This window comes from Pseudonocardia oceanicola, from assembly GCF_047200735.1.
In the GTDB taxonomy this organism is placed as follows: domain Bacteria; phylum Actinomycetota; class Actinomycetes; order Mycobacteriales; family Pseudonocardiaceae; genus Pseudonocardia.
The window spans coordinates 172,486-286,134 of record NZ_JBJZON010000001.1 but is presented as its reverse complement, the minus strand read 5'-3'; the positions used below and the strand labels follow the sequence as shown (position 1 = coordinate 286,134).

At 73.0% G+C, this 113,649-nt stretch carries 103 protein-coding genes, 1 tRNA gene and 3 pseudogenes (2 of these 107 cut by a window edge); 52 read left to right on the top strand and 55 right to left on the bottom strand.

Annotated features, from left to right (window positions below; genetic code table 11):
* The 4 genes from ACL02T_RS01305 to ACL02T_RS01290 all read right to left on the bottom strand — a co-directional run.
* A protein-coding gene (locus ACL02T_RS01305) for a hypothetical protein (protein ID WP_412828750.1) crosses the window boundary here: on the bottom strand, window positions 1-96 show its start. 267 nt of this gene lie to the left of the window's left edge; only the first 96 of its 363 coding nucleotides appear in the window; it begins with the start codon at window positions 94-96; the stop codon falls past the left edge of the window.
* 125 nt (window positions 97-221) lie between these two features.
* Window positions 222-1,175 carry a DMT family transporter gene (locus tag ACL02T_RS01300; RefSeq protein ID WP_412828749.1) on the bottom strand — a complete coding sequence of 318 codons (954 nt, stop codon included), beginning with the start codon at window positions 1,173-1,175 and terminating at the stop codon, window positions 222-224.
* A 14-nt stretch (window positions 1,176-1,189) separates the two neighbouring features.
* Entirely contained in the window at window positions 1,190-2,530 is a 1,341-nt protein-coding gene (locus ACL02T_RS01295; protein ID WP_412828748.1) for an AI-2E family transporter, read from the bottom strand.
* A gap of 118 nt (window positions 2,531-2,648) precedes the next feature.
* A complete protein-coding gene (locus ACL02T_RS01290) occupies window positions 2,649-3,767 on the bottom strand; it encodes an enolase C-terminal domain-like protein (protein ID WP_412828747.1) in 1,119 nt (372 codons plus the stop codon).
* Window positions 3,768-3,921: 154 nt separating this feature from the next.
* Here ACL02T_RS01290 and ACL02T_RS01285 point away from each other — a divergent pair, with 154 nt between their 5' ends.
* From ACL02T_RS01285 to ACL02T_RS01270, 4 genes are all read left to right on the top strand, one after another.
* Window positions 3,922-5,736 (top strand): thiamine pyrophosphate-requiring protein, encoded by a 1,815-nt coding sequence (locus ACL02T_RS01285; RefSeq protein WP_412828746.1) that lies wholly within the window; start codon window positions 3,922-3,924, stop codon window positions 5,734-5,736.
* Entirely contained in the window at window positions 5,733-8,882 is a 3,150-nt protein-coding gene (locus tag ACL02T_RS01280) for an FAD-binding and (Fe-S)-binding domain-containing protein (RefSeq protein WP_412828745.1), read from the top strand. Before ACL02T_RS01285 ends, ACL02T_RS01280 begins: the two co-directional genes overlap by 4 nt.
* Before the next feature lie 13 nt (window positions 8,883-8,895).
* Complete coding sequence (locus tag ACL02T_RS01275; protein ID WP_412828744.1) at window positions 8,896-9,900, top strand: SDR family oxidoreductase; 1,005 nt, start codon at window positions 8,896-8,898, stop codon at window positions 9,898-9,900.
* 112 nt (window positions 9,901-10,012) lie between these two features.
* Window positions 10,013-10,621 carry a hypothetical protein gene (locus tag ACL02T_RS01270; RefSeq protein WP_412828743.1) on the top strand — a complete coding sequence of 203 codons (609 nt, stop codon included), beginning with the start codon at window positions 10,013-10,015 and terminating at the stop codon, window positions 10,619-10,621.
* Window positions 10,622-10,739: 118 nt separating this feature from the next.
* Here the strand turns inward: ACL02T_RS01270 and ACL02T_RS01265 are convergent, their stop codons facing one another.
* The 3 genes from ACL02T_RS01265 to ACL02T_RS01255 all read right to left on the bottom strand — a co-directional run bounded on the left by ACL02T_RS01265 (window position 10,740) and on the right by ACL02T_RS01255 (window position 13,742).
* Entirely contained in the window at window positions 10,740-11,234 is a 495-nt protein-coding gene (locus ACL02T_RS01265) for a copper chaperone PCu(A)C domain-containing protein (RefSeq protein WP_412828742.1), read from the bottom strand.
* A gap of 168 nt (window positions 11,235-11,402) precedes the next feature.
* Entirely contained in the window at window positions 11,403-13,151 is a 1,749-nt protein-coding gene (locus ACL02T_RS01260) for a glycoside hydrolase family 15 protein (protein WP_412828741.1), read from the bottom strand.
* Between the two features lie 105 nt (window positions 13,152-13,256).
* The gene (locus ACL02T_RS01255) at window positions 13,257-13,742 is read right to left on the bottom strand and encodes a carboxymuconolactone decarboxylase family protein (RefSeq protein ID WP_412828740.1); all 486 of its coding nucleotides are present in this window, start codon (window positions 13,740-13,742) and stop codon (window positions 13,257-13,259) included.
* A gap of 175 nt (window positions 13,743-13,917) precedes the next feature.
* On the opposite strand from ACL02T_RS01255, the gene ACL02T_RS01250 reads away from it, so the two are divergent.
* Window positions 13,918-14,853, top strand: coding sequence for an RNA polymerase sigma-70 factor (locus ACL02T_RS01250; protein WP_412828739.1), 936 nt, complete (start codon window positions 13,918-13,920; stop codon window positions 14,851-14,853).
* Between the two features lie 34 nt (window positions 14,854-14,887).
* Here ACL02T_RS01250 and ACL02T_RS01245 read toward each other — a convergent pair whose 3' ends face one another.
* On the bottom strand, window positions 14,888-16,021 hold the full coding sequence (locus ACL02T_RS01245; protein ID WP_412828738.1) for an App1 family protein phosphatidate phosphatase: 1,134 nt from the start codon (window positions 16,019-16,021) through the stop codon (window positions 14,888-14,890).
* Window positions 16,022-16,645: 624 nt separating this feature from the next.
* On the opposite strand from ACL02T_RS01245, the gene ACL02T_RS01240 reads away from it, so the two are divergent.
* The 10 genes from ACL02T_RS01240 (at window position 16,646) to ACL02T_RS01195 (ending at window position 23,609) form a co-directional block, all read left to right on the top strand.
* Window positions 16,646-17,146, top strand: a complete 501-nt coding sequence (locus ACL02T_RS01240; RefSeq protein ID WP_412828737.1) for a GNAT family N-acetyltransferase — start codon at window positions 16,646-16,648, stop codon at window positions 17,144-17,146.
* A 76-nt stretch (window positions 17,147-17,222) separates the two neighbouring features.
* A complete protein-coding gene (locus tag ACL02T_RS01235; protein WP_412828736.1) occupies window positions 17,223-18,458 on the top strand; it encodes a CaiB/BaiF CoA transferase family protein in 1,236 nt (411 codons plus the stop codon).
* Window positions 18,458-18,904, top strand: coding sequence for a hypothetical protein (locus tag ACL02T_RS01230; protein WP_412828735.1), 447 nt, complete (start codon window positions 18,458-18,460; stop codon window positions 18,902-18,904). The genes ACL02T_RS01235 and ACL02T_RS01230 overlap by 1 nt, the downstream gene beginning before the upstream one ends.
* Window positions 18,901-19,320 (top strand): MaoC family dehydratase, encoded by a 420-nt coding sequence (locus ACL02T_RS01225; RefSeq protein WP_412828734.1) that lies wholly within the window; start codon window positions 18,901-18,903, stop codon window positions 19,318-19,320. Before ACL02T_RS01230 ends, ACL02T_RS01225 begins: the two co-directional genes overlap by 4 nt.
* Before the next feature lie 135 nt (window positions 19,321-19,455).
* Complete coding sequence (locus ACL02T_RS01220; RefSeq protein ID WP_412828733.1) at window positions 19,456-20,700, top strand: LLM class flavin-dependent oxidoreductase; 1,245 nt, start codon at window positions 19,456-19,458, stop codon at window positions 20,698-20,700.
* Window positions 20,701-20,816: 116 nt separating this feature from the next.
* On the top strand, window positions 20,817-21,032 hold the full coding sequence (locus ACL02T_RS01215) for a dodecin (RefSeq protein ID WP_412828732.1): 216 nt from the start codon (window positions 20,817-20,819) through the stop codon (window positions 21,030-21,032).
* 29 nt (window positions 21,033-21,061) lie between these two features.
* Window positions 21,062-21,280 (top strand): hypothetical protein, encoded by a 219-nt coding sequence (locus ACL02T_RS01210; RefSeq protein WP_412828731.1) that lies wholly within the window; start codon window positions 21,062-21,064, stop codon window positions 21,278-21,280.
* Between the two features lie 100 nt (window positions 21,281-21,380).
* Window positions 21,381-22,091, top strand: coding sequence for an EthD domain-containing protein (locus tag ACL02T_RS01205; RefSeq protein ID WP_412828730.1), 711 nt, complete (start codon window positions 21,381-21,383; stop codon window positions 22,089-22,091).
* Window positions 22,088-22,435, top strand: coding sequence for an NIPSNAP family protein (locus ACL02T_RS01200; protein WP_412828729.1), 348 nt, complete (start codon window positions 22,088-22,090; stop codon window positions 22,433-22,435). The genes ACL02T_RS01205 and ACL02T_RS01200 overlap by 4 nt, the downstream gene beginning before the upstream one ends.
* Window positions 22,436-22,469: 34 nt before the next feature.
* Window positions 22,470-23,609 (top strand): mandelate racemase/muconate lactonizing enzyme family protein, encoded by a 1,140-nt coding sequence (locus tag ACL02T_RS01195; protein ID WP_412828728.1) that lies wholly within the window; start codon window positions 22,470-22,472, stop codon window positions 23,607-23,609.
* Window positions 23,610-23,611: 2 nt separating this feature from the next.
* Here the strand turns inward: ACL02T_RS01195 and ACL02T_RS01190 are convergent, their stop codons facing one another.
* The 3 genes from ACL02T_RS01190 to ACL02T_RS01180 all read right to left on the bottom strand — a co-directional run bounded on the left by ACL02T_RS01190 (window position 23,612) and on the right by ACL02T_RS01180 (window position 27,089).
* The gene (locus ACL02T_RS01190; protein WP_412828727.1) at window positions 23,612-23,860 is read right to left on the bottom strand and encodes a hypothetical protein; all 249 of its coding nucleotides are present in this window, start codon (window positions 23,858-23,860) and stop codon (window positions 23,612-23,614) included.
* 46 nt (window positions 23,861-23,906) lie between these two features.
* Window positions 23,907-25,244 (bottom strand): bifunctional 3,4-dihydroxy-2-butanone-4-phosphate synthase/GTP cyclohydrolase II, encoded by a 1,338-nt coding sequence (locus tag ACL02T_RS01185; RefSeq protein WP_412828726.1) that lies wholly within the window; start codon window positions 25,242-25,244, stop codon window positions 23,907-23,909.
* A 78-nt stretch (window positions 25,245-25,322) separates the two neighbouring features.
* Entirely contained in the window at window positions 25,323-27,089 is a 1,767-nt protein-coding gene (locus tag ACL02T_RS01180; RefSeq protein ID WP_412828725.1) for a sigma-54-dependent Fis family transcriptional regulator, read from the bottom strand.
* A gap of 204 nt (window positions 27,090-27,293) precedes the next feature.
* Between ACL02T_RS01180 and ACL02T_RS01175 the strand changes: the two genes are divergently transcribed.
* The 4 genes from ACL02T_RS01175 to ACL02T_RS01160 all read left to right on the top strand — a co-directional run bounded on the left by ACL02T_RS01175 (window position 27,294) and on the right by ACL02T_RS01160 (window position 30,694).
* Window positions 27,294-28,103, top strand: a complete 810-nt coding sequence (locus ACL02T_RS01175) for an N-acyl homoserine lactonase family protein (protein ID WP_412828724.1) — start codon at window positions 27,294-27,296, stop codon at window positions 28,101-28,103.
* Between the two features lie 85 nt (window positions 28,104-28,188).
* Window positions 28,189-29,283: an amidohydrolase family protein gene (locus tag ACL02T_RS01170; protein WP_412828723.1), complete on the top strand. Its 1,095-nt coding sequence runs from the start codon at window positions 28,189-28,191 to the stop codon at window positions 29,281-29,283.
* A complete protein-coding gene (locus tag ACL02T_RS01165) occupies window positions 29,265-30,332 on the top strand; it encodes an amidohydrolase family protein (protein ID WP_412828722.1) in 1,068 nt (355 codons plus the stop codon). Before ACL02T_RS01170 ends, ACL02T_RS01165 begins: the two co-directional genes overlap by 19 nt.
* A complete protein-coding gene (locus tag ACL02T_RS01160; RefSeq protein WP_412828721.1) occupies window positions 30,329-30,694 on the top strand; it encodes a Rieske (2Fe-2S) protein in 366 nt (121 codons plus the stop codon). The genes ACL02T_RS01165 and ACL02T_RS01160 overlap by 4 nt, the downstream gene beginning before the upstream one ends.
* A gap of 95 nt (window positions 30,695-30,789) precedes the next feature.
* Here the strand turns inward: ACL02T_RS01160 and ACL02T_RS01155 are convergent, their stop codons facing one another.
* From ACL02T_RS01155 to ACL02T_RS01080, 16 genes are all read right to left on the bottom strand, one after another.
* On the bottom strand, window positions 30,790-32,250 hold the full coding sequence (locus ACL02T_RS01155; protein ID WP_412828720.1) for an alkaline phosphatase PhoX: 1,461 nt from the start codon (window positions 32,248-32,250) through the stop codon (window positions 30,790-30,792).
* A gap of 219 nt (window positions 32,251-32,469) precedes the next feature.
* Window positions 32,470-32,901: a PaaI family thioesterase gene (locus ACL02T_RS01150; protein WP_412828719.1), complete on the bottom strand. Its 432-nt coding sequence runs from the start codon at window positions 32,899-32,901 to the stop codon at window positions 32,470-32,472.
* Window positions 32,901-34,640 carry a fatty acyl-AMP ligase gene (locus tag ACL02T_RS01145; RefSeq protein ID WP_412828718.1) on the bottom strand — a complete coding sequence of 580 codons (1,740 nt, stop codon included), beginning with the start codon at window positions 34,638-34,640 and terminating at the stop codon, window positions 32,901-32,903. Before ACL02T_RS01145 ends, ACL02T_RS01150 begins: the two co-directional genes overlap by 1 nt.
* Entirely contained in the window at window positions 34,637-35,350 is a 714-nt protein-coding gene (locus ACL02T_RS01140) for a thioesterase II family protein (protein ID WP_412828717.1), read from the bottom strand. Before ACL02T_RS01140 ends, ACL02T_RS01145 begins: the two co-directional genes overlap by 4 nt.
* Window positions 35,347-36,495: a cytochrome P450 gene (locus tag ACL02T_RS01135; protein ID WP_412828716.1), complete on the bottom strand. Its 1,149-nt coding sequence runs from the start codon at window positions 36,493-36,495 to the stop codon at window positions 35,347-35,349. The genes ACL02T_RS01140 and ACL02T_RS01135 overlap by 4 nt, the downstream gene beginning before the upstream one ends.
* A complete protein-coding gene (locus tag ACL02T_RS01130) occupies window positions 36,492-37,307 on the bottom strand; it encodes a class I SAM-dependent methyltransferase (RefSeq protein WP_412828715.1) in 816 nt (271 codons plus the stop codon). Before ACL02T_RS01130 ends, ACL02T_RS01135 begins: the two co-directional genes overlap by 4 nt.
* A complete protein-coding gene (locus ACL02T_RS01125; RefSeq protein WP_412828714.1) occupies window positions 37,304-37,561 on the bottom strand; it encodes an acyl carrier protein in 258 nt (85 codons plus the stop codon). Before ACL02T_RS01125 ends, ACL02T_RS01130 begins: the two co-directional genes overlap by 4 nt.
* Window position 37,562: 1 nt before the next feature.
* Window positions 37,563-38,519, bottom strand: a complete 957-nt coding sequence (locus tag ACL02T_RS01120; protein ID WP_412828713.1) for an acyl-CoA desaturase — start codon at window positions 38,517-38,519, stop codon at window positions 37,563-37,565.
* On the bottom strand, window positions 38,516-39,886 hold the full coding sequence (locus ACL02T_RS01115) for an acetyl-CoA carboxylase biotin carboxylase subunit (protein WP_412828712.1): 1,371 nt from the start codon (window positions 39,884-39,886) through the stop codon (window positions 38,516-38,518). Before ACL02T_RS01115 ends, ACL02T_RS01120 begins: the two co-directional genes overlap by 4 nt.
* 4 nt (window positions 39,887-39,890) lie before the next feature.
* Entirely contained in the window at window positions 39,891-40,460 is a 570-nt protein-coding gene (locus ACL02T_RS01110; RefSeq protein WP_412828711.1) for an acetyl-CoA carboxylase biotin carboxyl carrier protein, read from the bottom strand.
* A complete protein-coding gene (accD, locus tag ACL02T_RS01105; protein WP_412828710.1) occupies window positions 40,457-42,154 on the bottom strand; it encodes an acetyl-CoA carboxylase, carboxyltransferase subunit beta in 1,698 nt (565 codons plus the stop codon). The genes ACL02T_RS01110 and accD overlap by 4 nt, the downstream gene beginning before the upstream one ends.
* A complete protein-coding gene (locus ACL02T_RS01100) occupies window positions 42,151-43,749 on the bottom strand; it encodes a PfaD family polyunsaturated fatty acid/polyketide biosynthesis protein (protein ID WP_412828709.1) in 1,599 nt (532 codons plus the stop codon). The genes accD and ACL02T_RS01100 overlap by 4 nt, the downstream gene beginning before the upstream one ends.
* Window positions 43,743-45,872 carry a beta-ketoacyl synthase gene (locus ACL02T_RS01095; protein ID WP_412828708.1) on the bottom strand — a complete coding sequence of 710 codons (2,130 nt, stop codon included), beginning with the start codon at window positions 45,870-45,872 and terminating at the stop codon, window positions 43,743-43,745. Before ACL02T_RS01095 ends, ACL02T_RS01100 begins: the two co-directional genes overlap by 7 nt.
* Window positions 45,869-52,462: a beta-ketoacyl synthase N-terminal-like domain-containing protein gene (locus tag ACL02T_RS01090; protein ID WP_412828707.1), complete on the bottom strand. Its 6,594-nt coding sequence runs from the start codon at window positions 52,460-52,462 to the stop codon at window positions 45,869-45,871. The genes ACL02T_RS01095 and ACL02T_RS01090 overlap by 4 nt, the downstream gene beginning before the upstream one ends.
* Window positions 52,463-52,538: 76 nt before the next feature.
* Window positions 52,539-53,108, bottom strand: coding sequence for an SGNH/GDSL hydrolase family protein (locus ACL02T_RS01085; protein ID WP_412828706.1), 570 nt, complete (start codon window positions 53,106-53,108; stop codon window positions 52,539-52,541).
* On the bottom strand, window positions 53,108-54,313 hold the full coding sequence (locus ACL02T_RS01080) for an NAD(P)/FAD-dependent oxidoreductase (RefSeq protein WP_412828705.1): 1,206 nt from the start codon (window positions 54,311-54,313) through the stop codon (window positions 53,108-53,110). The genes ACL02T_RS01085 and ACL02T_RS01080 overlap by 1 nt, the downstream gene beginning before the upstream one ends.
* A gap of 287 nt (window positions 54,314-54,600) precedes the next feature.
* On the opposite strand from ACL02T_RS01080, the gene ACL02T_RS01075 reads away from it, so the two are divergent.
* Complete coding sequence (locus ACL02T_RS01075) at window positions 54,601-55,134, top strand: YiiD C-terminal domain-containing protein (protein WP_412828704.1); 534 nt, start codon at window positions 54,601-54,603, stop codon at window positions 55,132-55,134.
* A gap of 119 nt (window positions 55,135-55,253) precedes the next feature.
* Here ACL02T_RS01075 and ACL02T_RS01070 read toward each other — a convergent pair whose 3' ends face one another.
* The 3 genes from ACL02T_RS01070 to ACL02T_RS01060 form a co-directional block, all read right to left on the bottom strand.
* Window positions 55,254-56,891, bottom strand: a complete 1,638-nt coding sequence (locus ACL02T_RS01070) for an AMP-dependent synthetase/ligase (protein ID WP_412828703.1) — start codon at window positions 56,889-56,891, stop codon at window positions 55,254-55,256.
* Between the two features lie 130 nt (window positions 56,892-57,021).
* Complete coding sequence (locus tag ACL02T_RS01065; protein WP_412828702.1) at window positions 57,022-57,879, bottom strand: MBL fold metallo-hydrolase; 858 nt, start codon at window positions 57,877-57,879, stop codon at window positions 57,022-57,024.
* A 114-nt stretch (window positions 57,880-57,993) separates the two neighbouring features.
* Complete coding sequence (locus ACL02T_RS01060; RefSeq protein WP_412828701.1) at window positions 57,994-58,908, bottom strand: LysR family transcriptional regulator; 915 nt, start codon at window positions 58,906-58,908, stop codon at window positions 57,994-57,996.
* Between the two features lie 223 nt (window positions 58,909-59,131).
* Between ACL02T_RS01060 and ACL02T_RS01055 the strand changes: the two genes are divergently transcribed.
* The 6 genes from ACL02T_RS01055 (at window position 59,132) to ACL02T_RS01030 (ending at window position 65,270) form a co-directional block, all read left to right on the top strand.
* Complete coding sequence (locus ACL02T_RS01055; RefSeq protein WP_412828700.1) at window positions 59,132-60,004, top strand: PDR/VanB family oxidoreductase; 873 nt, start codon at window positions 59,132-59,134, stop codon at window positions 60,002-60,004.
* A 160-nt stretch (window positions 60,005-60,164) separates the two neighbouring features.
* Entirely contained in the window at window positions 60,165-61,268 is a 1,104-nt protein-coding gene (locus ACL02T_RS01050) for an ABC transporter ATP-binding protein (protein WP_412828699.1), read from the top strand.
* Between the two features lie 16 nt (window positions 61,269-61,284).
* Window positions 61,285-62,664, top strand: a complete 1,380-nt coding sequence (locus ACL02T_RS01045; RefSeq protein ID WP_412828698.1) for an ABC transporter substrate-binding protein — start codon at window positions 61,285-61,287, stop codon at window positions 62,662-62,664.
* Window positions 62,661-63,449 carry a metallophosphoesterase gene (locus ACL02T_RS01040; protein ID WP_412828697.1) on the top strand — a complete coding sequence of 263 codons (789 nt, stop codon included), beginning with the start codon at window positions 62,661-62,663 and terminating at the stop codon, window positions 63,447-63,449. Before ACL02T_RS01045 ends, ACL02T_RS01040 begins: the two co-directional genes overlap by 4 nt.
* Window positions 63,446-64,390 carry a carbohydrate ABC transporter permease gene (locus ACL02T_RS01035; protein WP_412828696.1) on the top strand — a complete coding sequence of 315 codons (945 nt, stop codon included), beginning with the start codon at window positions 63,446-63,448 and terminating at the stop codon, window positions 64,388-64,390. Before ACL02T_RS01040 ends, ACL02T_RS01035 begins: the two co-directional genes overlap by 4 nt.
* A 10-nt stretch (window positions 64,391-64,400) precedes the next feature.
* The gene (locus ACL02T_RS01030; RefSeq protein ID WP_412828695.1) at window positions 64,401-65,270 is read left to right on the top strand and encodes a carbohydrate ABC transporter permease; all 870 of its coding nucleotides are present in this window, start codon (window positions 64,401-64,403) and stop codon (window positions 65,268-65,270) included.
* 185 nt (window positions 65,271-65,455) lie between these two features.
* Here the strand turns inward: ACL02T_RS01030 and ACL02T_RS01025 are convergent, their stop codons facing one another.
* Together ACL02T_RS01025 and ACL02T_RS01020 are read right to left on the bottom strand one after the other, a co-directional pair.
* Window positions 65,456-65,746, bottom strand: a complete 291-nt coding sequence (locus tag ACL02T_RS01025) for an SDR family oxidoreductase (RefSeq protein ID WP_412829312.1) — start codon at window positions 65,744-65,746, stop codon at window positions 65,456-65,458.
* Between the two features lie 23 nt (window positions 65,747-65,769).
* Window positions 65,770-65,934: pseudogene (locus tag ACL02T_RS01020) on the bottom strand (SDR family NAD(P)-dependent oxidoreductase); the annotation flags it as partial.
* 198 nt (window positions 65,935-66,132) lie between these two features.
* On the opposite strand from ACL02T_RS01020, the gene ACL02T_RS01015 reads away from it, so the two are divergent.
* Entirely contained in the window at window positions 66,133-66,894 is a 762-nt protein-coding gene (locus ACL02T_RS01015; protein WP_412828694.1) for an SDR family NAD(P)-dependent oxidoreductase, read from the top strand.
* On the top strand, window positions 66,891-67,625 hold the full coding sequence (locus ACL02T_RS01010) for an SDR family NAD(P)-dependent oxidoreductase (RefSeq protein ID WP_412828693.1): 735 nt from the start codon (window positions 66,891-66,893) through the stop codon (window positions 67,623-67,625). Before ACL02T_RS01015 ends, ACL02T_RS01010 begins: the two co-directional genes overlap by 4 nt.
* A gap of 42 nt (window positions 67,626-67,667) precedes the next feature.
* On the opposite strand, the gene ACL02T_RS01005 is transcribed toward ACL02T_RS01010, so the two are convergent.
* The 6 genes and pseudogenes from ACL02T_RS01005 to ACL02T_RS00980 form a co-directional block, all read right to left on the bottom strand.
* Window positions 67,668-68,165 carry a hypothetical protein gene (locus tag ACL02T_RS01005; RefSeq protein WP_412828692.1) on the bottom strand — a complete coding sequence of 166 codons (498 nt, stop codon included), beginning with the start codon at window positions 68,163-68,165 and terminating at the stop codon, window positions 67,668-67,670.
* Window positions 68,089-68,362 (bottom strand): annotated as a pseudogene (locus tag ACL02T_RS35125) (3,4-dihydroxy-2-butanone-4-phosphate synthase); the annotation flags it as partial. The gene ACL02T_RS01005 and the pseudogene ACL02T_RS35125, both read right to left, overlap by 77 nt.
* Before the next feature lie 49 nt (window positions 68,363-68,411).
* On the bottom strand, window positions 68,412-69,296 hold the full coding sequence (locus ACL02T_RS00995) for an SDR family NAD(P)-dependent oxidoreductase (RefSeq protein ID WP_412828691.1): 885 nt from the start codon (window positions 69,294-69,296) through the stop codon (window positions 68,412-68,414).
* A 10-nt stretch (window positions 69,297-69,306) separates the two neighbouring features.
* A complete protein-coding gene (locus tag ACL02T_RS00990; protein WP_412828690.1) occupies window positions 69,307-70,488 on the bottom strand; it encodes an acyl-CoA dehydrogenase family protein in 1,182 nt (393 codons plus the stop codon).
* 10 nt (window positions 70,489-70,498) lie between these two features.
* Entirely contained in the window at window positions 70,499-71,272 is a 774-nt protein-coding gene (locus ACL02T_RS00985) for an enoyl-CoA hydratase/isomerase family protein (protein WP_412828689.1), read from the bottom strand.
* Window positions 71,269-71,601: a putative quinol monooxygenase gene (locus tag ACL02T_RS00980; protein ID WP_412828688.1), complete on the bottom strand. Its 333-nt coding sequence runs from the start codon at window positions 71,599-71,601 to the stop codon at window positions 71,269-71,271. Before ACL02T_RS00980 ends, ACL02T_RS00985 begins: the two co-directional genes overlap by 4 nt.
* Window positions 71,602-72,036: 435 nt before the next feature.
* On the opposite strand from ACL02T_RS00980, the gene ACL02T_RS00975 reads away from it, so the two are divergent.
* Together ACL02T_RS00975 and ACL02T_RS00970 are read left to right on the top strand one after the other, a co-directional pair.
* The gene (locus tag ACL02T_RS00975; RefSeq protein WP_412828687.1) at window positions 72,037-72,234 is read left to right on the top strand and encodes a hypothetical protein; all 198 of its coding nucleotides are present in this window, start codon (window positions 72,037-72,039) and stop codon (window positions 72,232-72,234) included.
* Window positions 72,235-72,243: 9 nt separating this feature from the next.
* On the top strand, window positions 72,244-73,407 hold the full coding sequence (locus ACL02T_RS00970) for an acyl-CoA dehydrogenase family protein (protein WP_412828686.1): 1,164 nt from the start codon (window positions 72,244-72,246) through the stop codon (window positions 73,405-73,407).
* Between the two features lie 40 nt (window positions 73,408-73,447).
* On the opposite strand, the gene ACL02T_RS00965 is transcribed toward ACL02T_RS00970, so the two are convergent.
* Genes ACL02T_RS00965 through ACL02T_RS00955 form a run of 3 tightly spaced genes read right to left on the bottom strand, consistent with a single transcriptional unit; the run spans window position 73,448 to window position 76,517 of the window.
* Complete coding sequence (locus tag ACL02T_RS00965; RefSeq protein ID WP_412828685.1) at window positions 73,448-74,203, bottom strand: SDR family NAD(P)-dependent oxidoreductase; 756 nt, start codon at window positions 74,201-74,203, stop codon at window positions 73,448-73,450.
* Window positions 74,200-75,315, bottom strand: coding sequence for an acyl-CoA dehydrogenase family protein (locus tag ACL02T_RS00960; protein ID WP_412828684.1), 1,116 nt, complete (start codon window positions 75,313-75,315; stop codon window positions 74,200-74,202). Before ACL02T_RS00960 ends, ACL02T_RS00965 begins: the two co-directional genes overlap by 4 nt.
* Window positions 75,312-76,517 carry an acyl-CoA dehydrogenase family protein gene (locus tag ACL02T_RS00955; protein ID WP_412828683.1) on the bottom strand — a complete coding sequence of 402 codons (1,206 nt, stop codon included), beginning with the start codon at window positions 76,515-76,517 and terminating at the stop codon, window positions 75,312-75,314. Before ACL02T_RS00955 ends, ACL02T_RS00960 begins: the two co-directional genes overlap by 4 nt.
* 296 nt (window positions 76,518-76,813) lie before the next feature.
* Between ACL02T_RS00955 and ACL02T_RS00950 the strand changes: the two are divergent.
* Window positions 76,814-76,954, top strand: a pseudogene (locus ACL02T_RS00950) (SDR family mycofactocin-dependent oxidoreductase); the annotation flags it as partial.
* A gap of 181 nt (window positions 76,955-77,135) precedes the next feature.
* On the top strand, window positions 77,136-77,900 hold the full coding sequence (locus tag ACL02T_RS00945) for an SDR family NAD(P)-dependent oxidoreductase (protein WP_412828682.1): 765 nt from the start codon (window positions 77,136-77,138) through the stop codon (window positions 77,898-77,900).
* A 151-nt stretch (window positions 77,901-78,051) separates the two neighbouring features.
* On the opposite strand, the gene ACL02T_RS00940 is transcribed toward ACL02T_RS00945, so the two are convergent.
* Complete coding sequence (locus ACL02T_RS00940) at window positions 78,052-78,429, bottom strand: nuclear transport factor 2 family protein (protein WP_412828681.1); 378 nt, start codon at window positions 78,427-78,429, stop codon at window positions 78,052-78,054.
* A 273-nt stretch (window positions 78,430-78,702) separates the two neighbouring features.
* Between ACL02T_RS00940 and ACL02T_RS00935 the strand changes: the two genes are divergently transcribed.
* Complete coding sequence (locus ACL02T_RS00935; protein WP_412828680.1) at window positions 78,703-79,743, top strand: patatin-like phospholipase family protein; 1,041 nt, start codon at window positions 78,703-78,705, stop codon at window positions 79,741-79,743.
* A 68-nt stretch (window positions 79,744-79,811) separates the two neighbouring features.
* On the opposite strand, the gene ACL02T_RS00930 is transcribed toward ACL02T_RS00935, so the two are convergent.
* Entirely contained in the window at window positions 79,812-80,735 is a 924-nt protein-coding gene (locus ACL02T_RS00930) for a hypothetical protein (protein ID WP_412828679.1), read from the bottom strand.
* A gap of 173 nt (window positions 80,736-80,908) precedes the next feature.
* Between ACL02T_RS00930 and ACL02T_RS00925 the strand changes: the two genes are divergently transcribed.
* On the top strand, window positions 80,909-81,673 hold the full coding sequence (locus tag ACL02T_RS00925) for a neutral zinc metallopeptidase (RefSeq protein WP_412828678.1): 765 nt from the start codon (window positions 80,909-80,911) through the stop codon (window positions 81,671-81,673).
* 9 nt (window positions 81,674-81,682) lie between these two features.
* On the opposite strand, the gene ACL02T_RS00920 is transcribed toward ACL02T_RS00925, so the two are convergent.
* Window positions 81,683-82,318 carry an arsenate reductase/protein-tyrosine-phosphatase family protein gene (locus ACL02T_RS00920; RefSeq protein ID WP_412828677.1) on the bottom strand — a complete coding sequence of 212 codons (636 nt, stop codon included), beginning with the start codon at window positions 82,316-82,318 and terminating at the stop codon, window positions 81,683-81,685.
* A gap of 169 nt (window positions 82,319-82,487) precedes the next feature.
* On the opposite strand from ACL02T_RS00920, the gene ACL02T_RS00915 reads away from it, so the two are divergent.
* Window positions 82,488-83,045: a class I SAM-dependent methyltransferase gene (locus ACL02T_RS00915; protein ID WP_412828676.1), complete on the top strand. Its 558-nt coding sequence runs from the start codon at window positions 82,488-82,490 to the stop codon at window positions 83,043-83,045.
* Between the two features lie 12 nt (window positions 83,046-83,057).
* Here ACL02T_RS00915 and ACL02T_RS00910 read toward each other — a convergent pair whose 3' ends face one another.
* Window positions 83,058-84,356, bottom strand: a complete 1,299-nt coding sequence (locus ACL02T_RS00910) for a polysaccharide biosynthesis protein (protein WP_412828675.1) — start codon at window positions 84,354-84,356, stop codon at window positions 83,058-83,060.
* Window positions 84,357-84,828: 472 nt separating this feature from the next.
* Between ACL02T_RS00910 and ACL02T_RS00905 the strand changes: the two genes are divergently transcribed.
* The 5 genes from ACL02T_RS00905 to ACL02T_RS00885 all read left to right on the top strand — a co-directional run bounded on the left by ACL02T_RS00905 (window position 84,829) and on the right by ACL02T_RS00885 (window position 91,510).
* Window positions 84,829-85,875 (top strand): UDP-glucuronic acid decarboxylase family protein, encoded by a 1,047-nt coding sequence (locus ACL02T_RS00905; protein WP_412828674.1) that lies wholly within the window; start codon window positions 84,829-84,831, stop codon window positions 85,873-85,875.
* Between the two features lie 33 nt (window positions 85,876-85,908).
* Entirely contained in the window at window positions 85,909-87,906 is a 1,998-nt protein-coding gene (locus tag ACL02T_RS00900) for a glycosyltransferase family 2 protein (RefSeq protein WP_412828673.1), read from the top strand.
* Between the two features lie 21 nt (window positions 87,907-87,927).
* Window positions 87,928-88,950, top strand: coding sequence for a UDP-glucose 4-epimerase GalE (gene galE / locus ACL02T_RS00895; protein WP_412828672.1), 1,023 nt, complete (start codon window positions 87,928-87,930; stop codon window positions 88,948-88,950).
* Between the two features lie 16 nt (window positions 88,951-88,966).
* Window positions 88,967-90,283 (top strand): UDP-glucose dehydrogenase family protein, encoded by a 1,317-nt coding sequence (locus ACL02T_RS00890; protein WP_412828671.1) that lies wholly within the window; start codon window positions 88,967-88,969, stop codon window positions 90,281-90,283.
* Between the two features lie 90 nt (window positions 90,284-90,373).
* Complete coding sequence (locus ACL02T_RS00885; RefSeq protein ID WP_412828670.1) at window positions 90,374-91,510, top strand: glycoside hydrolase family 53 protein; 1,137 nt, start codon at window positions 90,374-90,376, stop codon at window positions 91,508-91,510.
* 174 nt (window positions 91,511-91,684) lie between these two features.
* Here the strand turns inward: ACL02T_RS00885 and ACL02T_RS00880 are convergent, their stop codons facing one another.
* Window positions 91,685-92,182 (bottom strand): HNH endonuclease, encoded by a 498-nt coding sequence (locus tag ACL02T_RS00880; RefSeq protein WP_412828669.1) that lies wholly within the window; start codon window positions 92,180-92,182, stop codon window positions 91,685-91,687.
* 385 nt (window positions 92,183-92,567) lie between these two features.
* Between ACL02T_RS00880 and ACL02T_RS00875 the strand changes: the two genes are divergently transcribed.
* Complete coding sequence (locus tag ACL02T_RS00875; RefSeq protein ID WP_412828668.1) at window positions 92,568-92,897, top strand: DMT family transporter; 330 nt, start codon at window positions 92,568-92,570, stop codon at window positions 92,895-92,897.
* Window positions 92,887-93,405 (top strand): TetR/AcrR family transcriptional regulator, encoded by a 519-nt coding sequence (locus ACL02T_RS00870; protein ID WP_412828667.1) that lies wholly within the window; start codon window positions 92,887-92,889, stop codon window positions 93,403-93,405. The genes ACL02T_RS00875 and ACL02T_RS00870 overlap by 11 nt, the downstream gene beginning before the upstream one ends.
* Before the next feature lie 212 nt (window positions 93,406-93,617).
* Here ACL02T_RS00870 and ACL02T_RS00865 read toward each other — a convergent pair whose 3' ends face one another.
* Window positions 93,618-93,905: a hypothetical protein gene (locus ACL02T_RS00865; RefSeq protein ID WP_412828666.1), complete on the bottom strand. Its 288-nt coding sequence runs from the start codon at window positions 93,903-93,905 to the stop codon at window positions 93,618-93,620.
* A gap of 139 nt (window positions 93,906-94,044) precedes the next feature.
* Between ACL02T_RS00865 and ACL02T_RS00860 the strand changes: the two genes are divergently transcribed.
* The 4 genes from ACL02T_RS00860 (at window position 94,045) to ACL02T_RS00845 (ending at window position 96,932) form a co-directional block, all read left to right on the top strand.
* Complete coding sequence (locus ACL02T_RS00860; protein WP_412828665.1) at window positions 94,045-94,854, top strand: ABC transporter permease; 810 nt, start codon at window positions 94,045-94,047, stop codon at window positions 94,852-94,854.
* A 257-nt stretch (window positions 94,855-95,111) separates the two neighbouring features.
* The gene (locus tag ACL02T_RS00855; RefSeq protein WP_412828664.1) at window positions 95,112-95,351 is read left to right on the top strand and encodes a hypothetical protein; all 240 of its coding nucleotides are present in this window, start codon (window positions 95,112-95,114) and stop codon (window positions 95,349-95,351) included.
* Between the two features lie 28 nt (window positions 95,352-95,379).
* Complete coding sequence (locus ACL02T_RS00850; protein ID WP_412828663.1) at window positions 95,380-96,228, top strand: sugar phosphate isomerase/epimerase family protein; 849 nt, start codon at window positions 95,380-95,382, stop codon at window positions 96,226-96,228.
* An 11-nt stretch (window positions 96,229-96,239) separates the two neighbouring features.
* The gene (locus tag ACL02T_RS00845; RefSeq protein WP_412829311.1) at window positions 96,240-96,932 is read left to right on the top strand and encodes a nucleoside/nucleotide kinase family protein; all 693 of its coding nucleotides are present in this window, start codon (window positions 96,240-96,242) and stop codon (window positions 96,930-96,932) included.
* A 144-nt stretch (window positions 96,933-97,076) separates the two neighbouring features.
* On the opposite strand, the gene ACL02T_RS00840 is transcribed toward ACL02T_RS00845, so the two are convergent.
* The 3 genes from ACL02T_RS00840 to ACL02T_RS00830 form a co-directional block, all read right to left on the bottom strand.
* Window positions 97,077-98,183, bottom strand: coding sequence for a cystathionine gamma-lyase (locus tag ACL02T_RS00840; RefSeq protein ID WP_412828662.1), 1,107 nt, complete (start codon window positions 98,181-98,183; stop codon window positions 97,077-97,079).
* Between the two features lie 83 nt (window positions 98,184-98,266).
* Complete coding sequence (locus tag ACL02T_RS00835; RefSeq protein ID WP_412829310.1) at window positions 98,267-99,265, bottom strand: NAD(P)H-dependent glycerol-3-phosphate dehydrogenase; 999 nt, start codon at window positions 99,263-99,265, stop codon at window positions 98,267-98,269.
* A 5-nt stretch (window positions 99,266-99,270) separates the two neighbouring features.
* Entirely contained in the window at window positions 99,271-100,170 is a 900-nt protein-coding gene (locus tag ACL02T_RS00830) for a lysophospholipid acyltransferase family protein (RefSeq protein ID WP_412828661.1), read from the bottom strand.
* 94 nt (window positions 100,171-100,264) lie between these two features.
* Here ACL02T_RS00830 and cofC point away from each other — a divergent pair, with 94 nt between their 5' ends.
* The 4 genes from cofC to ACL02T_RS00810 all read left to right on the top strand — a co-directional run bounded on the left by cofC (window position 100,265) and on the right by ACL02T_RS00810 (window position 105,435).
* A complete protein-coding gene (gene cofC / locus ACL02T_RS00825) occupies window positions 100,265-100,906 on the top strand; it encodes a 2-phospho-L-lactate guanylyltransferase (protein ID WP_412828660.1) in 642 nt (213 codons plus the stop codon).
* 57 nt (window positions 100,907-100,963) lie between these two features.
* Window positions 100,964-102,001 (top strand): SPFH domain-containing protein, encoded by a 1,038-nt coding sequence (locus ACL02T_RS00820; RefSeq protein WP_412828659.1) that lies wholly within the window; start codon window positions 100,964-100,966, stop codon window positions 101,999-102,001.
* A gap of 149 nt (window positions 102,002-102,150) precedes the next feature.
* Window positions 102,151-104,490 (top strand): RNA degradosome polyphosphate kinase, encoded by a 2,340-nt coding sequence (locus ACL02T_RS00815; protein WP_412828658.1) that lies wholly within the window; start codon window positions 102,151-102,153, stop codon window positions 104,488-104,490.
* A gap of 15 nt (window positions 104,491-104,505) precedes the next feature.
* Entirely contained in the window at window positions 104,506-105,435 is a 930-nt protein-coding gene (locus ACL02T_RS00810; protein ID WP_412828657.1) for an NUDIX hydrolase, read from the top strand.
* A gap of 406 nt (window positions 105,436-105,841) precedes the next feature.
* On the opposite strand, the gene ACL02T_RS00805 is transcribed toward ACL02T_RS00810, so the two are convergent.
* From ACL02T_RS00805 to leuC, 4 genes are all read right to left on the bottom strand, one after another.
* Window positions 105,842-106,630 (bottom strand): TspO-related membrane protein, encoded by a 789-nt coding sequence (locus ACL02T_RS00805; RefSeq protein WP_412828656.1) that lies wholly within the window; start codon window positions 106,628-106,630, stop codon window positions 105,842-105,844.
* Window positions 106,631-106,880: 250 nt separating this feature from the next.
* On the bottom strand, window positions 106,881-107,429 hold the full coding sequence (locus ACL02T_RS00800; RefSeq protein ID WP_412828655.1) for an HU family DNA-binding protein: 549 nt from the start codon (window positions 107,427-107,429) through the stop codon (window positions 106,881-106,883).
* Between the two features lie 149 nt (window positions 107,430-107,578).
* Entirely contained in the window at window positions 107,579-108,169 is a 591-nt protein-coding gene (gene leuD, locus ACL02T_RS00795) for a 3-isopropylmalate dehydratase small subunit (RefSeq protein WP_412828654.1), read from the bottom strand.
* Window positions 108,169-109,593, bottom strand: a complete 1,425-nt coding sequence (gene leuC, locus ACL02T_RS00790) for a 3-isopropylmalate dehydratase large subunit (protein WP_412828653.1) — start codon at window positions 109,591-109,593, stop codon at window positions 108,169-108,171. The genes leuD and leuC overlap by 1 nt, the downstream gene beginning before the upstream one ends.
* Before the next feature lie 81 nt (window positions 109,594-109,674).
* Here leuC and ACL02T_RS00785 point away from each other — a divergent pair, with 81 nt between their 5' ends.
* Entirely contained in the window at window positions 109,675-110,376 is a 702-nt protein-coding gene (locus tag ACL02T_RS00785) for an IclR family transcriptional regulator (RefSeq protein WP_412828652.1), read from the top strand.
* A gap of 154 nt (window positions 110,377-110,530) precedes the next feature.
* Window positions 110,531-112,453 carry an Hsp70 family protein gene (locus ACL02T_RS00780; RefSeq protein WP_412829309.1) on the top strand — a complete coding sequence of 641 codons (1,923 nt, stop codon included), beginning with the start codon at window positions 110,531-110,533 and terminating at the stop codon, window positions 112,451-112,453.
* A gap of 1,188 nt (window positions 112,454-113,641) precedes the next feature.
* Here ACL02T_RS00780 and ACL02T_RS00775 read toward each other — a convergent pair.
* A tRNA-Glu gene (locus tag ACL02T_RS00775) sits at window positions 113,642-113,649 on the bottom strand (it continues 65 nt past the right edge of the window).

The following is a 113,649-nucleotide window of genomic DNA, read 5'->3' as shown; positions in this document are numbered from 1 at the left end:
CGGATCGGCCGGTACCGGGTGGTGGTCGATCACCCCTCGTCCGACGGCCCCTCCGGCCGGGGGCGTGGTGTGCCGGTGCGGTTCTCGTGGTGCCATCGGTCAGCTCCCCTCTCGACCGTCCCGGCCTACCCCCGCGCCATCGGCCGATACCGCCGGGTGCGCCCGGTGGCCGCATCGTCAGGCGATCGTCAGCTGCCGCCGGGCATCGGGCCGGTGCGACGTCAGGACCGGTGCACCCGGCTCTCGGGCTGTCCGGCGCGACCGCTCACGGGTCCGCCGTCGCGGTCCTCGGGCGGGTCGGCCGCGCCGTCGTCGGAACCGCTGTCGTCCTCGTCGCTCAGCAGCGGCGACCGGGCCAGCGCGAGGGTGCCGGCGACCAGCAGCACACCCCCGGCCCCGGCCAGCGCCAGCCATCCCCCGCCGCGCACCTGTTCCTGGAACACCACGACACCCCAGGTGGTGGCCACGAGCGGGTTGGCGAGGGTCATGCCGGGCTGGGAGGCGACGAGGTTGCCGGCCTGCAGGGTGTTCTGCAGCAGGAAGAACGACGCCGGTCCGAGCACCACGACCGCCCAGGTCTGCCACGCGGTGAGCACGGCGTGCAGGCCCTGGCCGTACTCCGCCCCGACGGCCGTGACGAGCACCGCGATGTAGCCGAACAGGACGCCGGTGGCGATCCCGAAGGCCGCGGCCCGCGGCGGCCCGCTCGTCCGCAATCCGACCACGAGGGCGACCCCGAAGACGGCACCGGTCGCCCCCGAGGCGAGCGCCCACGCCGGGCCGCTCACCTGCGCGGCGTGTCCGCCGTGGGGCGACAGGGCGAAGACGACGGCGGCCAGCCCCACGGCGAGGGCACCGATCGACCACCACTCGCGGCCGCCCGGCCGCAGGTGGAAGACCAGCGCCGCCAGCAGGATCGTGAAGGGCAGCTCGGCCACGAGCAGCGGCTGGACGATCGCGACCCCGCCGAGGGTGAGGGCCGTCGCCTGGGCCAGGAACCCCGCGAGGATCGCGGTGATCCCGCCGATCCAGTCGGGGCGCCGGGCGAGGTCGAGCAGCATCCGGAAGGAGAACTCCCGCTCGTCGGGCTCGTCGCGGGCGGCCCGCCGCTGCAGGACGGACGCGGTCGCGTTGAGCGCCGCGGCCACCAGGGCCAGGCCGATGGGCAGCAGCATGGTGACCTCCCGGGTCAGGAACCGGTGCGGCGGTCCCGCGCCGCGATGCGTCGAGCGCCGACACGCTCGGGGTCCGTGCCTCCCGCCCGGCCGTTCCCCCGCTCCGGGCCTGCGCGGTCGCGGTCCGGGGCCGCGGCGTCGGGGTCGCTCCCGGAGTCGGGGTCGGCGCCCGGGTCGGTGTCGGGGTCGGGGCCGGTGTCGGGGTCGGCGCCCGTGTCGGTGTCGGTGTCGGAGTCGGTGCCTGTGCCGGAGGCCTCGTCCCCGGACCGCTCCTCCTCCCCGGCCGGGGCGTGTCCCAGCAGGCGGGGGACCGTGTGCCGGAGGACCGCCGCGGTCGGCACGGAGACGAGTGCCCCGACGACGCCGGCGAGGACCGTGCCGATGGTCAACGCGATCCCGATGAGCAGCGGGTGCAGCCGGACGTACCGGCCCACGATCAGCGGCTGGAGCACGTGCCCCTCCAACTGGTTCTCCGCGACCAGCACGGCCAACAGGATCAGCGCCGCGACCCAGCCCTGCGTGCCGAGCGCGACCAGCACGGCGATGCCGCCCGCGACCAGGGCGCCGACGAGGGGGATGAAGCTGCCCAGGAACACCAGCACGCCGAGCACGACGGGCAGCGGCACCCCGAGCAGCCAGATCACCGTCCCGATCACGACCCCGTGGATGGTGGCGATGACCGCCGTCCCGTGCACGTAGCCGGTGACGACCGACCAGGCCGTGTGCCCCGCGTCGTCCAGCCGCTCCCGGGGACGGCCGTGGAACGGCAGCAGCAGCGCACGCCAGACCCGCTCGCCGTCGTAGAGGAAGAAGAAGCAGACGAACAGGGTCAGCAGCAGCATCGTGCCGATGTCGACCAGCCATCCCGCGCCGGTCTGCAGCACGTTCACGAGCTGGTCGCGGTTCGACTGCAACCAGGTGATGACCTGGTTCTGCAGCTGGTCGAGCTGGAACTGCCCCGCGCCGAAGCGGTCCAGCAGGGAACGCAGCCCCCGTACCGTCCGGACGAGCTGGTCGACCAGCGTCGGCAGCTGGGCGGCGACCCGTTGCTGCACCAGGAACCCGATCCCGCCGAGGACCACGACCGCGAGCAGCAGCGTGACGAGGGCCGCGAGCGGGCCGGGCAGGCGCGCGCGCTGCAGCAGGCGGCTGACCGGGCGCAGCAGCGACGCCAGCAGCACCGCGAGGACGACGGGCACGACCACCAGCCAGAGCATCGCGAGGATCCGCACCGCCGCGTAGACGGCGACTCCGACGGCCAGCAACCGCCACGCCCACCCGCCTGCGAGCAGGAGCAGCCGCGGGAGCTCGGGTTGCCACCGCGGCACCCGGCGGGCGCGTGGCTCGACGCTCATCCGGCGATCCCTCCGATCCCCTCGTCGCCCCGGTCCCCGCTGTGCACCGGGTCTCCACGCTGCACCCGCCTCGGGCGTCCGGACGGGTCCGCGTTCCCCGGACGGGCCGGTTCACTCCTCACCCGACGCGATACCGCTCGAGGTCGCGCTCCTTGACCTCGAGGCCGTGCCCGGCCCGCGACCGGTCGGGGCGCAGCACCCCGCCGGGACCCGGTGCGAGGACCCCGTCGAACGCCATCCGCTCGATGCGCTCGTGGTCGTGGAAGTACTCGAGGTGGCGCAGGTGCCACACGGCCGTGCCGGCGTGCGCGGAGACCTGCGGGGCGCAGTGCAGCGACAGGTCCATGCTGCGGGCGTCGCACAGGGCGGCGACGCGCACCAGGGCGCTGAGCCCGCCGCAGCGGGTCACGTCGGCCTGCAGGCAGTCCACGGCGCCGGCCGCCAGCATGTGGTGGAAGTAGGGCAGGTGGTAGCCGTACTCCCCCGCCGCGATGTCCATGCCGCCCGGCCCGCGGTCGCGCAGGAGCCGCAGCCCCTCGAGGTCGTCGGAGCTGACCGGCTCCTCCAGCCACCGGACGTCGTGGTCGGCGAGCCGGTACGCCCACTCGAGGGCCTGCTTGCGGGTCCACGCCCCGTTGGCGTCGACGTAGAGCTCGACGTCGTCGCCGATCGCCCGGCGGGCCGCGCGCACCCGGTCCGGGTCCTCATCGGGGTGTCGCCCGACCTTCATCTTCACCCGCGGGATGCCGGCCTCGACCCAGCCGCACAGCTGCTCGGTGAGGCGCCGGTCGTCGTAGGAGGTGAACCCGCCGCTGCCGTAGATCGGGGTGGCCTCGTGCACGGCGCCCAGCGCGGTGGTGAGCGGAAGGTCCTGCAGCCGGGCGTGAAGGTCCCACAGCGCGACGTCGACCGCGGAGATCGCCTCCGCGACGACGCCCGGCCGGCCGAGGTTGCGCACCTCCGGCAGCATCGCCGCCCACGTGGCGGCGGGCGTGGTGGCGTCGCGTCCGCACACGATGCCGTCGAGCTTCCCGGTCACCACCGTCACCACGGACGGGCCCGCATACGTGTAGCCGACACCGGTCCGCCCGCCGCCGCTGGCCCGCACGACCACGAGGGTGGTGGAGTCCCAGCTCAGGGTGCCGTCGGACTCCTCCGTTGAGTCGGTGGGAATCGTGTACGCCGCCGCCTCGACCGACTCGACGGCGATCTCCGGTCCCTTCTGCGCAGACTCCATGGACCGTCGGCTACCACGATGCACCGGCCCGATTCCGAAGAATCGTCCAGTTCAGCGTTTCGTCAGGCAATCGCAGGGTGCGCGCTCGGGTTTCACTCCGGCTCAGGGGGTAGCCGCTGCAGGTCAGCGACTTCCGACCAGCTGAGGGACCGACATGCCGAAGACCGCCGACTACGTCCTGCAGAGGCTGACCGAGTGGGGCATCCACCGCATCTACGGCTACCCCGGTGACGGGATCAACGGGTTCCTGGGCGCCCTGGACCGGGCGAACGGCGACCCGGAGCTGATCCAGCCACGGCACGAGGAGATGGGCGCCTTCATGGCGGGCGGCCACGCCAAGTTCACCGGCGAGCTCGGCTGCTGCATGGCCACCTCCGGCGGAGGGGCCATCCACCTGCTCAACGGCTTGTACGACGCGAAGCTCGACCACCAGCCGGTGGTGGCGATCGTGGGGCAGCAGAAGCGCTTCTCGCTCGGCGCGGCGTACCAGCAGGAGATCGACCCGACGCTGCTGTTCAGCGACGTCTCGGAGTTCGTGCAGACCTGCATGCACCCCGCGGCGGCCCGGCACCTCATCGACCGGGCCTGCAAGGTCGCCCTGTCCAACCGCACCGTCGCCACCGTCATCTTCCCGGTCGACGTCCAGGAGGAGGAGGCCCAGCCCTCGCCGCCGCGCGTCCACGGCGCGGTCTACAGCAGCGTGGGCTGGAACAAGCCGCGCATGATCCCGCACCAGAACGAGCTGGAGAAGGCCGCCGAGATCCTCAACGAGGGCAGCAAGGTCGCCATGCTGGTCGGGCAGGGCGCCGCGGAGGCCCAGGACGAGGTCGTGCAGGCCGCCGAGCTGCTCGGCGCCGGGGTCGCGAAGACCCTGCTCGGGCGCGAGGTGCTGGCCGACGACCTGCCCTACGTCACCGGCCCGATCGGGCTGCTCGGCTCGACCGCCAGCTACGAGCTGATGATGAACGCCGACACGCTGTTCATGGTCGGCACCAGCTTCCCCTACGCCGAGTGGCTGCCCGAGGAGGGCCAGGCCAAGGCGGTCGAGATCGACATCGACGGCCGGATGATCGGCGTCCGCTATCCCACCCAGGCCAACCTCATCGGCGACTCCAAGGACACGCTGCAGGCCCTGCTCCCGCTGCTGAAGCGCAAGGAGGACCGGTCCTGGCGGGAGAAGATCGAGACCGAGGTGAAGCAGTGGTGGCGGGTCCTCGACGACCGCGCCCACGAGTCCGCGGACCCGCTCAACCCCCAGCTCGTGGCCTACGAGCTCTCCCCCCGGCTGCCGGACGACGCGATCATCACCACCGACTCCGGCTCCGCGACCAACTGGTGGGCGCAGTACCTGAAGTTGCGTCCGGGCATGCGGGCCTCGCTCGCCGGCACGCTGGCGACGATGGGCGGAGGGACGCCCTACGCGATCAGCGCGAAGTTCGCCTACCCGGACCGACCGGTGATCGCCCTCGTCGGCGACGGGGCGTTCCAGATGAACGGCATGAACGAGCTGATCACCGTCAAGCGCTACCTGGACAAGCTGACCGCGAAGAACAAGACACTGATCTTCTGCGTGTTCAACAACCAGGACCTCAACCAGGTGACCTGGGAGCAGCGGGCCGAGTCCGCGGACCCGAAGTTCATGGGCTCGCAGTGGATCCCGGACGTTCCCTACGCGGAGTTCGCGAAGCTCCTCGGGTTCGAGGGCATCCGGGTCGACGACCCCGCCGACATGGGCCCCGCGTGGGACCGTGCCCTCGCGGCCGACCGGCCCGTCGTGCTGGAGGTCGTCGTCGACCCGGAGATCCCGCCGGTCCCGCCGCACATCAAGAAGGAGCTGGGCGAGAAGTCGGCGAAGGCGATGCTCAAGGGCGACCCCGAGGAGGTCGGTGTCATGACCAAGGGCGCCAAGCAGAAGATGCACGAGTTCACCGAGTCGGTGAAGGACGCCCTTCCAGGGAAGGACAAGTGACGGCGACCGAGGTCACCGTCCCGGCCCGGCCCGACCCGCGGTACGCGGCCGGCATGTCCGGCTCGGTGACGATCAACGTCAAGGGCCTCGAGAAGCACCTGCGCCGGCATGTGACCGGCGAGGTGCGCTTCGACCGCGCCGCGCTGGCCCTGTACGCCAACGACTCGTCGAACTTCCGGCAGGTGCCGATCGGGGTGGTCGTGCCCCGGACGCTCGACGACGTCGTGGCGACGATGCGGGCCTGCCACCGCTACCGGGCGCCCGTGCTCTCCCGCGGGGGCGGCACCAGCCTGTCCGGCGAGACGGTGAACAACGCCGTCGTCGTCGACTTCTCGAAGTACCTGACCCGGGTGGAGGACGTCGACGCCGCGGCTCGCCTGGTCACCACCGAGACCGGGGTGATCAACGAGCAGCTCAACAAGGTCACCGGCGAGCACGGGCTCGTGTTCGGACCCGACCCCTCGTCGCACTCGCGGTGCACGATCGGCGGCAACATCGGCAACAACTCCTGCGGCATCCACTCGGTGCAGGCCCGGCACTACGGGCCCGGCCCGCGGACCTCGGACAACACCCACGCCCTGGAGGTCGTCACCTACGACGGCGAGCGCTTCTGGGTCGGGGTGGACGAGGAGGACCGGCTCGACGAGATCATCGCCGAGGGCGGCCGCAAGGGCGAGATCTACGCGAAGCTGCGCGACCTGCGGGACCGCTACGCCGACGACATCCGCGCCGGCTACGCGTCCGTGGACGTGCTGCCCCGCCGGGTGTCCGGCTACAACCTCGACGAGCTGCTGCCGGAGAAGGGGTTCAACGTCGCCCGCGCGCTCGTGGGCACCGAGAGCACGTGCGCGATCGCGCTGCGCGCGGTGCTGATGCTCACCCCGGGGATGTACCAGCGGACGACCGTGCTGATCCAGTACCCGGATCTCCCCGAGGCCGCGCGCCACGTCCCGGAGATCATGGAGTGGAAGCCGATCGGGCTCGAGGCGCTCGACGAGCGGTTGATCGAGGACCAGCAGCTCAAGCACATCAACGTCCAGGGCCTGCACCAGCTGCCGCTGCGTGCGGAGGGCGGCGCCTGGCTCATGGTCCAGTTCGGGGCCGACAGCACCGAGGAGTCCGTGGGCCGGTGCCGGGAGTTCGTCGACTGGCTGTGCGGCGACAAGGGGTACGCCGAGAACCGCATCCGGGTCGCGAAGAGCGTCCAGGAGGGCGGCAACAGCGAGGACCTGTGGGCCATCCGGGAGAGCGGCCTCGGCTCCACGGCGTTCCCGGCCGACGGGGACCACTGGCCCGGCTGGGAGGACTCCGCGGTGCCCCCGGACCGGGTGGCCGACTACCTGCGGGACCTGAAGGACCTGTACGCGAAGCACGGTCTCGTCGGGGCGATGTACGGCCATCTCGGCGAGGGCTGCATCCACTCCCGGATCAGCTTCGACCTGCGCACCGCGGAGGGGATCCGCAACTATCGCTGCTTCATGGAGGCGGCCGGCGATCTCGTCGCCCGCTACGGCGGCACCCTCTCCGGTGAGCACGGCGACGGCCAGCAGCGCGCCGAGCTGCTGGAGAAGCAGTACGGGTCCCGCCTGATGCAGGCCATGCGGGAGTTCAAGGCGATCTGGGACCCGGACGCGAAGATGAACCCGGGCAAGGTCGTCGACGCCTACCGCCTGGACGAGAACCTCAAGCTCGGCACCGACTACAACCCCTGGCGGCCCGACGTCCGGTTCTCCTACGCCCAGGACGACGGCGACTTCGCCCACGCCGCGCTGCGCTGCGTCGGGGTCGGCAAGTGCCGCGACCCGGAGCCGACCCAGACCATGTGCCCCAGCTACCAGGTGACCCGCGAGGAGGAGCACACCACCCGCGGGCGGTCCCGGCTGCTGTTCGAGATGCTGCGGGGTGAGGTGATCACCGACGGCTGGCAGTCGAAGGAGGTCGCCGAGGGCCTGGAGCTGTGCCTGGCCTGCAAGGGCTGCACGAGCGACTGCCCCGTCGACGTGGACATGCCCACGTACAAGGCGGAGTTCCGGTACCACCACTACAGGTCGTGGCGGCGGTGGCGGTCGCGCTACGCCTACGCCTTCGGGTTCATCGACCAGGCCGCACGGCTGGCGTCGCGGATGCCCGAACTGGTCAACGCGGTCACGCAGACCCCCGGTCTCGCCCGCCTGGCGAAGCTCGTGGCCGGGTTGGACCGGCGCCGCCCGCTGCCCACCTTCGCCCCGCAGACGCTCCAGCAGTGGTTCACCGAACGGGGCGGCACCCGGAACCCGAACGGTCGCCGCGTGGTGCTGTTCCCGGACACCTTCACCAACCACCTGCACACCGAGGTGGGCGTCGCGTGCGTGGAGGCGATCGAGGCCGCCGGGTGGCGGGTCGTCATGCCGGAGGTGCACGTCTGCTGCGGCCGGCCGCTGTACGACTACGGCTTCCTCGACGTCGCCGACCGCTACCTGCGACGCGTGCTCGACGTGCTCCGCGACGACATCCGGGCCGGCACGCCCGTCGTCGGGATGGAGCCGAGCTGCCTGGCGGTGTTCAAGGACGAGCTGGTGAAGATGCTGCCGCACGACGACGACGCGCGGCGGCTGGCCGGCAACGCGTTCCACTTCGGCGAGTTCTTCCACCGGTTCGACGTCGACCCGCCCCGGCTGCACGGCAGGGCCCTGCTGTGGGGGCACTGCCACCACCGCGCCACCGGCGGGATCGACACCGAGCAACAGGTCCTGGAGCGCATGGGGCTGGAGGTCGAGTCGCTCAGCGGCGGCTGCTGCGGCCTGGCCGGGTCGTGGGGGTTCGAGAAGGGCAAGTACGACATCTCGATGGACTGCGGCGAGCAGGCCCTCCTGCCCGCCGTCCGGGACGCCGACCCCGACACGGTCGTCGTCGCGAACGGGTTCTCGTGCACCACCCAGATCGCCGACGCCGACGTCGGACGCCGGGCCCTGCACCTCGGCGAGGTGATGGCGTTGGCGTCCCGGCAGGGGACGACCGGGCACCGGGACGGTCCTCCGGAGGAGGGCGCACGAGCACGGCCGCGCCCGGGTCGGGGCCGGCGCCTGGCCCGGACCGCCCTGCCCCTCGCCCTGACGGTGGCCGCGTCCGTCGCGGTCGCCGGGGTACGCCACGCACCGAGTCACTGACGGAAGGAGTCGCATGAGCGCGGGAAATGTCGTCGTCACCGGCGGGACCGCGGGCGTGGGACGGGCCGCCGTACGGGAGTTCGCCGAGGCGGGCTACGACGTCGCCGTCCTCGCCCGCGGGGCCGCAGGGCTCAAGGCCGCCGAGGAGGACATCCGGGCGGCCGGACGGAAGAAGGCGCTCGCCATCCCCACCGACGTCGCGGACACCGAGGCCGTCGAGCGGGCCGCCCAGCAGGTCGAGGACGAGCTGGGACCCATCGACGTCTGGGTCAACGTCGCCTTCTCCGGCTCGCTCGCCTACTTCTGGGACACGACCGACGAGGAGTACCGGCGGATGACCGAGGTGACCTACCTCGGCCAGGTCAACGGCACCCGCGCCGCGCTGGCCCGGATGCGGCCGCGCGACCACGGCGTGATCGTCAACGTCGGCTCGGCGATGTCGTACCGCTCCATCCCGTTGCAGTCGGCCTACTGCGGCGCCAAGCACGCGGTCAAGGGGTTCACCGAGTCCGTCGGCACCGAGCTCGCCCACGAGAAGAGCCGCGTGAAGATCTGCATGGTGCAGCTGCCCGGGCTGAACACGCCGCAGTTCGACTGGAACCTGAACAAGATGCCGGAGCACCCCCGGCCGGTCGCCCCGGTCTTCCAGCCGGAGCTGGCCGCCCGCGCCATCCGGTTCGTCGCGGAGCATCCGCGCCGCAACATCTGGGTGGGGCTCTCGACCGCCTACACCATCCTCGGCGAGCGGGTGGCGCCCGCTCTGGTGCGGGCCTACCTCGCCCGGACGGGGGTGAAGGGGCAGCAGACACAGGCCGACCTGCCCCGGCACGGGTCGAACGTCTTCGCTCCGCGGGACGACGACGCGGACCGGGGCGCGCACGGCGCCTTCGACGACCAGGCCTCCTCCCACGACCCGGTGTTGTGGGCGTCGATGCACCGTGGGGCCCTGCTCGCCGGCGCGGCGGTCTCCGGACTGGCCGGTCTCGTCGGAGCCCTCCGACGCCACCGGCGGCGGTGAGCGAACCGGTTCCTCACCGGTCACCGACACCACCCGATCGGGGGGTTCGGACGGGCCCCCGGCGGGCAGCCACCCCTGACGCACATCACCGCACTCGAGGAGGGACGACACGATGAGCACACATGCCGAGCACGGCAGTACGACCACGGGTGCTGGCGACGCCCCTACCGCCGGCGGCGCCCAGGCCGCCGTGGAGCGGGTGGAGCCGACGACCGGTGCCGACGTCCGACACGACCGGATCCGCTGGAGCGCGGTGTGGACCGGCGCCCTCACGACGCTGACCACCAACATCGTCCTGCAGCTGCTGTTCTTCTCGCTCGGCTGGCTCGACCTCGGCACCGGGAGCTCGACCACGGCCCTCGTCGTCTCCGGCGTACTGGGCCTCGTGGCGTTCCTCCTGGGCGGGATCGCGGCCGGTGCCTCGGCGCTGTGGCGGCGGGTCAACGACGGCATGGTCAACGGGATCGTCAGCTGGGCCCTGACCACCGTCCTGCTGCTCGCGATCGCCCTCGCCGGGGGCGGGGCGCTCGTGGGCTACTTCGGCAACGTCTTCGGCGGCTTCGGCACGATCGGCGGTCCCGCCGACGTCGGCCTGGCCCGGCAGACCGCCGGGTGGGCGGTCCTGGGTCTCGGCCTGTCCGTGGTCGCCAGTGCGCTCGGCGGCACCGTCGGCGCCAAGATCTGGCCGGGCCGGGGCAAGCGCGACGCCGACCGACGCTGACCGACCACGCGGCGCACCCGCACACCACCGCGGCCGTCCCCTGCAACATCGGGGACGGCCGCGGCGTGTGTGGGGCGCGAGTGGGGCTCGGCTCACCCATCGATCACCGGCCGGTCGATCACTGGGCCCGCGGAGGACCGGCGTCCGGGTTCTCGATCGGCACCTGCAGCCGGACCGAGCCGGCGTCCTCGAACGTGAAGGTGACCGGGTAGGTCAGGCCGGCCCGCAGCGACTCGCGGAGTCCGGTCAGCGCGAGATCGGCGGCCGTGGTCTGCGGCAGCGCGGTCGCGGGAGCGACCTCGCGATACCCGGACACCAGGGCGGCGCCGCCCTCGATGGGTTCGGTCCCGGCCGTCCGGGCGCCGGTCGCGGCGGGGCTCTCGATCGAGACGAGCCGGTCGGGGGTGTCCCCGGTGTTGACGATCGTCAGCTGCAGGGGCGCCTCCGACCCGGTGGCGTAGACCACGTCACCGTCGACCGGCGGCTGCCAGGCGAACTGGGCGTCGCGGACGGCGATGTCGCCCGTGCCGCCGTTCGCCCCGCCCGTCGCGGTCGTCTGCCCTGGGCGGGTACCGGCCTCCTGGCCGGTGCCGCAGGCCGTCACCGTGACCATCGCCGCGGCGGCGAGGACCGCCGCCGCGCGGACTCGTCCGGGGCGGCGGCGGGTGGGGTGTCGTCCAGGCTGTCGTGAGAGGTTCCGACGCATGGTCGGCGGGTTCCCGGTCCGGCCCGGCGCCCGACCCGGCTCACGGCATTCGTCAGGCAACCGACAGACCGGACGTCAGCCGGCGAGCCGGACGGACGCCTCGAGCAGGGACGCATGGACGAAGGCCTGCGGCAGGTTCCCGCGGAGCTGGCGCTGCACGACGTCGTACTCCTCGGAGAACAGGCCCGGCGGGCCGCAGGCGGCCCGGTTGCGTTCGAACCGGCGCGCCGCGCCGACCCGGTCGCCCTGCTGGTGTGCGGCCATCGCCGTGAGGAACCCGCAGAGCAGGAAGGCGCCCTCCACCTCGTTGAGCGGGCGCTGGTCGTGGCGGAACCGGTACACGTAGCCGTCGTCGCTGAGCTCCTCGCGCACCGCGTCGAGCGTGGCGATCGACCGGGGATCGTCCGCCGGCACCGCCCCGCGGAGCGCCGGGATCACCAGCGCGGCGTCCACCCGGGAATCCTCGGGGGTGCGCTGCCAGCGTCCCGAAGGGTGCAGCGAGTCCTCGGCCGTCGCCGCCAGGATGCGGTCGGCGAGGCCGTTCCACACCGCGGCGTCGGAGGGCGGAGCCGCCGCCGACGCGATCTGACGCAGGCCCGCGACGCACACCAGCCGCGAGTGCGTCCAGCGTTGCGGGTCGATCTCCCAGAGCCCGGCCCCGAGGTCCTGCCACCGCCTCTCGATCGCCGAGACCGCGACCGTGACCGCACGGAACCGCTCGGCGTCGAGCCGGTCGTGCCGCGCGGCGGCGGCGAACAGGAGCAGCGCCTCCCCGAACGCGTCGAGCTGGAACTGGTCACGTACGTGGTTGCCGATCACGTCGGAGCCGCCGGGGTAGCCGGGCAGGTCGAGCGTGTGCTGCGGCGGTACCGCCGCGCCGTCCATCGTGTAGGCGGGCATGAGGTTCGGGCCGTCCTGCAGGACGCGGGCCGCGACGAAGCCGACGGCGTCGTCGAGCAGCGGGTGCGGCCCCGCGGCGGCCACGGCCTGGCCGGCGAAGCACTGGTCGCGGATCCAGACGTAGCGGTAGTCGAAGTCCCGGCCGCGGTCCGCCCGCTCGGGCAGGCTCGTGGTGCCCGCCGCGACCATGCCGCCGCCGCCCGTGGTGAGGCCGCGCATGACCGCATAGGCGTGCCGCGCGTCGCGCTCGGCGATGGTCGTCCCCAGGTCCGGCAGGGCCTCCCGCCACGCGGTCTCGGTGGCGACCCAGGCGTGACCGGGGTCGGGCGGCGGACCGTCGAGCGCGCAGTCGGAGATCTCCAGGACCAGGTCGTGGTGCTCCCCCGGGTCGAGCCGCAGCTCCATCCGCAGTCCGCCCGCGTCCTCGTCGGGTGTGGCATCGCCCGCCCCGCTCCAGCGCAGCCGCAACGGGCCGGTCCGCCCGGTCCACACGCCGTCGTCGGAGCGGCGGACGCGGGAGAAGGACGCCCGGCCGAAGTCCGCGGCGGGCTGCAGGAGCACCTCGACGCGCGCCTCGCCGCGCACCGCGGACACCCGTCGCAGCAGCACGGCACGGTGCGGATCGCCGGGGAAGGCGAGGGCCTCGCGGCACTCCACGACGGCGTTCTCGTCGGTGATCCAGCGCGACCGCCAGATCAGGGACCCGTTCTCGTAGGAGCCACCCCACACGCAGCGTTGCCGCGGCGTGACCGAGTAGCAGCCCTGCCCGCCGAGCAGCGAGGACAGGACGGCGGGCGAGTCCCACCGGGGCGCGCAGAGCCAGGCCACGTCGCCACGCGGACCGATCAGCGCACCCCGCTCCCCGTCGGCGATCAGCGCGTACTCGCGCAGCACGTGCGGGCCCGGTCCGCTGTGTTCCCCCACCGCTCCCCTTCCCGAGGTCACGCCGGGCCCCCGCCGCCGGGCCCGCTTCCCCGCGGGGAGTACCCCGCCCGCGGGGAAGCGGACCTTGCGATCACCTGACGGCCCTCAGCGCGTCATCGCGGCGAACATGCCGGGCTCGTAGGACCCCGCCGGGGTGCGCGCGATGACATTGATCCGGTTGGCCGCGTTGATCAGCGCGACCAGGCAGACCAGCGCCGCGACCTGGTCGTCGTCGTAGTGCGTGCACACCCGGGCCCAGGTCTCGTCGGACACGCCCTGGTGGTGGTCGGCCAGCCGGGTCCCCTCCTCGGCGAGCGCCAGCGCCGCCCGCTCGGCCTCGGTGAACACGGTGGCCTCGCGCCAGGCGGCGACCAGGTTGAGCCGGACCGCCGTCTCGCCGGCGGCCGCGGCGTCCTTGGTGTGCATGTCGGTGCAGAAGCCGCAGCCGTTGATCTGGCTGGCGCGCAGCGACACCAGCTCCCGCGTGGCCTCGGGCAGCGACGACCGGGTGATCACCAGCGCGGCGTGGGCGAACCGCGTGCCGAAGGCGGCGGCGATCTCGTTGTGGAACAGGTCGATGCGTGCGTCCATGGTGGTCCTCGTTCCTGGTCGCTGGGCACTGGACGACCACCAGATGCCGGCGGCCCGGAGCACGTGACAGGGCGGCGCTGTGACGTGGGTCATGAAGAATGGGGGCGTGCGGGTGTCACGGGGCGGCGGTGGCCGGCGTCGGGTGGGGGACACGGACGACGGAGGAGGAGCCACCATGCCCGGCACGTCGCAGACCGCGCCCGCGGACCCCGCCGGGACCCGGGAGCACCGCCCGGACCCCGCCACCGCGGCGTTCCTCACCCACCGCAACCTGCTGTTCACCGTCGCCTACGAGATGCTCGGCTCGGCCGCCGACGCGGAGGACGTGCTCCAGGAGACCTGGTTGCGCTGGGTGGGCGTCGATCTCGACACCGTGCGGGACCGGCGCGCGTACCTCGTCCGGATCACCACCCGGCAGGCGCTCACCCGGCTGCGCACGCTCGGCCGGCGCAAGGAGTCCTACGTGGGCTCCTGGCTGCCCGAGCCGCTGCTGACCACACCCGACGTGGCCGAGGACGTCGAGCTGGCCGAGAGCCTCTCGACGGCGATGCTGCTGGTGCTCGAGACGCTCACCCCGACCGAGCGGGCGGTGTTCGTGCTGCGCGACGTGTTCGACCTCGGCTACGACGAGATCGCCGGCGCCGTGGACAAGACCCCCGCCGCGGCCCGCCAGATCGCCCACCGCGCACGGGCGCACGTCGCCGCCCGCCGTCCGCGCGGGGTCACGTCGCGCACCGAGACCCGGGACGCGCTCGACGCGTTCCGGCGCGCGGTCGAGACCGGCGATCTGCAGGGCCTGCTCGACATCCTCGCCCCGGACGTCGTGCTGGTGGGCGACGGCGGCGGGGTCAAGCAGGCGGTGCCGCGGCCGGTCGTCGGCTCGGACAAGGTGGCGCGGCTGCTGGCGGCCGGGCTGGGGCGGGTCGCCGGCGCGGTGTCGGTGCGGCCGGTCGAGGTCAACGGCTACCCCGCCCTGCTCCTCCACCTCGCCGGCGAGCTCGACAGCGTCCTGACCGTCCGTGTCGACGACGGGCTCGTCACCGGCCTCTACGCCGTCCGCAACCCCGAGAAGCTGTCGCACATGGCTCGGGAGACCGCCCTGCGGCGCTGAGGCCGGAAGGCGGGTGGATGCGGATCCCGCGCCGTCACCGAGGGGCTCCGGTGAGCCGGCCCGTCGTCGTCTCGGCCCGGATCGAGGGGACGTCCGCGGGGTCGAGCAGCCCGATCGACGCCGCGTGCTCGGCGATCTCGGTGCTGTCGTCGACGGCCAGCATCGGCACCCCCAGCGCCGTCACCCGGTCCGCCAGCGCGCGGACCTCGGAGTCCCGGCGCGGGGTGCGCCCCGGCGGACGGCGCACGTAGACCGCGCGGATCCGGTGCGGGTGCGCCTCCGCGACCGCCGCGTAGATCTCCGGATCGAGCTGGCCGGTGTCCCCGACGAGGACCAGCTCGAGCGCCGGGTGCTCGTCCAGGATGCGCGTGATGAGCCCGGTCTTGTGCTCGCGCGCACCGATCCGGAACAGGTTCCCGTGCCCCGGGCCCCAGTCCGTGAGCAACAGCGGGCCGAGCGGGAACGCCCGCAACGCGATGAACTCCAGCAGGGTGCCGTGCAGGTTCCAGGGACTGGTCGACACGTAGAAGACCGGCCTGCACACCCCCGAGGGCGGTGCCACCAGCGCCCGGTACAGCGCGGCCGAGCCGGGCAGCGGCGCGCGGTCCGCGGTCTCGGTCAGCAGGGTCGCCCGCAGGAACGCGAGCCCCCGGGTCAGCCCGGTCTCGAGGATGGTGTCGTCCACGTCGCTGACCAGGGCCACGTCCGCCCGTGGGTCGACCACCAGCACCTTCGCCCGCGCGGACGTGCCGCCCTCGAGGGTCAGCTCGGCCTCCTGCCAGCCGGGGTCCATCCCCGGCCGCTCGACGACGGCGTCGACGTACCCCTCGGCGTCCGCCCGGACGTGCCGGACCCCGCCGGGCGTGCGGATCGCGACGCGCGCCTCGGGCAACTCGAGGGTGAAGAACCGGCTGAGGCTCGCGAGGAGCACCTGACGCCGCGAGCGCGGACCGGGCGCGAGGTCGTCGTCGGTGACGGCGTCGGGATGCCCCATCGCCACCCGCGCGCCGATCCGCACCCGCTCGACCGACCCGTGCCCGATGAACGGGATCACGAGCGGGCGGCGCCGGCCGCGGATCACCACGACGACCATCACGACCCGGCCGAGCACACGCTCCGCCGCGACGGCCAGGCGGACGAGGGCGGCCTTCGCCTGCGTGCGCTTCACGACGCCCAGCGTGGCGTGCGGACGATCAGCACGCCACTCCGGGCGCCCTCCCCCTCCCGCGAGCCGGCTCACCAGGAAGACCGGTCCACCTGATCCGGCGGGGGGATCGCACGTGACGGGCTCCGCAGAGGGCACCGGCTCCGGGAGCGGCACGTCGGCGCCCGTCCGGGACCGGATGCTTGCGGCCCCGGGCCCTCCGGCGCTAGCGTCGTCGCGCCGACCACCGGCTCCTGCTCGGACCACCGCGAGAAGGCGATGCCATGGTCACCGCCCGGACCCTCCGGGGCGGTTGACGTTCCGGCCGCAGTACGGCCGACCGCACGGCCTCCTCCGGCGTGCGCACGAGTACCGCCCCGCTCCTCGGATCTCCTGGACATCCCCGGCGCGGACGACCGCGCCGGTACCGAGTGGAGTGTTTCCCCAGTGCCGGATTCCCCGCTGCCGAAGTCCCCAGTACCGGATTCCTCAGTGCCGAAGTCCTCTCTGCCGAAGTCCTCTCTGCCGAAGTCCTCTCTGCCGAAGTCCTCAGTCCCTACCTCAGCGCAGGGCAGCGCCCGAGCCATCCACGACCGGCCCCGCACGGGGCCGGCCCGGACCGAGGTCCACCCGCTGACCCTCCAGCAGGTGACCCTGCTGATCGAGGACCTCCGGCGGTTCACCCAGCGCTACGGCCTGACCCTGGCCGTCGGCTACCTCGCCTTCCCCGAGGCCCTCGCGGCCACACGGGACGCGCTCGCCGGCGGAACGCCCCCGGAGTGGTTCAGCCATCTGATCGTCGAACCGGACACCGAGCAGGTGGTGGGTCTCGGCGGCTACACCGGCCCGCCCCGGGACGGCGCCGTGGAGATCGGGTACAGCGTCGCGCCCGGCCACCGGGGCCGCGGCCACGCCACCGCCGCCGCGGCGGCCTGGATCGCCTCGGCCCGCGCCCGCGGAGCGACCCGCGTCGTCGCTCACACCCTCGCCGAGGAGGGGCCCTCGACCGCCGTCCTGCGCCGCTGCGGCCTCACCCGGGTCGCGCAGCTGCAGGATCCCGAGGACGGCCTCCTCTGGCGGTGGGAGCTGGGTCTCGCCGAGCAGCCGGCCCCGGGGTGCGGGTCCGCCTGCGAAAGTGTCCCGAAGTGACACGCGACCGGCGCGGCGTGCGCTGGGATCATCGCGACGGTGCGCTCGTCGGGGTGCGGGAGGAGCGGGGCGTCGTATGACTTCGGATGCCGTGGGCGGGGCGCCGCTCGCCGACGTGCGGGTGGTGGACCTGACCACGACGTTCATGGGTCCCTACTGCACGCTCCTGCTCGCGCAGATGGGCGCCGACGTCGTCAAGGTCGAGTCGCCCGCCGGCGACGTCGTCCGGTACGTCGGGGACGAGCAGGGCACCGGGCTGGGCCCGGTGTTCCTCAACGCGAACCGGGGCAAGCGCAGCATCGTGCTGGACCTGAAACAGCCGACGGGGCGCGAGGTGCTGCGGCGTCTGATCGACGCCGCGGACGTGTTCGTGCACAACATGCGGCCGGACGCGGTGACGCGGCTCCGGCTGCGCCCCGAGGACGTGCACGCCGCCAACCCGCGTGTCGTGTACTGCGTGGTCCGCGGGTTCTCCAGCGCGGGCCCGTACCGCGACAAGGCCGCGTACGACGACGTCATCCAGGCGGCCTGCGGCCTCGCCGCCGTGCAGGGCGGACCGGGCGAGCCGACCTACGTCCGGACGCCGGTCGCCGACAAGGCGACCGGCCTGATGGCCGTCGGAGCGATCGCCGCCGCGCTGTACCAGCGTGAGCGGACGGGAGGCGGTTCCGCGATCGAGGTGCCGATGCTCGAGACGATGGTGTCGTTCACCCTGCTCGACCAGCAGGGCGGTTACGTCTTCGATCCCCCGCGCGGCCCTGCCGGCTACGCCCGCACGGACTCGCCGTACCGCAGGCCGTACCGGACCGCCGACGGCCACGTCGGCGTCATGGTCTACACGGACGCGCAGTGGCGGTCGTTCTTCGACCTCGTGGGGAGGCCGGAGCTCACCGAGGACCACCGCTTCCGCATGATCACCGCCCGGACGGTCCACATCGACGAGCTGTACCGGCTGCTCGAGGAGGAGGTGCGCCGGCGGTCGACCGCGGAATGGCTGGCGGCGTTCGACGCGCGCGGCATCCCGGCGATGCCGGTGCTCACCGTGCCCGGGTTGTTCGGCGACGAGCACCTGCGCGCGACGGGCATGTTCGAGGACGCGGTGCACCCCACGGAGGGCTCGCTCCGGCTCGCCCGGTTCCCGGTCGACTTCGCCGGGTCCGCGCACGTCGACCTCCGGCCGGCGCCCCGGCTCGGGGAGCACGGGCCGGAGATCCTCGCCGAGCTCGGTGACGTCCCGGAGGAGATCGACGCGCCGGGCACCGGCTACCGGCGCGCGGAGCCCGCCGCCCGGCCCCCGGTCGCGGAGGCCTGATGCCGCGCATCGCCCAGGAGTTCGCCGACATTCCCTTCGCGCGGCTCGTGCCCGGCTCGGTCCACCGCACGCGGTACGCGCTGACCGCCGACCTCGTCGCCACGTACGTCCGCCTCGTCGCCGACGCCGACACCGACGCCGTCGACACCCCGGACGCCGCCGCGGACGGGCCCCGCATCGTGCCGCCGTACGTGTACTGCACCTTCCTCCCGATCTACCGCGCCCTCGGCGGACGCATGGAGCAGGGCAGCGTGCACACCCGGCAACGGGTGGCGCAGCGTGCCCAGGCGTTCGTCGGCGACGTCCTCGACGTCGAGGTCACCGTCGGCGCAGCCGAGTTGCGCGCGGGCAGGCCCACGGTCGAGCTCCTCGCCGAGTACGCCCGCCGAGGCGTGCTCATCTGTCGCACGACCTCGACGATCCTGTGGGGGTACGCCGCCCGATGACCGATCCACCCGGCGACCCGGCGGCCGTCCCGCCGACGCGGACGTTCACGCAGCGCGACATGGACGAGTTCGGCGTCGCCAGCGGCGGCACCGGCCTCATCCACACCGAGCCCGCCTACGCCGCGACGACCCCGTACGGGGCCACTCTGGTGCAGGGCGTCTACCTGCTCGCCGTGATCGAGAGGCACCTGTGCGAGCACGACCCCCGCTGGGCCGAGGGTGGCGAGCTCGAGGTCGGGTTCGTCGCCCCGGTGACCGAGGGGACCCCGTTCACCGTCGAGATCCGCGAGACCACGGACGCCACGGGAACCACCGACCGCGCAGAGGCGAGCGGGCGGTCCCTGACGTGGAGCGTGCTGGGTACGACGCCCTCGGGACCCGCCGTGGTCGGCACGGCGCGCGTGCTTCCGGGCTGATGGTCCGGCCTCGCCCCATGGGGCAAATTGGGACACGGACGGCTCCCGATTCCGGGGTTCCATCGTCACGTCAGCACGCCGACCGTCCTCGGGCCGGCCTCCCCGCCGGTCCGTGCAGAGCAAGGGAGCCCGACGGTGAAGTTCCAGCTGTTCATGCTGCCGACGATCCCGGCCACGTTGGAGGAGCGCGCCGCCAAGCGCCCCATCGGCCGGGACGTCGACGCCTTCCAGGCGATGATCGAGGAGGTTCGCGAACTCGCGGTCATCGCCGACCAGGCGGGTTTCGACGTGTTCTCGACCACCGAGCACCACTTCCACTCGGAGGGGTTCGAGGCGTCGGTCCAGCCGATGATGCTCTATGCCGACCTGGCCGCCCGTACCGAGAACATCGCCTTCGCTCCGCTGTCGCTGGTGCTGCCCGCCAACGACCCGTTGCGGGTGGCCGAGCAGGTCGCCTACCTCGACCACCTCACCCAGGGCCGGGTGTACGGCGGTTACGCGCGCGGTTACCAGGACCGCTGGGTGAACGTCTTCGGCCAGCACGTCCCCGTCAAGGGCACCCCGATGGACGGCAGCCCCGACGACAAGCACAACCGCGCGGTGCACGAGGAGTACCTCGAGCTGATCTACAAGGCGTGGACGGACGACCTGTTGACCTTCGACGGCGAGTTCTACAAGGTGCCTCCGAAGGAGGGGATCACCCGGTGGCCGGCCGCCGAGTGGACCCGCCGCTACGGGCACCCTGACGAGATCGACGAGAACGGCCACATCCGTGGGATCTCGGTGATCCCCAAGCCCTACCAGCAGCCCTATCCCCCGGCGTTCCAGCCGTTCTCGGTGTCCGAGTCGACGATGGTGCACACCGCGCAGCACGGCGTCATGCCGATCATCCTCGTGGCGGAGCCCGGGCAGTTCACGCACCTGGCCAAGCTGTACCAGTCCTCGGCTGCCGATGCGGGCCGCGATCTCAAGCTCGGGGAGAACATCGGTGCGTTCCGTGCGGTGGCATTCGGTGAGGATCGGCAGCAGGCCTGGAACCTGATGGAGCGGACGAACTACTACGGGTTTCAGATCTACTTCTCCGGGTTCGGGTTCTGGGAGGCGCTGCGCCTGCCCGGCGACGAGCAGACGTACCCGAAGGGTTCGGCGCTGCTGCCACCCGAGGAGTGGACGATGGAACGGTTCACCAAGACCAAGTACGGCCTGGCCGGCACGGTCGACGACATCAAGCGGGACGTCGAGGACCTGGCGACGATCCACGGCAACGGCGGCGAGCTCGAGTGGTTCTCCTGGTTCTTCGACCAGGGCCTGATGCCGGTCGACGAGGCCAAGCGGCAGCTCGAGATCTTCGCCGAGCACATCATCCCCGAGTTCCGCTAGAAGACCGGCCGGGGCGGGGGCGCGGCGGCCGGGGGGGACGCTGCGCGCCCCGCAGCCTGCCCGGACAGCCGCCTGCTGCACGGCCGTGGACGACCGCCGAGATCGAAGGAGCGCATGTGCCCGAGCACATTTACCGCATCATCGAGATAGTCGGATCCTCGCCCCGGTCGGTGGACGAGGCCATCCACAACGGGATCGCCCGCGCCGCGCACACCATGCACGGTCTCGACTGGTTCGAGGTCACCCAGATCCGCGGACACCTCGGCGAGGGGGCCGTCGATCACGTCCAGGTCGGGCTCAAGGTCGGGTTCCGGCTGGACGAGGCGGAGTAGGCCGACGCTGTGCGGAGGCGGACGACGACGTGAGCGGGAGCCTGGCCTGGGCGGCTGCGGTGGGCGACTCACTCGTCGACGGCGGCGTGGACGTCGCGGCACACCTGCCGGATTCGCGGCTGCAGGGCGTCCTCGCGCGGCTGGCCGAACGAGGGGTGGCGGGTGTCCTCACGTGGGCTCGACGGGCAGGGCGTACCGCCGCGGTGGCGCTCGAACCGGAACTGGGCGGTGGCCGTGGAGCCCACTGACGTGGCAGCACGACCCCGCCACGGTCCGGACCGCTTCACCGCCGCGGTCCGCGCGAACCGAAGGGGGCCGACCGGCGGGCACAGAGCAGGAGGTCACCACGTGCACAGCGGACCGGTGAAGGTGGTCGTACTCGGCCGCCGTAGCTCGGGACTACCGCTCGACCGGTTCCGGGCCTGGGCGGCCGCGGAGCTCGCCCCAGGACTCGCCGGACTGGCGGGTGCGGTTCGTCAGGCCCAGTCGCTCACCCTGCTCGGCGGCTACCGCAGCGGCGACCCGATCTACGACGTCGTGCACGAGCTGTGGTTTCCCGATGAAGCGGCGGCCCGCTGGGCGAGCTCCTCCCCGGCCTTCACCGCGCTGACGAGCGACCGCGCGCTCGACCCGGCCTCGCTGACCGTCCTGCACGTCGAGGAGCACGTCATCAAGGACCTCGACGAGCCCACCGGCGGGGTCAAGAGCATCGAGTTCGTGGCCCGCCGGGCAGACCTGCCGTGTTCGGAGTTCCGCCGCTACTGGCGCGAGGTGCACGGACCCCTGGCCGCCCGGATCGCCCCGATCCAGGGGTACGTGCAGAGTCACTGCCTGCCCTCCTGCTACACGGCGGGGGCGGCGCCGCGTTGGGACGGGCTGGCGACGACGTGGTTCGACGACACCGCAGCGATGCGCCGATCCGCGACCCTGCCCGAGTACCGTGCGACCCGCGAGGACGAGCCGCGCTTCCTCGCCCCCGGACACCTGCCGTTCCTCATCACGACCGAAACCGTCACCGTCGACTCGCCGACGCCCCCGTCGGCACCGGGAGCGTCATGACGATCTACGAGCTACGCGAGTACAGCGCCGTCCCGGGACGGCTGCCGGCGCTGGTCGAGCGGTTCAACTCCGCCACCTGCCGGATCTTCCGCAAGCACGGGATGGAGCTGGTGTTCCTCAGCCGCACCGATGTCGGGGACGACTCGAAGAACGAGATCGTCTACGTCCTGCGCTTCGACTCCTACGACGACCTGCAGAGCAAGTGGGCGGCCTTCTTCGCCGACCCCGAGTGGAAGACCGTGGCCGCGCGTAGCGAAGAGGCCGGTCCGCTCGTCGCGCGGGTCCGTCGGCGCCTGCTCACGACCGCGGACTTCCCGGGAGTCGAGTCCGGGCCGACGGGGTGAATGGCACCAGGGCCTGCCCACCGGAGAGTCCGCGATGAAGATCGTCGACGTCACCGCGTTCCCCACCTCGTTCCCCGTGAGCCCGCGTGGCGGCGAGCGGCTCGGGATCGGCCGCGCGGTCAAGCGTGACGCGGTGGTCGTGCGCGTGCGCACCGCCGACGGCATCGTGGGCTGGGGCGAGGCGCACCACGCCCGCTCGCCCGGCACGATCGGCCACCTGATCGACAGCACGCTGCGCGAGCTGGTCCTCGGGCTGGACGCCACCGACGTCATCGGCGTCTGGCGCACCGTCTATACCGCCCAACTCGCCAGCCATGGGCTCGGCGCCGCCGCCGCGATCGCGCTGAGCGGGATCGACATGGCGCTCTGGGACGTGCGTGGCAAGGCGGCCGGCTGGCCGCTGCACCGGCTGCTCGGCGGCGGCGCCCGGCCGGTCCGCGCCTACGCCGGGGGCGTGGCGCTGGGGTGGAGCGAGCCCGAGGCGCTGCTCGACCAGGTACGGCCGCTGGTCGAGCAGGGGTACCCAGCGGTCAAGCTGCGGATCGGTGAGGGCCCGGAGCGGGACCTCGCCCGCATCGCCGCCGTGCGCGCGGAGTTCCCCGAGCTAGAGGTTCTCGTCGATGCGAACACCGCCTACGAACTCGACGACGTGCGGCGCGTCGCTCCCGGACTGCGCGAGCACCGGGTCGCATGGCTGGAGGAGCCGTTCCCGCCGCACGATCACCGCAGCTACATCGAGGCCGCGCGGTTCGCGGGGGTGCCGTTGGCGGCCGGCGAGAACCACTACACGCGCTTCGAGTTCCACCGGCTGGTCGAGGACGGCGCCGTCACCGTCCTGCAGCCGGACCTGTCCAAGTCGGGCGGGATCACCGAGGTGCAGCGGATCGCCGCCATGGCCTCGGCGTGGAAGCTGCGCGTGCACCCCCACACCGCTTCGACGGGACTGAACATGGCCGCGACCGTGCACCTGCTCGCGGCAACCGAGAACGCGGGCTACTACGAGGCCGACGTCAGCCACGACAACCTGTTCCGTGACGAGCTGGTGCCAACGCCTCTCCCGATCCGCCCGGACGGCACCGTGCTCCCGCCGGACGGGCCGGGGTTGGGTGTGGAGGTCGACGAAGACTTCCTCGCCGCGCACCCGGTGATCGAGGGCCCCGGCTTCGTCCGATGACGTCAGGCCTCGGCGAGATGGTCCCGGATGACACGGCCCATCGAGTAGGTGAAGCTCACGTCCGCCCACATCACGGAGGGGGCCGACAGCGGCGCGGCGGGAGCCCACCGGGCGGCGGGGTGGCGCGCCCCGGGCTGCGCCGGGATGCCCGCGCCTTCACGGGCGAAAGCGATGAACCGGGGGAACCCCCGCCACCGGCCCTCCGCGTCGGAGCTGGTGACGATGGTGACGCCGCTGGGGAAGGTCGCCATGGCGTCGCGGAACGTTCGGGAACGGTCCGGACGGGCCGGTGTGCGCTCATGAGACCTGCGCACCCCCGCTCGGATCGTCGTGAGCGCCGGGCGGGAGCCCACCGATGTCGTGGTCCATCCGCACCCGCTTGGTGGTGAGGTAGCTGATGTTGTCGGGGTTCGGCGGGGTGACCAGCGGCTCCCGGCGGACGATCTGCACACCGTGTTCGGCGAGCCCGCTCTCCTTGGCGGGGTTGTTGGTCATGAGGCGGACGTGGTCGACGCCGAGGTCGCGCAGGATCCGCGCGCCGACGCCGTAGTCCCGGCTGTCGACCGGCAGCCCGAGCACGAGATTCGCATCGACCGTGTCCAGCCCGCCGTCCTGCAGCGTGTACGCGCGCAGCTTGTGCGAGAGGCCGATGCCCCGACCCTCGTGGCCGCGCAAGTAGACCACCACGCCGCGGCCCTCGGCCACGATCCGCCGCAGCGCCCCGTCCAGCTGCTCGCCGCAGTCGCAGCGCCGCGACCCGAAGACGTCCCCGGTGAGGCACTCCGAGTGCACCCGCACCAGGACCGCGGCATCAGGCCCGTCGGCCCCGTCCGGGAGCCCGGCGATCCGACCGGAGTCGTCGAGTTCGGCGTGCACGAGCGCGACGTGCTCGACGCCGTCGGCGGCGCGATAGGTCAGCGCGGTGAACTCCCCGTGCGCGGTGGGCACCCGCCCAGCGGCCTCACGACGGACGAGGGTGGACTCTTCACGGCGACGACGCCCGATGTCCGCCACGGTGAGCATCACCAGATCGTGCTCGGCTGCGAAGCGCTCGATGTCGGGGCGCCGGGCCATCGTGCCGTCGTCGTTGGTCACCTCGGCCAAGACGCCCGCCGGAACCAGGCCGGCGAGCCGGCACAGGTCGACCGCGCTCTCGGTGTGTCCGGGACGCTCGAGCACACCGCCGGGGCGGGCGCGAAGGGGGAACACGTGGCCCGGTCGGGAGAGGTCCCTGGGCCGAGTGGCCGGGTCGGCCAGCGCTCGGATCGTCGCCGCCCGGTCAGCGCCGGACACCCCCGTGCTCGTGCCGTGCTTGAGGTCGACCGAGACGGTGAATGCGGTGCCACGGGGGTCGTCGGCCTCCTCGACCATCGGCGTCAACTCGAGTGCCTCGGCGCGCTCACCGGGAATGGCGACGCAGATCAGGCCGCTGGTGTGACGGATCATGAACCCGATCGTCTCGGGAGTCGCCAGCTCGGCGGCCATGATCAGGTCGCCCTCGTTCTCACGGTCCTCGTCGTCGACGACGAGGACCATTCGGCCGTGCCGCAGCTCGGTCAGCGCAGCGTCGACCACGTGGGCCGATCGGTGCGCCCCTGCTGCCCCGTCCGCGCCGGTGTCGTGGCTGCGATGCATGGTCCGACGGTAGGGGCGAGGCGAGGCCTGGCGGTGTCCGAAACTCGAACACACGATCGTCGCCCCGCCCACCCGGCGTCAGAAGGTGGTGTTGTCCAGGTCGATCCCCGCGGCCTGCAGCTTCCGGTAGAGCGTGGACCGCGAGATGCCGAGCAGCGCGGCGGCATCCTTCTTGTTCCCACCGGTCTCGGCCATCGCGTCGAGGATGGCGTGGATCTCGGCCCGCTCGAAGCGGCTGAGCGTGAGACGCGGGGCGGCCCGCCGCACCTCCGGAGGCAGGTCGCCGAGCCCGGGGACCGCTCCGCTCGGCGTTGCGTCGAGCACGCGCTCCACCAGCCTCCGCAACTCGCGGATGTTGCCCGGCCACGACAGGCGCATGAGCAGCTGCACGGCCTCGGGTGCGAATCTGCGGGGGGCCGCGAAAGCGGCGACCAGTGTCGGGATATCGCGCAAGCGATTGCGCAGCGGCGGTAACCGGAGCTGATCGGCGTCGAGCCCGGGCAACACCGTGTCGTCCCAGGACGAGGCGCACGTGAAGGTCGCGGCGCAGCGCCACCCGCGTGCGCCCGCGTCGTCGAGGATCGCCGACAGGCGCCGTCGGGCGAGTCCGTCGAGCAGGTCCAGGTGGCGCAGCAGGAGCGCGCCGGGCGGTCCGGCGAGTGCGACGCGCAGGTCGTCGAACCATGCGTCGAGGCCGCTGATCTCGGCCCGCGTGGCGTCGCAGACCAGCAGGTCGTCGCCACCCCCCCGGAGGAGCGCGGCCCCCACCGCGGCCTTTCCGACCCCTGGTTCGCCGCACAGCACCACGGTCCGGGCCGCGAGCGCCGCCCGAGCCGTCCGGCACGCCCAGAGAAAGGCCCGGTCGGTACCGGCCAGTCCCTCGGGCGCGCAGACGCGGGGGGCGGGGCCCGTCGACGTCGTGGGCTCGGCCGCGGGCCGGATCTCGACCAGCGCGCCGATCACCTCACCGCCGTCCCGCAGGGGCATGGTCCGGGTCCGGGCGCTGCGTCCGCCGGGCAGTGGGAGCTCGCTGTCGACCGTCCCGTCCGCGCAGGAGCCCGCGAGCACCCGGGCCACGTGGTCCCACAGGAGCGGCTGGTCCACACCGTCCAGGAGCCTCGCGGCCTGCGGATTGGCCATCTGTACGCGGTCGTTGAGGACGAGGATCCCGGCATGGGAGCGCCTGCTGCCGGACAGGAAGTGCGCCAGCAGCGCGCGCTCCTGGACGGTCTGCTGCTCGAAGAGCCGCTGCTCGATCGCCTTCGCGGTCTGCTCGGCGAGAACGGTCACCAGCCCGTTGTCCCGGGCCGCACCGCAGGTGATGTCCAGAATGCCCATCGCGCGGCGCGTCAGCGGGTCCATGATCGGCACGCCGACGCAGGTGAACTGGACGAGCTCGTCGACGTAGTGCTCGTGGCCGTCGATGCGGGTGGTGCGGCCCAGCTCGACCGCCGTGCCGACCCCGTTGGTCCCCACCGCATCCTCCGCGAAGACGAAGCCGGGAGTGATGTGGAGGGAGTCGAGCGTGTGCAGGAGCCGCCGGTTCCGCACCCGGCGATCGAGGATACGCGCGTTCGCGTCGGTCACGAGGAAGCTCACGCCGAGGTCGCCGAGCCGCGCGTTCATCGCATCGAGGACCGGGCCGGCCGCACGCAGCAGCCGCGACTGCGGGTCGACACCCGGACGGTAGGGCGGGGTGAGGCGATCGGTGGCCACCGACCAGCTCGAGCACCGTTGCCACGACGAGGAGACCTCGGCGCGGACGCGTACCGGTGGGCTCCCCGACGAGAGGAAGGACTTGCGTTCACGTGCCAGGATGTCGTCCACCACGTCGATCACTTCCACCAGAACCTCGTTGTTCTGCAGAACCGGGGCGGCGGGCTCGCCCCCTCACGAACGATAGGTCAGGTCACCGGGGTCCGAGCTGTCGCAATCTGGGACATGGCTCCCCGTGTGCCCCAAGTTCGGACACCGGCCACCCCGCTCGACGCGGTCGAATCGTCACGTGCCCTTCCTCGGCACGTCACACGACCATCTCGGGAGGAAGCGATGGGTGTCACGCTCCGCGGCGTCAACCTGGGCTACATGAGCCTCGACATGTCGCTCCTGGTCAACAAGTCCGAACACGTCGGGACGCCCTACCACTGCCCGGCGATCGCCTACATCATCGACACCCCGCAGGGCCGGATCCTCTGGGAGACCGGTCTGTCCGCCCGGTGCCCGGACGAGTGGCTCCCGGAGTGGCAGCAGATCGTGGACCTCGGGGCCGTCACCCCGGAGGTGTGCCTCGAGATGCGGCTCTCCCAGCTGGGCCTCGGGCCGGACGACTTCCGTTACGTCGTCCAGGGCCACCTGCACACCGACCACGCGGGCGGCCTGCGGTTGTTCGAGGACGCCGGTGTCGAGATCCTCGTGCACGAGGACGAGTACACCCACGTCATGGGCCTGGACGAGGACAAGGACTTCTTCGCCCGCGTGGACTGGGCCTTCCTCGGCGACAAGAAACCCACGCTCATCTCCGGCCGCTCGATGGAGATCGCCGACGGCGTACGCCTGCACCACCTGCCCGGCCACACACCGGGACAGATGGCCCTGCAGCTGCAGCTCGAAAGCACCGGCACGGTCCTGCTCACCTCGGACGCCCTCTACCATCACGAGAACTACGTCGATCCCACCGGCGAGCCACAGATCTACTGGGACCTCGACAAGTGGCGCACCTCTCTGGAGTCGCTCGGGCAGGTCGCCAGGGAGAACGACGCCTGGCTGTTCCCCGGGCACGACGAGACCGGCATCCAGCACTTCGACGGACGCAAGGAGCTGACGGCGATCCGGTTCGACGAGGGCTACACGTACGCCTAGAGCCGGTCGTCGGTCGGTTCGGCAGAGGGCGGCACCGCGGATCGGAGGTGGTGCCGCCCGGGCCGATGAAGGGAAGTGCCCGACGGTGGGAACGAGGTTCGCGACGACCGGCGTCGTCGACTGCGACGTGCACAACGCCGTCCCCCGGCTCTCGGCCCTGTTCCCGTTCCTGCGGGACAGCTGGGTCGACTACTGCCAGGAGACGGGTGTCGAGGGCTTCGACCCGGCGTTCTACCCGCCGGGTGCCCCGCTGTCGGCGCGGCCGGAGAGCCGCGTCGGGGACGGACCGCCCGGTTCGGACCCGGCCGTCGTGCGCACGCACGTCCTCGACGCAGCGGGCGCGCGGTACGCCGTCCTGAACTGCCTCTACGCCGTGCAGGCGCTGCACAATCCCGACTGGGCGGCGAGCATGGCCCGCGCCCTCAATGACTGGCAGGCGGCGACCTGGCTGGCCGCCGACACCCGCTTCCGCGCCTCGATCGTGGTCTCGACGCGCGACCCGCACGCAGCCGCGCAGGAGATCGAACGGCTGGTGGGACGGGGATTTGTGCAGGTCCTGCTGCCGGCGTCGGCCGCGGCACCGCTCGGACAGCGGTCCTACTGGCCGATCTACGCAGCGGCCGAGGCGGCAGGCGTACCGGTGGCGGTACATCCGGGCGTGGGCGGCGCGAACCCACTCTCTCCCGTCGGGTGGCCCTCGTACTACGTCGAGGACTACGCCTGCGCGGCGCTCGCGCTGCAGTCCCAGCTCACCAGCATGGTGGCCGAAGGCGTGTTCGCCGCGTACCCGGGGCTGCAGGTGGTGCTCCTCGAGAGCGGGGTCACCTGGCTGCCCTCGTTGATGTGGCGTTTCGACAAGAACTGGAAGGCCCTGCGCCGCGAGGTCCCCTGGGTCGACCGGCCGCCCTCACACCTCATCCGCGAACACGTGCTGCTGAGCACCACCCCGTTCGACGCACCACCCGCCCTCGACCGCGCGTGGGTCGACCGGTTCCTCACCCAGCTCGGGTCGGTCCGGATGCTCCTGCACGCCGGCGACTACCCGCACTGGCACCACGGAGACGCGCCCACCGCGCTGCTCGAGCAGCTCTCGCCCCCCGAGCGGGAGCTCGTGCTGTACGGCAACGCGGCCCGGCTCTACCAGCTGCCCGAGGAGACCGGATGCACACCGGAACCTTGATCGACTGCGACGTGCACAACGCGGTCTCGGCGGACGCCGAGCTGCAGCCCTACCTGTCGGCGCGCTGGCGACGGCACATGGAGCTGGTCGGCTCCCGGACCTTCTCGCCGTTCACGAAGGGCTACGCCTATCCCAAGGCGGCCCGGTTCGCCAGCAGGCGCGACGCGTGGCCCCCGACCGGCGGCCTGCCCGGCTCGGACCTCGACTTCATGAAGGAGCAGCTGCTGGACGCCTACCCCGTGGAGCAGGCGGTGCTCAACTGCCTCTACCGCGCCCCGGAGCAGCGTCACGACGCCTACGGGGCCGCGCTCGCCGCAGCGGTGAACGACTGGCAGGTCGACCAGTGGCTCGAGCGCGACGACCGGCTGCGCGCCTCCGTCACGGTGCCGTTCGAGTCCCCCGACCTGGCCGCCGCGGAGATCGACCGCGCCTCGACGTACCCCGGGTTCGTGCAGGTACTGCTCTATCCGCGGACCACGGCCCCGCTGGGCAGGCGCCAGTACTGGCCGATCTACGAGGCGGCCTGCCGAGCAGAGCTCCCGATCGGCATCCACGCCGCCTCGACCACCCCGGGGCCCACCACCGCCACCGGCTGGCCGTCGTACTACATCGAGGACCACACCGGGCTCGCCGTCGCCTTCCAGGCCCAGGTGATCAGCCTGATCTTCAACGGCGTGTTCGACCGGTTCCCCGAGCTCCGCGTCGTGCTGCTGGAAGGGGGCTTCGCCTGGGTACCCGCCCTCGCGCACCGGCTCGACGCGCTGCACGCCCGGCTCGGCGAGGAGGTGCCCGATCTGCGGTACCCGCCGTCGCACTACCTGCACTCACACATCCGGATCACCACACAGCCCATGGAGGAACCCGAGCGGCCCGGTGACCTCGTGCCGCTGCTCCGCGAGGTCGGCGCGGACCAGCTGATGTTCTCGACCGACTATCCACACTGGGACTTCGACAACCCGCACCGGGCCTTCCGCACCCGCGTGCCCGCGGACCTGCACCGGCAGATCATGCACGACAACGCCTGCGCGACCTACCGGCTGGCTGCATGACCGGCTCGAGAGGGAACGTCGTCGTGGCGGCCGTCGACGAGATCCCACCCGGCGGCCGCAAGATCGTCCACATCGACGGACGTTCCATCGGCGTCTTCAATCTGGGCGACGGCTACGTCGCCCTCCGCAACACCTGCCCGCACGAGGGCGCGCCGCTGTGCGAGGGCGTGTTGTCCGGAGCGCTGACCTCGCCGAGGCCCGGCGTGTACCACTACGAGCGGCGCGGCGAGATCCTGCGCTGTCCGTGGCACCAGTGGGAGTTCGACCTCCGCACCGGTCGCTCGTGGGTGGACCCGCAGGGGCTCCGGGTCCGCAGCTACCCCGTCACCAGCGACGGCGAGCACGTCGTCCTTCACCTGTGACGCCCTCGCGACCCCTGCTCACCCCACGCCTCGCCGGGCATGCCTTTCGCCCGACGCGCGGCGCGAGGTGGCAGGAGTATCGGATGCGCGGGCGCTCAGGCCCCGTTCGACGGCCGCCGCCACGGACCGGTGATGGCGAAGACGTGTCCCGGCGACTGGATGCCGGCGAACAGCTGCTTCCCGTCCGCGCTGAAGGTCGGGCCGGCGAACTCGTTGCCGTTGAGGTCGTTGCGGGCCAGGGCGTACGACTTGCCCTGGTCGGTGACACCCACCAGGTGCTGCACGCCCTCGCCGTCCTCGGCGAGGATCACCCCGCCGTAGGGGGAGACCGTGATGTTGTCCGGACCGTCGAAGTTCGTCCCGTCCTGATCCGGCGTCGTGTTCACGGTGAAGATCGTCTTCAGCGTGATCCGCTCCTTGCCGGGCTCGTAGAACCAGATCTGCCCGTCGTGCTCGTTGACGCTGCCGTCCGACGAGCGCGCGAAGCTGGCGACGATGTAGGCGCCGCCATCGGCCCACCAGGCGCCCTCGAACTTGCGGCTCCGCGTGATCGCGTCGTCGGCGAACTGCTTGCGCGTCGAGGTCGTCGCAGCGAGCCGATCGGGCACGTCCACCCAGTCCACCGTGTACTGGGTACCCGGTGTGGTCGCCTCCGACAGGTCCTCGATGTGTGTGCCGCCGCGGCTGCAGCGCATCGCCTGCAGGCTCCCGGCGTTCTCGGCGAGGCCCTTCAGCTTCCACTTCCCGCCCGTGAACCCCTTCGGCGGGGTCCAGCGGTAGAGCAGGCCGTGCGGGTCGTTGGCGTCCTCGGTCAGGTAGATGGCCAGGGTCTTCGGGTCGACCGCGACGGCCTCGTGGGCGAAACGCCCGAGGAAGGTGAGCGGGACCGGGCTGTTGCCGACGTTCTCCTGTCCCACCGGGCTGACCTCGAAGACGAACCCGTGGTCCTTGGCCAGGACCCCGGAGCCGACGGCTTTGCCGGCCTTGTCCTCGGTTTCCTCGCAGGTCAGCCAGGTCCCCCAGGGGGTGACGCCCCCCGCGCAGTTGTTGTGGGTCCCAGCGACGGAGACGTACTCGGCGAGCCGGTCACCCGTGGCGCTCACCTCGATGTTGGTGGTCCCGCCTCCAGCGGCCTCGTCGTAGGTGAGACCCGCCCGGTGAGGGACGCGGAAGGGTTCGTCGCCACCGATCTCATGGTTGTTCACCAGGACGGTCCGGTCCTTCACGGTGAACGCCGCGGTGCCGTCGGTGTCGCTCGGCGTGGGCTCGCCGCCGTCGGTCAGACGGGTGACACCCGCCTCCGCGACGATCGTGTAGGAGAAGCCCTCGGGCAGCGACAGCAACGTGCGCGGGTCGGCTACCAGCGGTCCGTACCCGGACGCGGCGCGGGTCGGCGCGCCGAACGCCGGACGGCCCGCGATCGCGTCGATGCTGCCGAACAGGGCGATGCCGAGACCGACGGCCGCGGAGTTGCGCAGCATGGCTCGTCGGTTCAGCCCGCCCTCGGTGCGAGGAGCATCCGCGGAGGCGTGGTGGGGAGCGTCAGAGGTGGTCATGAACCCTCTTTCGGGCGACAACGGGTAGGGGAAGACAACGGGACCGAGACGACGGGATCGGGTTCGGTCGATGAACGCCGCCCGAGGCCGACGTGAACGCCTGCAGCGGACTCCGCACGGACGCCGCACACGCCGCTGCCTTCCGGACTCACCGCTCACGACTCCGTGCAGCGCCCCGACGCTCCCACCGGCCGACCTTCGACGGGGCGGACCCGGGAATCAGCCGATCTCCAGGTTTCGCATCGTGACCAGGGCAGTGGCGCAGAGCGTCTCCACGCCCCCGTCCAGGGCGAACACGTCCGTCGCGCCGACCGAGGTGGCGCGGCCCGCCTTCACCACACGACCGCGGGCGAGAATCGTGTCGCCCTTCGCCGGTGCGAGCAGCTTGACGGTGTAGTCGGAGGTCATCGACGCCCACCCGAGCGGAAGCATCGTGCCCGCAGCCGAACCGCCCGCGAAGTCGGCGAGTGCCCCCAGCACGGTGCCCGCGACGTAGCCGTCGTGCTGGGTGTGCTCGGGGCGCACGGCCAGGACCAGCTCGGCCGAACCCGGCGTGAGCGCGCCGAACGTGAACCCGAGGTGTGCCGCAGCGGGCATCGTGAGGACGGCTCGTCGCACGGCCTCGGCGAAGTCGGGGTTGGGGGCGTCCATCAGTCTCCTTCCACGTCGATCCGGGTGGGTCCACCCTCCTCGACGGCGGTGTCCACCGGGCGGGCGGGAGGCGACCAGCGGTCGAAGCCGCCGGCGGCGTGGATCGCCGCGGCAGCGGCTCGGCGAACCTTCCCGCTGCTGGTCCTCGGCACCCGTCCCGGCAGCGTGACGACGAGATCGGCGAGCGCCAGCCCGTGCTCCTGCGCCAGCGCCGCGCGAACCGCCCCGGCCACCTCGCGGGGATCACCGGAGCGCCGATGCTCGCGACGGACCTCCTGCACCACGACCAGTCGTTCCCCGTCCGGGCCGGGAACGGCGAAGGCGGCGCCCGAGCCGGGCTGCAACGCCGGGTGCGCGGTGGCGACGGTGTGTTCGACGTCGTGCGGATGGTGGTTGCGCCCACGGATGATCGCGACGTCGGTGAGCCGCCCGACGACGTACAGCTCGCCGTCCACCAGAGCACCGAGGTCCCCGGTGCGCAGGTACTCCCCCGTCTCGTCCTCGATCCGGGCGCGGAAGGTCTTCGCGGTCGCGGTGGGACGACGCCAGTACCCCTGTGCCACCGCGGGTCCGGACACCCAGACCTCCCCGACGGCGGCGGGCGGGCACGGGCGGCGCGTCTGCGGGTCGACGATCCGCACGGTCTCCCCCGTCAGCACCTCCCCCGAACCCGCGAGCTCGCGCACCCGGGCCGAGGCGCCGGCGACCCGGCCCTCCTCCAGGGCGGTCGCGTCGGCGAGCAGCAGCCGGGGTCCACGGAGCCGGCCGGTACCGGTGACGATCAGGGTCGCCTCGGCGAGGCCGTAGCAGGGGTGCATCGCAGCGGGATCGAACCCGTGCGGGCCGAAGGCCTCGGCGAACGCCCGAACGGTGTCCGGCCGCACGGGCTCCGCCCCGTTGAACGCGACCTTCCAACAGCTCAGGTCCAGGGTCGGGACGGGGCCGCGGGCGGCGGCGGCCACGCAGGCGTCGAAGGCGAAGTTCGGGCCGCCACTGGTGTGCGCGCGGTACCGGGAGACCGCCTCCGGCCAGAGCAGGGGCCTGCGGACGAACGCCATGGGCGACATCACGATCGCCTGTGCGCCCACCCACAGCGGCTGGAGCAGGTTGCCGATCAGCCCCTGGTCGTGGAAGAACGGGGCCCAGCCGACGACCGTCGAGCCCTCGTCGTGCCCGAACGCCCGCGCGATCATGTCCTCGTTCGCGGCGAGGTTGCCGTGGGAGACCATGACGCCCTTCGGGGCCGAGGTCGAGCCAGAGGTGTACTGCAGGAACGCGAGGTCGCCCGGCCGCCGGGCGACGGGGGCGCCCGCGGCCGGGCCGACCTCGTCCACCGCCAGCCACGCGGGGACCTGCGGCAGCGTCTCCTGCAGCGCGTCGAGGGAGGACCTCAGCGTGAGGACGGCCGCGGGCGCCGAGTCCGCGACCACCGCTGCGGTGGCCTCCTGCACCCGGTTGCGCCGCGGCGGGTTCATCGGCACCGCCACCACCCCGGCGTACAGGCAACCCAGGAACGCGATCACGAACTCGGGGCACTGCGGGAAGGCGAGCAGCGCTCGCTCGCCGGGCCCGCAGGGCAACGCCGCAGCGACCCCGGCCGCCCGCTCGTGCAGCTCGGCGTAGGTCAGCACGCGCGCCTCCGCGCCGCGCTCGTCGAGGAACACGTACGCGGTGCGGCGCGGGGTCTCCGCGGCCCGGCGCGCCACCATCTCGGGCAGGGTCGCACCCGGCGTGATCATTGCAGCAGCGCTCCCGTCATCAGCGCCGCGAGCTCCGTGCGGCGAGGCTGGTGGAAGAGGTGTTCGCCGTCGAACAGGTGCAGCGTGAACGCACCGGTCGTGACCTCCGACCAGGCCTGCACCTCGTCGACGGCCACGATCGGGTCGTCCCGGCCGTGGAACGCCGTGACCGGGCAGGGCAGCCGGGGCTCCGGCGTGCCCGTGTACTCCTCGGACAGGGTGAGGTCCGCACGGGTGAGCCCGAGGGCGTACCGCAGGAAGCGGGGCGGCCCGATGATCGCGCTGCCCAGCGCCTCGGCGAACTCCGCGTCGGGCAGCCGGTGGACGCCGTCGTGCCGCGCCGGGCACTGCGGCGCACGGCGCCCGGAGACGAACAGGTGCGCGGGCGCGCGCCCGGCTGCGTTCAGGGCCCTGGCCAGCTCGAACGCGATGACGGCGCCCATGCTGTGGCCGTAGAACGCCACCTCGGGCAGCGCCGCGATCTCGGGCAGCAGCAGGGCGACGGCGTCCTCGACCCGCTCGAGCGGCTCCTCGGTCGCACGGTCCTCGCGCCCGGGCAGCTGGGCCCGGACCAACCCGATCGGGGACGTGAACAGGCGCGGCCACCGGGCGAAGGACGACGCGCCCGCCCCGGCGTGCGGCACGCAGACCAGCGCGATCCCGTCCTCGGGCGGGACGTCGCGCAGCCGCCGTGACATCGTGGCGCTCATTGCGCACCGACCGCGACCGAGACCGGCAGCGCCTGCGGACTGCGCACGATGAGGCTCTCGGTCTGCCACCGCACCTCCCCGGCGAGGCGCAGGTCCGGGCCACGCACGAGGGCGTCGAGCACCGCCCGGGCCTGTAGCTCGGCCAGCGCCCCGCCGAGGCACCCGTGCATGCCGAACCCGAAGCCCAGGTGCGTACCGGACCCCCGGGACGGGTCGAAGGTGTCCGGGTCCGCGAAGACCGCCGGGTCCCGGTTGGCGGCGGCCAGACAGAGCAGCACCTGGTCTCCCGCGGCGATCCGGGCGCCGCCGACCTCGACGTCCCGGGTGGCGATGCGCGTGGTCATCTGGAGCGGACTCTCGTGCCGCAGCGTCTCACGGACCGCCGCAGGCACCTGCTCGGCCGCGAGGACCGGCCCGCGCAGCACCGCCAGTGCGGCGTTGCCGATCAAGGCGGCGGTGGTCTCGGTCCCCGCGACGAAGCACATGACCCCCAGCAGCGCGGTCTCCTCCTCGGTGAGCCGGTCTCCCCCGGCGGTCCGGGCGCCGGCGAGCTCCCGCAGCAGGCCGGGCGCCCGCACCTCGCGTAGCGCGGCGGCGAAGGTCGCGACGACCCGGGCGACCCGCTCCAGGTCGTCCACCCGCACCATGCCCGGCTCCAGCAGGAATCGGATCTCGTGCGTCCAGCCCGCCACCTGCCCGTGCAGCTCCGCGGGTAGACCGAGCCACGTGCACAACACCTCGACGGGCAGTGGCGCGGCGACCTCTGCCATGAGGTCGTGCCCCAGCCCGCCCACCCGCCGCTGCGCGAGCTCGCGCACCAGCGGCTCCAGCTCTGCCACGGCGGCCCGGGTGAACACCCGGTTCACCAGCCCGCGTAGCCGGGCATGCGCGGGATTGTCCGTGAACACCAGGGACGCCCGGCCGAGCCGCAGGATCAGGTCCGTGTCGACCGCGCCGCCGTGCCGTGCCACCAGGGCGGGGATCAGCTCGGCGCTGAAGGTCCGGTCCCGCAGCACGGCCAGGACGTCCGCGTGCCGGGTCAGCACCCACATGCCGAGGGTGCGGATCGGGGGTTCCGCCCGCAGCGCCGCGTACTGCGGGTACGGGTCCTGCCGGAACGCAGGCGCGAACGGGTTGAACCTCATGCGCCCCACCGCGAGCCGTAGGGCCGCAACGTGACCCGGTACAGCGCGAGCTTGCCCATGCGGAACCCGAGCGAGGACAGGGTGAGGTAGCGCTCGTACCGCGCCACGACCTCGGGACCGACCAGCTCGCGTGCCTCGGGCCGGGCGGCCTTGAGCCGTCGCGCCCACTCGGCGCAGGTCCAGGCGTAGTCGAGCCTGCCGTTGGACAGTGCGGTCACCTCGAGGACCCCCTCGGCCGCCGCGGTGATCTCGGTGAGGGTGGGGAGCTCGGCGTCCGGGAAGATCTCCTGCTGCATGAACCGACTCGCCTCGCCCGGGTCCATGTTCGCGTAGGCGATGGTCTGCAGGGAGAGTGCGCCGCCTGCGAGCCAGTCCCGGCAGCGGGTGAAGAAGTCCCGGTAGACGCCGACCTTGTCGTCCCCGGGCGCGGCGAAGTGTTCGAACGCGCCGATGGACACGATGCCGTCGTAGGGGGCCGCGGGCGTGTGGTCCCGCCAGTCCTCCACCCGCACCTCGACGTCCGGGAGGCCCCGGGCCGCGACGTGGGCCGCCTGCTCGTCGGACAGCGTGAGCCCGACGGCGGGCACCCCGGCCCGCTCGAGGATCCCGCCCCATCCACACCCGACGTCGAGCAGGCGGGTCCGGGCGCCCGCCGCGGCGAGGTGGTGGCGCAGCTTCCGCTCCTGTGCCTCCTCCAGCGTGTCCGCCCCGTGCCGCCACGCGCAGGAGTAGCTCAGCGTGGGATCGAGCCAGAGCCGGTAGAAGTCGTTGCCGACGTCGTAGTGGTGGCGGATGGACTCGACGGACGTCATCGCAGCCGCTCGTGCAGGTACGTCGCGACGGCCGTGATCGTCGGGTTCTCGAACAGCGCCTCCGGGGCGATGTCGACGGCGTACCGCTCCTCCACCTCCACCAGCAGCGACACCGCGAGGGCGGAGTCGACGCCGAGCCGGTCGAAGTCCACGTCCGGGTCGACCTCCGCCTCCGGGACATCGAGCAGGTTCGCCAGGTAGCCGCGGCACCAGGCGACGATGGACGGGACGTCGGTCGAGACGGCGGTTCCCATGTCAGGCTCCTGCAGGTCGGACGCGCCGGGACTCCCGGCGCTCGTCGGACGGGGTCTTCAGGTCCCAGGCGAGACCGGTCGCCTCCAGGACCTTGATCAACCAGAACCCGGGGTCGAGCCGGTACCAGTCGAGGCCGAACGACGGCGACTCCGGGAAGGCGTGGTGGTTGTTGTGCCAGGACTCGCCGAGGGTGAGCAGGGCGAAGATCCCGCCGTTGCGGCTGTTCTCGCGGGACTCGTAGGGCCGGGTGCCGAACATGTGCAGGAAGGAGTTGATCGCCCAGACGATGTGCTCCAGCACGAAGATCCGCACGAACCCGCCCCAGAGCAGCCCGGACACCGCACCCTGCCAGGACAGGTCCACGAGGCCGCCGACGAGCGCGGGCACGGCGAGCCCGAGCGCGACCCACCAGTAGTAGCCCCTCGCGACCCTGACCAGGGCCCGGTTCCTGATCAGATCGGGGGCGTAGTGGACGACGTTGGGGTACTCGTGGCGGCGCATCCACAGGAAGTGCGAGTGGGCGAGCCCGCGCAGCGCGCCGGCGAGCCCGCCACCGGAGAGGTTGGGCGAGTGCGGGTCGCCCTCGCGGTCGGAGAACTCGTGGTGGCGGCGGTGCAGGGCCACCCAGGAGATCACCGCGCCCTGGCCCGCCATGGAGCCGAGGACGGCCAGCACGGCCTGCACCGCGGGCGTCGCCCTGAAGGTGCGGTGGGTGAACAGCCGGTGATAGCCGACCGTCACTCCCAGCCCGGTGAGCAGCCAGAACCCGAGGAGCAGCCCGAGCTCGGTCCAGCCGAGGGGATGCACCCCCAGGAACGCCACGGCCGCGAGGGTGCCGAGGAGCGGGGCGATGTCGAAGAGCAGGAAGTGCCTGCGCTGCAGCTTGTGGAGGTAGGGACTGGAGATCGTCTTCCGGCGGGGTTCGGGTCGCTCGGCGAGATCGGTCGCGGCGGTCATGCGGTCACGCCTCCCAGCGTGGCTCGATCTTTCATGCGGGCCAGCAGGCCGGTGTCGTGCCGCCCCGCGCGGAAGTCCGGTTCGGCGAGCACGCCGCGCAGGAACGGTGCGGTGGTGGCGATCCGCTCGCCCTCGACCTGGGTCTCGGCCAGCGCCCGGTCCATCCGGCGCAGCGCGGCGTCCCGGTCGGCCCCCCAGGTGATCACCTTGGCCAGGAGCGAGTCGTACTCCGGCGGGATCCGACGGCCCGCCGCCACGTGCGTGTCCACCCGCACGAACGGCCCGCCGGGCAGCTCCACGGACTCCAGCAGCCCCGGGGTCGGGGCGAAGTCCTTCGCGGGGTCCTCGGCGTTGATCCGACACTCCACGGCCACCCCGTCGAACCGGACGTCGGACTGGCCGAACCGCAGCGGCTCCCCCATCGCGACGCGCAGCTGCTCGGCCACCAGGTCGATCCCGGTGACCATCTCCGTCACCGGGTGCTCGACCTGCAGCCGGCAGTTGACCTCCATGAAGAAGTGCGCGCCGTCGGCGTCGACGAGCATCTCGACGGTGCCGGCGCCGACGTAGCCGACCGACAGCACGGCCCGGACGGCCTCCTCACCGATGGCGTGCTGGACGTCGAGCGGGAGCCCCGGGGCCGGGGTCTCCTCGACGAGCTTCTGGTGGCGGCGCTGCACCGAGCAGTCCCGCGCGCCGAGGTGCACGCCGTGGCCGTGGGCGTCGCAGAGCACCTGGATCTCCACGTGCCGCGCGGAGTCCAGGTAGCGCTCCACGTAGACCCGACCGTCGCCGAACACCGCGGCCGCACCCGCCCGGGTGCGGCGGTGGACGTCGACGAAGGCCTCGGGCTCCCGGACGACGGCCATCCCGCGGCCGCCACCGCCCGCGACCGCCTTGATGATCACCGGGTAGCCGATCGAGTCGGCGAGGGCCCGGGCGGCGGCCGGGTCGTCGATGGCGTCCGTGCTGCCGGGGAGCAGCGGGAGCCCCGCCGCGACCATGGCGGCACGGGCGGAGGCCTTGTCCCCCAGGCGCTCCATGACCGCCGGCGGCGGCCCGACGAACGTGATCCCCTCGGCCGCGCAGACCTCGGCGAAGTCGGGGTTCTCGGACAGGAAGCCGTAGCCGGGGTGGACGGCGTCGGCGCCGGTCATCCGGGCCGCCTCGATCACCGCCGGGATGTGGTTGTAGCTGCGCCGAGCGGGGCCGGGCCCGATCCGGACGGCCTCGTCCGCCTCGCGGACCACGGCCGAGCCCTCGTCCGCCGTCGAGTACACCGCGACCGTGCGCAGGCCCATCTCCCGGCAGGTGCGCAGCACCCGCAAGGCGATCTCGCCGCGGTTGGCGATCAGCACGGTGTGCATGCCGCTACTCCGCCGAACCGCTCTGGGCCGCCAGCGCGAACAGCGGGGCGCCGAACTCCACGGCGGTCGCGTCCGCGCAGAGCACCTCGACGACCCGGCCGCCGCGCTCCGCCTCGACCGGGATCATCAGCTTCATCGCCTCGACGATCCCCACCTGCTGCCCGGGGGTGACCAGGTCGCCGGTGTCGACGAACGGGGCCGCGCCCGGCTCCGGGGCGCGGTAGAACACGCCGACGGTCGGGGCGGTCAGGGTGTGCTGCGCGGTCACCACGGCGGCACCGCCGCTCACGGCGCCTCCGACCGCGCCGGTGGGCGCCGGTGCGGCGGAGGCGGGCACCGCAGCGACGACGGGGGCGGGCACGCCTCCCCCGATCGGGACGGGCCGGGCGCTCGGGGTGTGGTCCGCGGCTCCGACCGCCACCAGGTCCCACTCCAGGGTCACGCCCGCGGCACCCAGCTTGATCCTGGCGGGCGGGTGGGCATCCGCGGCCATGGCGGACGCGGTGCGGTGCAGGGTCGCGAGGACCGTCTCGAGCTCGGACCGTACCGACGATCCGCTCGTGAACTCGCTCATGCCGTCTCTCCGATGTGGGGGGCGCCGTAACGGCGGAACCGCTCGTGGCGGCGGGCGAGGCGGGTCGCGCGGTCCATGCGCGAGAGCGGCAGCAGGCTGCCGACCAGCGCGGACCCGAGGTTCTCCGCGGCGGCCAGGTGATCGCCGTGTTCGGCCTCCGGCACCACGCCGTCGACCACGCCGAGGTCCAGCAGTGAGCGGGCGTCGACCCGCAGGGCCTCGGCCGCGCGCGGCGCGGCGCCCGCGTCCTTCCACAGGATGGAGGCGCAGCCCTCCGGGGTGATCACCGAGTAGACGGCGTCCCCGCACATCAGGACCTCGTCCGCGACGGCGAGGGCGAGGGCGCCGCCGCTGCCGCCCTCGCCCGTCACCACCGCGACCACCGGCACGGGCAGGCCGGACAGCAACCGCAGGTTCTCGGCGATGGCCACGGCCTGGCCCTGCTCCTCCGCCGCGACACCGGGGAAGGCGCCGGAGGTGTCGACCAGGCTGACCACCGGCAGGCCCAGCTTCCCGGCGAGCCGCATCGCGCGCGCGGCCTTGCGGTACCCGGCCGGAGTGGGCATGCCGTAGTTGCGCTTGGGCAGCTCCGCGGGGGTGCGGCCCTTCTGCGTGCCGACGAGCACCACCGGCATCCCGTCGAGCCGGCCGAGACCGGTGATCATCGCGGAGCAGTCGGCGGCCATCCGGTCGCCGTGCAGTTCGGTGAAGTCCTCGAGCAGCAGGTTCGCGTAGTCCAGCGTGGTGGGGCGGCCGAACCGGCGGGCGGCGCGCACGGCCTCCCACGGGTGCCGCTCGGGGAGCTGCGCCGCGTCCCGGACCAGGACCGACGCCGGTTCGTCGGTCACCTCGGCCGCGCCGCCGCCGACGGCGAGCAGCTTCGCCAGCGCGCCGCGCAGCTCGGCGCGGGGCGCGATGAGGTCGATGATGCCGTGCTCGAGGAGGTACTCGGCGGTCTGGAAGCCCGCGGGCAGCGTCTCGCCGATGGTCTGGGCGATGACCCGCGGGCCCGCGAAGCCGAGCCGGGCACCGGGCTCGGCCACGATCACGTCGCACAGGGTGGCGAAGCTGGCCGCGACGCCGCCGTAGGTCGGGTCGGTGATCAGCGAGATCGTGAGCACCCCGGCCTCGTCGAGCCTGCGCAGCGCCTGGCTCGTCTTGGCCATCTGCATCAGGGCGAGGATGCCCTCCTGCATCCGCGCCCCGCCCGAGGCGCTGACCAGCAGCAACGGTGTCCGCTCGGCCTCCGCGACCTCGCAGGCCCGGGTGATCGCCTCGCCGACGGCCGCACCGAGCGACCCGCCGAGGAACCGGAAGTCCATGGCGGCGACGACGACCGGGTGCCCGGCGATGCGGCCGCGCGCGCAGAGCACGGCCTCGTCGAGTCCGGTGCGGCGACGAGCGTCGCGCAGCCGGTCGGGGTAGGGCTGGGAGTCGACGAAGGCGAGGATGTCGCTGACGTCGGCGTCCGGGACGTCGACGGAGAGGGCCTCGGCAGAGCCCACGTCGAGCAGCTGGACCAGCCGCTCGGGCGCGGTCAGCGGGCTGTGGTGGCCGCACTCGGGGCAGACAGCGGCGGCGCGCTGCAGCCGATTGGCGTAGACCATGGCGTCGCAGGAGCGGCACAGCACCCAGTCGACGCTGCGCGGGGTCTCGGGGCGGGGGATCGGCGGGGCGGGCAGGGTCTCGGTCACGGCAGGATCTCCGGTCGGTGAGCGGCGCACCCGGCGGGCAGGGTGACGCCCGCGAGGCGCAGGGTGGTGACGCGGCTGTGGAAGGCCGCGCCCCGCATGAGGTTCTCGGCGATCCCGCTCACGGTGCGGGCGCCGACGGGTTCGAGCGGGGTGCCGGCGAGCCAGGTGTTGGCTGCGCCCATCGCGGCGCCGCACCAGATCTGGTAGTCGGCGGCGCGGTCGGCGACCCCGGCCGCCGCCCAGTTCGACGACAGCCCGAGGTACCAGCGGAACACCAGCGCCATCCGGCGCTTGGGGTTCTCGGCGGCACGGGCGATCTGGTCCGGGTCGCGACGGGTGAAGTAGTCGACGGTGTCCGCCCACACGTCCTCGAGCGGGCGGCGGAACACGGTGCGTTCGAGGGACTCCCGCTCGGCGGCGGGCAGGTCGTCGAGACCGTCGTGGCGGCGGTAGAGGTCGTGGAGCCGCCGGGCGCGGGAGGGGAACATCGTGCCGCGGCGCAGGACCTGCACGTCGACGCCGAGCTCGAACATGTCGCTCGACGGCGCCATCTCGCAGTCCGTCACCCCGGCCTGCCCGAGCAGCTCCTTGGCGATCGCGGACTGCCCGGACTCGACACACGCCTGGTTGACCGAGCCGGTCACGACGTAGTCGGCGCCCTGGGCGAAGGCCGCGGCGGCGGCCTCCGGGGTGCCGATCCCGCCCGCCGCGCCGATCCGCACGCGCGGGTTCAGGCGGTCGCGGAGCCGGAGCAGCTCGCCGAGCAGGACGGGCAGCGGGCGGCGGTCGGTGTGGCCGCCGGAGTCCGCCTCGGCGGTGATGTCGTCCGCCATCGGGACCCCCCGGGCGAGGGTGGCCTGCTCGGCGGTGATCCGCCCCTCCTCCACCAGCCGGCGCAGGATCGGCTCGGGCGCCGGTGCGAGGAACAGCTCGGCGATCTCGGTCCGCGACACCTTCGCCACGACATGGTGCCCGATCCGGGTGGACCCGTCGGCGGCGCGGGACAGCCCGAGCGCCCGGTAGCGGACGACCTCGGGCGTCAGCTCGAGGAACGCGGACGCCTCGACCGCCGTCACGCCGTGCCTCACACAGAGGTCGACGGTGGACCGCTCCATGGCGAGCTCGCTGGGGCTGTGGATCAGATTGCAGGCGAACGGCTTGCCCGGCGCGCCCCGGGTGATCGCGGTGAGTCCGGCGTCGACCTTCTCGGAGACGAGTCCTGCCGCGCCGAAACTCGCCAGGACGCCCGTCCGGGCCAGCGCCGTGACCATCTCCGCAGACGCGATGCCGTGCGCCATGGCGCCGGCGTGGTAGGCCAGCCGGACGCCGTGGGTGCGGCGGAACGCGGGGGCGCCCAGCCGGGCCGGGGGTAGCGGCCCCGCGGACGCGAGCACCTGCACGCCGGGGCGGCGCGCCCCGGCCGCCTCGTTCGTCGCACCGACGCCGCGCTCGTCCCGGACCACGTACACCGGCCGGTCGAGGTCGGCGAGGACGCGGTAGAGGTCGTCCGCGGTCCGGGCGAGCAGCTCGCCGCGGGACAAGGCCGTCAGGTCGGGCCCGGTGAGGCCCGCCGTCGTGATCTCGGTGGTCACCATGCCGGCGCTCCCTTCTCACGCGCCTCGGCGGCGACGTCGGTCAGCTCGTAGATGCGCAGGCCCGGCTTCCAGACCGAGGCGTCGGCGACGACGCGCACCCGACCCGGCCGCCGCTCGATCCGCGTGACGTGCACCTCGAGGGTCATCTCCCCGTCCTTCGCGAGGATCTGGCCCCGGTAGCGCCAGGCCAGCTCGACGCCGGCGGGGACGACGAACTCCGGCTCGGCCAGCTCGCCCACCGCACCCGTGTCCACCAACCACTCCTGCAGTGCCTGGATCACCGCCTCGACGCCGAGCGAGCCGGGCATGACCGGGTCGAGGTGGAAGTGCCGGGCGAAGAACCAGTCGCCCTCGTGGACGGTCCGCCGGGCTCGGACGTAGCCCTGCCCGTGCACGCCGCCCCCGTCGACGACCTCCAGGTCGCGCACCAGGTCCAGCTCGCCGGAGGCGCCGGTCCGCCCACCCGGGACGGTCCGCGCCGGCGAGGGATGCTGCTCCAGCCAGGTCGGGACGAACGTGCCGTTGTCCAGACCGGTCTGGTTGGCCAGGGCGGTGGCGTTGAAGAAGCCGAACAGCGAGCGGCCGGAGTAGAACGGGCCGACCTGCGAGCGGTCCTCGCCGTCGAGCCACAGCTCGTAGGAGAAGCCCTGCAGCACCGCACCCGAGAGCACCGTCGTCGACAGGAGCTCGGAGCGCTGGACGATCGTGCGCCCGCGCAGGTCGACCTCGCGGTGCAGGGTTGCGCTGCCGTCGAGGTTGCGCAGGCTGTAGTTCTCCTCGGGGTCGGTGAGCGTGGCGCCGAGGTGGTAGCCGAGCAGCAGCGCCGACTGCAGCGACGTCTCCATGAGGATCACGTTCGGCACGCTCGGGCCGGGCGCGGCGCCGTAGTACCAGGCGTCGGCGGCGGAGTCGTACTCCGTCTCGCCGACGCCGCGGGTCAGATCGCCGCGCCTGCCGTCGACCTCCATGACCCGACCGACCAGGCGGAGCCCTCCCGCGGGCGGCCGGGTCGCGCGGACCCGCTCGTACCGCGCGAACTCGGGCCCCAGCGCCATCTGCAGATCGCCCACGGACGCAGTCGCCAGCGCCAGCTCGTCGACGACGGCGAGGGCGCCGGTCACGCCACGCCGGACCGGCAGGGCGGGCGGGTTGCCACCGCGGCGGGTGCCGAGCGGGGTGCCCGGCTCCTCGCGGACGGTGACGGTGAGCCCACGGACCAGGCCGCCCGGGCACAGCTCGACGTCGACCCGCACCCAGGGCCGCGGCAGCAGGTCGGCCGCGGTGACCTCGGCGCGCACCACCACCTCCGTCTCGATCTCCGGCTCGATCTCCGGCTCGATCTCCGGGGCCTGTGAGGCTCCCGTGGCCTCGGGCAGGACCTCGCCGCCCTCGACCGCGAACCGGGCCGCGGGAACCACGGTCGGCAGTCCCAGCCAGCCCGCGATCACCTGCGCGACCTGCGCGGCCAGGCCGCGCAGCTCGGCGGCGTCGGCGGGCGGGGCGGCGACACCGCGAAGGACCGCGACGCCGACGGGACCGCCCGGCCGCAGCTCGGTGACGGCCCGCAGCGGACCACCGTCGAGGCTCGGGCCGGGCTCGCCGCGCTCATGGCGCGGGCCGAACACGGCGGCCAGATCACCGCGCCGCAGCTGCTCGAGGGCGGCGGCGTCGAGGGTGGTGACGAGGGCCGGGGCGAGGGGCTCCAGCCCGCCCTCCGGCCGGAAGCGCGCGGGGTTCAGAGCGAGGCGGGGCGGGGCGGCGGTGAGGGCCGCCTGACCGACGGCGGCAGCCGGGGCCCGGGTGATGCCGGCCTGGACCGGGGCGGCCGCCGGCACGGGGCGACCGCCGCGGAGCGCGGCCAGCGCCGCCTCCTGCCACGCGGCCTGGACCTCGATGGCGGAGCGGTGCGCAGCCACGAGCTCGGCCCGCAGCTCCCCGACCAGGCGGGCGGCGAGGGCCTCGGCGGAGTCGCTCGGGACCCCCGCCATCTGCGCACGGTTCGCGTCTCGGACGGGAGCCACTCGCTCCTCGACCGTCCCGATCCCCGGCTGCGGACCGGGGACGCCGGCGAGGGCGTCGAAGGGCTCGCCCTCGAAGGTGATCTCCTCGAACCCGGTGCTCATCGGGAACCCTCCTCGTTCCGGGCCCGGACCGCTTCGGCGAACTTGGCGGCCATGTCCGGGGTGCTCACGGCGCCGACGTCCCGCCAGCGCTGCAGGATCCGGCCCTCGGGGTCGGTGACCGTGGCGTTCACGGTGACCCCGCCGCTCGTCGGGCGGAGGCCGTCGGCAGTCACCCGGAACGGTGTGCCCGCCGGGATCGGGGCGTAGAGGTCGACCGCACCGACCGACAGCGGCAGGCAGCCGGCTTGCAGGTGCCAGACCCCGAGGACCGACGCGACCTGCAGCACGACGTCGCCGAGGACCGGGCTGTGCAGCTCGGCGGCCCAGCCGCCCCCGGCGAGCGGGGTGTCGTCGAGCTCGCACTCCGCGACCAACCGGGTCGGCTCCTTCGCGCCACCGCTGGTCGAACCCGCGAGCTCCTTCTCCACCACCCGACGCAGACCCTGCAGCAGCGGGCCGTGGAAGAGGTCGGCGTCCCGGTAGACCTGCAGACCGTCGTCGCCGGTCGTGGGCTCCCACGGCTCTGCGGTCGGCGCGACCGTCGGGCCGGGGGCGAGCAGCAGGGTGGCACCGAAGTGGGGCTGGGACGGAGCGTGCGGAGTCGACCCTCCGTGCTGGGTGCCGCCGCTGGTGATGCGAGCGTGCAGCGTGGGAGTGCCGCCCTCGACCGTCCCGCCGTCGAGCGTCAGCTCCAGCTCGCCGGGCTCGCTGCCGTCGAGCACGATCCCGCGATGTACCCCGACGTCCCGCAGCCCGACGACCCGCAGGTCGCGGTGGATCCGTTCGGCCGTGCGCGCCATCCAGCCGATCGCGGCGGACAGCGGGAGCACCGGGTGCGCGCCGATCCGGTGGTCGGCGACGACGGCGTCCCGGGTCAGCCGGTGGGTCTCGCGGCGGACCGTGACCGCCCGGACGGGCTCCGGCGCCACCGGGGCGAGCGCGCCGCCGGGCGCCACCAGCACCGATCGGGCGCCGTTGCCGATCTCCTCGACGAAGGCCGCGGCAGCGGTGGTCGGGTCGAGCAGTGCGACCCCGCGGGCCGCGAACAGCTCCTTGAGCTCCGGCGTGACCATCCCGCCGTCCCAGGCGCCCCAGTGGATCGCGGTGCCTCGCTGCCCCTTCTGGCTGAGCGTGGCGGCCGCGCGGTCGAGGGCCTCGTTGGCCGCGGCGTAGTCCGCCTGGCCCGGGTTGCCGAGGACACCGGCGACCGAGCCGAACACGACGACCCGGGGCGAGGTCTCGACCGCGTCGAGGACCGCGCGGAGCCCGCCGAGCTTCGGCCCGATCACCCGGCCGACGGCCTCGGCGGTCTTGTCCGGCAGGGCGGCGTCGGCCAGTGCGCCGGCGCCGTGGACGAGGGTGGTGACCCGGCGGGCGTCGTCGCCGAGGGCGGCGCGGACACCGGCGGCGTCGGCGACGTCGGCGCTGAGGTACCGCACCCGGGCACCGGCCGCGCGGACCGCGTCCAGGGTGGAGCGGATCTCGCGCCGCGCCCGCAGGGCGGCGACCTCGCGCTCCACCTCCTTGGGCCCGAAGCCACCGGTCCCGTTGCGGAGGTTCGTGATCAGGGCGGTCTTGAGGCCGTCGTCGGCGACACCCGCGGCCCACGCGGGCTCGGGCTCGTCGACACCGGTCGTGCGGCCCAGCAGCAGGAACTCCGCCGGGACGCGCCCTGCCGCCGAGAGGGACCGGGCCAGGGCGATCACACAGGTGGCGGTCACGCCGCGGCCGCCGCCGGTGACGAGCACGACGTCGTCCGCGGTGAGGCCGGGCTCCCCGGGCGTGACACCGGCGGGGCCGTGGTCGGTGCGGACCGGGGTCCAGCGGGCGCGGTCGGCGTCGACGCCGACCTCGGCGACCAGGTCCGGGTCGTGCAGCTCGGCGAGGACGACGTCCGCGAGCGCGGTGTCGTCGAGCCCCGGCGCGACGTCGAGGGCGCGGGCGAACACGGTGGGCGCCTCGCGGGCGAGGGTCTTGGCCAGCCCGGTCAGGCCGCCCTGCAGGGCGAGCCCGAGCTCGGCGGTGCCGCGGTGGCCGAGCCCGCCGTCGACGCGGGTGACGGTGAGGAAGGCCGCGCGGGAGCTCTCGGCGGTGCACCGCAGGGCCTGCACGGTCGCGCCCGCGGTCAGCACCGCGTCGGTGAGCAGCTGCTCGGCCGGGACGTGCGGGCCCGCCAGCACGAGCACCGCGTCCAGGCTCTCCGGCCGCTCGCCCCCGGTCACGACGGTCCAGCCGCGACCGCACAGGCCGTCGACCAACGCCGCGGGCGCGGAGGTGTCGCACTCGACGATCCACGCCACCGGCTGCTCCGCGAAGGGTGCGGCGAGCCGGTCGATCGGCGGGAGCGGCGCGAGGTCGATCGTGAAGCGGTGCGGTCGGGTGTCGGTGCTGGTCTCGGGGGCCTGCTCGGGCTCGGCGACGGCCCCGGGCTCCGCTGCCGGGGCACCGGCGAGCACTCCCACGATGTCGTCGACCGAGCGTAGCTCCGCGAGCTGCTCGGGGCCGACCGCGGTGACCCCGGGGACACGCTCGACGACGGCACCCAGGATCTGCACCCGCTTGATCGAGTCGATCCCCAGGTCCGTCTCCAGGTCCATGCCCGGCTCGATCATGTCGACCGGGTAGCCGGTCTTCTCCGAGACGACCTCCAGCAGCGCGCTGCGCACGGCGTCGGGGTCCACCCCGGAGGACGGCGCCGGGGCGCCCGTCGCTGCGGTGAAGGCGCCCGACGCCGCGGCGGGGGCGTCGGCGAGTACGCCGACGATGTCGTCGACCGACCGCAGCTCCGCGAGCTGCTCCGGCCCCACCTGCGGCAGCCCCGGGACCCGCTCGGCGACCGCACCCAGGATCTGCACCCGCTTGATCGAGTCGATCCCGAGATCGGTCTCCAGGTCCATCCCCGGCTCGACCATCTCCACCGGGTAACCGGTCTTCTCGGAGACCACGGTCAGCAGCGCGGCGCGCACGGCCGCGGCGTCCGGTCCGGTGCTCGGCGCCTCACCGGCGGGCGCGGGTGCGATGGTGGTGCTGGTGGCGGTCTCACCCGGCGATGGGGCAACCGGCCCGGGGCTGGGGGCAGCGGCCGGGCTCGGGTCGATCGGGGTCGCGGTCGGGGTACTGAACAGATCCGTCGCCGTCCCGGCGCCGGCCAGGGCGGACGGGTCGGCGACGGCACCGGATCCGTTCCCGTTCACCCCCGCCGTCAGCCCTGTCGGACGGTTCTGGGCAGGCACCAGGTCCGCTGCCGGGGCGTCGCGGAGCCCGAGGGCCGAGCCGCCCGTGCCCCCCGCCAGCCCCGTCATGCGGGAGAGCACCTCGTTGGCGTGGGTGTGGCCGCGGCTGATCGCGAGTGCGGAGTCGGCGACCGCGCGGACGCCGGCCTGCACCTGCGGGTCGACCTCGGATCCCTGGGCGCGCAGCACGTCGACCAGGCCCTGCGTGATTCTGAGCTGGCTGTCGAGGTAGCGCGCATGCAGGTCGACGTGCTCGGCGAGCGGGTCGCCTGCGAGCGGGGTCTCGGACGCGGTCGGCGCTCCGACGGGCGGGAGGGGTGCGGGCGCGCCGGACAGGGCGACCGCCGCGGCGGCGGTGGTCCCGGCGCTCGGCACGGGGGCGCCGGTGGGGAGCGCCGCACCCGGCGCGGGGGTCGCAGGGGGCTCGTCGGTGGGCGGAAGGGTGGACCCCGTGACCGGTGCGGCCGGGGCGGCAGGCAGCGTGACCGTGTAGCCGGCCGTCAGCGCCTCCCGGTAGGCGGCGGTGCGGGACTCGGGCCGGTAGGTCATGCCGGTGAGCGTCACCGTCATGCCCTTCGGCTCGACCTCGGCGAACGGCTCCGCGGCGTAGCGGTTGAGCCCGCTCAGCGGTGCGCCGAGCACCACGAGCTGCACGGCGGCGCCGAGCAGGGCGACGGCGGAGTCCCCCGATGGACCCGCGTCCGTGGCGATCGCGACCGCCCGCTCCCCCAGCGTCCGCTCGACCAGGCCGGTCAGCACCCGCTTCGGACCGAACTCGACGAACACCGTCGTCCCGGCGGAGGCCAGCCGCTCCAGCCCGGCGACGAACTCGACCGGCTTGCGCAGCTGCTCGGCGAGCACCGCGCGGTTCGCCTCGACCTCGGCGCCGTACTCGGCGCCCGGCGAGTTGGCGACCAGCAGGCCCGAAGGCGCCCCGATCTCCACCCTCGCGACGGCGGCGCGGAAGGCCTCGACCGCATGGTCCACGTGGGAGGTGTGGAAGGCCGCGGCGACCGGCAGCTCCGTGGCCGACACTCCGCGCGCCGAGAACTCGGCGACCGCGGCGGCGACGGCCGCCGCCGACCCCCCGATCACCACCTGCGACGGCGCGTTGTGGTTGCACACCACGACCCCGTCGATCCCGGCGAGGACCTCCTCGACGACCTCGCGCGCCGTCGAGACGGCCGCCATGGTCCCCGGGTCGTAGCCCCCGACAGCGGGCGGCGCCATCGCACGGCCGCGGGCCCGGGACAGGGTGTGGAAGTCGGTGTCGGACAGCGACCCCGCGGCCCAGAGGGCGGCGAGCTCGCCGTAGCTGTGCCCGAGGAAGCCCTCCGGCGCCAACCCGAAGGAGCGCAGCACCTCGTACTGGCCCGCGGCCAGCGCCCCGATCGCGGGCTGGGCGTACTCGGTGCGGCGCAGCGCCTCCTCGCGCGCGGCCTCCGCGCCGGCCTCGAACGTCGGCGGCGGGAAGACGGCGGCGGCGAGGGTGTCCGAGCCGGCGTCGCCGAAGCCGGCGTTGGCGGCGTCGAACGCGGCCCCGACCGGTGGGAGGTCGATCGCGGCCTGCCGCCCCATCTCGACGTACTGGCTACCCTGCCCCGCGAACAGCGCCGCCACCCGGAGCTCGGGCAGCGCTGCGGCGCGGAAGTGGATGCCCTTCGGGTGCGAGAAGCTCTCCTCGGTCGACCCGCGCAGCAGGGACGCGGCGAGCGCGCGCAACGAGGCGGCCTCCTCATCGGTCCGGGACGCGAACCCGATGCGGGCGTGCCCGGCCGGGATCTCGCCGTCGGACGGCGGCCCGTCCAGTGCCGCGACGAGGGAGGCGCGGTCGGCCGCGTGCCACACGTGCGCCCGCGGACCGCGGTGGGCGGTCGGCGGCCGGTCGGGGCCGGCCTCCTCCAGCACGACGTGGAAGTTGGTGCCGCCGAAGCCCATCGCGGACGCGGCCGCCCGGCGAACCGGCCGCCGTGGGTCGCGGATCCACGGGCGGGTCACGGTGTTCGGGTAGAGCGCGTGGCCTTCGAACGCCTTGTTCGGCTCGGCGATGTTGATCGTGGGCGGCAGCACCTTGTGCCGCAGCGACAACGCCAGCTTGATGAGCGAGGCGGTGCCCGCCGCGCCCTTGGTGTGCCCGATCTGGGACTTCACGCTGCCGATCGCGGCGTACCCGCGCTCGGCCCCACCGCTCTCCTCGAGCCCGCTCTCCTCGAGGGCCTCGCCGAGGACGGCGCCGAGCGCGGTGAGCTCGGTCCGGTCGCCCACCGCGGTGCCGGTCGCGTGGCCCTCGAACAGCTCGACCGACGCCGGCGAGAACCCGGCGTCGGTGTACGCGCGCCGCAGCGCCAGCTCCTGGCCGGACGCCCGCGGTGCGTAGATGCTGCCGAAGCGCCCGTCGGAGGAGGAGCCGATGCCCTGGACGACCGCGTAGACCCGGTCACCGTCGCGCTCGGCGTCGGCCAGCCGCTTGAGCGCCAGCAGCCCGATGCCCTCGCCGACCAGTGTGCCGTCCGCGGTGTCGTCGAACGGCTTGATCCGGCCGCTCTTCGACAGTGCCTGGGTGCGCGAGAAGCACATGTAGCCGAAGACCGTGTTCTCGGTGTCGCAGCCGCCGGTGATCATCAGGTCGGCGCGGCCCTCGGCCAGCTCGGCCGCGGCCATGCGCAGCGCGGACAGGGAGCTCGCGCACGCGGCGTCGACCGCGCAGTTCATCCCGCCGAGGTCGAAGCGGTTCGCGATCCGACCCGCGGTCACGTTGCCGAGCAGGCCGGGGAAGGTGTTCTCCTCCCACGGCGGGAAGGCCATCAGGTACTTCTGCGCGATGGCCTCGGCGTCGGCATCGGACAGCCCGCAGCTGCGCACGACCTCCTTGAGCACCGGGGTCTCCAGTCGCGCCGCCATGGGGTGGGTCAGCGGCATCGGGCCGGTCACGCCCAGCGTCACCCCCGTGCGGGAGGGGTCGTACCAGGCGGCGTTCCCGGTGTCGGTGACCGCGCCGGCGTCCCGCAGCAGGTCGCGTGCGACGACCAGGCTGAGCAGCTGGACGGTGGTGGTCACCTCGAGCTGGTTCGGCGGCAACCCGAACTCGCCCGGCGAGAACCGGGTCTCGGGCACGAACCCGCCGCGGGTGCAGTAGGTGGTGTCCGGGTGCGAGGGTTCGGTCGAGGGCGTGGGGTCGAAGTAGTCCTCGGGGCGCCAGTGCGTCTTCGGGACCTCGGAGGTGCAGTCGACCGCGTCGAGGATGTTCTGCCAGTAGTCGCGGTAGTTCCGGGCCATCGGGAACAGGCCCGCCATACCGATGATCGCGATGGGTTCGTCCGCCGTGCGGCGGCCGACCCGGGCCGGGGAATCGGACACGCGTCCTCTTTTCAGCGTCATTTCGGCAACCCACGGGGACGATTCGCGCGGGCGAATCGGGAATGCCCGGAAGAATTCAGGAGAGCAAGGTGGCGAATTCGTCGGCGATCGTGCGGTGGCCGAGCGAGGAGGGGTGGATGCCGTCGGGGTACCACATGTCGGGGTCCGCGCAGAGCGCCGCGGTGGACAGCTCGTAGCGGACCACGCCCCGCTCGGCGCAGAGCGCGGCGAGGAAGGTGTTGGCCTCGGCGAAGCGGGCCCGCAGCGCGGTGCGGTGTTCCTCCGGGACCCCGGGGAGCTTGCCGGGGATGTCCGGGTAGTCGTGGGTGAACAGGCGCCGCCCGGGGGCCACGACCGCGTCGAAGATCGTCGTGAGGTTGCGCCGGAAGCCGTCGTGGTCGTAGGCGCGGACCAGGTCGTTGCCGCCGACGGCCACGCCCAGCAGCGGGGTCTCGACGTCGGCGATCTTGTCCAGCTGCTGGTCGACGACGTCCTGCGTGGTCGCGCCGTACGCGCCGAGGTTGAGCACCTCGCGCAGGCCCAGCCGGTGCGCCACCCGCGGGACCCAGCCGACGAACCCGCCGGACCCGTCGGGGTCTCCGCGTCCCTCGGCGAAGCTGTCCCCGATCACCACGAGGTCGTACATCAGGCTGCCGCCATGATCGAGCCGATGTTGGCGGGGGCGAAGAACTCCTCGCCGCTGATCCCGCCGCCGACCATGGACAGGAACTGGCGAGTGGCGGGCTCGTTGCCGCTCACGGCGCGGAACAGGCCCTGCAGCTCCGGCGACAGGTCCAGGTCGGAGATCATCGTGGTGAAGCGGTAGGCGCCCTGGGTCTCCGCGTCGCGGACCTTCGTGTACTCGGCGAGCGCGTCGCCCATCGGGCGCCCGGCGAGCCCCTCGGCGATCCGGTCGGCCAGCAGTTCGGCGTGGGTGAAGGCGTCGGAGATGCCCTTCCCGGTGAAGGGGTCCTTGTGGTAGCCGGCGTCCCCGACCAGCGCCCAGCCCGGACCCGCGGAGACGCGGTAGTAGTTGTCCGGGTAGCGGATGCCGGTGAAGCGCTCGGCCTGCTCGCCCGCGCGGACCTGCTCGGCGAGGTCCGGCACGACCTGCTCGATCACCTCGTGGAAGTTCTTCTCGACGTCCCGGCGGAACTCCGCGTACCGGTCCCGCGTGCGCATCACAGCGACGAGGGTGCGGCCGTCGTTGGTCGGCCACAGCCCCACCTGCTGCTGGTTCAGCCCGATGCGGCTGTGGAAGCCGGTGTCCGGCACGCCGTCCCAGTAGCTGTAGTAGATGAAGCAGGCCGGCTCGACGACGTCGTAGGCACCTGCCCCGACCGCCTCGGCGACCCGGGACCGGGCGCCGTCGGCACCGACGACGACCCGGGCGCGCTCCTCGACCAGCTCACCGTCCGCGGTCTGCAGGCGGACGCCGCGCACCACGCCGTCCTCGACGACCAGGTCCCGCAGCGTGACGCCGAGGCGGATCTCGGCGCCCGCGGCCTCGGCGGCGCGCAGCAGGACCGGGTCGAGCGCGGTGCGCCGCGGGGCCAGCGTCGCGGTGATGCCGTCGATCGGGTCGGCGAACCCGGCGATCACGGCGTCGTCGTAGGAGATCGTCATGCGGGTGATCGGGGTGGCGCCGGTGGCGAGCACCTCGTCGAGCAGCCCCCAGGCCTGCAGCCGGGCCAGCCCGTACTGCTGCAGGTAGTGGGTGGAGACCGTGTCGGCAGGCAGCGCGGTGCGGTCGACGACCAGCACGCGGTGCCCGCGCCGGGCCAGCAGCATCGCGACGGGCGAGCCGGCGCAGCGCGCGCCGACCACGATCGCGTCGTAGGGCTCGTTCATGACTTCTCGTCAGCTCCCCGAAGGTGACGGCCGATCCGGCTGGAGATGGGTCACCGTCGCCGTCGACGGGGCAGGAACGGCACAGGGCTCGCAAGCGGTACGGGAAAAATGTCTACGGCCGCGCGGAATGGAAGTCAACGGCGTCCGGCGCACGATGGGGTCGAGCTATCGGGTCATGCACCACCCCGATCACCTGCACATTTCGCCGTGTCGATCCCGCGTATTCGTCGTCATTCTGGAGACCGCTGTTCACCTGTTGGCCACGCGATCCGGCGGTAATGGTCGGCATGGCTACCCAGACATCAGCGCAGTCCAATCCGCTGGCCGCCGTCGTCGCGGGCCTCGCCGCCACGGGCGGCGCCGTCGATCTCGAGCAGCTCCGCCGGACCGTCGACACGATGGTCCCCTTCTGCAACCACGTCGGCGTCCGCGTCACCGAGCTGGCGCCGGACCACGGGCAGGCCGAGTTGCCCGTCCGCCCCGAGCTTCAGAACCACTTCGGCACCGTGCACGCCGGCGCCCTGTTCCTCGCCGCCGAGGTGGCCGGGGCGGCGGCATTCGCCGGCGCCATGGCGCCGCGCATCACGCAGCTGCAGGGGTTCGTGCTCCGCTCGTCCAGGATCGCGTTCCTCAAGCCCGCGAACGGCCGCGTCCGGGCGCGCGCCACGCTCGAGCAGAAGGCGATCGACGCGGTGCTGATGGGTAGCCACGCCGGACGCTTCGAGCTCGCGGGCCTCGCTCTCCTCCACGACGACGCGGACGTGCTGCTCGGGCGCGTCGAGCTCGACTACGTGGCCTGGATGGGCGCCGCGTCCTCCTGACCTGATGCAGGAACGGCACTCTCGTGCAGACCTGCCGCACGGGGGTGCCGTTCGTGCGCATCGGCCCGGACGAACGAGGGGCACCCTCGCTCAGCTGGTGTGAGCGAGAGAGCGCTCGTTCAGGTGTAGAGGGCGGCGATGTCCGCGGTGTAGCGCTCGGCGATCGCGGTTCGGCGCAGCTTGAGGCTGGGGGTGAGGGTGCCGCCGGCGACGGACAGCGCCCCGTCCACGATCCGCCAGCGACGGATCGACTCGGCCCGGCTGACCAGCGTGTTGGCGTCGTTCACCGCGGCCTCGACGGCGGCGTCGTCCAGGGTCGCCCCCGGCTCCGGGAAGACCAGGGCGGTCACGTACGACCGACCCTCCCCGATCACGACCGCGTGCGCGACCCCGGTGTGCAGCCGGATCCGGTCCTCCAGGGGCTCGGGCGCGACGTTCTTGCCGCCGCTGGTCACGATGATCTCCTTGCGCCGCCCGGTGATCGCCAGGAACCCGTCACGGTCGACCTCGCCGAGGTCACCGGTGTGCAACCACGTCTCGGGCTCCCCGGCGAGCGGCCAGTACCCGGGCGAGACCTGCTCGCCGCGGACCAGGATCTCCCCGTCGTCGGCGATCAGCACCTCGCACCCGGGCAGGGGTCGGCCGACCCGGCCGGGCCTGACCGCGGACGGCGAGCTCATGCTGACGACGGTGGTCGACTCCGTGAGGCCGTAGGCGCCCAGCACCTGCACGCCCAACGCCGCCGTGAACGCGGCGGTGGTCGGGTCGAGCGGGGCCCCGCCGCAGATCACGTGGTCGAGCCTGCCGCCGAGGGCGGCCCGGAACATCTCGGCGGCGGGTCCGGACCACGCGGCGCCGGCTGCGACGGCCTCGGCCTCCAGCTCCGGGGTGAGTCCGCCCGCTCGCGCGCCCTTGCGGAGTTTCTCCAGCGCGTACGGCACCAGCACCAGGAAGGACGGCCGGAACCGCGGCAGCTCGGCGGCCAGCTCGGCGGCCGACGCCAGCAGCCCCGTCCGCACGCCGGCCCACAGGCAGCCCAACGCGCTGACCCGGCCGAACACGTGGGACAGCGGCAGGAAGAGCAGCGTGGAGGCATCGTCACGCGCGAACAGCTCGGGCAGGTAGGCCACGACGTTGCCGGCCGCTGCGAACAGGTTCCGATGGGTGAGGACGCACCCCTTGGGCACGCCCGTGGTGCCGCTCGTGTAGACGATCGTGGCGATGTCGTCGGCGCTGATCTCGTCGATCTCCGGCGTGTCCCCGACGGACACCGGCGCGGCCTCTCCGACCGACAGCCGGGCGACGGCCTCGGCGAACGGCTCGCCGCCGGACAGCTCCACCTGTGCCGGGGTCTCGGCGAAGACCCGCGTCGCCCCGGAATCGGCGAGGACGTGCTCGACCTGGATCCGCGACGCGGTGGGGTAGATCGGCACCGTGATCGCGCCCACGGCGAGCACGGCCAGGTCCAGCACGATCCAGTCCGGACTGTTCCCGCCGACGAGGGCGACCCGGTCCCCGCGCCGGACGCCGTCGGTGCGCAGACCACATGCGACGGCCCGGACCCGATCGGCGAGCTCGCGGCCGGTCAGGTCGACCCAGCGGGCCCCGTGGGACGGTCGGGTCGCGCCCGACCCGGCGTGCGGCAGCGCGGCGAGGACCGGGCGCTCACCGGCGGCGTCCAGCCCGTGCAGGATCTCTGCGGCGATCCCGCCACGGTCGCGCAGGCTGACGAGGGACGGATTGAGGACGGCGGTCACGAGGGCCTCCCGGAGGCGGAGCGCGCGGAGCCGACCATCGGCACCACGGCGGAGCGCGCGGAGCCGACCATCGGCACCACGGCGGAGCGCGCGGAGCCGACCATCGGCCACCGCGAGGAAGGCCTGGGCGTCAGCCCCGGGTGGCCGGCGCCGCTGCCGGGCGGGTGTCGACGCGCAGGCCCGGTTCGGCCGTGCGGATCGGGCCCGGGTAGGCCGCGGCCGCGTCGTCGCGGCGGGCCTGCAGCCAGGCGGGGTCGGAGGAGACGAAGTGGGTGAGGACGAGCTCGCCGACGCCACCCTCGGCCGCGGCCGCACCGGCGTCGGCTCCGGAGAGGTGACCGTGCGGGCCCGTGTCGGTCACGGCCAGGGTGGCCTCGGCGAGCAGCAGGTCCACGCCCGCGGCGAGCGGGGCCAGGGCGGATGTGACGCCCGTGTCCCCGGTGTAGGCCAGGGACGAGCGGGCGGTGTCGACCCGGACGCCACAGTTCGCGGCAACGTGCCGCAGCGGGTGCAGCGAGACGCGGGCGTCGGCGATCTCGATCTCGTCGCCCGAGGCGTACTCGACGACGTCGAAGGCCAGGTCGAAGACCCGGTCCAGCAGCGGCATCGTGGTGACCGGGAAGAGCGAGGCGAGCCGGTCGAGCACGGCGCGCCCGCCCTGGGGCACGTACAGCGGGAGCCGCGGGCCGCCCAGGTCGAGGTGCCGCGCGGCGGACACCGGGTCCCCGGCTCGCTCGCCGATCGCTTCCTGGAGTCGGCGGTAGAGCAGCGCCTTGCCCAGGGGCAGGAGGTCGTAGCAGTGATCGGAGTGGAGGTGGCTGATCACGACCCCGTCGAGCACCGGATCCTCGGCGGTCAGAACCGTCGCGACCCCCGGGCCGCAGTCGAGCAGCAGGCGCGTCCGCTCCTCCGTCTCGACCAGGTAGCCGGAGCTGGCCTGTCCCTCGGCCGGCATCCCCGACCGGCATCCGAGCACCGTGAGCCGCACGGGCACCTCCCCTCGCAGGCGACCGGTCGTCGATCACCCGGTTGTCGCCGTCACCGTGGCGGACCGTTCCGAACCGGGGCAAGGAGCGGTTCCCAACCGGGCGATGGGCGCGACCTATCGCCGCTGGTCCGGCCAGGTGAAGGTGAACGGACCCGCGATCCGGATGGCACTGAGCAGGGCGTCGACCAGCGGTGTTCGATCCTCGGCCCGCCACACGACGTGCAGCGCGAGGGTGGGCGACGGGGCGGTGAGCGGTACCGCGACGAGCCCCTGCGCAGGCGCGCGCGCCGCCCTCGAGGCCGACGCGAACCCGATCACCTGGCGGGCCGAGACCAGCACGCCGGTCGCCACCGGGTCGTCGACCTCGGCGGTGACCGTCAGCTTGATGCCCGCCTGGCTGGCGGCGCCGATGATGGCGTCGTGCATCGCCGGACTCTGCTCGCGGCGGAAGAGCAGGCACGGTTGGCGGTCGAGCGTCCGCATCGGCACGGCCTCCCGGCCCGCCCACGGGTGCCGTTCCCCCACCACCGCCACGACCGGGACCGTCATCAGCTCAGTCGACGCCAGGTCCGGGCTGACCGGGCGTCCGTACACGAACCCGACGTCCAACTCCCCGGACAGGACTCCCTCCAGCTGTGGGCCGGTCCGCCGCTCCCACAGCTGCGTCTGCACCCGGGGATGCTCGGCGTTGAGTGCCGCGAGTGTGGCGGGCAGGACGTCCTGCCCGGCCGGGAAGTTGAACCCGATGTTCAGGGTGCCCGCGCGGCCCATCGCGACGGCGTTGGCCGCGGCGACGGCACGTTCGACCTGGTCGAGGAGCTTGCGGGCCTCCTCGCGGAACGCCTCGCCGGCCGGGGTCAGCCGGACCTCGTGGGAGCTGCGCCGCACCAGCTCCACCCCGACGTCGCGCTCGAGTCGCTGCAGCTGTTGCGACAGCGAGGGCTGGGCCAGGTGCAGCCGTTGCGCGGCCCGGCCGAAGTGCAGCTCCTCGGCGATCGCCAGGAAAGAACGCAGGTACCGGAACTCCATGTGCTCCCTCTCCCCGACGGTGCGCCGCGACGGTAGGCCGCGTGCGTCGTCGGGGATCGACGACCAGGGGTTCCCCAGACGAACGATCCGTGACCAGCAGACCCACGACCGGGTGAATCCGCTGCTCACGGGCGATGCCGCCACGCTGTGCCGAACCGATCACACGATCGCCGTTCGCGCTCGCGGACCGCAGCGCGACGTCCGCGCCCTAACGTCCCGGCTCGTGTTGTGTGAGATCACCTCCCGGCGGACGGTCGCCGACGGCGTCGTGGAGCTCGAGCTGTCCGGGCCGGACCTGCCCGACTGGACGCCCGGTTCGCACGTCGACCTCCACCTGGCGCCCGGGCTCGTCCGGCAGTACTCGTTGTGCGGTCCCGGGTTCCGGATCGCCGTGCTGCGCGAGGCGGACGGTCGCGGCGGCTCGGTGTTCGTCCACGACCGGCTCGCCGTGGGCGACCGGGTGGAGGTCGGCGGCCCACGCAACCGTTTCCCGCTGGTCCCGGCGTCGAGCTACGTGTTCGTCGCGGGCGGGATCGGGATCACCCCGATCCTGCCGATGATCGAGGCCACGAAGGCCGCGGGAGCCGACTGGCGGTTGCTCTACGGCGGCCGCTCGCGGGGGTCGATGGCCTACCTCGACCGCCTCTGCGGGGATCCCCGGGTCACCGTGCAGGCGGGCGGTCTGCTCGACCTGCGCGCCGCCGTGGACGGTGTGCCGGGTGCAGAGGTCTACGGCTGTGGCCCGGCCCCGATGCTCGACGCGCTGCTGGAGGTCTGCCCCGCCGCGCACGTCGAGCGGTTCGCCCCGACCGACGTCGACCTCCCGGAGCGGCCGTTCGAGGCGGTGCTGGAGCGCAGCGGCGTGACGGTACCGGTCCCGACCGGGACCAGTCTGCTCGCCGCGGTCGAGGCCGTCGGGGTCGACGTGGTGCAGTCCTGCCGCGAAGGCACCTGCGGCACCTGCGAGACCGTGGTGCTCGCCGGCGAGCCCGAACACCGTGACTCCGTGCTCGACGATGCCGACCGTGCGGCGGGCGACGTGATGATGATCTGTGTCTCCCGGGCCCGCGGACCGCGACTCGTGCTCGACCTCTGAGTATCGATCGACATTCCACGAACGCCGATCGTCGCAGGTCTCGGGCCGTGCGCCGGGTCTGCCGGTGGCTCCCCTCCGTACTCCCGAGACCCGCCGTTCACCTGCGGTCCATTCCACGCTGCTGACATCCGCCTGTCCCGACCACCCCGAAGGAGCCACCGTGAGCCGCATCCAGATCGAGGGCTTGACCCGCCGTTTCGGGGACGTGACCGCGGTCGACGGCATCTCGCTCGACGTGGCCGACGGCGAGTTCCTCGTCCTGCTGGGCCCGTCCGGCTGCGGCAAGTCGACCCTGCTGCGGATGATCGCCGGGCTGACCCCGCCGACCGGCGGGCGGATCCTGCTCGACGGCCGCGACATCACGGCCGCCGAGCCGCGCGAGCGGGACCTGGCCATGGTCTTCCAGAGCTACGCGCTCTACCCGCACCTGACCGTGGCGAAGAACATCGGCTTCCCGCTGCGCACGCGGCGGCGTAGGGACATCGACGCGAAGGTCGCCGAGGTCGCCTCGGTGCTCGGCCTCGAGCGGCTGCTGGACCGGCGGCCACGGGCGCTCTCCGGCGGGCAGCGCCAGCGGGTGGCGCTCGGCCGGGCCCTGGTCCGCGACCCCGGCGCCTTCCTGCTCGACGAGCCGCTGTCCAACCTCGACGCCACCCTGCGCACGGCCACCCGGGCCGAGCTGACCGACCTGCACCGCCGGCTGCGCTCCACGTTCGTCTACGTCACCCACGACCAGGTCGAGGCGATGACGATGGCCACTCGGGTCGCTGTGCTGAACGGTGGCCGGCTGGAGCAGGTCGGGACACCCGAGGAGGTCTACGACTCCCCCGCCTCGACCTTCGTCGCCGGGTTCATCGGCGCTCCGGCCATCGGCCTGCTACCCGCCGAGCTGCGCGGCGCGGACGGGGAGCTGCGGGCCATCGGAGACGGTGTCGACGTTCCGCTCGGTCCCGGCGACGACGCCTCGGGCCGCGATGTGCTCCTCGGCGTTCGCCCCGAGCACTTTCGGATCGGACCGATCGCCCGCGGCCCGGAGTGGCGCGGCGCCGTCCGGCTCGTCGAGAACCTCGGCGGTGAGGAGGTCGCCCACGTGACCGTGGGCAGCGGGCGGATCGCCCTGCGCGGCCCGCGCCCACTCGGCCTCGTCGTCGGGGACGCCGTCGTGCTGACCTGCGATCCCGACCGGGTCCATCTGTTCTGCGCCACCAGCGGTCGCCGGCTGGTGCGCACCCCTGATCCCGTCCGCGCCACCGTCGCGGTCTGAAACCCGAGGAGAAACCGTGCGTCCCATCCGTCTCGCCGCGCGTATCGGCACGGCCGTGCTCGCCGCGTCGGCGCTGCTCGCCGGCTGCGGTGTCGGTGGTTCCGCCGACACCGCGTCGGGCACCGTCGAACGCGTGCCCGAGCTGGCCCCCGACCAGCAGGTGTCGATCACCTTCGAGTCCTACAACTTCGGCCAGGCCGGCCCCTGGACGGACACGTTCACCGGGCTGCTCGACGCCTTCCACGCCGAGCACCCGAACATCGCCGTCACCGCGCAGAAGCCGCAGGGCACCAGCCCGAACCCGGCCGCCGACACGATCTCGAGCGTGCAGACCCAGGCCGCCACCGGCAACGCGCCGGACGTCGTCCAGATCGGCTTCTCCGACATGGGCTTCGTCATCGACCAGCTCGGCGCCAAGTCGCTCGACGACCTGGTCGGGCCCGAGACCGTCGACCGGAACTTCGGCGGCGCGAACCCCTACGCCCCGGCGGCGGCGTCGCTGGGGGACCTGGACGGCACGACCTACGGCGTGCCGTTCGTGCTGTCCACGCCGGTGCTCTTCTACAACGCCTCGCTGTTCACCGCGGCCGGGCTCGACCCGGCGAACCCGCCCGCGACCTGGGCCGAGGTCGCGGACGCAGCCACCCGGATCAAGGCCGCCACCGGTAAGGAGGGGGCGTACGCGGACTGCGTGACCACCCAGGCCAAGGACTGGTGCCTGCAGAGCATCATCCGATCGAACGGCGGCCGCGTGCTCTCCGAGGACCGCACCACGCTGCAGTACGCCGAGCCGCAGGCCGTCCAGGCCGTCTCGGTGCTCGCGGACATGGTGAAGTCCGGGGCCAGTCCGAAGTTCAGCCAGCAGCAGGCCGTGGAGGCGTTCGCCCGCGGTGACCTGGGCATGATCCTCGAGTCGTCGGCGCTGCAGGGCACCTTCGGCAAGGGCGCGAAGGGAGCGGGTTGGGAGCTCCGCGGCGCCGCGACCCCATCCTTCGGCGACACCCCGTCCGTCCCGACGAACTCCGGTGCCGCGCTCTACATCCTCTCGGACGACCCGGCCGAGCAGCGCGCGGCGTGGGAGCTCATCACCTTCCTGACCAGCGACCAGGCCTACACCGACATCGCGAAGAACATCGGCTACCTGCCGCTGCGCACCGGGCTGATGGACTCGACACTGAAGGACTGGGCCGCCGCCAACCCGACCACCGGGATCAACATCGAGCAGCTCGACCGGATGGAGCCCTGGGTGTCCTTCCCCGGCACCGACTACCTGCAGATCCGTGACGGGATGATGGACGCCGTCGAGAAGGTCGTGCTGCAGGGCGCCGACCCGCAGGCGACGCTGGCCGAGGCCCAGCAGCGGGGGCAGGCGCTCGTGCCCACGGGGACCAAGTGACGGACGCACACAGAAGCTGGTTCGCCGTCGTCTCCGACACCCATCTGACCGCCGACCCGGCCTCCGCCGCGACCCTGCGCCACGCCCTGGCGCGCCTCGCGGCGGGGGACCGCCCGGCCGCGCTGGTGCTGCCCGGCGACCTCGCCGCCGACGGCGCGCCAGAGGCCTACGCGGCGCTCCGCCGCCTGCTGGACCCGGTCGACGTGCCGGTGGTGCCGGTGATGGGCAATCACGACGAGCTCGACGCGTTCACCGCGGCGTTCGGCGCGCCCGATCGCGTCGTGCGGGCCGGTGGGACACGGGTCGTGGCGCTGGACAGCACGATCCCGGGGCACCACCACGGCGGCCTCGAACCGGACCAGCTGGAGTGGCTGGCCGCCGAACTGGCCACTCCGGCGCCCGAGGGCACGGTGCTGGTCCTGCACCATCCGCCGCTGCCCTCGCCGGTGCCGTCGGTCGAGCTGTTGCGGCTGCGGGAGCCCGAGAAGCTCGCCGAGGTCCTGGCGGGCTCGGACGTGCGGATGATCGTCTGCGGACACGCCCACCACGCGGGGGCGGGGGTGCTCGCCGGCATCCCCGTGTGGACCGCCCCCGCGCTGATCTACCAGGTCGACGTCCTCCCGCCCGCCGGGCGGCTGCGGGGGGTCGCGGGCGCCGCGATCAGCCGGATCGACCTGCTCGAGGGCACCGCGGTCGCCACCGCGGTGCCGCTCGACGGCGAGCCCGTCTACGACGTCGACGCCGCCGAGCGGGTGGCGTGGATGCGCGAACGGATCCCGGGATGACCGCCTTCGTCGAGGTCGCGGCGCCGGTGCGGGAGACCGCACCGGCCGTCGTGCCGGTCCCGCTCGCCCGTCGGATCGCCCGGGCCGCACCGCCCTATCTCTTCCTCGCCCCCGGGCTGGCGCTGCTCGTTGTGTGGGTCTACCGGCCACTCGCCGGCACCGCGCAGCTGTCCTTCTTCTCCTGGAACCTGCTGCCCACGAGCCCGGCGGAGTTCGTCGGGTTCGCCAACTACGAGCGTCTGTTCGCCCTGCCGGACTTCCCGGCCGCGCTGGGGCGCACGGCGGTGCTGATCCTGGGGTTGCTGCCGTTCACGCTCGTGGTTCCGACGCTCGTCGGCCTGGTGGCGCGCCGGATCCGCGGCCGGGCGTCGACGCTCTACCAGGCCCTGGTGTTCGCGCCGATGCTCGTGGCACCGGTCGCGGGGGCCGCGGTGTGGCAGTGGATGCTGGACCCCCTCGGTGGCCTGGTCAACCGGCTCCTCGGCACGAGCACCAACTGGCTCCAGGAACCGGGCACGGCGCAGCTGGCGATCATCGTCGTCACCGGGTGGCACGTGCTGGGGTTCGCGACGCTCGTCGTGGCGGCCGGGCTCGCGGGCATCGACTCGGAGTACTCGGCCGCGGCGTCGCTCGACGGGGCCACCCGCTGGCAGACGACCCGCTGGATCACCCTGCCGCTGCTGTCCCCCACTCTCTCGTTCCTGCTGCTCATGACCCTGCTGCTGGCCGCGCAGTGGAGCTTCCCCCTGGTCAACACGCTCACCGACGGCGGCCCGTCCGACGCCACCACGAACGTCTACTACCTGCTCTGGGACTACGCGTTCGGGTCGTTCGACGCCGGACTGGGCGCGGCCGCAGGGATGATCTTCTTCCTCGGCTTCGGGGCGATCGCGCTGCTGCTCGTGCGACTCACCGAGCGGCTGTCCTTCCACGACTCGTGAGGTGCGACCGATGACCCTGCTGGAGGTCCCCGCCCCGGTCCATGCCCGGTCGGACGGGGCGAGGATGTACCGCGAGTCCCGGGTCCGGGCGGCCCTCGGGCACCTGGTGCTCGGCCTGCTCGGGCTCGGCTGCATCGTGCCCGTGTACTGGCTGTACGCGACGTCGCTCCGGGCGCCCGAGGACATCTACTCGCTCAACCCGTTCCCCTGGCCGCTGTCCGGCGCGAGCTACGCCGAGGCGTGGGACGCCGTCGACATGCCGCGGCTGCTGCTCAACACCTTCGTGATGGCCCTGATGATCGCGCTCGGCCAGCTGGTCACCGGGCTCTTGGCCGGGTACGCCTTCGCCGCCTGGCGTTTCCGCCTCCAGAACGTGCTCTACCTCGTGTTCGTCGCGACCTGGCTGGTGCCGTTCCAGGTCACCATGCTGCCCAACTACGTGCTGCTCAACCAGCTGGGCACGCTCAACACCGTCGCCGGGGTGATCCTGCCGAACCTGTGCTCCGCGCTCGCGGTGATCATGCTGCGTTCGCACGTCCGCTCGGTGCCCCACGAACTCCTCGAGGCCGCTCGGATGGACGGCCGCAACGCCTGGTCCACCTTGTGGACGGTCGTCGTGCCCAACCTCGGCCCCGCGCTCGCGGCACTCGGCGTGCTGCTGTTCGTCAACGCGTGGAACGAGTACTTCTGGCCCGCCCTGGTCCTGCAGCGCACCAACGCGGTCCTCCAACTGGGCCTGCGCAGCTTCATGGGCACCGAGGGGAACAACTGGGGCCCGTTGATGGCGACCGCCGGCCTGGCGTGCCTCCCCGTTCTCGTGCTGTACCTGGTCCTGCAACGCAGGATCGTCGACGGCTTCGTCCGCTCCGGCCTGAAGTAGCCGGTTTGGAGGGCAACGGACATGCTCACGGGCGTGCCTAACGCGCTGCCCATCCCGTGGATCGCGGCCTGCACCGACTCCTCGGACTCGGCAGAGAACTCCTCCTCGGGCACGAGGTCGGCTCCGCCCCGGCACGCAGTTCCGGGTGGACGTGGGCTCCGCTGCCAAGTAGACCGCCACTAACGTCACGCCCTCCGCAGGAGGTCTGGCGCGACCGGGCGGGTCGAACCCGTCGAAGGGCTCGCCCGCTCCGGCGGCCTGAGTTCCCACCATCCCGGCCGTAGGTTGGGGACTCCGCCGTCCACCCGCAGACAGGTGCCGGTGAGGAAGGCGGCGGCGGGCGAGAGCAGGAAGACGATCGCCGCGGACACCTCCGACTCGGTGCCGAAACGGCCCAGGGGGCCCTCGTTGTCGATCTGCGCCCGCAGGAAGCGCTCGTCCTCGGGATCGCAGGTGTCGACGCCGCTGGTCGCGATCGGCCCGGGGGCTCCTCGTCGCGGATGTCGACGCTGTGTGTGGTCACCGTGCCGCCATCGGCCTCGATCTCCTCGGCGACGGCGGCCAGCTTGGCAGGCGTTCGACCGACGATCGCGACCCGCGCCCCCAGCGCGGCGAGCTCGTGTGCGGTGCACCGCCCGATGCCGCTGCCGCCGCCGGTGACCACGACGGTGCCGCCGGCGAAGAGCTCGGGGGTGAACACGGAGCGGTAGGGCACGAGACGGGGTCCTCTCTGAGTTCCTCGGGATGTCTGGCCGGACCCGATCACAGCGCAGCGCAGGCGGCCTGCCGACGTCGTGGAGCGAACTGGGACAACAATCTCCGAGCCCGCGGCGGCAGGCTCGGAGCAGACGAAGGAGGACGTGTGCGAGTAGCGGGAGCGGTCGCCCTGGTGACCGGAGGAGCGTCGGGACTCGGTCTGGCGACGGCGGAGAGACTGTTGAGTGAGGGCGCGCAGGTCGTCCTGGTCGACCTGCCCACCTCACCCGGGGCGGCCGTTGCGGACAAACTCGGCCCGGACGTGGTGTTCGTCGGGGCGGACGTCCGCGACCCCGGGGCGGTCGAGGCGGCCGTCGAGACCGCCCGGGAGCGCGGACCGCTGCGGGTCGCGGTCAACTGCGCGGGCATCGGAGACCCCGCCCGGACGTTGGGCCGCAAGGGGCCCCTCGGCCTGGGGCGCTTCGCCCGCGTGGTCGAGATCAACCTGATCGGCACATTCAACGTCATCCGGTTGGCCGCGCAGGCGATCGCCGCGGCGGAGGTCGAGGACGGCGAGCGCGGCGTCATCGTGAACACGGCGTCCGTCGCCGCCTACGACGGGCAGATCGGGCAGGCCTCGTACTCGGCGTCCAAGGGCGGGATCGTCGGGATGACGCTGCCCATCGCCCGCGACCTCGCCCGCGACCTCATCCGGGTGGTGACGATCGCGCCCGGCATGTTCGCCACGCCCATCCTGCGCGGCCTCTCCGACGAGGCCCGGGCGTCCCTGGAGTCCCAGGTGCCGCACCCGTCCCGGCTCGGCGAACCGTCCGAGTTCGCGGACCTGGTGGCCCACATCGTCGCCAACCCGATGCTCAACGGCGAGACCATCCGCCTCGACGGGGCGATCCGGATGGCGCCCCGATGAACGCGCGTTCCGCACTGGTCACGGGCGCCTCACGCGGCATCGGTGCGCTCATCGCCCGCAAGTTCGCCGAACAGGGCTGGGACCTCACGCTGTCCGCCCGCTCGACGGGCCCGCTCGAGGAGCTCGCCGGGAAGGTGTCGGCGGGGTACGGGGTGACCGCCCGAGCCGTCACGGCCGACATGGCTGTCGAGGAGGACGTGGTCGCGCTCGCCGACGCCCACTCCGGGGCCGCGGGTCGCATCGACGCCCTGGTGCTCAACGCCGGCATGGGCTCGATCGGGCCGTTCGCGGAGTTCCCGGCCCGCCGGTTCGACAAGCTCTACACCGTCAACGTGCGGTCCGCCTACATGATGACGCAGCGGCTGCTGCCACTGCTGCGCAGCACGGCCGCCGAGGCGGGAACGGCCAAGGTGATCGCGGTGTCGTCGTTGACCGGGATCGCGTCCGAGCCACTCAACTCCGCCTACGGCGCGAGCAAGGCGGCACTGACCTCCCTGTGCGAGACCCTCAATACCGAGGAGTCCCAGCGGGGCGTCCTCGCGACCGCGGTGTGCCCGGGTTACGTCGCGACGGACATGACCGCGCCGCTCGCCGACCAGGTGGCGCCCGACGCGATGATCGACCCCGCGGACGTCGCCGAGGTCGTCGTGGGCCTGACGAGGATCGGCCGATCCGCGGTGATCCCGTCGATCGCCATGACGAGGCCGGGTCCGCACCTCTGGCGCATCTGACCACCGCGGCCCGGCACCGGTCGAAGGCGCCGGGCCGCACGGTCATCCGGCGACCGAGTAGCGCGGGGCGTCGTCGCTGCGCAGTCCGACGGGCTCCAGCGCCGCTCGCAGCCCGGCAGGGGTGGCGACCAACTCCACCGAGCCCACAGCCAGGTCGGTCACGATCGAGGCCGCCACTGCGGCGGCCACGGCGTATCGATCCTCGACGGACCGGCCGTCGCCCAGGAGTCCGCACGCCCGGACATGTTCGGAGGACCGCGCGTAGACGACGATGCCCCGGCCGGCCGCAGCGGCGGTCGCGAGGGCGGCGTCGAGCTCGCTGCCGCATGCGCACGTCGTGGCGCCGAAGACGTCCGAGGCCAGGCACTCCACGTGCACGGCCAGGGGCACGCCGAGCGCCCCCTCGACCTTTCCCGGGACGAGCGCGACGTGCTCGCCGTCGTCGTGCGCTCCGCGGTACCCCGTCGACGGTGACGCGGTAGGCCGTGCCGAACCGGTCCCCGTCGTGGTGGTGCATGGGAGGCAGGTCGAGGCGCTCACACTCGTCGCTCGGCAACGCCACGCAGACGTACCCCGACGTGTGCCGGACGGTGAAGGCCGGCAGCTCGGGCGTCGCCGCCTCGGCCGCGAAGATCAGGTCGCCCCTCGTCCTCGCGGTCCACGTCGTCGGACACCACGACCGGCTCGCCCGCCACGACGGCCCGTCGCACCCGATCCGTGCCCCGCCTCACCGACATCCGGGACTCCTCAGGACGCCGGCGTCACCGGTCAGGTCCTCCTGCTCGATCATCCCGCCGTACACCCGCCGTCGACCACGAGCGTCTGCCCGGTCATGTAGTCCGACGCAGACGACGCCAACATCAGCAGCGCCCCTCGCAGCTCGGCCGGCTCGGCGATGCGTCCCATCGGGACGGTCGCCGACACCCGCGCGAGGAAGTCGCGGTCCTCGTAGACCCCGCCGGACAGCCCGGTACGGACGAAGCCGGGGCAGAGCGCGTTGACCTGGATCCCCTTCGCCGCGTACTGCAGGCCGAGCTCACGGGTGAGGTTCACCACGGCGCCCTTCGCGGCCGAGTAGGCCGGGATCGGCGACACGCGGGCGCCGGTCAGCCCGAACATGGAGGCGACGTTCACGATCTTGCCCGAGCCCTTGTCCACCATGGTCCGCAGCGCGGCCCGGCTGCAGAGGAAGACCCCGTCGAGGTCGACGTCGAGTACCCGGCGCCAGTCCTCGGTGCGGACGCGGTGCAGCGGGACGGACCTGGGGTCCCCGATCCCGGCGTTGTTGACCAGCACGTCGAGCCTGCCCAGGTCACGGGAGACCGCTGCGAACGCCGCCTCCACGGCCGGTTCGTCCGTCACGTCGAGCCCCACGTCGGTCGCGATCATGCCGCGGCTGCGGAGGAACTCGGCCAGGCGCTTGGCGGCGACCGCGTCCATGTCGGCGCAGACCACGGCGGCACCCGCTTCGGCGAGCACAGTGGCGAACACGGCCCCCAGGCCACCGCCGGCGCCGGTCACCACGGCCACCCTGCCGCTCAGGTCGAAGATCGACGGCAGGGCGGTCGTCCCACCGTGGAAGTAGAGCTCCGCGAGGTCGTCGTAGGGATCCGCACCCCACGCAGTGACCTCGTCGAGGTCGGGTGCCGCCTCGTGCTCGCGCCGGGACATCGCCGCTCCCTCAGCTCCTCGGCAGGCCGAGCACACGCTCGCCGATGAAGTTCAGCACGCTCTCGTTGTTGATCGGCGCGATCTGCAGCACGCGGATCATCGGCCAGAGCGTGACGACGTCGGTCTCGTAGACGAAGGCCGAGCCCCCGTGGGTCTGGATGGCGGCGTCGACGGCGTTGAGCGCGGCCCGGCTGCCGAGCAGCTTCGCCATGTTGGCCTTGGCGCCCGCGTCGCGGCCCGAGTCGTACTCAGCGGCCGCCGAGTACATGACCTGACGCGCCGCCTCCATCTCGGCCTTTGCCAGCGCGAGCGGGTGCTGCACCCCCTGGTTGGCGCCGATCGGCTTGCCGAACGGAGCCCGGACCTTGGCGTACTCGACGGCCTTGGCCAGCGCGTACTCCCCCAGCCCGAGCGCCCAGGCGGCGATGGTCACCCGTTCCTGGTTCAGGCAGGACAGGATGTTGTCGAAGCCCAGGCCCTCCTCACCGATGAGTGCCTCGGCAGGCACCTCGACGTCGTCGAAGAACACCTCGAACTGGTATTCCGGGGCGTGCCACTGGATGTCCAGCTTGCGCAGCTCGATGCCGGGCAGGGACATGTCGACGGCGAAGAGCCCGAAACCCGAGCGGCGGCCGACCTTCTCACCGGGCGGAGCCGTGCGGGCGAGCAGCAGGATGTGGTCCGACTCGTCCGCGGCGGAGATGTAGACCTTCTGCCCGTTGATCCGGTAACCGCCGCTCTCGGTGCGTCGCGCCGTGGTGCGGGCGGCGAAGGAGTTCGTGCCGGCCTCGGGCTCGGTCACGCCGAGGCAGAAGCGGCGATGCCCACTGATCGTGGCGAGCACGTGCTCCTTGACCTGGCTCTCGTTGCCGTGGCGGAGGATCGCCTCGCGCGAGAACGTGGTCAGCGAGTACTGCAGCGGCGGGATTCCGGCGCGCGACAGGGACTCCATGACGGCGGTCGTGCCCGTCAAGCCGCCGCCGGCGCCGCCCTGCTCCTCGGGGATGCCGATGGCCAGGAGGTCGGCGGCGACGAGCGCGTCCCAGAGTTCCGGTGCGTGCGTGCCCTCCCGTGAACGCTGCACGTAGAGCTCTCGCGGGCAGGCCGCCACGACTCCGTCGACGGCGGCGTAGACCGACTCCACCAGCTCGCGGTGGTCGGGGTGGATGGTGGGCACGAGTTCGATGGTCACGGCGTCTTCCTCAGGTTCCCTGGAATTTCGGTTCGCGCTTCTCGACGAACGCTCGCGGTCCCTCTCGCGCGTCGTCGGAGGCGACCACCGTGCGATTGATCGCGTACTCGAGGGCGAAGCGCGACTCGTTCTGCAGTGCACGGACGGCGATCTCCTTGGCCGCACGGACGGCGAGCGGCCCGTTGCGGGCCATCCCGGCGGCCAGCTCGAGAGCGCGGTCGAGCACCTGCTCGGGCTCGACCACCTCGTTGACCAGTCCCACCTCGTACGCGCGCGCGGCAGGCACGTGGTCTCCGGTGAGCAGCAACTGCATGGCGAACGCCCACGGCACCTGCTGGGGCAGTCGCACGTGGGTGCCGCCGCCGGGGACCAACCCCCATCGGACCTCCGGCAGCCCGAAGACCGCCTTCGCCGACGCGACACGCAGGTCGGTGCCCAGCAACAGCTCCAGCCCGCCCGCCACACAGATCCCGTTGACCGCAGCGAGCACCGGCTTGTCGACGTCGGAGAGGAAGCGCTTGGTCGGGTCCGGGGTGAGGATCTCGAGCTCACCCGCGGTCAGCCTCGGGATGAGCTCGCCCAGGTCGCCACCGGCGCAGAAAGCCTTGGTCCCGGCACCCGTCACGACGAGCACGCGCACCGCGTCGTCCGCCTGGGCTGCGGCGCTCGCCTCGGCGAACCGGCGGACCATGTGCACGGTGAGCGCGTTGTGCGCCTCGGGCCGGTCGAGGGTCAGCAGCGCCACCCCGTCCGTGACGGAGTAGCCGACGTCGCCGCTGCTCACAGGCTTCCCAGCCCCGCCTGGCCCGCGGGCAGCGGGTCGAGGACGCTGACGCCCAGCGGTTCGGCGAGCAGTCCGTCCAGCCTCTTGGTCAGCTCCGCGAACGCGGCACCCGAGCCGTGCTGAGCGAGCAGCTCGGCGGACGCCCACTTCTCGACGACGACGAAGCCCGCGGTGCCGCGGACGACACGGTGCAGGGCGTAGAGCTCACACCCCTCGTCCTGCTCGTGCGTGGCGGCGACGGCGACCCGCAGGGCGCGCTCCACCTCGTCCTCCCTGCCCGCGACGGGGACGAGGGTCGCGACGACCACCACGGGACTGGTCTCTCCCACCGAAGATCTCCTCACTCGAACGTCGAGGCCGGCCGATCCCGCCGTGCTCCGCTGTCGACGGTAGGTACCGCGGAGGGAGTGAAGGTGTCGCAATCCGCTCCAGCGATCTGCGCACGCATCGCATGTCGAGAACGTCCCGTTCTGCGACACGCGTCCGCACGTGCGGGGACCTACCGTCCCGACACCCGACCCGGTGAGGGCTCGACCGAGGACGAACACACGGTCGACGCCGACCGGGAGAGGCAACACGATGACCGAAGCGGTTCCCGCACGGATCTCGCCGGAACGTGCCCTTCGGCGGGTGGTGGCCGCGGCGATGTCCGCGAGCACACTCGAGGTGGTACGACTTCTCCATCTACGGCACCGCCGCTGCGCTCGTCTTCAACACCGTGTTCTTTCCGTCCGTGTCGCGAGCTGTGGGTCCGCGGTGACGCGGTGACCCCCGGCTACCGGAAGCTCGACGACGTCAACGACAAGAAGTTCACCGAGGACGGCTGGTTCCGCACGAGCGACCTCGTCCGCTCCGACGAGGACGGGTTCCTCTACTGGACGTGCCGCTCGTCGAGGGGCAGCGCGGCGAGGGCCTCGAGTTGTCGCGTTCCGGGACAACCCGAGGCGGTCATGCCGATCTAGCGTTCGGGAATGCTGCTCGACCTGGACGACGACAGGCGTGCCTTCCGAGCGACGGTGCGGTCGTGGGTGGACAAGAACTTTCCGCCCGATCGCGCACTCGAGCTGGAGAAGCGCGAGTACCAGTACCCCTACGAGCTGTGGGAGGGCCTGGCCGAGGCCGGCTACCACGCCGTGGGGATCGACGAGGAGTACGGCGGGCAGGGCGGGAACGCGGTCGACACCGCCGTGCTCGCCCGCGAGCTCGCGCGCAGCCTGGGCGGGCTGTCCTGGGTCTGGGGGATGTCGTCGTTCGCCGGGGGGAAGTCGCTGTCGCACGGCGGGACCGACGAGCAGAAGCGCGAGTACCTCCCCCGCCTCGCCGCGGGTGAGATCCGTGTCTCGATCGCGGTCACCGAGCCCGGAGGCGGCACCGATCTGCTGGGGGCGATGACCACCCGCGCGGAGAAGGTCGAGGGCGGCTGGCGGGTGTCCGGGCAGAAGATGTGGTCCACGGGGGCCAAGGAGGCCACGTACCTGCTGCTGTTGGCTCGCAGTGGCCCGGCAGAGCCGGGGCGCCGTCCGCCGACGACCCTGCTGCTGGTGCCGACGGCCTCGCCCGGCATCGAGATGCGCTACATCCCGAAGCTGGGCATGCGCGCGATGGGTTCCTGCGAGGTGTTCCTCGACGACGTGTTCGTTCCGGACTCCCAGCTGCTCGGTGAGCCGCACCAGGGGTTCCGGGTGCTGCTCGCCTCGCTGAACAACGAGCGGATCATGTCCGGCGCGCTCGCCCTGGGCATGATCGACGGAATTCTCGAGGAGTCCGTCGAGTACGCCCGCACGCGCACCACCTTCGGCAAGGTCATCGGCGGCCACCAGATCATCCAGCACTACATCGCCGACACCGCGCTGGGCCGCAAGCAGGCCGAGCTCATGGTCTTCGACGCCGCGTGGCGCGAGGCCGCGGGGGTGCCCTGCCACCAGGAGGCGAACATGGTCAAGGTCGTCACGTCGGAGCTGGCGGTCGCCGCGGCCGACCGGGGCATCCAGATCCTCGGGGGCATGGGCATCTCGAGCGAGACCCACGCTCAGCGCTTCTGGCGCGACCTGCGGCAGTTCCGCATCGCACCGATCAGCAACGAGCTCGCCCGCCAGAACCTGGCCGAGTCCTTCGGACTCCCCCGCTCGTACTGAGCCGTGTCCGAGGGGCCCCGCGGGCCCCTCGGACACGACCTCAGAAGACCGTGTAACCGCCGTCGACGACGATCTCGTTCCCGGTGTGGAAGGTCAGCTTGGGGTCGGCGAGGAAGGCGGCGACCTCGTGGAACTCCTCGGGATCGGCCCACCGGCGGGCCGGTGTCCGCGATGTCGTCGCCTTCATGAAGCGCTCGTCGGCCTGCAGGTCGGTGTTCATGCCCGTGCGTGTCCAGCCGGGGATCAGGATGTTGCACCGGACCTGGTGTCGGGCGAGCTCGACGGCCAGCGTGCGGCCCAGGCCGAGCAGGCCCGTCTTGCTCGTCGCGTAGGACGCCATGCCGACACCGCCATAGCGGCTGATCGTCGACGACAGCACGACGATCGAGCCTCCGGTGCCCTGCTGCACGAACCGGCGCGCAGCCTCGCGCGTGCAGAGGAAGCTGCCGTCGAGGTTCGTCCGCAGCACGCGGTGCCAGCTCTCCAGCGACATCTCGGTGATCGGCGCGGCCTCCGCGATGCCCGCGTTCGCCACGAAGCACCCCAGTGGCCCGAGCTCGTCCACCGTCTCCGTCATGGCCGCGGCCACGGCGCCCTCGTCGGCGACGTCGCAGCGCACCGCGATGGCCTTGACGCCGTACCCTGCGATCTCTGCCACCGCGTCGGCGCTGCGTTCGGCGTTGCGGGCCCATACGGCGACATTCGCCCCCGCCTTGGCCATGCCGACGGCCATCGCCCGCCCGATCCCGTTGTTGCCCCCGGTGACGACGGCGGTCAGCCCGTTCAGATCGGTCATCGTGACACTCCCGGCAGGTCCAGCAGGGCGCCGAGCTCAGCACGGTGCCACTCGGCGGTGCCCAGGGCGATCGCGCTGCTCTTGGCCCGCTTCAGGTAGAGATGGGTCTGGTGCTCCCAGGTGAAGCCGATACCCCCGTGCAGCTGCAGGCACTCCTCGGCGGCCTGCTGTACGACGACGGAGCAGTGAGCCTTGGCCAGCGCAGCCGCGACGGCGAGGTCCGGCGAGCCGGTGGCGGCACACTCGGCGGCGTAGCGCGCCACGGCCCGGGCCTGGGTGAGCAGCACCCACAGGTCGGCCAGGCGGTGCTTGAGGGCCTGGTAGGAACCGAGGATCCGACCGAACTGGCGGCGGACACCGAGGTAGTCGACGGTGGAGTCCAGACAGCGTTCGGCAACGCCGAGCTGCTCGGACGCCAGCAGCACGACACCGATCCGCAGCGCGTTCCCCACCGCGACGGCCACCTCGGGCCCCGACGCGATCCGCCGCGCGGACGCCCCCGTCAAAGTCACGTCCACGAGAGGTCGGGTCATGTCCAGCGAGACCACCCGGGTCCGGGTGAGGCCCTCGGACTCCGCACCCACGGCGTAGAGAGCGTCCGCGACCGGCACGAGCAGGATGTCGGCGGCCTCGGCATCCGCGATGCCGCGCACTTCTCCGTGCAGGGTCTCGCCCCGCAGCTCCACCGTGGACCGCGTGTCCCTCGGCGCGGTGCCGAACGGCACCGCGAGCGCCCCGACCAGGTCCCCTGCGGCGAGCTCGGCCAGCAGTTCGCGTTCTGCGAGCTCGCCCAGCAGCGCCGTCGCGATCGCCGTGCCGAGGAACGGGACAGGTGCGACCGCCCGGCCGAGCTCCTCGGCGACCACGGCCGCCTCTCGCCACGAGGCGCCCGCCCCGCCCACCTCCTCCGGCACGGCCAGGCCCGCCACACCGACGTCGCGGGCGAGAGTGGTCCACAGATCCCGGTCGGTCGTGTCCCCGCTCTCGGTTCGTGCGAGTACCGCGTCCCACGGGCTCTGCTTCTCCAGCAGCGACCGGACGCTCGCCCTCAGGTCGTCCTCGACCTCCGTGTAGAGGAGGTCCCCGGTGGTCGGGGTCGTGACTGGGCTCATCGGGGCAGGTCCTTCCAGGGAGTGTCCTTGTCGGCGCGCGCCTCCGCCGGCAGCCCGAGCACCCGCTCGGCGATGATGTTGCGCATGATCTCCGAGGTGCCGCCCTCGATCGAGTTGCCCTTGGCGCGCAGATAGCGCCAGCCCGCCGGGCTCTCCGAGTGCCGCACGATGACCGGGCGGCGGGCGGAGTAGTCGGTGTAGCGCAGCGCCTCGTCCCCGAGCAGGTCGAGCTCCAGGGCCGAGATCTGCTGGTTGAGGCGGGCGTGGGTGAGCTTGGCGCCGGATCCCTCCGGGCCGGGCATGCCCGCCGCCTGCTGCTGGCCGAGCCGCTCTGCGGTGAGCCGTGCGGCCTCGGCCTCCACCCAGAAGCGGAGCACCTGGTCGTGCAGGCCCGCCGTGCGGAGCCCCGGCCGCTCCCGCCAGACCTTCGTGAGTTCGCCGATGGCTCCACTCTCCCGCGGGATGGTGCCCGCGCCGATCGCCACCCGCTCGTTCATCAGGGTGTTCTGCGTGACCGCCCACCCCTGGCCGATCTCGCCCAGCCGCTGCGCGTCGGGAACCCGCACGTCGTCGAGATAGACCTCGTTGAACTCGCTCTCCCCCGTGATCTGCCGCAGCGGACGCACGTCGACGCCGGGGGTGTGCATGTCGACGACGAAGAACGTCAGACCGCGGTGCTTGGGCTGCGCCGGGTCGGTGCGGGTCACCAGGATCGCCCAGGTCGCGTCGTGGGCGAGCGAGGTCCACACCTTCTGCCCGTTGACCACCCAGTCCTCGCCGTCACGCTTCGCGGTGGTGGCCACGTTCGCGAGGTCCGAGCCCGCGCCGGGCTCGCTGAACAACTGACACCAGATCTCCTCGCCGGTCCACAACGGCCGCAGCCAGCGGCGCTGCTGCTCCGGCGTGCCGAAGCGGACGAGCGTCGGCGCGGCCATGCCCAACCCGATGATGTTGGCGTGCGGCGCGTTGTCCGGCGCACCGGCATCGGCGAAGGCGCGGTCCACACCGGGCTGCAACCCGGGATCCGCCGCGAGTCCGCCCAGCCCCTCGGGGTAGTGCACCCATGCCAGGCCGGCGTCGAAGCGCGCCCGCAGGAACTCGGTCCGCTCGGTCGCCGCCGGGTCGTGCTCGGCCAGGAACGCGGCGATCCGGGCGTCGAGGCCCTCCGCGTCGGTCGCCGCGGAGCTCGCGGTGCTACTCACTCGGGCCCTCTCCCTCGGGTGGGTGGGCAGGTCCGGCCTGCCTCCTGACGGGTGTCGCTGCGACCACCCGGCCCGACCACCTCGTGGCGGTGCGGGCACGGTGCATCGCGCTTCGGTCGGGACCGTAGGTGCGACGGCCCTCCGGGGGATGTCGCAATGCGCGACAGGGCCGCGACCGGTCGGCGTGGACCGCCGCGGTGTGACGCAGATTGCGACAACTCCTTGCATGAGCGTCGTCCTAGCCGGTCCCGATCAGCCAGTGCTGGTCACACGACGCTCGACGACGAGGAGATCCGGTGGGACGTCTCGACAACAAGGTCGCTCTGATCACGGGCGCCGCTCGCGGCCAGGGCCGCTCGCACGCGGTCCGGATGGCCGAGGAGGGCGCCGGCATCATCGCGGTCGACATCTGCGCCCCCCTCGTCACCGCTCCGTACGAGCGGCGGCGCCAACGCGTTCTTCGACGCGAGTCGCGCGGCCGCGGAGAAGGACTACGAGGGCTTCGTCCTGCGGTAGTCGCCCGCCGACTCGCGCGACCTTCACGGGTGGACCCACGCCCGCCGGCCCGGCCGTCGGGGCGGCGGGCACCGAACACGGACGAACAGAGGAGCTCATCGGATGACCGATCGTTTCCCCGACCGCAGCGCGCTGGTGACCGGGGCATCCGGTGACATCGGCTCGGCCGTGGCGCGGGGCCTGGTCGCCGAGGGCGCACGGGTCACGCTCGTCGACCGGGACGCCGCCGCGGTCACCGCCTTGGCCGCCGAGCTGGGCGCGGCGGCGCGGGGCGTGGAGGCGGACGTGACCGTCGAGGCGGACGTCGAACGTGCGTTCGCCGCAGCCGTCGAGTTCGGCCGTGGGTTGCACCTGGTGTTCAACAACGCGGGCATCGAGGGCCCGGTCGGCCCGCTGCACGAGCTGGACCTCGACCGGCTCGCCGCCGTGCTGCAGGTCAACGTGGTCGGCGCCGCGGCCGTGCTCAAGCACACCCTCCCCCACCTGGGTCCCGGCGGGGTCGTGGTGCAGACCGCGTCCACCGCGGGCCTGTCCGGCGCACCACTGATGGGCCCGTACGTTGCCTCCAAGCATGCTCTCCTGGGACTGACCACGGTCGCATCCAGGGAGGTCGCACCGCGCGCCGTGCGGGTCACCGCCGTCTGCCCCGGCCCGGTGGCCGGACACATGATGAGCCGGATCGACGGCGGCCGCAGCGACCTCGGCGCCCCGAGCGGCGCGGGCCGCCTGCCCACCGGCACGATCCTCGACGGGGGGCGCTACGCGACTGTCGAGGAGGTCGCCGGCTCGGTGTCGTTCCTGCTCGGTCCGGATGCCGGGTTCGTCACCGGCTCGGCTCTGGTCGCCGACGGCGGACGGCTGTCCTGACCCGTCCCGCTCCTGCACGAGAGCGGGGCTCCATGTCCACGGGTCCCCGGCGACCAGCCGGGCGATCGCGTTCGTCGTCGCGCCGGCCAGCACCCGCGCTCCCGCCTCACCTGCCAGGGAACGTTCGCCGGTTGGCGTCGGCCCGGTCGCGCTAGGTGGCCGGATCGACGATCTTCCAGTACGAGTCCTTGCGCACCACGTGGTCGTCACGGAACTCCCAGTGGTCGCAGCCCCGGACGCGCAGCGGCTCCCCGGTCCTGCTGGTGCCGGTGAGAAGCCACTCGGAGACCCCGAGGTCGCCGCCGACCCAGTGCCGGTCCTCGCTGTAATGGACGTCGGGCAGTCCCGCGAAACGGGCGGCGAGGCCCTCCCTCACCGCCGCCTTGCCGCGGAAGCGCGTACCCCAGGGCTCGGGACCTCGCGGCATGTCCAACGAGCAGTCCTCGGTGAAGAAGCCCATGATCGCGTCCAGATCGTGCGCGTTGAACGCGGCAAGGAGCCCCTTCAAGGTCTCGACCCGGTCCTTCATCGCCGGCCCTCCCCGCAGCCATGCCCCCGCCCGTCCGATGAGAATAGGCGCATCCGGCGCCCCGGTAGGACGCAGAACCCCGGGACCTCTGCGGTGACCGGCACGCTCCCGGAGTCGGCGACCGGGCGACGGACGTCGCCGCGGCGGCAGCGGACGGGCCTACGCAGACATGCGTAGTGACCGGGGCGGCGCCGGGACCCATGGTTGTGTCGTCGGAGTGCCGGGCATGGGTCCCGGAGGGCGGGCCAGGCTCGCAGGACTTCGGAGGCGCGCATGAGCGAGGAACTGACGTGCAGTACGCCCGAACCCCCCGCTCCCGCCGATCTCGTCCTCCAGGGAGGCGGGGTGAAGGGGATCGCCCTGGCCGGCGCCGTGGACGTGCTGTTGCGTCGGTACCGGGTCCGCCGGGTGGCCGGCACCTCCGCCGGCGCCGTCCTCGCGGCACTCCTCGCGGCCGGGTACACCGGCGAGGAGGTGCTGGAGGCGATGGAGTCGCTCCCCTACGCGGAGGTGCCCGACGCCGAGCCCCCGATCCCGGTGCTCGGGCCGGCCATCGGTCTGCTGACCGCGAACGGCCTCTACCGGGGCGACGTCCTCGAGCGCTGGGTGGCGGACCGGCTGGCCGAGAAGGGGGTCCACACCTTCGGCGACCTGCCCCTGGAGCCGGACCCGAAGGCCGATCCGGAGCTGTCCGCCGACGACCGCGCCTACCGGCTGGTGGTCACCGCCACGGACGTCACGCGCGGGCTGGGGCTGCGGCTGCCGTGGGACTACCGCGAGCACTTCGGGCTGGAGCCGACCGAGCAGTCCGTCGCGAAGGCCGTGCGGATGTCGCTGTCGATCCCGCTGTTCTTCGTGCCCTGCACGCTGACGAACACGCACACCGGGGAGACCTCCCGGATCGTCGACGGCGGGGTACTGACCAACTTCCCGCTCGAGCTGTTCGACCGGCAGGACGGCGTGCGCCCGCGCTGGCCCACCTTCGGCGTCGGGGTGCTCCCCGACCTGCCCGGGCCGGACGGCACCCTCATGCCCGGCATGCCGACCCGGCTGCCCGGACCGCTCGGGCTGGTCCAGGACACCCTCACCACCGCCGTCGTCGGCCACGACCAGGCCTACCTCGGGCAACCGCGCAATGCCGCCCGGCTCATCCGGGCGGACACCGCCGGGGTCGGTACCGTGCAGTTCCGGATCGGCCGGGAGCAGCGCGACGAGCTGGTCAGGAACGGCGCCGACGCCGCGACCGACTTCCTCCGGTCGTGGGACTGGCGGGAGTACCTGGACAGGTTCTTCCCGATCCCGGGAACGGGCTGAGCCTCGCCCTACTCGTCGTCGCCCTACTCGTCGTCGCCCTACTCGTCGTCGCCCTACTCGTCGTCGCCCTACTCGTCGTCGCCCTGCTCGTCGGCCGGGCTCGATCCACTCGGCGGTACGGAGTCCGTGGTCGTGGGCCCTGAACTCGGTGACCTCGGCGGCCGCGCCGTCGTCGTGGTCGTCGTGGTCCTCGTGGTCTGTTCGGGTCGCGACGAGGTCGTCCGCGGCTGCGGGCGCGTGGTCGGCGGGGCCGTCTGCGGTCTCGGCGGGGTCGTCGTCGGGGTCGTCCGCACGTTCGGCGGGGTGGTCGTGGGGGGTGGGGCGACGGTCGTGGGCCGGCGGCGCGAGGTCGTCGTCGGGGAGGGACTGGCCGTGGTGGCGCGCGCCGAGCTCGGCGTCCCGGACGACGAGGTCGGCGGGGGGACGGGCGGTGGGGCCGGGGGTGCGGCCTCGTTCTCCGGGGTCAGCGGGTTGTCCGCCACCCCGGCCGCCGAGCGGGTGAAGGCCGGGCTCGCCCCGCCCGGGCAGCTCACGTTGGCCGGCTGGACGCGGTTGAGCGTGACGGTCAGGGCGGTGTAGACGGCGCAGCGCGGTGCCCGCCGGTCCGGGCCGAGGCCGTTCCAGCCGTAGGTGCTCGCCTGCTGGAAATGCGCCCGGGCGGCGGACTCGTCGCCGCGGCACATCTGGATCGCGGCGGCGAACAGCAGCACCTCCCGCGGGCTGGTGAGCTGGTCCCAGCGCGTCACCAGGGCGGCCTGGCCGACGTCGCAGCCGGTCCGGACGGCCCGGTAGACCTCGGCGTCCGGGCCGTCGCCGCTGATGTCGGCCACCAGCACCCAGTCGTAGCTCGGCGCGAAGGTCGGCACCGGCCGGGCCCCGCCCGCAGAGCTGCAGGCGGTCAGGACGACGACCGTTCCCGCCGCGAGCGCGGCCAGCAGGCGGGACAGGTCCCGGCGGGCGGACCGAGCCGTGCGGCGCGCGTCGCCGGTCATCGGGCGAGGGTCCCAGCCGTGGTCGCAGACGTCATCGGCCTGATGGCCGAGGCGAGGGACAGATAGGTGGGAGCGGCCGGGGTCCGTGTGTCGCAATTCCCGCCGACGCGGAAACGAATCCGCAGGGGTGAGCGACAGCCCACCGGCGGAGAACACACGGCGCGAGCGGGCCGGTGGACGGGGGGTTCTGGGCGATGGGCATGCGGATCATGGGGCGGGCCGCGGGGGCGCTCGCGGCGAGCGCGGTGCTGGCGCTGGGAATCGGGGGCACGGGTCTCGGGGCGACGGCGGCGGCGCAGCCGGTCCAGGCACCGGCCTGCCCCACGCTCGAGGGCTGCTACGGGTACCAGGACATGAGGGCCTTCTACACCGAGGTGATCAAGCTCGTCGACGGCTTCTCGGCGGCCAGCTACACGGGCATGTCGCGCCCGGCGTACCGGTACGTCCCGAGCGGGACGCAGCAGCCGACGGCCTGCACCGACCCCACCGGCGCCCCGGCGTCGGCCGACGGGAACACCTTCAACTACTGCCCGGTGGACCGGACCGTGTACATCGGCCAGGACTCCCTCTACGACCTGTACTCGCTGTCCGGCGACGCCGCGGCGGCGTTCGGGGTGGCCCACGAGTGGGGCCACCACGTGCAGAACGTCGTCGGGGTCTCCGCGACGCTCGTCACGCAGCTCGGTGTCATCCAGTCCGAGAACCAGGCCGACTGCATCGGCGGCGCCTTCCTGGGCCACCTCGACGCACAGGGGGTCCTCGAGCCGGACGACTACGCCGACATCGGCTCCGTGCTGCCCCGGATCGCCTCGGGCGAGGACGACCTCGGACGCGACCACGGCACCGTCGGGGAGCGCGCGGCGGCCGTCGACCTGGGGTTGCGGCAGGGGCTCGGGGCGTGCAACGCGTACTTCCCGGGCACTCCCGTGCTCGCCTGAGCGTGCTGCTCAGCGCGGCGGGACGATCTTCTCGACGATTCGGTAGACCGCGTCCGTGATCAGCACGACCGCCTCGTGGTGGGCCTGCTGCGGCTTGCCGATCGGGTCGACGATCGAGATCTCGTCGCGGTCGAGCGGCACGAGACCCCGCTTCATCCGCGCCTGTTCGACCAGCTCGTGGGCGCGTTTGACCGGGTCGCCCTCGGGCAGCATGCGCTCGTCGACGGCGTCGGCCAGGGCGGCGAACTCGCGCAGCGCGAAGGTGGTCTTCAGGCCCGCGGGCTCGCGCTCCACGATCGCGCTGCGGTGGCGCAGGCTCGCGCCGAGGACGAGGTCGGAGTTCCGCACCAGGGAGCTCCGCAGCTGACGGGCGCGGAAGGCGCCGGCCTGGGCGGTGCCGTCGAGCCCCCAGGGGGCGAGCTCGTCACGGGTGTCGGGGTGCATCATCTCCCCCACCACCGCGTTCACCCCGGCGCTGGAGATGTCGAACCGCGCCGCCTCGCGTCCGCCCAGCTTCCCGATCAGCAGGTGGCGAGCCATGATCTCCGCGGCAGGGGAGCGGCAGAGATTGCCGGTGCAGACGAAGAGCAGCCGGAACGAGTCGGCCCGCGGGGGGTCGACCTCCGGTCTCGCGTGTCTGCCCACGTGGTTCAGTGTGACTGTTGAGTTCCGGGTCTGCCCAATCCTGCGACCGCACGGCGGGACAGAGGGGAGGATCGGGTGACGCGGAGAGGGGTGGCAGGTGGTCACGGACGCGCAGAGGGCCCGATGGGCGCGGTGCTGGAACGAGAACGTCGACCGGACCGACCGCTCCATGCGGCGGCTGGACAGGCTGCTCTTCGGGGACAGCCGCGCCTGGGTCTGCGGGCAGGCGGCGGGCGCGGTCCTCGAGGTCGCGGTCGGGACCGGGCTGAACCTCCCCCACTACCCGCCGGACGTGCGGCTCACCGGCCTCGACCTGAGCCCGGCGATGGTCCGGGCGGCACGGGAACGCGCGGCGCGGATGAACCGGGAGGCGGAGCTGAGGGTGGGCGACGCGGAGGATCTCGACCTACCCGACGCCTCCGTCGACACCGTCGTCTGCACCTTCGCACTCTGCGGTATCCCCGACCACCGGCGCTCCATCGACGAGATGGTGCGGGTGCTGCGGCCCGGCGGGCGGCTCCTGCTGGCCGACCACGTCGCGTCGTCGGTCCCGCCGCTGCGTCTCGTACAGCGGATGACGGAGTGGGTGTCGGTCCCGGTCGGCGGGGAGCACTTCCGCCGACGTCCTGTGGACCACGTCCTCGCGGCCGGGCTGGAGGTGGAACGGCGGGAGCGATTCGCCCTCGGGATCGTGGAACGGCTCGTCGCCCGCAAACCGGGGGGCTGAGCTGAACCGTCGTCATCCTCCCGCCGCCAGCCCGCCCGGTCGCACCGCCTCGGCGATGACGTCGTCGACCAGGGCATGGTCGGGGTCGGCGACCTCGCCCGGATGGGCGGAAGCAACGAAACTGCCGAACCGCTGGAGGTCGTCGGGGGGCGCCGAGTGCAGGCAGGCCCGCAGGGCGGACCACCCGGCCTCGCCGAGGACCCTGCGCAGTCGGTCGTCCGGCGCACCGTCGGCGCACGCCGACGCGAGTTCCGCGATCCTCACCTTCACCGCCTCGGACTGCCGGCCCCGCACGCTGATCCGGTTCGCCTGCTCGGCCAGGATCGGCTCGCAGGAGTACGACTCGAGAGCGTTGATCAGCGGGCCCGCGTCGCCCGCGGTGGCCGGGTCGTAAGACGCGCGGTGGACGCCGGCCTCGTACCCCGCCTCGTACCCGCAGAAGTAGATCGGGGCACTGCTGCCCGCCTCGGCACGGACGCCGAGGGCGAGGTCGAGCAGCGAGAAGGGCCACTCCAGGTTCCGCAGGGTGAGCTGGCCGGACCGCTCGGCTGCCGCCACCATGAGCTGGGCGGACTCGAGCGCGGACTGGCCGTGGAAGGCGATGTCGGGTGAGTGCAGGCGAATCGTGCCACCCTCGCACCACTGCCGGAGCTTGCCCAGGATCAAGCTGTTGTCGACGACGTGGGTGAAGCGCACCGCCGAGGTCACCGGAAGGTTCACCTCGGACAGCAGGGACTCGCCGAGCTTCTTGGTGGCGGCGTAGACGTCACGGGTGAAGTACCGCACCGCCTTACCGGTCGAGGCGAACACCAGCCGACGGGCGCGCACCTCCTCGGCCGCCCGGAAGACGTTCCGGCTCCCGAACACGTTCGTCTCGACGGTCCGGCGCACCTCCCTCTCCGCCGCCCCCGGATCTCGGACCGCGGCCAGGTGGAAGACCGCATCGGGGCGGAACCGCCGGAACGCCTCGCCGATCTCCTCCGCGGACCGGACGTCGACCCGCGCGTACTCGACGCCGGGCACGGGGCGTCGGGAACGGGTCAGGCCCCGGCTGAGACTGACGATCCGGCGATGGGGCGCCGCGGCGAGCTGGGTCAGGAGCGCGGTGCCGATGCACCCCGTTCCCCCGGTGACGAGGATCGTCTCCCCGGCGAGGTCGGAGGATGCCGGACCGCGGACGCGCCGACGGGTGACCGCCCGGAACCGGTCGTGCTCCGCGTGCCCGTGAGACGTCCGCGCGAGCTGGTCGGTCAGGTCGCGCAGAGCGGCGAACCGCGGTCCGTCCAGAGCGGACAGACGCGGTGATGCCACGTCCTGCATGCGACTGACGAGTTCGGCACGCGTGCCCGTGCACGGGGACATGCGGGATTCCTCCGGTGGGTGACGAGGGAGCGACTGATGGTGCATCGCTGGTTCCTGGCCGGGACCGTGCATCAGTGAATGGCCCCAGGGGCGGCGGCGTCGGCCGATCGACCGACCCGCGGTCACGCTCCCATTCGCACGATCCCGGTAGATCGTTACCGGTGCGCACGGTCGATTTACATGTCTGTCGACCGAGGCGGCAACCTCATTCCGACGACCGGACGCCGTGGACACACAGAGTCAACACGGCTGTAACAATTCAGGCTCTCGAGCAGCAGTTTCGCCGACGAATCATGACGCCGATCACAGCCGCTAACGCCTGAGCGTGTCCGGCCGAGCCTTGGCCCGTGCGACCGAAGCCGTCCGCACCGCTCCTCGAATCAGCACGCGACACATCCGCTCCTCTGCCCTGGAGAAAATCATGCGAATTGTGGTGACTGGCGGCGCCGGGTTCCTCGGATCGCACCTCTGTGACGCCCTGATCGCGCGCGGCGACACGGTGGTGTGCGTCGACGATCTGTCGACCGGCCGGGCCGGAAACGTGCAGCATCTGGCCCCGGAACCGCGGTTCTCGTTGGTCGTCGCGGACGTCTCGGCGGAGCTGGACGTCCCCGGCCCGATCGACGCCGTCGCGCACCTGGCGAGCCCGGCGTCGCCGCCCGACTACCACCGGCGTCCACTGGAGACGATGGCCGTCGGCAGCCGCGGAACGGAGAAGGCGCTCCGCCTCGCCGGGGCGAACGACGCCCGGTTCGTGCTCGCCTCGACCAGCGAGATCTACGGCGACCCGCTGGTGCACCCGCAGCCCGAGTCGTACTGGGGCAACGCCAACCCCATCGGTCCGCGCAGCATCTACGACGAGGCCAAGCGCTTCGCCGAGGCCCTGACCTCGGCCCACCGGCGGACGCTGGGCGTCGACACCGGGATCGTGCGCATCTTCAACACCTACGGTCCGCGCATGCGGCCGCACGACGGTCGAGTGGTGACCAGCTTCATCGCCCAGGCACTCAACGGGGACCCGCTGACCATCTACGGCGACGGCAGCCAGACCCGCAGCTTCTGCTACGTCGACGACCTGGTGGCAGGTCTCGTCGCGATGATCGACTCAGCCGATGCGGGACCGGTCAACCTCGGTAACCCGGTGGAGCGCACCGTCGCCGAGCTGGCCGAGCTCGTCCTGGCGATCACGGGGTCGGACTCGCCGATCGAGCACCATCCGTTGCCGATCGACGACCCCGCCCGTCGCAAGCCGGTGATCACCCGGGCGCAGGAGGCGCTGGGCTGGAACCCCGAGGTCCCGGCCGAGGTCGGGCTGCGGCTCACGGTCGACTACTTCCGCCGGCACCTCGACGAGGTCGTGGCGGCTCGACCGGCCCTCGCCGGTGGGCAGATGGACGGCGCCGCCGCCGTCGAGGTTCCCGCACAGACCACCTCGGCCGCCGAGGCGACCCCAGCGGCGGTCGCCTGATCCCGCCCCGCCGGCGGGCGACGGCCGACTGCCATGACCCACGCGATCCCCGAAGCCGGCGGCGGCCGCCCCGACGGCTCGATCTCCCCGACCCGAGAGGGCCATCCGATGCACGGAGCCGCGCGCCGACCGACGGCCGCACAGGCTCGAGACGACCTGTCCGCCGCGGTCACGACCCGACTCCGGGTCGTGCCGCCCGCACCCCCGACCACCGCACCGGCACCGCCGGCCGACCCGTACGCCGCGGTGACCGAGCTGTCGCAGGGCCAGATCTCCCGCATCACCCGGGACGGCCCCTTCTTCGACCGCCACCGCAACCGGCGCCGCCGGATGACCCGCCGGGCGTTCGTCCCGGTTCTGTCGACCCGGGACCGGGTGGTCGTCGCGCTCCTGTCGGCGGGGTGGGTGGCCTGTCTGACCTGGTTCTGGGTGTGGTGGTTCCAGCCCGGGCACCGGGTGACCTGGGTCGGTCTGGCCATCAACAGCTGCCTGCTGGTGTACCTGTCCTGCCTGCCGATCTACTTCATGGTGGGGGTCAACCGGCTCAGGCGAATCTCGCCCCACGTCGGGGTGCCGGCGCTGCGGGTCGCCTTCGTGGTGACACGCGCCCCGTCCGAGCCGTTCGAGGTCGCCACGGCGACCTTGGAGGCCATGCTGGCGCAGCACTACCCGCATCCGTACGACGTCTGGCTCTGCGACGAGGCGCCCACGGACGAGATCTGGCGCTGGTGCGCCGCGCACGGCGTGCACATCTCGACCCGACAGGGGGTCACCTCGTACCACCGCGACTCGTGGCCGCGCCGGACGAAGGTCAAGGAGGGCAATCTCGCCTACTTCTACGACCACTACGGGTACGAGCACTACGACGTCGTGTCCCAGCTCGACTGCGACCACAAGCCGGAACCCGGCTACCTCGCGGAGATGGTGCGCCCCTTCGCCGACGACGCCGTCGGCTACGTGTCCGCCCCCAGCGTCTGTGACACCAATGTGGACCGCTCGTGGTCCGCGATGGGGCGGTTGCACCGCGAGGCGACCTTCCACGGACCGGCCCAGCTCGGGCACAGCGCGGGCCTCGCGCCGGTGTGCATCGGCTCGCACTACGCGGTGCGTACGCAGGCTCTGCGGCAGATCGGCGGCCTCGGCCCGGAACTGGCCGAGGACTTCTCCACGACGTTCCTGCTCAACTCGGCGGGGTGGCACGGCGCGTTCGCCATCGACGCCCACGCGCACGGCGACGGGCCGCTGACCTTCTCCGCGATGCTGGTCCAGGAGTTCCAGTGGTCCCGGAGCCTGACCGTCGTGATGCTGGGCCTGGTCCCCCGCCACCTGCCCCGGCTGCCGTGGCGGCTGCGGATCCGGTTCGTCTACGCGCTCATCTTCTACTCCCTCCTGGCGCTCACGACCGTCGGCGGGCTGACGTTGGCGCCGATCGCCGCCGTCCTCGGGATGCCGTGGATCAACGTCGACTACGGGGCCTTCCTGCTGCACTGGTGGTCGATCTCGATCTGGGTCCTCGTGCTGGCGATGCTGCTCAAGCGACGAGGTCTCCTCCGGCCCGCCGACGCCCCGCTGGTCAGCTGGCAGAACTACCTGTACTGCCTGACCCGGTGGCCGTACATCGCCCGCGGCGTCGCCGTCGGGATCCTGTACAAGATCCGGCCCCGGCCGACGACCTTCAAGGTCACGCCGAAGGGGGCCGGTGGGCTCGAACCGCTGCCGCTGCGGCTCATCCTGCCCTACGTCCTCGTCACGCTCGTCATGTCGGGCGCCTCGCTCTACGCCGAGAGCTTCACCCGGGCCGCGGGCTACGTCTTCCTCTGTCTGCTCGCCGGGGTGACCTATGCCGGCGTCGGCATCGCCGTCCCGCTGCTGCACGCGCGGGAGGCGGCCCGCATCGCCGGCCGGCGGTTCGTCTCCGCCGTTCGCGAGACGGTGGCGGTGCCGCTGATCGTGGCCTGCCTCGCCGTCGTCCCCGTCGCCGTCGCCGTCGCCCGGTACCCCGCCTACTTCGTGTCCGCCTTCGGCTGGTAGCCGGGACCGGAAGGAACCACCATGCCCGAGACCGTCCTGGTGACCGGCGGCGCCGGCTTCATCGGCAGCCACACCTGCGTCGAACTGCTCGACCACGGCCACGAGGTCGTCGTCGTCGACGACTTCTCCAACAGCTCTCCGGGCGCCGTCGACGCCGTCATGAAGCTCGCCGGCCGGCCGCTCACCCTGCACGAGGCGGACCTGCGGGACCGCGCCGCGCTCGACGCCGTCTTCGCCGCCCACGACATCGACGCCGTCGTCCACTTCGCGGCGAAGAAGGCGGTCGGCGAGTCCGGGCGCATCCCGCTGGAGTACTTCGACATCAACATCGGCGGCACCACCGCGCTGCTGCGGGCGATGAACGACCACGGCGTGCACCGGCTCGTGTTCTCGTCGTCGTGCTCGATCTACGGCGACACCAGCACGGTCCCGCTCGACGAGGACGACCCGGCCGGACCGACCAACCCCTACGCGCGCACCAAGTACATCTGCGAGCAGCTGCTCGGCGACGCGTGCGTGCGCTACCCCGAGATGTCCGTGATCGCGCTCCGGTACTTCAACCCGATCGGCGCGCACCCGAGCGGCATGCTCGGGGAGGACCCCACCGGCGTCCCGAACAACGTCCTGCCCTACATGGCGCAGGTCGCGGTCGGACGGCTCGCCGAGCTGCCCGTCTTCGGCGACGACTACCCGACCCCGGACGGGACCTGCATCCGGGACTACATCCACGTCGTCGACGTCGCCGACGGGCACCGGGTCGCGCTCGACCACCTCGACGACGAGGCGGGTCTGCGCGTGTTCAACCTCGGCACCGGGCGGGGCGCCTCCGTCCTGGAGCTGATCGCCGAGTTCGGCCGCGCCGTCGGGCGGCCGATCCCGCACCGCGTCGAGGGCCGCCGCACCGGCGACGTCCCGATGCTCATCGCCGATCCCGGCCGCGTCGAGCGGGCGTGGGGTTGGCGGACCACCCGCGACCTCACCGCGATGTGCGAGGACGCGTGGCGCTTCCAGCGACTCCACCCCGCGGGCTATCCCGCCGTCTGACCCCCAGGGACACATCATGCGCATCACCGTCATCGGCACCGGCTACCTCGGCGCCGTCCACGCCGCCTGCATGGCCGACTCCGGCCACGAGGTCCTCGGCGTGGACGTCGATCCCCGCAAGCTCGTCGCGCTCTCCGACGGCAGGCCGCCCTTCTTCGAGCCCGGCCTGCCCGAACTGCTCCGGCGGACCGTCGACTCCGGGTCGCTGCGCTTCACCGACTCGCTGCAGGAGGCGGGCGAGTTCGGCGAGGTCCACTTCGTCTGCGTCGGCACCCCGCAGCAGCCGGGCTCCTACGCGGCCGACCTGAAGTACGTCGACGCCGTCGTCGACGGGCTGGCCCCGCACCTGCGCGACGGCAGCCTCGTCGTCGGCAAGTCGACCGTCCCGGTCGGCACGGCCGCGCGGCTGGCGCAGCGCCTCACCGAGCTGAGCCCCGACGTCGACGCCGAACTGGCCTGGAATCCGGAGTTCCTGCGGGAGGGCTTCGCGGTGGAGGAGACGATGCGCCCGGACCGCCTCGTGGTCGGCGTGACCTCCGACCGGGCCGACGCGATGCTGCGCGAGGTCTACGCCCCGATGCTGGCCGCGGGCTGCCCCTACATCAGGACCGACCTCGCCACGGCCGAGCTGGTGAAGGTTGCGGCGAACTCGTTCCTCGCCACGAAGATCTCCTTCGTCAACGCCATGGCCGAGGTCTGCGACGCCGCGGGCGGCGACGTCGTCACCCTGGCCGACGCGATCGGGCACGACACCCGCATCGGCCGCCGGTTCCTCTCGGCCGGTGTCGGGTTCGGCGGCGGCTGCCTGCCGAAAGACATCCGTGCCTTCATGGCGCGCGCCGGTGAGCTGGGTGTGGGCGAGGCGCTGTCGTTCCTGAAGGCCGTCGACGAGGTCAACATGCGGCGGCGCCAACGCACCGTCGACCTGGCCCGGGAGCTCGTGGGCGGGTCCTTCCTCGGCAGGAACGTCGCCATCCTCGGTGCCGCCTTCAAGCCCGACAGCGACGACGTGCGGGACTCGCCCGCGCTCAACATCGCGGCGGCGATCCAGCTCCAGGGCGGGCAGGTCCGCGTGCACGATCCCGAGGCGATCGACAACGCCCGGACGCAGTTCCCGACGCTCGACTACGCGCTGGACGTCGAGAAGGCCTGCGAGCGCGCCGACCTCGTGCTCCACCTCACCGAGTGGCGGCAGTACCGGGAGCTCGACCCGGCTCGCCTGCGGAAGGTCGTGCGCGAGCCGCGGCTCATCGACGGTCGCAACACCCTCGACATCGCGGCGTGGCGCTCGGCGGGCTGGACGGTGCGTGCACTCGGCCGTTCGCAGCACTGAGCGCAGTAGGGTGACCCATCCGGCGGCCCGCCCCGGGCCGTCGGCCGGGTGCCGTACCAGCCGACAGCCCGACCGATCCGGAGGATCTCCGTGCCCACCCGACGGCAACTGCTGTCCGTCGCCGGACTGCTGGTCGGTGCCGCCGTGACCGGCTGCAGCGTGCCCGCGGTACCGGGGGTCTCCGGCCCGGTGCCCCGCGAGCGGGTCCGGGGCGCCGACCTCTCCTTCACTCTGCAGACGGAGGCGATCGGGGCCCGCTACCGGGACGGCGGCGCACCGGCGCCGCTCGAACGGCTCCTGGCCGCCCGCGGGGCGAACCTCGTCCGGCTCCGCGCCTGGGTGAACCCTCCGGCGGGCTACAGCACCCTCGAGTCTGCGCTCACGCTCGGCCGACGCGCCCACGACGCGGGCTGCGACATCCTCCTCGACCTGCACTACTCGGACTTCTGGGCCGACCAGTACAGCCAGTCCGTTCCCGCGGTCTGGGCCCACCAGGACCTCGGGCGCCTGGCCGGGACGGTGCGTGACTACACGCGCGACGCGGTCGCCGCCTTCGCGCGGCAGGGCACCCCCCTGTCGATGATCCAGACCGGGAACGAGATCACGACCGGGATGCTGTGGCCGGTCGGCAAGGTCTACGAGCGGGGACACGAGCAGTGGGACGGGTTCGTCCGGCTGCTGACCGCCGGTCTCGCCGGGGCGCTCGACGGAGCCACCGCGCCGCTGGAGACGATGGTCCACATCGACCGCGGCGGGGACAACGGCGGAGCCCGGTACTTCTACGACGCGATCACCGCCCGCGGCGTGGAGTTCGACCTCATCGGCCTGTCCTACTACCCGTTCTGGCACGGCTCGCTGGACACGCTCGCCGCGAACCTCGGTGACCTCGCTGTGCGGTACGGGAAGGACGTCCTCGTCGTCGAGACCTCCTACCCGTGGACCCTCCGGCAGGCCGACGGGACGGAGTACTACGCCGCACGACTCGAGGAGCTGCCCGACGCCGCGCGCTTCCCGGCGACCCCGGAGGGCCAGGCCGCGTACTTCGAGGGTCTGCGGACCGTCGTGGACGGGGTGCCGGACGGGCACGGCCGCGGCTTCGTGGCCTGGGAGCCGGGGTGGCTCCCCGGCGTGGGCTGGGACCACGGCGAGGGCAACCCCTACGCCAACCTCACGATGTTCGACTGGACCGGGACTGCCCTGCCGTCGCTGGCCGCCTTCCGGGCCTGAGGTGCGTCATCGATTCTGGGGATATCGAGCGGCGGGGGTTAACGCGGGGCGACCGCGTGACGACCATCGGTGCGTGACAGACACTCCGCCACCGGCGGAGTCGTCCTGATCGGCCCACCGCCCCGATCAGGACGCGGACGGCCCGCCTCCTTCCGGGGGCGGGCCGTTTGAGTATCAGGCGGCCTGCGCCAACCACGGCTCCCAGGCCGGGTGCGGCTCGACCGCCAGCACCAGCACCCCGCCCGCCGCACGGCTCGGTGGCTTCGGGGTGATCCGCAGGGTCCAGCCGAGCTCGTCGATGAGGCGGTCGGCCTTCTTCGAGTTGCAGGCCCGGCAGGCGGCGACGCAGTTCTCCCAGGTGTGCGCCCCGCCCCGGCTGCGGGGGATCACGTGGTCGATCGTGTCGGCCTTCTTGCCGCAGTAGGCGCAGCGGCGAAGGTCGCGACGGAGCACACCGGCCCTGGTCATGGGCACCGCGCGGCGGTAGGGCACCCGCACGTAGCGGGAGAGCCGCATGACGGACGGGGCGGGGACGGTGAGGCTCTCCGAATGGAAGGCCGCCCCTTCCAGGGCGGCCTGCACGCACTCGGCCTTGCCGGAGAGCATGAGGACGATGGCACGTTTGGCCGTGACGACGGCGAGCGGCTCGAAGCTCGCATTGAGCAGTAGCACCCGTGAACCCGGCGGGAGCGCCGTTACCCCGGCACTCCCTGCCCCCGTCTCCCCGTCCCCGGTCTCGGGGACGGCGACGAGGGGTTGGGGTTGTCGATCCGGCACGCGACCACCTCCGCTCGGATGGGGTAAGTCGACCATACGAGAGCCGGGTTACGCACGTGTGATGTCGAGGCGGACGCGCGATGGCCCCTGCTGCCGAAGTCGCGGATCCGCAGAACGGGTACGCCGTGTTACGGGACGTCGGCGTCCGGCGATGAGCCCGACGAACCCCCCTGAGAGAGGAACGCCCGTGTCCAGCCCCCGCCGTCCGCTCGCCCTGCCCGCGATCCTGCTCATGATGTTCCGCCAACTTCTGGATCGATCGCTCCAGTAGTCTGGCGGCATGTGGTTCTGGCTCGTCGGTGCGATCCTCGCCGAGGTGACCGGCACGGTCGCGCTCCGCTTCTCCGAGGGGTTCTCCCGGCTCTGGCCGTCGGTCGTCGTGCTGATCGGATACGGGGTCGCCTTCTACTCCCTGTCGCGGGCCCTCGCCGGGGGGGTGCCGATCGGCGTCGCCTACGGGGTGTGGGCGGCGGTGGGGGTCGCGCTGATCGCGCTGATCGGGGCGTTGTTCCTGGGCGAGTCGCTGAGCTGGGTGCAGGTCGGCGGGATCGTCCTGGTGATCGCCGGTGTGCTGGCGCTGGAGCTGGGCCGCACCTCCCATGCCGCGTGAGATCGCCGACGGCCGGCTGCGCAAAGGAGCCTTCCGCCGCCGCGCGCTCCTCGACGCGACGCTGCGACTGGTCGGGCGATCCGGCGTCGCGGCCGTGACGCAGCGGGCGGTCGCGACGGAGGCGGAGCTGCCCCCGAGCGCGGTGCTCTACTACTTCGCGAGCATCGACGAGCTGCTGGTCACGGCCCTGCGGGAGGTCAACGACCGGTGCATCGAGGACGTGGGCGCCGTCGCGACGCTCGACGACCTGGCCGGGCTCCTCGCCGGCTACTCCGCCCAGGACCGCCTGCGCACGGTCGCCGAGTACGACCTCTACCTCCTCGCCGCCCGCCGCCCCGACCTCCGCGACGAGCTGGAGCGGTGGGACCGGGCGCTCGAGGAGCTGGCCCGACGCCTGCGTCCCGACCGCGCCGAGCTCCTCGCCGCCGCGGTCAACGGCCGCTACCTCCGCGCCGCCACGAGCGGGCTGGACCACGCGACAGCCGTCCGCACACTTGCGGGTCTGTGACCGCGCGGTCCGTTCGCGATCCGGCGCGGGTGGGGCACGTGCGGCCACGCTGCGGAGGGGGAACCGCAGCGTGGCCGCACCGGCGACGGGCGCGAAACGAGGGGGGACACCCGCCGCCGTCCGAAGCGTTGCCGAGTTGTTCGCCGATCGTCGCGCGCGTGTTATCACCACGCCAGGGACACCCGCCCTCGGCCCGTCCGCTCCGTTCGCGCTCAGCCGACCGGGCTGCGCGCCCCGGCGGCCGACACCGGCCCACGCCCGGCCGCCTCGCCGTCGCCCGCCCCCGAGCCCCGCTGCAGGACCCGGCCGAGGGTGTGTGGCTCGAACAGACGGGCGGCGAGCGTGTCGGCGAGGCCGACCGGGCCGACGTCGTCGCCGTGGTCGGACACGCAGATGCGCAGGTCACGGGTGGCGAGCGGGAGCGAGCGGGCCGCGACGTGCTGCCGGATCCCGGCGGGCAGGCGCTCGCCACCGGCGGCGGCGAGCGGGCCGCCGACCACGATCTGCGACCGTCGCGCAGTACCCGTACGCGATCGGCCAGATGGGCCTGCAGGCCTGCCGGAAGGCGATGTCCGGCGCGCAGCTGCCGGCCGACGTCAAGGCCCCCGTCGCCCTGGTGACGGCGGACGGCGGACGGCGATGCTGACCGCCTCGACGATCCTCGTCGTGCTGACGCTCGGCCAGACCTTCGTCATCGCGACCGGCGGCATCGACCTGTCGGTGGCCTCGACGACGACGTTCGCGGCCGTGGCGTTCGGGATGGCGTTCGCCGCGGGCGCCGCGGTGGTGGCGTGCATCGCCGTCGCCCTGGTCGCCGGGGCGCTGGTGGGCGTGGTCAACGGCGTGCTGGTCGGCAAGGGCAAGATCGCCGACTTCATCGTCACGCTCGGCACGCTGTCCGCGGCGTCGGGCGCGGCGCTGGTGCTGTCCGACGGCAAGCCGGTCACCATCGTGAACCGCTTCCTGCTGCGGCTGTCCAGCACCGGGCTCGGCGTCCTGGGCTGGTCGTTCCTGATCGCGGTCGTGCTCGCGGTCGTGGCGCACGTCGTGCTGTTCCGCACCCGGTTCGGCACGCACGTGCTCGCGGCGGGCGGGTCCGCCGAGGCGGCCACCGCGACCGGCATCTCGGTGCCCCGCATCAAGATCGCGGTCTACACGATCGCCGGGGTGCCGGCCGGGGTCGCCGCGGTGCTGCTGGTGGCGCGCGTCGGGGCGGCCGAACCGGCGTCGAACACGTCGTTCCTGCTCAGCTCGGTGGCGGCGGTCGTGCTCGCCGGCGTGGCGCTGACCGGCGGCCGGGCCACGATCCTCGGCCCGGTCCTCGGGGCGCTGCTGCTCACCGCCCTCACCAACGGCCTGACCCTGCTCGGGGTCTCGCCCTTCTACCAGCCCGTCGCGGTCGGCACGGTCGTCGTGCTCGCCGCCCTGCTCGCGAGGTTCCGGCGCTGATGTCCACGCTTCCCGAGATCCTGCTCGACGTCCGCGCCGTGCGCCTGTCGTTCGGCAGTCAACCGCGAGCTCACCCGCGGGGTCGGTCCGGTCGCGCTGCTCGACCGCAAGGCGATGCGGCGGCAGGCGCGGGAAATGGTGTCCACCCTCGCCGTCAACGTCCCCGCGGTCGGCTCCCGGGTGCGCGACTGTCCGGCGGGCAGCGCCAGGCCCTCGCGATCTGCCGGGCCGCCGGTTTCTCCAGCAAGCTCGTGATCGTGGACGAGCCGCCCGCGGTGCTGGGCGTCCAGGAGACCGCCCGGGTCGAGGAGCTGATCGCGAAGCTGCGGGCCGACGGGCACGCGGTGCTCGTCATCAGCCACGATTTCGCCCAGGTCATGCGGCTGTCCGACCAGGTGTGGGTGATGCGCGGCGGCCGCTGCGTCGCCGGTCGCCGCACCGCCGAGACCACGGGCGAGGAGATCGTCGCCCTCATCACCGGAGCCAAGGAGTCATGAGCACTTCCCCCTCGCCAACCCCCTCGGTGTGCACGCCCTGGTCTGGGTCGGCGACACCTCCCCCGAGTCGGTCGACACCGCCGTGCGCAGGACCGCCGAGGCCGGCTTCGACCTGCTGGAGCTGTCCCTGCACGACTCGGTCAACCTGGACGTGCCCCGGGCCCGCGCGGCGCTCGAGGAGGCCGGCCTGCAGGTCGCCTGCTCCCGCGGTCTCGCGTTCGACGCCGGCGTCTCCAGCGACGACCCCGCCGTCGTCGACCGGGGGGCGAAGCTGCTCGCCGACTCCCTGCAGGTGACCCGGGACCTCGGCGGCACCCACTTCACCGGGGCGCCGTACAGCGCGCTGGGCAGGTACTCCGCACCGCTGACCGCGGCCGGCCGGGCCAACGTGGTCCGGGTGCTGCGCGAGCTGGCCGCGGAGACCGCCGGGGCCGGGATGACCCTCGGGCTCGAGGTGTGCAACCGCTACGAGACGAACGTCGTCAACACCGCGCGGGACGCGCTGCGGCTGGCCGACGACATCGGCGCCGACAACGTGCTCGTCCACCTCGACACGTACCACATGAACATCGAGGAGGCCGACTTCGTCCGCCCGGTGCTCGAGGTCGGTGACCGGCTCGGCTACGTGCACATCGGCGAGAACCACCGCGGCCACCTGGGCTCGGGACACCTCGACTTCACCTCGTTCTTCCACGCGCTGGCCGACATCGGCTACACAGGGCCGGTGACCTTCGAGTCGTTCTCCTCGGCCGTCGTCGCCCCGGGACTGTCGGCGGACCTCGCGGTCTGGCCCACTCTGTGGGAGGACGGCGCCGAACTCGCCCGGCACGCCCGCGGCTTCCTCGCCGACGGGCCCACGGCCGCGGCGCCCCGGTAGTCCCCGTGCGGATCGAGCGGTTCGACGAGCTGGTCGGCCGGGCGCTGGCGCTCGCGACCGCCCCGGGCGACCGGCGGGTCCTGCTGGGGATCGCCGGCAGCCCCGGAGCGGGCAAGACCACGCTGGCGGAGTCGCTGGTGGCCGCGCTCGCGGCCGCCCCGCCGCCCGGGCTCGACGCGGGGTGGGTCGCCCACGTCCCGATGGACGGCTACCACCTGGCCGACGTCGAGCTCGACCGGCTCGGCCGCCGGGACCGCAAGGGCGCGTCGGACACGTTCGACGCCGCCGGGTACGCGGCCCTGCTGCACCGGCTGCGCGAGGTGCCCGCCCCGGACGCGCCGCCGGTGTACGCGCCGGCCTTCGACCGGGACATCGAGCAGCCCGTCGCCGGCTCGATCCCGGTGCAGCCGGCCTGCCGGCTCGTCGTCACCGAGGGGAACTACCTGCTGCTCGACGACCCGGCGTGGCGGGCGGCGCGGGCCGCGCTCGACGAGGTCTGGTTCGTCGAGATCGACGAGACGGTGCGCAACACGCGGCTGGTCGACCGGCACGTGCGGTTCGGCAAGAGCCCCGACTTCGCCCGGCACTGGGTGGCGACCACGGACGAGCCCAACGCCCGGCTCGTCGAGTCGACCCGCACGCGGGCCGACGTCCTCGTCCGACTGTCGCCGTCCCCGGACGCTGTGCGCGTCATGGAACAATGATGCGCTCGAGCCGGGTCGCTGGCCGCGTTATGGAACCATAGTGCGCTCGTGCTGGCGGTGTAGGCGCATTATGGAACCATACTGCGGTCGGACCGGCCCTTTCGGCGCGTTGTGGAGCCATACTGCGGTGGGCGAGGGCGGTCCTCAGATCCGTACCGCGTCCAACGCCCCGAGCACGTCGGCGACCAGGTCGTCCGTGTCCTCGCAGCCCGCGGACAGCCGCAGGAGCCCGGGCGGCACCGCGTCGCCCCACCGCTCGCGACGGTCGGCCGAGGTCCGGAGCCCGCCGAAGCTCGTCGTCGACGAGACGAGGCGGGAGGCCGCCAGGAACTCCCCCACCGCCTCGGCGGAGGGCAGCGTGAACCGCAGGATCCCGTTCCAGCGCCGCATCTGCCGCGAGGCCACCGCGTGGGACGGGTCGGACGGCAGGCCCGGCCACCGGACGTCGACCGCCGTGGGGTGCCCGAGCAGCGCCTGGACCAGCGCGCGCGCGTTCCGCGCCTGCCGCTCCAGCCGCAGGTCCAGCGTGCCGAGGCCGCGGTGCGCGAGCCAGGTCTCCATCGGGCCGGGGATCGCGCCGCTGCGGGTGCGCGCGCCCCGCACCCGCTCGGCGAGAATCGGGTCGGCGCAGGTCACGTGCCCGAGGACGACGTCGCCGTGCCCGTTGAGCGCCTTGGTGTCACTGGCGATCACGAAGTCGGCGCCGAGCGGCAGCGGCTTCTGCCCCAGCGGGGTCGCGGTGGTGTTGTCGACGGCCACCCTCGCCCCCACCGCATGCGCGGCCTCACACAGGGCGCGGATGTCGCACACCTCCAGCCCCGGGTTGGACGGCGTCTCCAGCAGCACGAGGGACGCGCCGTGGAGCGGCTCCCACGCCCCGGCCGTCCCGAACTCCCGGACCTCGACCCCCATCGGCGCGAGCTCCTCGGAGGCGACGAGCCGGGCGATGTAGTAGCCGTCGCTGGGCAGGACGACGGCGGTGCCGGGCTTGGCGCACAGGTGCATCACCGTGGACAGCGCCGCCATCCCGGAGGCGAACGCGACGCACTCCCCGCCCTCGAGCTCGCCGACCGCGGCCTCGTACGCGCTCCACGTCGGATTGCCGGCACGGCCGTAGAAGAACTCCGGCCGCGGGTCGTGCGGGAGCCCCAGCTCGAAGGTCGCGGACAGCACCGGGCCGGGGTGCGCGGGCTCGCCCACCGCACCCGGCGGGTGCCCGCCCCTGACGCAGCGCGTCCCGTCCCCGCTCATGGGCCCTCCTTCGTGCGGCTGCGCCGCGTGCGTGCGAAGCGGTCTTCCGGCACCACCGACCACGCACGGGCGGCACAGCCGCGTCATTCGGGCTTCGGCGCCCGCGAGATCAGTTCCTTGGCCATGGCGGTGGCGGAGTAGCCCTCGTGGCACACCCGCCGCACGGCGTCGGCGATCGGCAGTTCCACCCCGTGCCGTTCCCCGAGCTCGCAGATCGACACGCACGACTTCACGCCCTCGGCGACCTGGCCGTGGTTGGCCGCCTCGGCCTGGGCGAGGGTCTCGCCGCGGCCCAGGTGCTCGCCGAAGGTGCGGTTGCGGGAGAGCGGCGACGAGCACGTCGCCACCAGGTCGCCGAGCCCGGCGAGCCCCGCGAAGGTCAACGGGTCCGCACCCAGCTCCGCGCCCAGCCGGGCGGTCTCGGCCAGCCCCCGGGTGATCAGCGAGGCGCGGCTGTTGTCGCCCAGCCCCATCCCCGCGGCGATCCCGACGGCCAGTGCGATCACGTTCTTGCCCGCGCCGCCCAGCTCGCAGCCGACGACGTCGGTGTTGGTGTACGAGCGGAAGTAGTCGTTCGAGGTCGCGGCCTGCAGCTGCACCGCACGCTCGTGGTCGGTGCACGCGATCACCGTGGCCGTCGGCTCCCCCTGCGCGATCTCCCGCGCCAGGTTCGGCCCGGAGACGACCGCGACCTGGTGCGGCGGCACCGCCGCGACCTCGGCGATCACCTCGCTCATCCGCTTGAGCGTCCCCAGCTCGACACCCTTGGCGAGGCTCACCAGGGTGCGGCCGGGCGGCAGCAGCGGCTTCCAGTGCGCCAGATTCGCCCGCAGCGTCTGCGACGGCACGGCGAGGACGACGGCGTCGGCCCCCTCGAGCGCGGCCGCCGCGTTGCTCGTCGCGGAGAGGTTGTCCGGCAACGCGATGCCGGGCAGGTACTCCGCGTTCTCCCGCGAGTCCCGGATCGCCGCGGCCACCTCGGGTCGCCGGGCCCAGAGCACGACCGAGCGCCCGGCGTCGGCGACGACCTTGGCGAACGCCGTCCCCCACGACCCGGCCCCGAGGACCGCGATCTTCGCCAGGCCCGTCACGCCGCCCCGCCGTTCCGCTCGACCTCCGGCGTCGCGGCCTCGGAGGTCTCGGACGGCGCGGTCTCGGAGGTCTCGGAGGTCTCGGAGGTCTCGGACAGCGGGGCCTGGGACGGCATGGCCTCGGACGCCGCGTCCCCGGGAGCGATCACCTCATTGCGCTCGGCCTCCGGCGTCGCGGCCTCAGCCGTGCGGCCCTCGGTCGCCCGCCGGTAGAAGCCCGGCGGCGGCGTCTCGTCCCGGACGTCGGCGAGCAGCTCCTTGCAGCGCGTCATGAACAGCTCGGTCACCTCGCGGAGGATGGTCGCGTCGATCGGCCTGTCGCGGTAGGCGGACAGGTCGATCGGCTCGCCGGTCCGCACCGTGATCCGCCTGCGCGGGAACGGCCGGACCTTCTTGTTGTAGTGGTCGTACACCTCACGGGTGCCCCAGTGCACCATCGGCAACACCGGCACCTCCGACGACAGCGCCAGCCGCGCCGCCCCCGTCCGCGAGTGCATCGGCCAGCCCTCGGGATCCCGCGTGATCGTGCCCTCCGGGTAGATCACCACGACCTTGCCGTCCGCCAGTCCCTCGACGCCGGCGGCCAGGCTCCGCTGGGCGTCGGCCGAGTCGCGGTAGACCGGGATCTGGCCCGTGCCCAGCAACACCTTCCCGAGCACCGGGACCTTCCACAGGCTCGCCTTGGCCAGGAACCGCGGCACCCGGCGCGCGCTGTACACCCACAGCGCCGTGAACACCGGGTCCAGGTAGGAGATGTGGTTCGCGACGAGCAGCGCACCGCCCTCCGCCGGCAGATGCTCGCGGCCCTCGTACTTCGGCTTCCCCGCCAGGTAGGACAGCGGATAGAAGACCGCCGCAGCGAAGCCGACCCAGAACCCGCCCTTCTCGCGCGCCACCGGTGCCCCTCTCCTGTCGTCGATCGCCGCCGATCCTTCCCTGCCCGCCCGGGCGCGGTCCACCGACACCCGGCGCGAGTGGAACGATGGTGTGGTGAGCAGCCGCGGAGTGGGTCTGGTCGTGCCCGTCAAGGGGCTCGACGCGGCCAAGTCCCGGCTGCGCGGAGCGGCCGACGGCGGGGTGGGCGACCCGGCCCGGCACGCCGAGCTCGCCCTCGCGCTCGCCCTCGACACGCTCGCCGCGGTGCTGGCTGCCGCTCGGGTGGCCGCCGTCGTCGTGGTCACCAGCGACGAGACCGTCGGGCAGGAGCTGGCCGGGACGAGGGTACGGGTCGTCCGGGACGAGCCGGCGTCCGGACTCAACGCCGCCCTGGTCCACGGCACCGCGCTGCTCCCGCGCGAGCTGCCGCACGGTGCGCTCCAGGCCGACCTCCCCGCGCTGAGGCCCGAGGAGCTCGACTCGGCACTCGGCGAAGCGCTCGCGCACGCGTCGGGCAGGGCCTTCTGCGCCGACGCCCGCGGCGACGGCACCACCCTGCTCCTCGCCGCCCCCGGCACCCCGCTTAACCCGCGGTTCGGCCCCGGCTCGGCGGCCGCGCACACGGCGTCGGGCGCCGTCCCGCTGGTGGGCGGGCTGCCCGGCCTGCGCCGCGACGTCGACACCGAGGCCGACCTCCGCGAGGCCTGCGCGCTCGGGGTCGGGCCCCGCACGGCCGGGCTGTTCGTCTGCCGGTAACCCCTGTTCACGCGCCGGGAGCGGGGTCGATAATCCGGGCCTACGGGGAGGCGCGTGATGACCGTTCTGTGGGTCGTGCTCCTGATCGTCGGGCTCACCGTGCTGGTGGGCGGCCTGAGCTGCGTCCGGGTGGTGCAGCAGTTCGAACGGGGTGTGGTGTTCCGGTTCGGCCGGCTGCAGCCGCAGACGAGAGGTCCGGGGCTGGCGGTGCTGATGCCCTTGTCGGACCGCATGCACAAGGTCAGCCTGCAGGTGGTGACGCTGCCGATCCCGGCCCAGGACGGCATCACCAGCGACAACGTCACCGTCCGGGTCGACGCGGTCGTCTACTACCGCGTCGTCGACCCGGTCCGAGTGTCCGTGGACGTGCAGGACTACGGCTCGGCGATCCTGCAGGTGGCGCAGGCCTCGCTGCGCTCGATCATCGGCAAGAGCGAGCTCGACGACCTGTTGTCCAACCGCGAGCGGCTCAACCAGGGCCTGGAGCTGATGATCGACAACCCCGCGGTCGGGTGGGGCGTGCACATCGACCGGGTGGAGATCAAGGACGTGGTGCTGCCGGAGTCGATGAAGCGGTCGATGTCGCGGCAGGCCGAGGCCGAGCGCGAGCGGCGGTCGCGGGTGATCACCGCCGAGGGCGAGCTGCAGGCGTCGAAGCAGCTGGCGGAGGCGGCCGAGGTGATGACCTCCCACCCGGCCGCCCTGCAGCTGCGGCTGCTGCAGACCGTCGTCGAGGTGGCGGCGGAGAAGAACTCCACGCTGGTGCTGCCCTTCCCGGTGGAGCTGCTGCGGTTCCTGGAGCGGTCGACGCCCTCAGCCCGACCGTCCGCCGCGCAGAACGGCGACCGCCCGCCGGCCGGCGATGCCGAGCGCGGCGATGCCGGCGAGGTCGGCGCCCGTCAGGCCGTGGCCCGGGGAGACGACGAGCAGCGTCGGACCCTCCATCCGCCCGTTCACGACGAACCACACCGTCGCGACGACGGCGAGCGCGACCGCCCCGCCGAGCCCCGTCTCGCCGCTGACGGCGGCGAGCACGACGAGGGCGACCAGCACGAGCGAGGCGACCATCCGCTCACCCTGCCGGGCGCGCGGTGAGGTCGGCGCCAAGCCTGCGATCTCCGGCACAGGTCACACCGCCCTCGCAGGTCAACCGCCATTCGTGATCCAGTCGTGACCGAGAGTTCACCCGGATGTCGGTGGCTCCGGCAGGTCGGACCGGGGGCCGGTGAGGAAGAATCCCGCCGGTGAGCACGGGCCCCGAGAACACCGAGACCGGAGGCGTGAGCAACGGGCGCCGCCGCACCGCGAGGAAGCCGGCGCCCCGGCGCCGGGCGACCCCGGTCCGCGCACGGTCCGGCAGCCAGGTGGAGGCCGCGGCACCCGGCCCGGCCCCGTCCCCCACGGAGGTCAGCACCGCCACCGCCCCGGCCGCCGGCGGCAACGGCAGCGGCGCCGGCCCGATCGGCCCGCCCGCGCCGACCACCGGCCCCGCCCCGAGCGGGCTGCCCGACGACCGCTACCTCAACCGCGAGCTCTCCTGGCTGGACTTCAACGCCCGGGTCCTCGCCCTGGCCGAGGACACCAGCCAGCCGTTGCTGGAGCGGGCGAAGTTCCTCGCGATCTTCGCCAGCAACCTCGACGAGTTCTACATGGTCCGGGTCGCCGGGCTGAAGCGTCGCGACGAGACCGGCCTGGCCGTGCGCAGCGCCGACGGGCTCTCCCCGCGCGAGCAGCTGGTCAAGATCGCCGAGCGGAGCCAGCAGCTCTCCGAGGCGCACGCCCGGGTGTTCCTCGACGAGGTCCGGCCCGAGCTGGACCAGAACGGCATCCACATCCGCCGCTGGAGCGACCTGTCCGACACCCAGCGCCTGCGCCTGTCGGACTACTTCGCCGCGCAGGTCTTCCCGGTGCTCACCCCGCTGGCCGTCGACCCCGCCCACCCCTTCCCGTACATCTCCGGCCTGTCGCTGAACCTGGCCGTCACGGTCCGGGACACCGACAGCCGCACCGAGCGGTTCGCCCGGGTCAAGGTGCCGAACAACGTCCCGCGCCTGGTCCGGGTGCAGGACGACGACGGCAGGTCCGGCCGGGACGTCACCTTCCTGCCGATCGAGGACCTCATCGCGGCCCACCTCGGCGAGCTGTTCCCGGGCCTCGAGGTCGCGGAGGTGCACGCCTTCCGGGTCACCCGCAACGCCGACCTGGAGGTGGAGGAGGATCGGGACGAGGACCTCCTGCAGGCCCTGGAGCGCGAGCTCGCCCGCCGCCGCTTCGGCCCGCCCGTGCGGCTCGAGGTCGTCGACACCGTGTCCGAGCACGTGCTGGAACTCCTGCTGCGCGAGCTCGACGTGGACCCGGGCGACGTCGTCACCGTGCCCGGGCTGCTCGACCTCACCTGCCTCTGGGAGGTCTACGGCACCGACCGGCCGGACCTCAAGGACGAGCCCTTCCGCCCCGCCACGCACCCGGCGTTCGGCGAGCGGGAGACGCCGCGCTCGATCTTCGCCACGCTGCGGGACGGCGACGTGCTGGTCCACCACCCCTACGACTCCTTCTCCACGAGCGTGCAGCGCTTCGTCGAGCAGGCGGCGGCGGACCCGAACGTCCTGGCGATCAAGCAGACGCTCTACCGGACGTCGGGCGACTCGCCGATCGTCGACGCCCTGATCGACGCGGCCGCGGCCGGCAAGCAGGTCGTCGCGCTGGTGGAGATCAAGGCCCGGTTCGACGAGCAGGCCAACATCCGCTGGGCCCGCGAGCTGGAGAAGTCCGGCGTGCACGTCGTCTACGGCCTGGTCGGGCTGAAGACGCACTGCAAGACCTCACTGGTCGTGCGCCAGGAGGGCTCGACCATCCGCCGCTACTGCCACATCGGCACCGGCAACTACAACCCCAAGACCGCGCGGCTCTACGAGGACATCGGCGTGCTCACCGCCGACCCGACGATCGGCGCCGACCTCACGGACCTGTTCAACTCGCTCACCGGCTACTCGCGGCAGACCTCCTACCGCAGCCTGCTCGTGGCGCCCTACGGCGTCCGACGCGGGATCGTCCGCCGCATCGAGGACGAGATCGAGGCGCACGAGGCCGGCGACGCCGCGGCCCGGGTCCGGATCAAGGTCAACTCGCTGGTCGACGAGCAGGTGATCGACGCGCTGTACCGGGCCTCGCAGGCCGGGGTGCCGGTGGACGTCGTGGTGCGCGGCATCTGCGCCATCCGCCCGAACGTCCCGGGTCTGTCGGAGAACATCCAGGTGCGCTCGATCCTCGGGCGCTTCCTGGAGCACTCCCGGATCTTCCACTTCGGCTCGGCGGACGAGTACTGGATCGGCAGCGCCGACATGATGCACCGCAACCTCGACCGCCGCGTCGAGGTGCTGCTGCGGGTGGCGGACCCGAAGCTCGCCGGGCAGCTCGGCGGCGTCTTCGACTCCTGCCTCGACCCCGCCACCCGCTGCTGGGTGCTGGAGGGCGACGGCACCTGGGAGCCCTCCCCGCCGAAGGGCACCGACCTCGAGAAGGTGCGCGACCACCAGGCCGAGCTGATGATCGCGCACGCCTCGCGGTCCCAGGTCGACGAGTGAGGGCCGGCAGCGCGGATGTCTGACCTGTACGCCGCGCTCGGGGTCGACGTCCTTGCCGCAGGCACCGTGCTGTGGCGTCCCGGCAACGCCGGCCCGCTCGTCGCGCTGGTGCACCGGCCCAAGTACGACGACTGGGGCCTGCCGAAGGGCAAGCTCGACGACGGCGAGACCCTGGCCGCCTGCGCGGTGCGCGAGACCAGGGAGGAGACCGGCGCGCGGGCCCGGCTTGGCGCCCGGCTCGGCGACGTGCGCTACCCCGTGCCGGAGGGGCGCAAGCTCGTCCGGTACTGGGCGGCCGAGGCGCTGGACGTGCCGGACTTCGTGCCCAACTCCGAGATCGACGAACTGGTGTGGCGCTCACCGGGCGAGGCCCGTCCGCAGCTGAGCTACGCCCACGACGTCGAGATCCTCGACCGGTTCCTCGCTCCGCAGTCGGTGCTGCTCCTGGTCCGGCACGCCAAGGCGGGCAGCCGCAAGGACTGGGACGGCGACGACGACCTGCGCCCGCTCTCCGGCGTCGGGCGCGCGCAGGCCGAGCACCTGGTCGGGTTCCTCGAGCGGTTCGCACCCGAGCGCTTCCACTCGGCCGTGCCGGTGCGCTGCGTGGACACGATCGCCCCGTTCGCGGTGGCGCGGGGCCTCTCCGCCGACGAGATCGAGCGCGAGCCGCTGCTCGGCGAGGAGGGCTACTGGGAGGATCCGGCCGCCGGCCTCGCCCGCTTCCGCGCCCTGCTGGGCCGGCCCGGCGTGACGGTGCTGTGCAGCCAGGGCGGGGTGATCCCGGACGTCCTCGGGACGCTGTTCGACGAGTGCGCACCGTCCGTCACGGGCGTGCCGGACCCGGGCAAGACCCCCGCGCCCTCCCGCAAGGGCAGCACGTGGGTGCTGACCACGGACTCGTCCGGCGCCGTGACCTCGGCGGACTACTACCCCAGCCCCACCTGAGCACCCGTCGACCGAGCAGGTCCAGATCGCCACCGGACGCGCGGGGGAACCATCACTCCGTCAGGGCGCGGCAGTGAAGCGCACTATGGAACCATAATGTCGTCAGGCGCGGGGCTCGAACGCGCTATGGAACCATAATGCCGTCAGGCGCGGATCTCGAACGCGTCATGGAACCATACTGCTCTGGACACCGGCTCCGGGACGCGTCATGGAACCATGATGCTGCCAGGTGCGGCTTCCGCACGTGCTATGACACCAAGATGCCGTCGAGTGCGGCTTCTGCACGCATCATGGAACCATGATGTTCAGATTGCGTAGCTCTGGAGCGCGTATGGAACCATAACGCTGTCAGGTGCCGCTTCTGCACATGTTGTGGAACCATACTGCGCTGGAGACGGGCTCTCGCTCAGCCCTCCACCAGGCGGCCCGGGCGCGACGCCGGACGGCGCGGGCCGGACATGCGCCGGTGCAGGCCGCGGCGGCGGAACGCGATCGCGGCGACCACCACCACGACCACCCCGACGGCGGCGCCGAGCGCGAGCACCGGCTCCCCGGCACCGCGGGCGCCCAGCACCGCACCGACGAAGGCCCACACGACCGCGGCCAGGTACGGCAGCAGTACACCGGTCCAGCGCAGCAGCACGACGGCGGTCGCGGCCGCCCCGGCCAGGACGGCCAGTTGCCCCAGCAATCCCGCCGTCCCCTCGAGCGGCGCCCCCGAGCCGACCAGGGCGGTCGTCAGGTTGAGCCAGATCGCAATGCTGCTCCACCCCAGGTAGAGCCCCAGCGTTCCCCACAGGACCGCCTGTGCGTACCCGCTCCACGCCCCGATGCGGCGCGCCTCCCCCAGCGCCACCCGGGTGGCCGCGAGCAGCCCGCCCAGCATCACCAGGAACACGGCCAGGGTCGCCCAGCGCGGTTCCAGCTCGGCGGCCACCAGCCAGGCCGTGAACCCGGCGAACACCACGGTCAACGGGCGGGCGAGCCGTACGCGCAGGTCGGGGTCCGGGCTCCCCGGCCGTGCGGCCCACACCGCCCAGAGCAGCGACACGACCTCGATCACCACCCAGATCGAGAACGCGTAACCGGCCGGCACGATGGCCGGCTCACCCGCCCGGTCCTCCGTGGTGAACGCGCCCCCGCCCAGCGCCTGGATCACCGGCGCAGCGGCGAGCTGCCCCAGCGCGAGCACCACCAGCGCGACCGTCCACCCGCTCCACCGGCCGGACCGCGGACTCCCTCCTGCCGGACCCCGGACGTCCCTGAGCAGACGCGCCACGACGACCACCTCTCCCCCAACCTCTCGACGAGCAAGAGAATCGGGCGGGTGGGACGGGGCCGCAACTCGATCACGGTTGTCGGGCTCGAGCAGTCGGGGGCAGGACGGCTGTGTCGCGAGGGCCGCGAATCGTCCCGCTCGGCCCACGACACGCGGGCAGCAGCGGCTACTTCTTCGCCTTCGCCTTCTTGGCCGACTTCTCCTTCGCCGCCTTCGCCGGCGCCTCCTTGGCCGACTTCTTCGCCACCGGCTTCTCGGTCGCCTTCTCGCCGGCCTTGGCCTTCGCGGCGGTCGTCCTGGCGGCCGTGGAGCGCGACGTCTGCTTCGGCGCCGACGTCTCGACGGCCTCCTCCGCGGCGAACGAGCCCGACGCCCGGGCCGCGCGGGCGGCGGGGCGAGGCGCACGCGCCGGGGCCCTCTTCGCGGTGGCCGCCGCGCCGCCGTTGCCCGCCACCGTGGTCTTGAACGCGGTGCCCGGGCGGAACGACGGGACCGTGGTCGGCGGAACCGGGACCGTCTCGCCGGTCCGCGGGTTGCGGGCCACGCGCGCCGCGCGCGCCCTGGCCTCGAACACCCCGAAGCCGGTGAGGGTCACCGAGCCGCCGGAGCCGACCGTGTCGACGATGATGTCGAGAACTCCGTCCACTGCGGATGCCGCGGTGCGTCGGTCACCGAGGCGCGCCGCCAGCGCGTCCACCAGCTGGGTCTTGTTCATGGCCCCGCACGGTAGAGCCTGCTAGGCCGTACGCCAAGGGGCTTGGCGCCGAAGAGTCGTTGCCGCACAAGGAAAAGCCGCCGCCGGCACGGTGCGTGACCACAGTGGTCACCCGCCGTACCGACGGCGGCCGTCGGCTCGGGTGCAGCTCAGGCCGTGGTGACCGGCTTGTGCGCGGGCCGGGAGCGCTCGAACGCGTCGATGGCGTCCTCGTGGCGCAGGGTCAGCCCGATGTCGTCGAGCCCCTCCAGCAGGCGCCAGCGGATGTAGTCGTCGATCTCGAAGGGCACGGTCAGGTCCTTGGCCTGCACCGTCTTCTCCTGCAGGTCGACGGTCACCTCGGTGCCCGGCTCGTTCTCCAGCAACTTCCACAGCAGCTCGACGTCGGGTTGCTCCACCTGCGCCGCGACCAGCCCGGCCTTCGCCGAGTTGCCGCGGAAGATGTCGGCGAACCGCGCCGAGATCACGACCCGGAAGCCGTAGTCCATCAGCGCCCAGACGGCGTGCTCGCGCGAGGAGCCGGTGCCGAAGTCCGGCCCCGCCACCAGGACCGACCCGCGAGTGAAGGGCTCCTGGTTCAGGATGAACGACTCGTCGTTGCGCCAGGCCGAGAACAGCCCGTCCTCGAAGCCCGTGCGGGTGACGCGCTTGAGGTAGACGGCCGGGATGATCTGGTCGGTGTCCACGTTGGACCGGCGCAAGGGGACGCCGATACCGGTGTGGGTGGTGAACTTCTCCATCAGCTCAGGTCCTCCGGGCTCGACAGGGTCCCGCGCACCGCGGTCGCGGCGGCGACCAGCGGGGAGACCAGGTGGGTGCGGCCGCCCTTGCCCTGGCGACCCTCGAAGTTGCGGTTGGAGGTCGACGCGCTGCGCTCCCCCGGCGCGAGCTGGTCCGGGTTCATGCCCAGGCACATCGAGCAGCCCGCGGAGCGCCACTCGGCGCCGGCGGCGGTGAAGACCTTGTCCAGGCCCTCCTCCTCGGCCTGGAAGCGCACCCGCATCGAGCCGGGCACGACCAGCATCCGGACGCCCTCGGCGACCCGCTTGCCGTCGAGGATCTCCGCGGCGGCCCGCAGGTCCTCGATCCGGCCGTTGGTGCAGGAACCGACGAACACGGTGTCGACCGTGATCGAGCGCAGCGGCTGGCCGGCCTCGAGACCCATGTAGGCCAGCGCCTTCTCGGCGGCGACGCGCTCGTTCTCGTCGACGATCGCCTCCGGGTCCGGGACGTTCTCGCCCAGCGGGAGCCCCTGGCCGGGATTGGTGCCCCAGGTGACGAACGGGGTCAGCGCGTCCGCATCGATGTCCACCTCGGCGTCGAACACCGCGTCGGGGTCGGTACGCAGCTCGCGCCACTCGGCGACCGCGGTGTCCCACGCGTCCCCGGAAGGCGCGTGGTCGCGACCCTTCAGGTAGGCGAAGGTGGTCTCGTCCGGGGCGATCATGCCCGCGCGGGCACCGGCCTCGATCGACATGTTGCAGATCGTCATCCGGGCCTCCATCGAGAGGTTCTCGATGACGTTGCCCCGGTACTCCAGGACGTAGCCCTGGCCGCCGCCGGTGCCGATCTGCGCGATGATCGCGAGCACGACGTCCTTGCTCGTGACACCCGGCCGCAGCCGCCCGTCCGACGAGTGGACGTTGATCGCCATGGTCTTGAACGGCTTGAGCGGCAACGTCTGGGTGGCCAGCACGTGCTCCACCTCGGAGGTGCCGATGCCGAAGGCCATCGCGCCGAACGCGCCGTGCGTGGAGGTGTGCGAGTCGCCGCAGACGACCGTGGTGCCCGGCTGGGTCAGCCCCAGCTGCGGCCCGACGACGTGCACGATGCCCTGCTCGGCGTGGTTCATCGGGTAGAGCCGGACGCCGAACTCCTCGCAGTTGCGCCGCAGGGTCTCCACCTGCGTGCGCGAGACGGGGTCGGCGATCGGGGCGAGGACGTCGAGCGTCGGGACGTTGTGGTCCTCGGTGGCGAGCGTCAGGTCGGGGCGGCGGACCGGCCGGCCGGCGAGCCGGAGCCCGTCGAACGCCTGCGGGCTCGTCACCTCGTGCACGAGGTGGAGGTCGATGTAGAGCAGGTCGGGCTCCTGCCCTGCGCCGTGGTCAGCGCCCTTGCGGACCAGGTGCTGGTCCCAGACCTTCTCGGCCAGCGTGCGTCCCACCGCTGCCGCCTCCTTCATCAGGTGTGTCGCGAGTCCCGACAGTGGTGGTGTTCCCAGATCCTGGGAAGCTAGTATCGAGACGTGAGACAGTCTAGCGGCATCGGCGTGCTCGACAAGGCCGTGGGGGTGCTGCGGGCGGCCGCGGACGAACCGATGGGCCTCTCCGAGCTCTGCGAGGCCACCGGCCTGCCCCGCGCGACGGCGCACCGCCTGGCCGTCGGGCTCGAGGTGCACGGCCTGCTGCAGCGGGGTTCGGACGGCCGCTGGCGACCCGGCCCCACCCTCGCCGAGCTCGCGGGCGGGCACTCGGACCCGCTGCTCGAGGCCGCCGGCGCGGTGCTGCCGCGGCTGCGCGACATCACCGGCGAGAGCGTGCAGCTCTACCGGCGCGACGGCATGCACCGGATCTGCGTCGCCGCGGCCGAGCCCGCGTCCGGGCTGCGGGACACCGTGCCCGTCGGCACCCGGCTCCCGATGACCGCCGGCTCCGGGGCCAAGGTCCTCGCCGCGTGGTCCGACCCGACCACCCAGCGTGCCCTGCTCGTGAACGCGACCTTCACCGAGCGGGTCCTGGTCGACGTCCGGCGGCGCGGGTGGGCGCAGAGCGTCGCCGAGCGGGAGTCGGGTGTGGCCAGTGTCTCGGCGCCGGTGCGCGACACGCAGGGCCAGGTCGTGGCGGCCGTCTCGGTGTCCGGGCCGGTCGACCGGATCGGCCGGCGGCCGGGCGTGCGGTGGGCGGCGGACCTGCTGGCCGCGGCGGAGGCGCTGCAGCACCGTCTGTAGATCGGGTGACGCCGCGTGGCGCAGCGGAGTCGCCCCGTGCCCGAAACGGGCGGTCCGTGTCGCTAACGTGATCTCCCACGCTGTCGATGGACAGAGTGGACGGGCGCCCGCTCCCCAGCACGTCGGCGCCGAGGACCGACCGAAGACGGTGACGATGACCTACCTGCTCGGTGTCGACGTGGGCACGACCAGGACCGCCGCGGCGGTCTCGCGTGCCGACCGCCCCGGGTCGCCCGAGATGGTGTCGCTCGGCGACCGCTCCACCGACGTCCCCTCCGTGCTCTTCCTGGGCCCCGACGGCGAGGTGCTCGTCGGCGAGGCCGCCGAACGCCGCGCGGTCACGGACCCCGACCGTGTCGTGCGCGAGTTCAAGCGGCGCGTGGGCGACCCGACCCCGATCGTCGTCGGCGGCCGCGCCTGGGCCGCCGAGGAGCTGTGCGCCCGGCTGCTGCGCTGGGTGGTCGACCGGGTCGCGGCGCAGGAGGGCGGGCCGGCCGACCGGATCGCCGTCACGCACCCCGCGTCCTGGGGTTCGCACAAGCGGGACCTGATGGCGGCCGCGGCGCACGCGCAGGGCCTCACCGTCACGTTCCTCGCCGAGCCGCAGGCCGCCGCCCTGCACTACGCGGCGGGCGAGCGGGTGCCGACCGGCTCCACGATCGCGGTCTACGACCTCGGCGGCGGCACGTTCGACGCCGCCGTGGTGCGGAAGGACGCGCTGAGCGCAGGCGCAGCGGCCGTCAGCTCCGCCTTCGGGCTGCTCGGGCGGCCCGAGGGCCTGGAGCACCTCGGCGGGGTCGACTTCGACCAGGTCGTGTTCGACCACGTGGCCGAGGGCGCGCCGGACGCGTTCGCGGGCGTCGACGAGTCCGACCCGGCCGTGCTGGCCGCCGTCGCCCGGCTGCGCCGTGAGTGCACCGAGGCCAAGGAGGCACTCTCCGCGGACACCGAGGTCACCATCCCGGTGCTCATGCCGGGCTACCGCGGGTCGGTGCGGCTGCACCGCAGCGAGTTCGAGGAGGCCATCCGGCCCTCGATCACCGAGACGGTCGAGGCCCTGCGGCGGGCCGTCGAGTCCGCCGGTACGGAGCCGGAGAAGCTCAGCGCGGTGCTGCTGGTGGGCGGGTCCTCGCGGATCCCGCTCGTCGCCCAGCTGTTGTCGGAGCAGCTCGACCGCCCGGTCGCGGTCGACACCGACCCGAAGAACGCCATCGCCAAGGGCGCGGTGCTGGCCTTCCTCCCGCAGGCACTCCTGGGCGCCACGGGCGCGCACCCGGCGGTGGGTGGCGCGCCCGGGCTCGCCGGTGGAGCCCTCGCCGGCCCGGGTACCGGGATGCACGCCCCGGTCGGGGCCGACGGCGGACCGGCCACCCAGCTCGCGAGCACGGGGGCCTGGGCTCCGCCGGGCGCCACCGGGCAGTGGACGCCCGGGAGCACGGAGGCCAGGCCGGGGCAGCCGGGACGGCCGCAGGGCGGGGACCCCTACGAGGACCCCGCCTACGGCCTCTACTCCGGCCCGAACTCCGAGGCGGTCACCGAGGCCCTTCCCACCGGCGAGCCCACCCGGCTCGACGGCCCGCCGGCCCGTCCTGCGGTCGGTGGGGGGCTCTTCGACTCCTACGCCGAGTACGACGACACCCCGCCGAGCACGGGCCGCTCCCCCTTCCTCATGATCGGAGCGGGCGGCCTGGTCGCCGCGGTCGCGCTGGTCGCCGCAGTCGCGCTGTGGCCGGACAGCACGCCGGTGGGCAACGCCACGAGCCGGGTGGACCAGAGCGCCATCGCCCCGGTCCCGACTCCCGAGCCGGCCACCGAATTGCCGACCGCCACCCTCGATCCCGTGGTGGACGAGCCGGCCCCGGACGCGCCGGACAGAACCACCTCGCCGCGCCCGCAGGCCCCGGCACCGAACCCGCGGACGGTTGTGCCTCCACCTCCGACGACGCAACCCACCACACAGCCACCGACCACGGAACCCCCGACCAGCGAACCGTCGACATCGACGCCGACGACGCAGCCAACTACACCTACGCCGCCGACTACCACGAAGTCGCCGCCTACGGCGCCTCCACCCTGACTGCCCGCGCAGGCCGGTCTGTGAAGCACCTGCCACGTCCGCGCGAACACGAGCGTTCCGACAGGCGGCTGTCGCTCAGCGGGCGGCCCGGGGGCCCGGGCCGCCGGATGGCTGCTCCAGCAGCTCACCTGCCCTGAGTTCAGAGACTGAGTCAGTCAGTTTCAACGTGGGGGCTACCGTCCGCGTTGAGCGGTGCGCGGGCTGCGCCCGGCCCCCGTCCGAAAGCCCGGACGAGATCCACAACTGCGTGCAGCTGGAGCAGCACGCGCTGCCCCCAGCGCACCACAACATCGATCACCCCCGACCTCCCCGCTGCTCCCGGCCGCGAAGGTCGGGCGGCGTCGACCGCGCAGCACTCGCCCTCCGCCGGAACCCCGAAGATCAGCAGCTGCGTGCGGCTCGAGCAGGAGGCGCTGCCATCACCGCAGCACAACATTGATCACCGCCGACCTTCCCGCCCGACCGCGGCAGGCCGAGCACCACCAACAGCGCAGCGCCCGCCCTTCACCGGATGCCCGAAGATCACCAGCTGCGTGCAGCTCGAGCAGCACACACAGCCACCACCGCACCACAACATCGATCACCGCCGACCTTCCCGCCCGACTGCGGCAGGCCGAACATCACCAACAGCGCAGCGCCCGCCCCTTCGCCGGATGCCCGAAGATCACCAGCTGCGTGCAGCTAGAGCTGCACACGCTGCCCCCACCGCACCACAACACCGATCACCGCCGATCTCCCCGCTGCTCTCGACCGCGGAAGGCCGGGCGACGTCGACCGCGCAGCACACGCCCCCCGAGCGTCCCCGACCCCGCCCACCGCGCAGTACACGACCTCCGAGCGTCCCCGACCCCCGCTGACAGCGCGGCGCACGATCCCCGAGCGTCCGCGACCCCCGGCCGACCACACGTCGTCCGACCTCGCCGGGAGGCGCGAGCCTCGGCGGACGTGAGGTTCGTCTCGCCCGGCGCCCGACCTGCTGAGCACGCCTGTTCTTCACCGGCGGCCGGAGAACGCCGGTGTTCTCTCGGAGGCGTTCCCGGTGCCCGATCCACCCCACCAGCGCGCCTTCCCCCGCACGGCAGGAACGGGCCGAACCGCCCCCGCGGGCCGGCCGACGAGCCCCATTCGCGAAATTCCCGAGAAATGCGGAGATCCCCATCCCGGCGAACCGGGATGGGGATCTCCGAGTAGCCCCG

Excerpts from the sequence above, each read along its gene's own strand:
- ACL02T_RS01300 (WP_412828749.1), bottom strand. The coding sequence starts at position 1,175 with ATGCTGCTGCCCATCGGCCTGGCCCTGGTGGCCGCGGCGCTCAACGCG.
- ACL02T_RS01295 (WP_412828748.1), bottom strand. The coding sequence starts at position 2,530 with ATGAGCGTCGAGCCACGCGCCCGCCGGGTGCCGCGGTGGCAACCCGAG.
- ACL02T_RS01290 (WP_412828747.1), bottom strand. The coding sequence starts at position 3,767 with ATGGAGTCTGCGCAGAAGGGACCGGAGATCGCCGTCGAGTCGGTCGAG.
- ACL02T_RS01285 (WP_412828746.1), top strand. The coding sequence starts at position 3,922 with ATGCCGAAGACCGCCGACTACGTCCTGCAGAGGCTGACCGAGTGGGGC.
- ACL02T_RS01275 (WP_412828744.1), top strand. The coding sequence starts at position 8,896 with ATGAGCGCGGGAAATGTCGTCGTCACCGGCGGGACCGCGGGCGTGGGA.
- ACL02T_RS01270 (WP_412828743.1), top strand. The coding sequence starts at position 10,013 with ATGAGCACACATGCCGAGCACGGCAGTACGACCACGGGTGCTGGCGAC.
- ACL02T_RS01265 (WP_412828742.1), bottom strand. The coding sequence starts at position 11,234 with ATGGTCACGGTGACGGCCTGCGGCACCGGCCAGGAGGCCGGTACCCGC.
- ACL02T_RS01255 (WP_412828740.1), bottom strand. The coding sequence starts at position 13,742 with ATGGACGCACGCATCGACCTGTTCCACAACGAGATCGCCGCCGCCTTC.
- ACL02T_RS01250 (WP_412828739.1), top strand. The coding sequence starts at position 13,918 with ATGCCCGGCACGTCGCAGACCGCGCCCGCGGACCCCGCCGGGACCCGG.
- ACL02T_RS01235 (WP_412828736.1), top strand. The coding sequence starts at position 17,223 with ATGACTTCGGATGCCGTGGGCGGGGCGCCGCTCGCCGACGTGCGGGTG.
- ACL02T_RS01230 (WP_412828735.1), top strand. The coding sequence starts at position 18,458 with ATGCCGCGCATCGCCCAGGAGTTCGCCGACATTCCCTTCGCGCGGCTC.
- ACL02T_RS01225 (WP_412828734.1), top strand. The coding sequence starts at position 18,901 with ATGACCGATCCACCCGGCGACCCGGCGGCCGTCCCGCCGACGCGGACG.
- ACL02T_RS01200 (WP_412828729.1), top strand. The coding sequence starts at position 22,088 with ATGACGATCTACGAGCTACGCGAGTACAGCGCCGTCCCGGGACGGCTG.
- ACL02T_RS01195 (WP_412828728.1), top strand. The coding sequence starts at position 22,470 with ATGAAGATCGTCGACGTCACCGCGTTCCCCACCTCGTTCCCCGTGAGC.
- ACL02T_RS01190 (WP_412828727.1), bottom strand. The coding sequence starts at position 23,860 with ATGGCGACCTTCCCCAGCGGCGTCACCATCGTCACCAGCTCCGACGCG.
- ACL02T_RS01185 (WP_412828726.1), bottom strand. The coding sequence starts at position 25,244 with ATGCATCGCAGCCACGACACCGGCGCGGACGGGGCAGCAGGGGCGCAC.
- ACL02T_RS01175 (WP_412828724.1), top strand. The coding sequence starts at position 27,294 with ATGGGTGTCACGCTCCGCGGCGTCAACCTGGGCTACATGAGCCTCGAC.
- ACL02T_RS01165 (WP_412828722.1), top strand. The coding sequence starts at position 29,265 with ATGCACACCGGAACCTTGATCGACTGCGACGTGCACAACGCGGTCTCG.
- ACL02T_RS01160 (WP_412828721.1), top strand. The coding sequence starts at position 30,329 with ATGACCGGCTCGAGAGGGAACGTCGTCGTGGCGGCCGTCGACGAGATC.
- ACL02T_RS01155 (WP_412828720.1), bottom strand. The coding sequence starts at position 32,250 with ATGACCACCTCTGACGCTCCCCACCACGCCTCCGCGGATGCTCCTCGC.
- ACL02T_RS01150 (WP_412828719.1), bottom strand. The coding sequence starts at position 32,901 with ATGGACGCCCCCAACCCCGACTTCGCCGAGGCCGTGCGACGAGCCGTC.
- ACL02T_RS01145 (WP_412828718.1), bottom strand. The coding sequence starts at position 34,640 with ATGATCACGCCGGGTGCGACCCTGCCCGAGATGGTGGCGCGCCGGGCC.
- ACL02T_RS01140 (WP_412828717.1), bottom strand. The coding sequence starts at position 35,350 with ATGAGCGCCACGATGTCACGGCGGCTGCGCGACGTCCCGCCCGAGGAC.
- ACL02T_RS01135 (WP_412828716.1), bottom strand. The coding sequence starts at position 36,495 with ATGAGGTTCAACCCGTTCGCGCCTGCGTTCCGGCAGGACCCGTACCCG.
- ACL02T_RS01130 (WP_412828715.1), bottom strand. The coding sequence starts at position 37,307 with ATGACGTCCGTCGAGTCCATCCGCCACCACTACGACGTCGGCAACGAC.
- ACL02T_RS01125 (WP_412828714.1), bottom strand. The coding sequence starts at position 37,561 with ATGGGAACCGCCGTCTCGACCGACGTCCCGTCCATCGTCGCCTGGTGC.
- ACL02T_RS01120 (WP_412828713.1), bottom strand. The coding sequence starts at position 38,519 with ATGACCGCCGCGACCGATCTCGCCGAGCGACCCGAACCCCGCCGGAAG.
- ACL02T_RS01115 (WP_412828712.1), bottom strand. The coding sequence starts at position 39,886 with ATGCACACCGTGCTGATCGCCAACCGCGGCGAGATCGCCTTGCGGGTG.
- ACL02T_RS01110 (WP_412828711.1), bottom strand. The coding sequence starts at position 40,460 with ATGAGCGAGTTCACGAGCGGATCGTCGGTACGGTCCGAGCTCGAGACG.
- ACL02T_RS01100 (WP_412828709.1), bottom strand. The coding sequence starts at position 43,749 with ATGGTGACCACCGAGATCACGACGGCGGGCCTCACCGGGCCCGACCTG.
- ACL02T_RS01095 (WP_412828708.1), bottom strand. The coding sequence starts at position 45,872 with ATGAGCACCGGGTTCGAGGAGATCACCTTCGAGGGCGAGCCCTTCGAC.
- ACL02T_RS01085 (WP_412828706.1), bottom strand. The coding sequence starts at position 53,108 with ATGTACGACCTCGTGGTGATCGGGGACAGCTTCGCCGAGGGACGCGGA.
- ACL02T_RS01080 (WP_412828705.1), bottom strand. The coding sequence starts at position 54,313 with ATGAACGAGCCCTACGACGCGATCGTGGTCGGCGCGCGCTGCGCCGGC.
- ACL02T_RS01075 (WP_412828704.1), top strand. The coding sequence starts at position 54,601 with ATGGCTACCCAGACATCAGCGCAGTCCAATCCGCTGGCCGCCGTCGTC.
- ACL02T_RS01060 (WP_412828701.1), bottom strand. The coding sequence starts at position 58,908 with ATGGAGTTCCGGTACCTGCGTTCTTTCCTGGCGATCGCCGAGGAGCTG.
- ACL02T_RS01035 (WP_412828696.1), top strand. The coding sequence starts at position 63,446 with ATGACCGCCTTCGTCGAGGTCGCGGCGCCGGTGCGGGAGACCGCACCG.
- ACL02T_RS01030 (WP_412828695.1), top strand. The coding sequence starts at position 64,401 with ATGACCCTGCTGGAGGTCCCCGCCCCGGTCCATGCCCGGTCGGACGGG.
- ACL02T_RS01010 (WP_412828693.1), top strand. The coding sequence starts at position 66,891 with ATGAACGCGCGTTCCGCACTGGTCACGGGCGCCTCACGCGGCATCGGT.
- ACL02T_RS00995 (WP_412828691.1), bottom strand. The coding sequence starts at position 69,296 with ATGTCCCGGCGCGAGCACGAGGCGGCACCCGACCTCGACGAGGTCACT.
- ACL02T_RS00970 (WP_412828686.1), top strand. The coding sequence starts at position 72,244 with ATGCTGCTCGACCTGGACGACGACAGGCGTGCCTTCCGAGCGACGGTG.
- ACL02T_RS00965 (WP_412828685.1), bottom strand. The coding sequence starts at position 74,203 with ATGACCGATCTGAACGGGCTGACCGCCGTCGTCACCGGGGGCAACAAC.
- ACL02T_RS00960 (WP_412828684.1), bottom strand. The coding sequence starts at position 75,315 with ATGAGCCCAGTCACGACCCCGACCACCGGGGACCTCCTCTACACGGAG.
- ACL02T_RS00945 (WP_412828682.1), top strand. The coding sequence starts at position 77,136 with ATGACCGATCGTTTCCCCGACCGCAGCGCGCTGGTGACCGGGGCATCC.
- ACL02T_RS00940 (WP_412828681.1), bottom strand. The coding sequence starts at position 78,429 with ATGAAGGACCGGGTCGAGACCTTGAAGGGGCTCCTTGCCGCGTTCAAC.
- ACL02T_RS00935 (WP_412828680.1), top strand. The coding sequence starts at position 78,703 with ATGAGCGAGGAACTGACGTGCAGTACGCCCGAACCCCCCGCTCCCGCC.
- ACL02T_RS00930 (WP_412828679.1), bottom strand. The coding sequence starts at position 80,735 with ATGACCGGCGACGCGCGCCGCACGGCTCGGTCCGCCCGCCGGGACCTG.
- ACL02T_RS00915 (WP_412828676.1), top strand. The coding sequence starts at position 82,488 with ATGCGGCGGCTGGACAGGCTGCTCTTCGGGGACAGCCGCGCCTGGGTC.
- ACL02T_RS00905 (WP_412828674.1), top strand. The coding sequence starts at position 84,829 with ATGCGAATTGTGGTGACTGGCGGCGCCGGGTTCCTCGGATCGCACCTC.
- ACL02T_RS00900 (WP_412828673.1), top strand. The coding sequence starts at position 85,909 with ATGACCCACGCGATCCCCGAAGCCGGCGGCGGCCGCCCCGACGGCTCG.
- galE (WP_412828672.1), top strand. The coding sequence starts at position 87,928 with ATGCCCGAGACCGTCCTGGTGACCGGCGGCGCCGGCTTCATCGGCAGC.
- ACL02T_RS00890 (WP_412828671.1), top strand. The coding sequence starts at position 88,967 with ATGCGCATCACCGTCATCGGCACCGGCTACCTCGGCGCCGTCCACGCC.
- ACL02T_RS00875 (WP_412828668.1), top strand. The coding sequence starts at position 92,568 with ATGTGGTTCTGGCTCGTCGGTGCGATCCTCGCCGAGGTGACCGGCACG.
- ACL02T_RS00870 (WP_412828667.1), top strand. The coding sequence starts at position 92,887 with ATGCCGCGTGAGATCGCCGACGGCCGGCTGCGCAAAGGAGCCTTCCGC.
- ACL02T_RS00860 (WP_412828665.1), top strand. The coding sequence starts at position 94,045 with ATGCTGACCGCCTCGACGATCCTCGTCGTGCTGACGCTCGGCCAGACC.
- ACL02T_RS00840 (WP_412828662.1), bottom strand. The coding sequence starts at position 98,183 with ATGAGCGGGGACGGGACGCGCTGCGTCAGGGGCGGGCACCCGCCGGGT.
- ACL02T_RS00820 (WP_412828659.1), top strand. The coding sequence starts at position 100,964 with ATGACCGTTCTGTGGGTCGTGCTCCTGATCGTCGGGCTCACCGTGCTG.
- ACL02T_RS00810 (WP_412828657.1), top strand. The coding sequence starts at position 104,506 with ATGTCTGACCTGTACGCCGCGCTCGGGGTCGACGTCCTTGCCGCAGGC.
- ACL02T_RS00800 (WP_412828655.1), bottom strand. The coding sequence starts at position 107,429 with ATGAACAAGACCCAGCTGGTGGACGCGCTGGCGGCGCGCCTCGGTGAC.
- leuD (WP_412828654.1), bottom strand. The coding sequence starts at position 108,169 with ATGGAGAAGTTCACCACCCACACCGGTATCGGCGTCCCCTTGCGCCGG.
- ACL02T_RS00780 (WP_412829309.1), top strand. The coding sequence starts at position 110,531 with ATGACCTACCTGCTCGGTGTCGACGTGGGCACGACCAGGACCGCCGCG.